This is a genomic window from Neptunomonas concharum, assembly GCF_008630635.1.
GTDB lineage: Bacteria > Pseudomonadota > Gammaproteobacteria > Pseudomonadales > Balneatricaceae > Neptunomonas > Neptunomonas concharum.
In genome coordinates this window covers 346,029-461,371 of record NZ_CP043869.1, presented here as the reverse complement: position 1 = coordinate 461,371, position 115,343 = coordinate 346,029, and the positions used below count along the sequence as shown (strand labels likewise).

Annotated in this window: 105 protein-coding genes and 1 CRISPR repeat array (2 of these 106 cut by a window edge); of the genes, 39 read left to right on the top strand and 66 right to left on the bottom strand. The window is 47.2% G+C overall.

Annotation, left to right across the window (positions count from 1 at the left end):
• Positions 1-300 carry the 3' portion of a glutathione S-transferase family protein gene (locus F0U83_RS02145; protein WP_138986302.1) on the top strand. Its footprint begins 285 nt before the window's first position, so 300 of the gene's 585 nt are visible here — the last part of the coding sequence; its start codon lies off the left edge, out of view; the stop codon is at positions 298-300.
• Positions 301-351: 51 nt separating this feature from the next.
• On the opposite strand, the gene F0U83_RS02140 is transcribed toward F0U83_RS02145, so the two are convergent.
• Complete coding sequence (locus F0U83_RS02140) at positions 352-1,899, bottom strand: SLC13 family permease (protein WP_246077605.1); 1,548 nt, start codon at positions 1,897-1,899, stop codon at positions 352-354.
• 411 nt (positions 1,900-2,310) lie between these two features.
• Between F0U83_RS02140 and F0U83_RS02135 the strand changes: the two genes are divergently transcribed.
• Entirely contained in the window at positions 2,311-4,530 is a 2,220-nt protein-coding gene (locus F0U83_RS02135; protein ID WP_138986301.1) for a transporter substrate-binding domain-containing diguanylate cyclase, read from the top strand.
• Between the two features lie 65 nt (positions 4,531-4,595).
• Here the strand turns inward: F0U83_RS02135 and F0U83_RS02130 are convergent, their stop codons facing one another.
• On the bottom strand, positions 4,596-4,901 hold the full coding sequence (locus F0U83_RS02130) for a hypothetical protein (RefSeq protein WP_138986300.1): 306 nt from the start codon (positions 4,899-4,901) through the stop codon (positions 4,596-4,598).
• Between the two features lie 219 nt (positions 4,902-5,120).
• Between F0U83_RS02130 and modA the strand changes: the two genes are divergently transcribed.
• From modA to modC, 3 genes are read left to right on the top strand one after another with little or no spacing between them, the layout of a single operon-like run.
• Positions 5,121-5,879, top strand: coding sequence for a molybdate ABC transporter substrate-binding protein (modA, locus tag F0U83_RS02125; RefSeq protein WP_170221707.1), 759 nt, complete (start codon positions 5,121-5,123; stop codon positions 5,877-5,879).
• 7 nt (positions 5,880-5,886) lie between these two features.
• The gene (gene modB, locus F0U83_RS02120) at positions 5,887-6,555 is read left to right on the top strand and encodes a molybdate ABC transporter permease subunit (protein ID WP_138986298.1); all 669 of its coding nucleotides are present in this window, start codon (positions 5,887-5,889) and stop codon (positions 6,553-6,555) included.
• Entirely contained in the window at positions 6,552-7,631 is a 1,080-nt protein-coding gene (gene modC / locus F0U83_RS02115; RefSeq protein WP_211343605.1) for a molybdenum ABC transporter ATP-binding protein, read from the top strand. Before modB ends, modC begins: the two co-directional genes overlap by 4 nt.
• On the opposite strand, the gene F0U83_RS02110 is transcribed toward modC, so the two are convergent.
• Genes F0U83_RS02110 through F0U83_RS02095 form a run of 4 tightly spaced genes read right to left on the bottom strand, consistent with a single transcriptional unit; the run spans position 7,628 to position 11,576 of the window.
• Positions 7,628-8,434, bottom strand: coding sequence for an ABC transporter permease subunit (locus F0U83_RS02110; RefSeq protein WP_138986297.1), 807 nt, complete (start codon positions 8,432-8,434; stop codon positions 7,628-7,630). The two genes, modC and F0U83_RS02110, sit on opposite strands and share 4 nt — an antisense overlap.
• Positions 8,434-9,336 (bottom strand): ABC transporter permease subunit, encoded by a 903-nt coding sequence (locus tag F0U83_RS02105; RefSeq protein ID WP_138986684.1) that lies wholly within the window; start codon positions 9,334-9,336, stop codon positions 8,434-8,436. The genes F0U83_RS02110 and F0U83_RS02105 overlap by 1 nt, the downstream gene beginning before the upstream one ends.
• Positions 9,333-10,469, bottom strand: a complete 1,137-nt coding sequence (locus tag F0U83_RS02100; RefSeq protein WP_138986296.1) for an ABC transporter ATP-binding protein — start codon at positions 10,467-10,469, stop codon at positions 9,333-9,335. Before F0U83_RS02100 ends, F0U83_RS02105 begins: the two co-directional genes overlap by 4 nt.
• A 3-nt stretch (positions 10,470-10,472) precedes the next feature.
• The gene (locus F0U83_RS02095) at positions 10,473-11,576 is read right to left on the bottom strand and encodes a polyamine ABC transporter substrate-binding protein (RefSeq protein ID WP_138986295.1); all 1,104 of its coding nucleotides are present in this window, start codon (positions 11,574-11,576) and stop codon (positions 10,473-10,475) included.
• A 212-nt stretch (positions 11,577-11,788) separates the two neighbouring features.
• Here F0U83_RS02095 and F0U83_RS02090 point away from each other — a divergent pair, with 212 nt between their 5' ends.
• Both F0U83_RS02090 and F0U83_RS02085 read left to right on the top strand, forming a co-directional pair.
• A complete protein-coding gene (locus F0U83_RS02090) occupies positions 11,789-12,886 on the top strand; it encodes a tRNA-queuosine alpha-mannosyltransferase domain-containing protein (protein ID WP_138986294.1) in 1,098 nt (365 codons plus the stop codon).
• Between the two features lie 73 nt (positions 12,887-12,959).
• Positions 12,960-13,916 (top strand): MBL fold metallo-hydrolase, encoded by a 957-nt coding sequence (locus tag F0U83_RS02085; protein ID WP_138986293.1) that lies wholly within the window; start codon positions 12,960-12,962, stop codon positions 13,914-13,916.
• 46 nt (positions 13,917-13,962) lie between these two features.
• Here F0U83_RS02085 and F0U83_RS02080 read toward each other — a convergent pair whose 3' ends face one another.
• Positions 13,963-15,447, bottom strand: coding sequence for a helicase HerA-like domain-containing protein (locus tag F0U83_RS02080; protein WP_138986292.1), 1,485 nt, complete (start codon positions 15,445-15,447; stop codon positions 13,963-13,965).
• A gap of 200 nt (positions 15,448-15,647) precedes the next feature.
• Between F0U83_RS02080 and F0U83_RS02075 the strand changes: the two genes are divergently transcribed.
• Entirely contained in the window at positions 15,648-16,229 is a 582-nt protein-coding gene (locus tag F0U83_RS02075; protein WP_138986291.1) for a hypothetical protein, read from the top strand.
• On the opposite strand, the gene ureG is transcribed toward F0U83_RS02075, so the two are convergent.
• From ureG to urtA, 20 genes are all read right to left on the bottom strand, one after another.
• Positions 16,204-16,848: an urease accessory protein UreG gene (gene ureG / locus F0U83_RS02070; protein ID WP_138986290.1), complete on the bottom strand. Its 645-nt coding sequence runs from the start codon at positions 16,846-16,848 to the stop codon at positions 16,204-16,206. The two genes, F0U83_RS02075 and ureG, sit on opposite strands and share 26 nt — an antisense overlap.
• Before the next feature lie 23 nt (positions 16,849-16,871).
• Positions 16,872-17,537 carry an urease accessory protein UreF gene (locus F0U83_RS02065; RefSeq protein WP_138986289.1) on the bottom strand — a complete coding sequence of 222 codons (666 nt, stop codon included), beginning with the start codon at positions 17,535-17,537 and terminating at the stop codon, positions 16,872-16,874.
• Positions 17,538-17,543: 6 nt separating this feature from the next.
• Complete coding sequence (locus F0U83_RS02060) at positions 17,544-17,744, bottom strand: hypothetical protein (RefSeq protein ID WP_138986288.1); 201 nt, start codon at positions 17,742-17,744, stop codon at positions 17,544-17,546.
• A 17-nt stretch (positions 17,745-17,761) separates the two neighbouring features.
• Positions 17,762-18,229: an urease accessory protein UreE gene (gene ureE / locus F0U83_RS02055; RefSeq protein WP_138986287.1), complete on the bottom strand. Its 468-nt coding sequence runs from the start codon at positions 18,227-18,229 to the stop codon at positions 17,762-17,764.
• Positions 18,230-18,236: 7 nt separating this feature from the next.
• Entirely contained in the window at positions 18,237-19,940 is a 1,704-nt protein-coding gene (gene ureC, locus F0U83_RS02050; protein WP_138986286.1) for an urease subunit alpha, read from the bottom strand.
• 1 nt (position 19,941) lies between these two features.
• The gene (locus tag F0U83_RS02045; protein ID WP_138986285.1) at positions 19,942-20,253 is read right to left on the bottom strand and encodes an urease subunit beta; all 312 of its coding nucleotides are present in this window, start codon (positions 20,251-20,253) and stop codon (positions 19,942-19,944) included.
• Positions 20,254-20,262: 9 nt separating this feature from the next.
• Positions 20,263-20,565, bottom strand: coding sequence for an urease subunit gamma (ureA, locus tag F0U83_RS02040; RefSeq protein WP_138986284.1), 303 nt, complete (start codon positions 20,563-20,565; stop codon positions 20,263-20,265).
• 212 nt (positions 20,566-20,777) lie between these two features.
• A CRISPR array of direct repeats spans positions 20,778-22,125; the repeat unit is 28 nt; unit sequence TTTCTAAGCTGCCTGTGCGGCAGTGAAC.
• Between the two features lie 156 nt (positions 22,126-22,281).
• A complete protein-coding gene (gene cas6f / locus F0U83_RS02035) occupies positions 22,282-22,920 on the bottom strand; it encodes a type I-F CRISPR-associated endoribonuclease Cas6/Csy4 (protein ID WP_138986283.1) in 639 nt (212 codons plus the stop codon).
• Positions 22,921-22,929: 9 nt separating this feature from the next.
• Positions 22,930-23,958 carry a type I-F CRISPR-associated protein Csy3 gene (gene csy3, locus F0U83_RS02030; protein ID WP_138986282.1) on the bottom strand — a complete coding sequence of 343 codons (1,029 nt, stop codon included), beginning with the start codon at positions 23,956-23,958 and terminating at the stop codon, positions 22,930-22,932.
• A 14-nt stretch (positions 23,959-23,972) separates the two neighbouring features.
• A complete protein-coding gene (gene csy2 / locus F0U83_RS02025; RefSeq protein ID WP_138986281.1) occupies positions 23,973-24,857 on the bottom strand; it encodes a type I-F CRISPR-associated protein Csy2 in 885 nt (294 codons plus the stop codon).
• Complete coding sequence (locus tag F0U83_RS02020) at positions 24,854-26,134, bottom strand: type I-F CRISPR-associated protein Csy1 (protein WP_138986280.1); 1,281 nt, start codon at positions 26,132-26,134, stop codon at positions 24,854-24,856. The genes csy2 and F0U83_RS02020 overlap by 4 nt, the downstream gene beginning before the upstream one ends.
• 14 nt (positions 26,135-26,148) lie before the next feature.
• The gene (gene cas3f / locus F0U83_RS02015; protein WP_138986279.1) at positions 26,149-29,538 is read right to left on the bottom strand and encodes a type I-F CRISPR-associated helicase Cas3f; all 3,390 of its coding nucleotides are present in this window, start codon (positions 29,536-29,538) and stop codon (positions 26,149-26,151) included.
• Positions 29,535-30,512 (bottom strand): type I-F CRISPR-associated endonuclease Cas1f, encoded by a 978-nt coding sequence (gene cas1f / locus F0U83_RS02010; RefSeq protein ID WP_138986278.1) that lies wholly within the window; start codon positions 30,510-30,512, stop codon positions 29,535-29,537. Before cas1f ends, cas3f begins: the two co-directional genes overlap by 4 nt.
• Before the next feature lie 150 nt (positions 30,513-30,662).
• Complete coding sequence (locus tag F0U83_RS02005) at positions 30,663-31,511, bottom strand: BrxR family helix-turn-helix transcriptional regulator (RefSeq protein WP_138986277.1); 849 nt, start codon at positions 31,509-31,511, stop codon at positions 30,663-30,665.
• A gap of 69 nt (positions 31,512-31,580) precedes the next feature.
• Positions 31,581-32,429 carry an urease accessory protein UreD gene (locus F0U83_RS02000; RefSeq protein ID WP_138986276.1) on the bottom strand — a complete coding sequence of 283 codons (849 nt, stop codon included), beginning with the start codon at positions 32,427-32,429 and terminating at the stop codon, positions 31,581-31,583.
• Positions 32,426-33,121: an urea ABC transporter ATP-binding subunit UrtE gene (gene urtE / locus F0U83_RS01995; protein ID WP_138986275.1), complete on the bottom strand. Its 696-nt coding sequence runs from the start codon at positions 33,119-33,121 to the stop codon at positions 32,426-32,428. Before urtE ends, F0U83_RS02000 begins: the two co-directional genes overlap by 4 nt.
• A gap of 2 nt (positions 33,122-33,123) precedes the next feature.
• A complete protein-coding gene (urtD, locus tag F0U83_RS01990; protein WP_138986274.1) occupies positions 33,124-33,963 on the bottom strand; it encodes an urea ABC transporter ATP-binding protein UrtD in 840 nt (279 codons plus the stop codon).
• On the bottom strand, positions 33,960-35,042 hold the full coding sequence (urtC, locus tag F0U83_RS01985) for an urea ABC transporter permease subunit UrtC (protein WP_138986273.1): 1,083 nt from the start codon (positions 35,040-35,042) through the stop codon (positions 33,960-33,962). Before urtC ends, urtD begins: the two co-directional genes overlap by 4 nt.
• Positions 35,043-35,045: 3 nt before the next feature.
• Positions 35,046-36,668 carry an urea ABC transporter permease subunit UrtB gene (gene urtB, locus F0U83_RS01980; RefSeq protein WP_170221702.1) on the bottom strand — a complete coding sequence of 541 codons (1,623 nt, stop codon included), beginning with the start codon at positions 36,666-36,668 and terminating at the stop codon, positions 35,046-35,048.
• Positions 36,669-36,743: 75 nt separating this feature from the next.
• On the bottom strand, positions 36,744-37,982 hold the full coding sequence (gene urtA / locus F0U83_RS01975) for an urea ABC transporter substrate-binding protein (protein ID WP_138986682.1): 1,239 nt from the start codon (positions 37,980-37,982) through the stop codon (positions 36,744-36,746).
• A gap of 317 nt (positions 37,983-38,299) precedes the next feature.
• Between urtA and F0U83_RS01970 the strand changes: the two genes are divergently transcribed.
• Positions 38,300-38,509 carry a hypothetical protein gene (locus F0U83_RS01970; protein WP_138986272.1) on the top strand — a complete coding sequence of 70 codons (210 nt, stop codon included), beginning with the start codon at positions 38,300-38,302 and terminating at the stop codon, positions 38,507-38,509.
• Between the two features lie 216 nt (positions 38,510-38,725).
• Positions 38,726-39,031: a c-type cytochrome gene (locus F0U83_RS01965; RefSeq protein WP_138986271.1), complete on the top strand. Its 306-nt coding sequence runs from the start codon at positions 38,726-38,728 to the stop codon at positions 39,029-39,031.
• 56 nt (positions 39,032-39,087) lie between these two features.
• Here F0U83_RS01965 and F0U83_RS01960 read toward each other — a convergent pair whose 3' ends face one another.
• Both F0U83_RS01960 and pomA read right to left on the bottom strand, forming a co-directional pair.
• The gene (locus tag F0U83_RS01960; protein WP_138986270.1) at positions 39,088-40,029 is read right to left on the bottom strand and encodes a flagellar motor protein MotB; all 942 of its coding nucleotides are present in this window, start codon (positions 40,027-40,029) and stop codon (positions 39,088-39,090) included.
• 10 nt (positions 40,030-40,039) lie between these two features.
• Entirely contained in the window at positions 40,040-40,798 is a 759-nt protein-coding gene (gene pomA, locus F0U83_RS01955) for a flagellar motor protein PomA (protein WP_138986269.1), read from the bottom strand.
• 181 nt (positions 40,799-40,979) lie between these two features.
• Between pomA and F0U83_RS01950 the strand changes: the two genes are divergently transcribed.
• The 4 genes from F0U83_RS01950 (at position 40,980) to F0U83_RS01935 (ending at position 45,422) form a co-directional block, all read left to right on the top strand.
• Complete coding sequence (locus F0U83_RS01950; RefSeq protein WP_138986268.1) at positions 40,980-41,219, top strand: exodeoxyribonuclease VII small subunit; 240 nt, start codon at positions 40,980-40,982, stop codon at positions 41,217-41,219.
• Between the two features lie 5 nt (positions 41,220-41,224).
• The gene (locus F0U83_RS01945) at positions 41,225-42,103 is read left to right on the top strand and encodes a polyprenyl synthetase family protein (protein ID WP_138986267.1); all 879 of its coding nucleotides are present in this window, start codon (positions 41,225-41,227) and stop codon (positions 42,101-42,103) included.
• Positions 42,104-43,852, top strand: coding sequence for a 1-deoxy-D-xylulose-5-phosphate synthase (locus tag F0U83_RS01940; protein WP_138986266.1), 1,749 nt, complete (start codon positions 42,104-42,106; stop codon positions 43,850-43,852).
• A gap of 127 nt (positions 43,853-43,979) precedes the next feature.
• A complete protein-coding gene (locus F0U83_RS01935; RefSeq protein ID WP_138986265.1) occupies positions 43,980-45,422 on the top strand; it encodes a hypothetical protein in 1,443 nt (480 codons plus the stop codon).
• Between the two features lie 75 nt (positions 45,423-45,497).
• Here the strand turns inward: F0U83_RS01935 and ribA are convergent, their stop codons facing one another.
• The 13 genes from ribA to glyA form a co-directional block, all read right to left on the bottom strand.
• Positions 45,498-46,109 carry a GTP cyclohydrolase II gene (ribA, locus tag F0U83_RS01930; RefSeq protein WP_138986264.1) on the bottom strand — a complete coding sequence of 204 codons (612 nt, stop codon included), beginning with the start codon at positions 46,107-46,109 and terminating at the stop codon, positions 45,498-45,500.
• A gap of 81 nt (positions 46,110-46,190) precedes the next feature.
• Positions 46,191-47,546 (bottom strand): sensor histidine kinase, encoded by a 1,356-nt coding sequence (locus F0U83_RS01925; protein WP_246077602.1) that lies wholly within the window; start codon positions 47,544-47,546, stop codon positions 46,191-46,193.
• Entirely contained in the window at positions 47,543-48,208 is a 666-nt protein-coding gene (locus F0U83_RS01920; protein ID WP_138986263.1) for a response regulator transcription factor, read from the bottom strand. The genes F0U83_RS01925 and F0U83_RS01920 overlap by 4 nt, the downstream gene beginning before the upstream one ends.
• A gap of 6 nt (positions 48,209-48,214) precedes the next feature.
• The gene (locus F0U83_RS01915; protein ID WP_138986262.1) at positions 48,215-48,523 is read right to left on the bottom strand and encodes a PepSY domain-containing protein; all 309 of its coding nucleotides are present in this window, start codon (positions 48,521-48,523) and stop codon (positions 48,215-48,217) included.
• 96 nt (positions 48,524-48,619) lie between these two features.
• Positions 48,620-49,096 carry a phosphatidylglycerophosphatase A family protein gene (locus F0U83_RS01910; protein ID WP_138986261.1) on the bottom strand — a complete coding sequence of 159 codons (477 nt, stop codon included), beginning with the start codon at positions 49,094-49,096 and terminating at the stop codon, positions 48,620-48,622.
• Between the two features lie 15 nt (positions 49,097-49,111).
• Positions 49,112-50,074, bottom strand: coding sequence for a thiamine-phosphate kinase (gene thiL / locus F0U83_RS01905; RefSeq protein WP_138986260.1), 963 nt, complete (start codon positions 50,072-50,074; stop codon positions 49,112-49,114).
• Positions 50,075-50,079: 5 nt separating this feature from the next.
• Positions 50,080-50,562, bottom strand: coding sequence for a transcription antitermination factor NusB (nusB, locus tag F0U83_RS01900; RefSeq protein WP_138986259.1), 483 nt, complete (start codon positions 50,560-50,562; stop codon positions 50,080-50,082).
• 5 nt (positions 50,563-50,567) lie between these two features.
• Positions 50,568-51,041: a 6,7-dimethyl-8-ribityllumazine synthase gene (gene ribH / locus F0U83_RS01895; protein ID WP_138986258.1), complete on the bottom strand. Its 474-nt coding sequence runs from the start codon at positions 51,039-51,041 to the stop codon at positions 50,568-50,570.
• Between the two features lie 16 nt (positions 51,042-51,057).
• Positions 51,058-52,176 carry a bifunctional 3,4-dihydroxy-2-butanone-4-phosphate synthase/GTP cyclohydrolase II gene (gene ribBA / locus F0U83_RS01890; protein ID WP_138986680.1) on the bottom strand — a complete coding sequence of 373 codons (1,119 nt, stop codon included), beginning with the start codon at positions 52,174-52,176 and terminating at the stop codon, positions 51,058-51,060.
• 25 nt (positions 52,177-52,201) lie between these two features.
• Complete coding sequence (locus tag F0U83_RS01885) at positions 52,202-52,870, bottom strand: riboflavin synthase (RefSeq protein ID WP_138986257.1); 669 nt, start codon at positions 52,868-52,870, stop codon at positions 52,202-52,204.
• Complete coding sequence (ribD, locus tag F0U83_RS01880) at positions 52,870-53,976, bottom strand: bifunctional diaminohydroxyphosphoribosylaminopyrimidine deaminase/5-amino-6-(5-phosphoribosylamino)uracil reductase RibD (protein ID WP_138986256.1); 1,107 nt, start codon at positions 53,974-53,976, stop codon at positions 52,870-52,872. Before ribD ends, F0U83_RS01885 begins: the two co-directional genes overlap by 1 nt.
• On the bottom strand, positions 53,976-54,446 hold the full coding sequence (gene nrdR, locus F0U83_RS01875; RefSeq protein WP_138986255.1) for a transcriptional regulator NrdR: 471 nt from the start codon (positions 54,444-54,446) through the stop codon (positions 53,976-53,978). Before nrdR ends, ribD begins: the two co-directional genes overlap by 1 nt.
• A 121-nt stretch (positions 54,447-54,567) precedes the next feature.
• A complete protein-coding gene (glyA, locus tag F0U83_RS01870) occupies positions 54,568-55,824 on the bottom strand; it encodes a serine hydroxymethyltransferase (protein ID WP_138986254.1) in 1,257 nt (418 codons plus the stop codon).
• A 208-nt stretch (positions 55,825-56,032) separates the two neighbouring features.
• Here glyA and F0U83_RS01865 point away from each other — a divergent pair, with 208 nt between their 5' ends.
• Together F0U83_RS01865 and ettA are read left to right on the top strand one after the other, a co-directional pair.
• Complete coding sequence (locus F0U83_RS01865; protein WP_138986253.1) at positions 56,033-56,401, top strand: glutathione S-transferase N-terminal domain-containing protein; 369 nt, start codon at positions 56,033-56,035, stop codon at positions 56,399-56,401.
• Between the two features lie 76 nt (positions 56,402-56,477).
• Complete coding sequence (ettA, locus tag F0U83_RS01860) at positions 56,478-58,136, top strand: energy-dependent translational throttle protein EttA (RefSeq protein WP_138986252.1); 1,659 nt, start codon at positions 56,478-56,480, stop codon at positions 58,134-58,136.
• A 41-nt stretch (positions 58,137-58,177) separates the two neighbouring features.
• On the opposite strand, the gene F0U83_RS01855 is transcribed toward ettA, so the two are convergent.
• Positions 58,178-61,570, bottom strand: coding sequence for a PAS domain S-box protein (locus F0U83_RS01855; protein ID WP_138986251.1), 3,393 nt, complete (start codon positions 61,568-61,570; stop codon positions 58,178-58,180).
• Between the two features lie 136 nt (positions 61,571-61,706).
• On the opposite strand from F0U83_RS01855, the gene F0U83_RS17185 reads away from it, so the two are divergent.
• Positions 61,707-62,078: a PilZ domain-containing protein gene (locus F0U83_RS17185; RefSeq protein WP_276469552.1), complete on the top strand. Its 372-nt coding sequence runs from the start codon at positions 61,707-61,709 to the stop codon at positions 62,076-62,078.
• Between the two features lie 15 nt (positions 62,079-62,093).
• Here F0U83_RS17185 and radA read toward each other — a convergent pair whose 3' ends face one another.
• On the bottom strand, positions 62,094-63,467 hold the full coding sequence (radA, locus tag F0U83_RS01845) for a DNA repair protein RadA (protein ID WP_138986250.1): 1,374 nt from the start codon (positions 63,465-63,467) through the stop codon (positions 62,094-62,096).
• Positions 63,468-63,639: 172 nt separating this feature from the next.
• Here radA and F0U83_RS01840 point away from each other — a divergent pair, with 172 nt between their 5' ends.
• Entirely contained in the window at positions 63,640-64,914 is a 1,275-nt protein-coding gene (locus F0U83_RS01840; protein ID WP_138986249.1) for an O-acetylhomoserine aminocarboxypropyltransferase/cysteine synthase family protein, read from the top strand.
• Positions 64,915-64,977: 63 nt separating this feature from the next.
• On the opposite strand, the gene hemE is transcribed toward F0U83_RS01840, so the two are convergent.
• On the bottom strand, positions 64,978-66,045 hold the full coding sequence (hemE, locus tag F0U83_RS01835; protein ID WP_138986678.1) for a uroporphyrinogen decarboxylase: 1,068 nt from the start codon (positions 66,043-66,045) through the stop codon (positions 64,978-64,980).
• A gap of 190 nt (positions 66,046-66,235) precedes the next feature.
• Between hemE and F0U83_RS01830 the strand changes: the two genes are divergently transcribed.
• Complete coding sequence (locus F0U83_RS01830; protein ID WP_138986248.1) at positions 66,236-67,000, top strand: helix-turn-helix transcriptional regulator; 765 nt, start codon at positions 66,236-66,238, stop codon at positions 66,998-67,000.
• Positions 67,001-67,083: 83 nt separating this feature from the next.
• Here the strand turns inward: F0U83_RS01830 and purK are convergent, their stop codons facing one another.
• Together purK and purE are read right to left on the bottom strand one after the other, a co-directional pair.
• Entirely contained in the window at positions 67,084-68,157 is a 1,074-nt protein-coding gene (gene purK / locus F0U83_RS01825) for a 5-(carboxyamino)imidazole ribonucleotide synthase (protein WP_138986247.1), read from the bottom strand.
• Positions 68,157-68,648: a 5-(carboxyamino)imidazole ribonucleotide mutase gene (gene purE, locus F0U83_RS01820; protein WP_138986246.1), complete on the bottom strand. Its 492-nt coding sequence runs from the start codon at positions 68,646-68,648 to the stop codon at positions 68,157-68,159. The genes purK and purE overlap by 1 nt, the downstream gene beginning before the upstream one ends.
• A gap of 304 nt (positions 68,649-68,952) precedes the next feature.
• On the opposite strand from purE, the gene putA reads away from it, so the two are divergent.
• The 3 genes from putA (at position 68,953) to putP (ending at position 74,370) form a co-directional block, all read left to right on the top strand.
• Positions 68,953-72,069, top strand: a complete 3,117-nt coding sequence (gene putA / locus F0U83_RS01815) for a bifunctional proline dehydrogenase/L-glutamate gamma-semialdehyde dehydrogenase PutA (protein ID WP_138986245.1) — start codon at positions 68,953-68,955, stop codon at positions 72,067-72,069.
• Positions 72,070-72,085: 16 nt separating this feature from the next.
• Entirely contained in the window at positions 72,086-72,763 is a 678-nt protein-coding gene (locus F0U83_RS01810; RefSeq protein ID WP_138986244.1) for an aldehyde dehydrogenase family protein, read from the top strand.
• 116 nt (positions 72,764-72,879) lie between these two features.
• Positions 72,880-74,370, top strand: coding sequence for a sodium/proline symporter PutP (gene putP, locus F0U83_RS01805; RefSeq protein WP_138986243.1), 1,491 nt, complete (start codon positions 72,880-72,882; stop codon positions 74,368-74,370).
• 40 nt (positions 74,371-74,410) lie between these two features.
• On the opposite strand, the gene F0U83_RS01800 is transcribed toward putP, so the two are convergent.
• Positions 74,411-75,292 carry an AraC family transcriptional regulator gene (locus F0U83_RS01800; RefSeq protein ID WP_170221700.1) on the bottom strand — a complete coding sequence of 294 codons (882 nt, stop codon included), beginning with the start codon at positions 75,290-75,292 and terminating at the stop codon, positions 74,411-74,413.
• Between the two features lie 103 nt (positions 75,293-75,395).
• Between F0U83_RS01800 and F0U83_RS01795 the strand changes: the two genes are divergently transcribed.
• Complete coding sequence (locus F0U83_RS01795) at positions 75,396-76,544, top strand: aminotransferase-like domain-containing protein (RefSeq protein WP_170221698.1); 1,149 nt, start codon at positions 75,396-75,398, stop codon at positions 76,542-76,544.
• Positions 76,545-76,593: 49 nt separating this feature from the next.
• Here F0U83_RS01795 and F0U83_RS01790 read toward each other — a convergent pair whose 3' ends face one another.
• The 10 genes from F0U83_RS01790 to pilM all read right to left on the bottom strand — a co-directional run bounded on the left by F0U83_RS01790 (position 76,594) and on the right by pilM (position 90,973).
• Complete coding sequence (locus F0U83_RS01790; RefSeq protein WP_138986240.1) at positions 76,594-78,024, bottom strand: FAD-dependent oxidoreductase; 1,431 nt, start codon at positions 78,022-78,024, stop codon at positions 76,594-76,596.
• Positions 78,025-78,091: 67 nt separating this feature from the next.
• Positions 78,092-82,549 carry a glutamate synthase large subunit gene (gene gltB / locus F0U83_RS01785; protein WP_138986239.1) on the bottom strand — a complete coding sequence of 1,486 codons (4,458 nt, stop codon included), beginning with the start codon at positions 82,547-82,549 and terminating at the stop codon, positions 78,092-78,094.
• A gap of 215 nt (positions 82,550-82,764) precedes the next feature.
• On the bottom strand, positions 82,765-84,339 hold the full coding sequence (locus F0U83_RS01780) for an AAA family ATPase (RefSeq protein ID WP_150036796.1): 1,575 nt from the start codon (positions 84,337-84,339) through the stop codon (positions 82,765-82,767).
• Between the two features lie 22 nt (positions 84,340-84,361).
• On the bottom strand, positions 84,362-85,432 hold the full coding sequence (gene aroB, locus F0U83_RS01775; RefSeq protein WP_138986237.1) for a 3-dehydroquinate synthase: 1,071 nt from the start codon (positions 85,430-85,432) through the stop codon (positions 84,362-84,364).
• A 23-nt stretch (positions 85,433-85,455) separates the two neighbouring features.
• Positions 85,456-85,977 carry a shikimate kinase AroK gene (gene aroK, locus F0U83_RS01770; protein WP_276469551.1) on the bottom strand — a complete coding sequence of 174 codons (522 nt, stop codon included), beginning with the start codon at positions 85,975-85,977 and terminating at the stop codon, positions 85,456-85,458.
• Positions 85,978-85,998: 21 nt separating this feature from the next.
• Entirely contained in the window at positions 85,999-88,056 is a 2,058-nt protein-coding gene (locus F0U83_RS01765; protein WP_246077600.1) for a type IV pilus secretin PilQ, read from the bottom strand.
• Positions 88,057-88,123: 67 nt separating this feature from the next.
• Positions 88,124-88,657: a pilus assembly protein PilP gene (locus tag F0U83_RS01760; RefSeq protein ID WP_246077598.1), complete on the bottom strand. Its 534-nt coding sequence runs from the start codon at positions 88,655-88,657 to the stop codon at positions 88,124-88,126.
• Between the two features lie 19 nt (positions 88,658-88,676).
• On the bottom strand, positions 88,677-89,285 hold the full coding sequence (locus tag F0U83_RS01755) for a type IV pilus inner membrane component PilO (protein WP_138986235.1): 609 nt from the start codon (positions 89,283-89,285) through the stop codon (positions 88,677-88,679).
• A complete protein-coding gene (locus tag F0U83_RS01750; protein WP_138986234.1) occupies positions 89,282-89,908 on the bottom strand; it encodes a PilN domain-containing protein in 627 nt (208 codons plus the stop codon). The genes F0U83_RS01755 and F0U83_RS01750 overlap by 4 nt, the downstream gene beginning before the upstream one ends.
• Before the next feature lie 9 nt (positions 89,909-89,917).
• Positions 89,918-90,973 carry a type IV pilus assembly protein PilM gene (gene pilM / locus F0U83_RS01745; protein ID WP_138986675.1) on the bottom strand — a complete coding sequence of 352 codons (1,056 nt, stop codon included), beginning with the start codon at positions 90,971-90,973 and terminating at the stop codon, positions 89,918-89,920.
• Between the two features lie 151 nt (positions 90,974-91,124).
• On the opposite strand from pilM, the gene F0U83_RS01740 reads away from it, so the two are divergent.
• Entirely contained in the window at positions 91,125-93,488 is a 2,364-nt protein-coding gene (locus F0U83_RS01740) for a penicillin-binding protein 1A (protein ID WP_138986233.1), read from the top strand.
• Between the two features lie 62 nt (positions 93,489-93,550).
• Here F0U83_RS01740 and F0U83_RS01735 read toward each other — a convergent pair whose 3' ends face one another.
• The 3 genes from F0U83_RS01735 to rpmE all read right to left on the bottom strand — a co-directional run bounded on the left by F0U83_RS01735 (position 93,551) and on the right by rpmE (position 95,923).
• Positions 93,551-94,819: a malic enzyme-like NAD(P)-binding protein gene (locus F0U83_RS01735; RefSeq protein ID WP_138986232.1), complete on the bottom strand. Its 1,269-nt coding sequence runs from the start codon at positions 94,817-94,819 to the stop codon at positions 93,551-93,553.
• Positions 94,820-94,934: 115 nt separating this feature from the next.
• Complete coding sequence (locus F0U83_RS01730; RefSeq protein WP_138986231.1) at positions 94,935-95,705, bottom strand: thermonuclease family protein; 771 nt, start codon at positions 95,703-95,705, stop codon at positions 94,935-94,937.
• The gene (gene rpmE, locus F0U83_RS01725; protein ID WP_138986674.1) at positions 95,705-95,923 is read right to left on the bottom strand and encodes a 50S ribosomal protein L31; all 219 of its coding nucleotides are present in this window, start codon (positions 95,921-95,923) and stop codon (positions 95,705-95,707) included. Before rpmE ends, F0U83_RS01730 begins: the two co-directional genes overlap by 1 nt.
• Before the next feature lie 210 nt (positions 95,924-96,133).
• On the opposite strand from rpmE, the gene F0U83_RS01720 reads away from it, so the two are divergent.
• The 9 genes from F0U83_RS01720 to F0U83_RS01680 all read left to right on the top strand — a co-directional run bounded on the left by F0U83_RS01720 (position 96,134) and on the right by F0U83_RS01680 (position 106,832).
• Positions 96,134-98,323: a primosomal protein N' gene (locus F0U83_RS01720; RefSeq protein ID WP_138986230.1), complete on the top strand. Its 2,190-nt coding sequence runs from the start codon at positions 96,134-96,136 to the stop codon at positions 98,321-98,323.
• Positions 98,324-98,405: 82 nt separating this feature from the next.
• Positions 98,406-100,376 (top strand): HAMP domain-containing methyl-accepting chemotaxis protein, encoded by a 1,971-nt coding sequence (locus F0U83_RS01715; protein ID WP_138986229.1) that lies wholly within the window; start codon positions 98,406-98,408, stop codon positions 100,374-100,376.
• A gap of 112 nt (positions 100,377-100,488) precedes the next feature.
• Positions 100,489-102,249, top strand: coding sequence for an arginine--tRNA ligase (argS, locus tag F0U83_RS01710; protein ID WP_138986228.1), 1,761 nt, complete (start codon positions 100,489-100,491; stop codon positions 102,247-102,249).
• A gap of 13 nt (positions 102,250-102,262) precedes the next feature.
• A complete protein-coding gene (locus F0U83_RS01705; RefSeq protein ID WP_138986227.1) occupies positions 102,263-102,994 on the top strand; it encodes an SPOR domain-containing protein in 732 nt (243 codons plus the stop codon).
• An 82-nt stretch (positions 102,995-103,076) separates the two neighbouring features.
• Positions 103,077-103,607: an ATP-dependent protease subunit HslV gene (gene hslV / locus F0U83_RS01700; protein ID WP_138986226.1), complete on the top strand. Its 531-nt coding sequence runs from the start codon at positions 103,077-103,079 to the stop codon at positions 103,605-103,607.
• Positions 103,608-103,629: 22 nt separating this feature from the next.
• Positions 103,630-104,964, top strand: a complete 1,335-nt coding sequence (hslU, locus tag F0U83_RS01695; protein ID WP_138986225.1) for an HslU--HslV peptidase ATPase subunit — start codon at positions 103,630-103,632, stop codon at positions 104,962-104,964.
• 52 nt (positions 104,965-105,016) lie between these two features.
• On the top strand, positions 105,017-105,382 hold the full coding sequence (locus F0U83_RS01690) for a gamma-butyrobetaine hydroxylase family protein (RefSeq protein ID WP_138986224.1): 366 nt from the start codon (positions 105,017-105,019) through the stop codon (positions 105,380-105,382).
• A gap of 63 nt (positions 105,383-105,445) precedes the next feature.
• Complete coding sequence (ubiE, locus tag F0U83_RS01685; RefSeq protein WP_138986223.1) at positions 105,446-106,204, top strand: bifunctional demethylmenaquinone methyltransferase/2-methoxy-6-polyprenyl-1,4-benzoquinol methylase UbiE; 759 nt, start codon at positions 105,446-105,448, stop codon at positions 106,202-106,204.
• A 10-nt stretch (positions 106,205-106,214) separates the two neighbouring features.
• Positions 106,215-106,832 carry a ubiquinone biosynthesis accessory factor UbiJ gene (locus F0U83_RS01680; protein WP_138986222.1) on the top strand — a complete coding sequence of 206 codons (618 nt, stop codon included), beginning with the start codon at positions 106,215-106,217 and terminating at the stop codon, positions 106,830-106,832.
• 1 nt (position 106,833) lies between these two features.
• Here F0U83_RS01680 and F0U83_RS01675 read toward each other — a convergent pair whose 3' ends face one another.
• From F0U83_RS01675 to F0U83_RS01665, 3 genes are read right to left on the bottom strand one after another with little or no spacing between them, the layout of a single operon-like run.
• Positions 106,834-107,247 carry a CopD family protein gene (locus F0U83_RS01675; protein WP_138986221.1) on the bottom strand — a complete coding sequence of 138 codons (414 nt, stop codon included), beginning with the start codon at positions 107,245-107,247 and terminating at the stop codon, positions 106,834-106,836.
• A gap of 44 nt (positions 107,248-107,291) precedes the next feature.
• Complete coding sequence (locus tag F0U83_RS01670; protein WP_138986220.1) at positions 107,292-108,083, bottom strand: DUF2927 domain-containing protein; 792 nt, start codon at positions 108,081-108,083, stop codon at positions 107,292-107,294.
• Entirely contained in the window at positions 108,080-108,745 is a 666-nt protein-coding gene (locus F0U83_RS01665; RefSeq protein ID WP_138986219.1) for a fumarylacetoacetate hydrolase family protein, read from the bottom strand. The genes F0U83_RS01670 and F0U83_RS01665 overlap by 4 nt, the downstream gene beginning before the upstream one ends.
• Positions 108,746-108,827: 82 nt before the next feature.
• Between F0U83_RS01665 and F0U83_RS01660 the strand changes: the two genes are divergently transcribed.
• The 3 genes from F0U83_RS01660 (at position 108,828) to F0U83_RS01650 (ending at position 111,131) form a co-directional block, all read left to right on the top strand.
• Entirely contained in the window at positions 108,828-109,106 is a 279-nt protein-coding gene (locus F0U83_RS01660) for a peptidylprolyl isomerase (RefSeq protein WP_138986218.1), read from the top strand.
• A gap of 100 nt (positions 109,107-109,206) precedes the next feature.
• Positions 109,207-110,655: a DNA-3-methyladenine glycosylase 2 family protein gene (locus F0U83_RS01655; RefSeq protein WP_138986217.1), complete on the top strand. Its 1,449-nt coding sequence runs from the start codon at positions 109,207-109,209 to the stop codon at positions 110,653-110,655.
• Positions 110,652-111,131: a methylated-DNA--[protein]-cysteine S-methyltransferase gene (locus F0U83_RS01650; protein ID WP_138986216.1), complete on the top strand. Its 480-nt coding sequence runs from the start codon at positions 110,652-110,654 to the stop codon at positions 111,129-111,131. Before F0U83_RS01655 ends, F0U83_RS01650 begins: the two co-directional genes overlap by 4 nt.
• Here the strand turns inward: F0U83_RS01650 and F0U83_RS01645 are convergent.
• The gene (locus F0U83_RS01645; RefSeq protein ID WP_138986215.1) at positions 111,122-112,324 is read right to left on the bottom strand and encodes an MFS transporter; all 1,203 of its coding nucleotides are present in this window, start codon (positions 112,322-112,324) and stop codon (positions 111,122-111,124) included. The genes F0U83_RS01650 and F0U83_RS01645 overlap by 10 nt on opposite strands.
• 95 nt (positions 112,325-112,419) lie before the next feature.
• On the opposite strand from F0U83_RS01645, the gene F0U83_RS01640 reads away from it, so the two are divergent.
• From F0U83_RS01640 to serA, 3 genes are all read left to right on the top strand, one after another.
• The gene (locus tag F0U83_RS01640) at positions 112,420-113,307 is read left to right on the top strand and encodes a LysR family transcriptional regulator (RefSeq protein WP_138986214.1); all 888 of its coding nucleotides are present in this window, start codon (positions 112,420-112,422) and stop codon (positions 113,305-113,307) included.
• Positions 113,308-113,346: 39 nt separating this feature from the next.
• On the top strand, positions 113,347-113,628 hold the full coding sequence (ppnP, locus tag F0U83_RS01635; protein ID WP_211343603.1) for a pyrimidine/purine nucleoside phosphorylase: 282 nt from the start codon (positions 113,347-113,349) through the stop codon (positions 113,626-113,628).
• Positions 113,629-113,818: 190 nt separating this feature from the next.
• Complete coding sequence (gene serA, locus F0U83_RS01630; RefSeq protein ID WP_138986213.1) at positions 113,819-115,051, top strand: phosphoglycerate dehydrogenase; 1,233 nt, start codon at positions 113,819-113,821, stop codon at positions 115,049-115,051.
• Here the strand turns inward: serA and F0U83_RS01625 are convergent.
• Positions 115,026-115,343 carry the 3' portion of an alpha/beta hydrolase gene (locus F0U83_RS01625; RefSeq protein WP_138986212.1) on the bottom strand. It continues 699 nt past the right edge of the window, so 318 of the gene's 1,017 nt are visible here — the last part of the coding sequence; its start codon lies off the right edge, out of view; its stop codon occupies positions 115,026-115,028. The two genes, serA and F0U83_RS01625, sit on opposite strands and share 26 nt — an antisense overlap.

Here is a 115,343-nt window from a genome sequence, read left to right as displayed (position 1 = left end):
TCCTATGTCATTCTTCTGCTGTCTAAGCGTTCAGGTATCGATACCGATGCCGACATGCTAATCGCCAACTTGCAAAAAGAGCGTATTGAGCGCACCCTTCAATTACTCGAAAAGTCCGTCGCTAGCGGCGAATTGGCCGACTGGAATTACCCTGCAATGTGCCTGTTCTGTTTACTGGACTGGATCAGTTTCCGGGAGCTAGAAGATTTAAGTCGATATACAGCTTTAAACACCTTCCACCAACAACATCTGACAAGCCCCGGTGTAAGTGACAGTGATCCTCGCTTAGTTGACGCATAGAGTACAAAACAGCAAGCCCACTCGCGGAGAGGGCTTGCTGATAGCCGTCGATTAAAACTCCACCCCAAATACCCAGCTTGCCAGCAAAGTAAACAGGCCAAATGAGACCACAATTGCAACTAAATTCAGCAAAAAGCCTGCACGCACCATATCCCGTAGCTCCATTCTCTCGTAGGAGAAAACGATAGCATTCGGCGGGGTTGCCACCGGCATCATAAATGCCATTGAAGCCGCTAATGCAACTGGCACACAAAGAATGATCGGGTTGAGTCCAAGCCCCACCGCTACTGCCGCAAGAATTGGTAAGAAAGTAGCCGTCGACGCGGTATTAGAGGTGATTTCTGTCAAGTAAACAATGGCAATCGTTACCACCAGCACCAAGGCAAGCGTGCTAATGTCGATACCCGAAACACCATTACCTATCCACTCCGCCAAGCCTGTGCCCTTAAAACCACCCGCTAACGCAAGGCCACCTCCAAACAGTAACAACACGCCCCATGGAACATGACGAGCCGCTTCCCAGTCCAAGGCAAATTCACCCTTCTGACGGGAAATAGGTACAGCAAACAACACCAGTGCAGCCAATAAGGCTATTATCGTATCATTTAGAGGTAAACCCGTCAGATCAACCAACAACTTACGGAAAATCCAGCTAGCAGCGGCAGTAAAGAACACGATAGCTACCAGCTTTTCTCCCCGTGACATAACACCTAACGCACTTAACTCACGCTTGACCACAGCAGAAGGATCATTAATAGCTATTTGGTGAGAAGGAAACAGGATACGTGTCAGAATCAGCCACGTAATAGGCAACATTACAACCACGACTGGAATACCTAGCAACATCCAATCAAAAAAACTGATCTCAATGTTATAGTTGCTTTGTAGGAAGCTCGCTAGTAACGCGTTAGGTGGAGTACCAATCAAAGTGCCCACACCCCCAATCGATGCGCTATAAGCAATAGATAGCATAAGCGCTACCCCAAAATTACGCACTACACGATCATCATCCGTCTGACGTGAAATAAAATCAATCACCGAAAGGCCAACAGCAAACATCATGATGGTTGTAGCGGTATTAGATATCCACATGGATAAAAAGGCCGTTGCCAACATAAATCCTAGGATAATACGAGACGGAGACGTACCTATTCGGCTAACGATTTGAAGCGCAATCCGACGATGCAAGCCTACTCGTTGCATGGCAGCTGCCAACAAAAAACCACCCAGAAATAAAAAGATCAGCGGGTGAGCGTAATTCGCAGCAACCGGCTTAATTTTATCTATTTCCAAAAGTGGCATCAAAACAATAGGTAACAGCGCGGTAGCGGGAATCGGCACAGCTTCGGTTAACCACCAGATCACCATCCAGCTAGCCATTGCTACTAAACGCCAAGCTTCAAGGGGCATATCCCCCGGCGCCGGCATTAATATCAGTAATAAAGCAACTATAGGACCACCAAGCAGGCCCGCTAAACGTCCATTGCTTACTGGCACTGGAGATGGCTCAGGCCGGCCTTTATATTCAGGATTACGACGATCACCCGGCGCTAGATAATCCTCATTATGTGCGTGAATGTCTTGCTTATTCGTTGCCACAGCTGATCTATCCTCGTTTCAATGAGATGACTTAAAACATGCGGTATCAGTTCGATTCCAACCATCAAGCATAAGAGCAAAAAGCGAGCCAATAAAAACACATCCAAGAAAAGCCCTAACTTAGTCATTAAATGTAGGTAAAACAGCCTATCTGGTTCAGAACCATCGTAACTCCATAACTCAGCTGGCCACATACACTGGGGGAAGTTCGCCACTATTTTTAGGTAAATGTGTCAAAAGCCCCACATTTAGCCCTCCTATGCGGGTGTCACTGTAAAAATAGAATACGAATAGACAAAAAAGCAAAAATCGAGTAGCGAAACATAGGATTAGCGTCTTTAATTAGATACAAATCAATTTTATGAACAAACATTCTTAAATAACTTAAACCCTAACAAGCGGATTTTTATTGTGACTAGCAAGGATGATATTGGAGGAAAGGTGGCTGGAACCAAACAATACACTTTAATTAGCCAACTCATCCTGAGCTTTTCCTCACTATTGTTTTTTGTCACCTCCCCACTCTATGCAGGCGTTGACCTTACACCAGAAGAACAGACGTTTATTCAGCAACACCCCGAGATCAAACTGGGCACAGACTTATCTTGGGAGCCCTATGTTATTGTCGGTCAAGATGGCAGCGTTTCTGGGTACGACGCTGAAATTTTAGACGCCATAAACCAAGTCACAGGGGCAAACTTTTCTCTGGTTACCGGTAGCTGGCCAGAAATGCAGCGTCTTGCCCAAGAGCGGAAGATTGACGGGCTTAGTACCGGGGCCCCTATTGAAAAGCGCAGAAGCTATCTCAATTTTTCAGATATCTACCTCACACTAAAAAAAGCAGTATTCGTTGCAACAGGAAACCCCAAAGAAATACATGCTATTCAGGATATAGATGATAAAACTATCGTCATCCAAAAAGGCAATCTAGCCGATATAGAGTTAGCGAATCAATTCCCAAAGTCTAAAATCTTATTAGTCGATACAGTTGAAGACGTTTTCAGTGCACTGTCGGCTCAACGGGCGGACATCGCTTTTGGTAATGGCGCAACACTCTACCTAGCTAATAAACTAGGTATGCCCTACCTACAAATAGCATTTCACTTAGATGATCAACTCGACCTAGTATTCGCTACACGAAACGATTGGCCAGAAGCCGTTTCAATCCTGAATAAAGGACTAGCCGCCATCCCTGATCATGAGAAAGTTCGTATCCAAACTAAATGGTTTAGCCCACAGGTCAGGCCAACGAGTAATTTAGAGAGTGGCGGGTTGCTTTATCTATCCGAAGAAGAGAAGCGCATCACAAATAAAACGCCTAACCTCAGACTCTGTATCGACCCGAATTGGCTGCCCTTTGATGGATTCTCCTCTTCTGGCAACCATATTGGTGTATCTGCAGACCTAATGAAACTCATTAGCCAGCGCTTGGGAATCACCTTTACTTTAGTAAAAACAGATAGCTGGAGCGAAACAACTCAGCTCTACCGGCAGCAAAAATGCGACTTAGTCACAACAATTACTCCAACTAAAGAAAGATCGCAATATCTTAACTTTACCCAACCACTCTTTTCGTCGCCTCTTGTGCTAGCAACACGACTTGATCAATTTTTTCTATCCGACATCAACAGCGTGGCTCAGAATTTACATGCGGTAGTAAAGGATACCGCTGCTATCCCCTTTTTAAGAAGCCGATATCCAGACATTAATCTTTTAGAAGTGACATCTGATCAGGAAGGGCTAAAACTACTGAGCGAAGAGAAAGTTTTTGGTTTTATCGGCTCTTTAGAAGTGATTGCACATCAAGTCAACGTCGATAAATACCTCAATATAAAAGTTTCCAGCACACTCCCTGATAGCTACTCCTTAGCAATAGGAGTACGCAAAGATTGGCCTGAGTGGGTGTCGATTCTTAACAAGGCGATTCACTCAATAGATGAGACTGAGCGTCAGCAAATCTATAACCGCTGGGTAGGTATTCAATATGAGAGTGCATTCGATTACCGCCCTTTCGTGAGTGTCATGGCAGTTATTGCTGCACTAGGTTTTTTGTTGATCTATCGTTACCGAGTTATTTCCAGCTATAACAACAAGCTTCGAATACTCAATGAGCAACTAGCGCAACAAGCCACAACTGATCAGTTAACCAATTTACCGAACCGTTACTTATTGGTCCAAGAGATGCGAAAAGAGATCGCAGCTGCTAAGCGTTATCAAGACCCCTTTTCAATCGTTCTCTTTGATATCGATCTTTTTAAACAGATCAATGACCAATTTGGGCACCAAAAAGGCGACGAAGTACTTCAGGAAGTCAGTCTGATTATGAATAGCCTCTGCCGAGAGATAGATATATTAGGACGGTGGGGCGGCGAGGAGTTCCTACTGCTGTGCCCAAGAACGGAAATTAATGGTGCATTGAAACTGGCAAATAAAATCAGGCTTAATATTCACAAACAGTATTGGCAAGCCGATGCAAAAGTCACCCTAAGCGCAGGCGTTGCAGAGTACAGCCAAGGCGAAGACTATCACGACTTGCTCAAACGCGTAGACGACGCACTTTACATTGCTAAAAATCAGGGCAGGAACACAGTGGTTTGTTCTGACCCTCCGCCAATATCCATACCAAAGTGAACTGATGTGAAGAAGTAGCCACAAAAAAACCCGGCAAGCCGGGTTTTTTTAATATCCAAAAATGCTTATTTAGCCATTTTCTGAATTTCGTTCATTGCATTCTGGCTAGCTTCAGTAGCTAATGCTGTAAAAGCTTCGCCCTGTGCCTTCAGAATTTCGAACAAGTTTTTGTTCGCTTCAACATTGAACTTAACTACATCTTCAGGTGTTTTCAGTTCTTTCGCTTTTTCTACTTCAGACTTGAAGAAAGAAGCCAGCTCTTCACCAGACTGTTTCTGTAATTCTACAGACTTGCTTACTGTAGCAGCCTGAAGAGTCATAAGTGTTTTAACAGCTTCTAGCGGTTTCTGTAGATCGATATTGTTTGTCATGATGCTTCCCCAATAATTTATGTTGCACTGCACAATACGATGTATTCTATCTTTATCCCAACGATTGTCAACTTCTTTTTTTGTGCAGTGCACAAAAAGTTGAAATAAAACTATCCCACACCTTTATGACGAAATAATGACCACTTTCCACAATACCTCTTTCGATATACTCTGTCTGTACAATAGTGTGAAGAGGCATACCTACTTAAGATGTTTGCTATGAATAGAAAACCGTACACCTTTGGCCGGTTCAGGGTAAGCCTTCTCTTGTCGCTTTTGCTGAGCCTCTCAGCTCCTATACGTGGAGAAACCGTCAATATTGCCGTCGCAGCTAACTTTTTATCAACCGCACAACAACTGGTTCAAGCATTCAGTCAATCCAACAGCCACAATATTCTTATTAGTTCAGGTTCTAGTGGCAAACTGTTTATTCAAATAAAACATGGTGCGCCTTTTCATCTTTTTTTAAGTGCAGATACAGATCGCCCTAAACGTTTGATAGAAGAAGGGATAGCCCTAGATGATTTGAAAATTTATGCCACAGGCCAACTGGCGCTCTGGAGTAAACATTACCCCGGAATTGAACAAGGCTTGGAAGCACTCGACAAAAATCACGTAACACGTTTGGCTATTGCCAACCCCAAAACCGCACCTTACGGCGCTGCAGCTATTGAAGTACTCGCTTCACGAGAACCCGCCTATGATGGTGTCATTGTTCAGGGAGATAATATTGCCCAAACCTACCAGTTTGCAGCCAGTGGAAATGTCGATGCCGCTTTTGTGGCGCTATCTCAGATCAAGAAACTACCTCAAGGTTATTACTGGCAAGTACCTCATGAGATTCATACACCCTTGCATCAAGGTGCCGTCATACTCAAAGCTGCACAGGATAACTTAACCGCTAACGCATTTTATGATTTTCTGAGTAGCCATACCGCCCAACAGATTATTCGCCAAAGTGGCTATTTAACCTTTTGAGACAACCATGACGGATGCCATTCTTCTCTCTTTAAAACTCGCAACACTGACAACCTGTGTCCTATTAGTGATTGGTATACCGCTCGCCTGGTGGCTTGCTCGCTCTAAAAGCCTCTTTAAAGATATGATCTCCGCACTGGTATCAATGCCTTTAGTTTTACCCCCCACTGTCTTAGGCTTTTACCTGTTAATATCCCTCGGGCCAGACAGCCCTTTAGGCCAACTATCAACGACCCTGCTTGGATCGCCTCTTACCTTCACCTTTACAGGTTTGGTCATCGGCTCGGTTGTATTTTCATTACCCTTTATGGTTCAACCCTTAAGAAATACGTTCGAATCTATTGGGGTACGGCCGCTAGAAGTTGCAGCAACACTGCGCTCATCCCCTCTCAATACATTCATTCGCGTCGTGTTACCCATGTCGCGCGGCGGCCTGTTAACCGGTATTGTCATGTCGTTTGTACATACGTTAGGCGAATTTGGCGTTGTTTTGATGATTGGCGGTAATATCCCAGGGGAGACCAAAGTGCTCTCCATTGCGATATATGATTATGTGGAATCTCTTGAGTGGGATAAAGCCCACCTCATTGCTGCGGGGATGGTCGCTTTCTCATTCATAATTATTCTGTTGCTGACCTTATTAGAGCGTAAAAGCCGCCGGGGGCTACAACGATGAGCCCTATGCTTAACATCCGAATCAATACGCCGCTTGAGCACTTTCCCTTGTCGGTTGACATTAAGATTCCAGGGCGTGGCATTACTGCTTTATTTGGCCCATCAGGATGCGGGAAAACCAGCCTTTTACGCTGCATCGCAGGGCTTCATAAAGCCACACAGGCTCATATCGAGATCAACGGACATAGCTGGCAGAATAGCGCCCATTTCGTCCCGCCTCACCAGCGCAAAGTCGGTTATGTTTTTCAGGAAGCAAGTTTGTTTGAACATCTGAGCGTTAAGAGCAATTTGCTATTTGCTCACGACTCAAATACCAGCGGCAACGACGCTTTAACATTTGAAGAAGTTACTCACCTGCTAGGCATCCAACACCTTATCGATAGAATGCCAGACACCCTCTCCGGTGGTGAAAAACAGCGAGTTGCCATTGGCCGCGCTTTATTATCAGCCCCTGATATTTTACTCATGGATGAACCACTCTCGGCACTGGACTTTAAAAGTAAGGCGGAAATCCTGCCTTACTTTGAACAGCTGCATACCCGGTTGTCTATCCCTGTGATTTATGTCACCCACGCCTTATCTGAAGTAGAAAGTCTTGCTGATCATATTGTATTAATGGACAGGGGGCAGGTGACTGCACAAGGCAATATTCAGGAGATTATGTTGGACTTGGCATCACCTCTTGTCCTCTTCAGCAAAGCAGGTTCGCTGATCGACGCCACTGTAACTCAATACGATAGCGACTATGACTTAACCTATTTATCTGTGGATGGTGGTGTGCTCAAAGTACCGGGCAAACAAGGAGCAATAGGGGAACGTAAAAGAATTCGTATAGGCGCCAACCACATCAGCTTAACCCGCTCAGCAAACAATGACTCTACCATCATAAACACGCTGCCGGTCACCATCGAGAAGATAGATATAACCGATAAAGCCCAATGCAATCTGATTCTAACACTCGGAGAACACACTCGCTTACTCGCTCGTGTGACACGCTGGTCTACCGACCAGATGTCACTGAACGTAGGTGATCAGCTGTATGCCCAGATCAAAGGGGTTTCGCTCGTAAAGTATTAAAGCCCACGTTTCTCTTTGCGATACATCAGAACACCTGCCACAGCAACCGCAATACTAACCGTCACTACAATAATAGTCGCCAATGCATTAATCTGCGGACTAACCCCCAACCTCACGCTGGAATAAACAACCATAGGCAGTGTTGTGGCACCTGGCCCCGAAACAAAGCTTGCAACCACTAAATCATCCATAGATAAGGTAAAAGCAAGTAACCACCCAGCCACTAACGCTGGCGTAATTAAAGGCAATGTAATCGCAAAAAATACTTTTCGTGGCTTAGCGCCCAGATCTAATGCAGCCTCTTCTAATGATTGATCCATATGCGCTAAACGGCTTTGTACCACAACAGCCACATAGGCCATCGAGAAGGTCACATGAGCAATCGTAATGGTCAACTGACCTCGACCCTCAGGCCACCCTAACACCCGCTCCATTGCAACAAACAGCAACAACAACGACAAACCAATAATAACCTCAGGCATGACCAAGGGAGCTGTCACCATGGTTTCCATGACTTGCCGCCCTTTAAAACGCTTATAACGCACCAAAGCTAATGCGGCGAGTGTCCCAAGGATTACAGCTAAGGAGGCATTCACCGAGGCAATTTTGACACTCAACCAGGCCGCACCCAATATTTGATCGTTTTGCAGCAACTCAGCGTACCACTTCGTGCTAAAACCCGACCACACGGTTACCAAACGGTTTTCATTAAAAGAATAGACAATCAAACTGGCAATTGGCCCATAAAGAAAAGCGTAGCCAAACATGAGCGCTGTCATCAGCAGCGGCATCTTACGCCACATCAGAGCACCTCCTCAGTGCGTCGCTCATAATGCCTTAGTAACACAAAAGGAATAATCAATACACACAGCAGAACCGCCGCCAACGCAGAGGCCAACGGCCAATCCTTATTACTGAAAAACTCGGTCCACATCAGTTTACCGATCATCAAAGTTTCAGGCCCGCCCAGCAGATCAGGGATGACAAACTCACCCATTACCGGGATAAACACGAGCATCGCGCCAGCTAACACACCCGGCATAGAGAGTGGCCATGTAATCTTCATGAACTGCTTCCACGGTTTACAACCCAGATCAGAAGCAGCCTCCAGCAGTGTGTCATCTAAACGGATCAAGGTGGCATACAGCGGTAAAACCATAAAGGGTAGATAGCTATATACCACACCGATATAAACCGCGATCGGTGTATGCATAATCTCCAAAGGCGTATCAATAAGCCCTATGCTCATCAACCACTGATTCAGCAAGCCGTTGTTCTTTAGAATCCCAATCCATGCATAGACACGAATCAGAAAAGAGGTCCAAAACGGAAGGATAACCAGCATCAACAACGGGAGCCGCCAATGATTGGGGGACTTAGCTATAGCGTAAGCCATCGGATAGCCTAATAACAAACACAGCAAAGTTGAGATCGTAGCTACCTTGACCGAGCCCCACAACGCTTGCAGATAGAGCGGATCTTCCAGCAAAAACAGATAGTTACCAAAGTTCAGCTTGATAGTCATCAAGCCATCACTCACTTCGCGGATCAGATCAAGGTAAGGAGGCTGCGCCAATGCCGCCTCTGATAAACTGATCTTCAGGATAAACAGAAACGGTAGCAAAAAAAATAATCCAAGCCACAACCAAGGCACACCAATAATCAATGTGCGCCCTCGTAACCACTTAGGCGTACTCGGCGTCATTCTTCCAGCACCCCACAGCTGTTCGATTGCCACGCCAGACACACCTCTTGCTCCCACGTTAGGGGTTGCTCGGCCAACGCCTGAATATTCGATTGAGTGAATTGCACACGCTTACCTGAGGGTAGATCTACATGGTAGATAGAGACATCACCTAAATAGGCAATCTCTTTGATAACCCCTTTAATCTGATTCGGAGCACCGGTCAGCTCTGCCATCAAACGACACTTCTCAGGGCGAACAGCAACGGTGACTTCCATACCGGCGACCAAGGGCTGGCTATGTTTCACTTGCAGTAGACCACCGGCCTCTTCACTTTGGATTAAAACATGATCATCTTCCTGACTAACCACATAGCCGCTAAACAGGTTCACCGTCCCAATAAAAGAAGCAGCATAACGGGTGGAGGGGTATTCATACATGCGCCGTGGCGGATCGATCTGTTCGATTCGGCCATCATGCATTAGCGCTATACGAGACGACATGGTCATCGCTTCTTCTTGATCGTGAGTGACGATCACGAACGTCATCCCCAAACGCTCCTGAATATTGACCAGCTCAAACTGGGTTTTTTCCCGTAGCTTTTTATCAAGCGCGCCTAATGGCTCATCCAACAGTAAGATTTTTGGCTGCTTAGCCAGCGCTCGTGCCAACGCAACACGCTGACGCTGCCCTCCCGATAATTGGTGAGGTTTACGCTTAGCTAGTGCATCGATTTGCACTAAGGCCATCATCTCCTGAATACGTTGCTTACGCTCAGACGATGGCATGCCTTCTTGCTTTAAACCAAAGGCGATGTTGTCTTCGACCGTCATATGCGGGAAGAGCGCATAGGACTGAAACATCATATTGATTGGACGTTCATAAGGCGGGGTGTGAGTCATATCCACACCATCAATAAAGATACGTCCAGCAGAAGGTGTTTCAAAGCCTGCCAACATACGAAGCAAGGTTGTTTTACCGCACCCTGAAGAGCCTAATAACGAGAAGAACTCCCCTTGGTGAATACTCAGGCTGATATCATCGACAGCGTAAACATCACCAAATTTTTTAGTCACGCTCTCAACACGAATAACAGGCTCCCCCTCTGGAGCCTGCCAAGACTCTAAAGGGGTGGATGAACGAAGCTGTGCCATCCGTTATTGACCTGTCTTCACGCGGGTCCATATGCGCGACATCATACGAGTCTCTTTAGCGGATGGCGTGTTAATGGTGACAAATCCTTTTCGCGTCTCTTCTGATGGGTAGATACCCGGGTCATTACGAATCTCTTCATCCACCAGCTGTGTTGCCGCAGCATTAGCATTAGCGTATGCCACATAATTAGAAATAGGCGCAATCACCTCTGGCTGAAGCAGAAAGTTGATAAATGCATGGGCTGCCTTTGGGTTAGGCGCATCGGCAGGAATCGCCATCACGTCTGTCCATACGACCGCACCTTCTTGAGGAACAAGGTAGGCAATTTCTACACCATTGTTAGCTTCTGCGGCTCGATCACGCGCCTGTAAAACATCGCCACTGTAACCATGAGCCACACACAGGTCACCGTTGGCCAGATCGTTAATGTACTGAGAGCTATGGAAATAGCGAATATGCTGGCGTACCCCGTTAACCACGTCAGCCGCTTTGTTTAGCCCATCTTTACTGTTGTCTTTAACATCTAAGCCAGCGTAAGCCTGAGCTGCTTTTAATACCTCTGAAGGATCATCCATCAAGCTGATACCACAACGGCTCAGTTTTTCGGCGTTAGCAGGATCAAAGACCATTCCCCACGTATCTAATTTTGCATCAGCACCGAGCACTTCTCTCACTTTAGTGACATTAATACCAATACCGGTTGTGCCCCACATATAAGGCACAAGATACTGATTACCCGGGTCAATATCGTCCAAAGAAGATACGATAGTGGCATCCACATTACCTAATAGTGGCAAAGCGGTTTTATCTAATGGTTGATACAGATTGGCCTTAATATGGCGATCTGCAAAAGGGCGAGCAGTAGGAAAGATCAAATCATAGCCGCTTTTTCCGGCTAATAATTTAGCCTCCAGCACTTCATTGGAGTCATAAACATCATAAACAACATTGATCCCTGTAGCTTTCTGAAAGCGCTCAATGGTGTCTTCGGCTATATAGTCGGACCAGTTATAAACATGGAGCGATTCCTTCGCAAAAGCAGATACGGATAGAGTCACTAAAGAGGTCGCAACTAGTGCGTTAACACTCGCCTTCCAGTTGTTCATTGAGGATCAACTCCTTAAAGAAAATTATGCTCCAGTGAGGAGGTTTTGGATTGAGTAAGGCGTTTATAACCGCCTCGGTTCAAAGGGCAGAATATGAACATTTCACCATGAAAAAGCTATGATTTTCTAACCAAAGAAGAGATTTTTTTAATTTTCCGCTAACACAAGGCACAATACCTCCCACTGCATCGAAAAAGAGTCACCCTAATACCGTGAAAATACTCCTGTTATCGGCCTACGACGCTGATAGTCATGCCTACTGGCGGCAAGGGCTTCTGGACAATTTAACGCATTACGATTGGACGGTTTTAACCCTGCCTGCCCGTTATTTTTCATGGCGTGTGCGTGGCAACGCCTTAAGCTGGGCATTCGGCGAAACCGCAGAAACGCTGCGTCAGCCTTATGATCTTATTATTGCCACCTCAATGACGGACCTGGCAACGTTAAAAGGCTTCGTGCCAGAACTCGCTAATATACCCACGCTGCTGTATTTCCATGAGAATCAGTTTGCTTATCCGACATCAAAGCAAGCCTATGCTAGCGTAGAGCCCAAAATCCTCAACCTCTACTCCGCACTGGCCGCCGATCAGATCGTGTTTAATACGGATTTTAACCGCCAAACATTCTTAAACGGTGCCAGCACACTATTAAAAAAGCTACCGGATCATATCCCTTCAGGCATACCGCAAACCCTAGAAGAGAAAAGCCACGTACTTGCCGTACCGTTACCGCAGCATTGTTTCCAAACACATCAAGCCGTTGCAGGCCCGTTACACATCGTATGGAACCATCGCTGGGAATATGACAAAGGCCCCGACCAACTACTCGCGGCCATTGAGGCGCTCTCTCAATCAGGCGCTTCGGTGAAGTTCCATATCGTAGGGCAACAATTCAGGCAACAACCCAGCGCCTTTGCAACAATCCATGAAAAGTACCCAAACATGCTGGGTGAGTGGGGATACATCCCAAGCGCACAAGCCTACCGAAAACTGCTACGGCAAGCGGATGTCGTGTTATCAACAGCACATCACGATTTTCAGGGCATTGCCGTACTCGAAGGTGTTGCAGCCGGAGCAATACCCGTTGTTCCAGATAGGCTGGCCTACCAAGAACTGTTCGATCAGCGTTTTCGCTACCCTTCAGGGGAACAGGAGACCGCGCTTTTGGTAAGCCAACTGACACAGCTCGCCGCACTCAAACAGGAAAACACTCTACCTGCTGCGCCAGATGTTAACTCACTGAGTTGGCAACATATGACATCAAAATACCAGGCACTAATCGAAGCCGTTTACCTAAAGCATAAAAAATAACTGCTTGCCTTTTAGATCCATTCGATTAACCATTAGTGGGTTCTAATATAAAAACAAAAGAAGGATCGCCACCATGGTTTTTGCTCGTTCACTGGGCGCAGCACTGCTGCTCTCCTATGCCACTATTACTTGTGCCGACATTATCCCCGACCGTTATCCAGAGTCGTTACTCTATGACAAACCCATTCAGGTGGCGGATAACGTGTGGTCAGCTATAGGACAAACCCAGTACTATTCCTACGAAAACGCCGGACACAACAACAATCTATCCTTTGTCATCGGCGATGAAGCCGTCCTTGTCGTCAATGGCAGCTCATCTTATCTGCTCGCAAAAGCACTCCATGATGAGATCAAAAAACTCACAAACAAACCTGTCCGTTATGTCGTGGATGAGAACGGTCAATCCCATGCCGTGGTAGGTAACAATTACTGGAAAGAACAAGGCGCTACCCTTATCGCTCATAGCGAAGCTGCAGAAGAGGTTGAAAGCCACGGTGCCACCGGACTAAAAAACTTACAAGGTATCCTAAAAGAGCGCGCTGAAGGCAGTGCACTTGTCCCCATCGATCAAACCTTCGATGATAAAATGACACTCGACCTAGGTGGCCTTACCGCAGAATTAATCCACTTTGGCCCAGCCCACTCACCTGGCGATATTTCGGTCTATATCCCCGAACGAAATGTCCTCATAGCCGGAGATATCGCATTCCACATACGCCTACTGCCCATTTTCCCTGACACAAATACCGCTGAGTGGCTCGATACATGGCACAACCATTTTAGCGATTTCGCTCAGGATAAAATCATTATCCCGGGACATGGTGGCCCTACAGACTTTGCGACTGTCGACCAATGGACCCGCGGCTATCTTGAGTATTTACGAGGTAAAGTGGCTGAACTTTTAGAGGAAGGCGGCACATTAGAGGATGCTTACTCCATTGATCAAAGCCCCTATACTCACCTAGAAACTTTTGACGAACTCGCTGCCAAAAATGCGGGCCGCGTGTTTGAAGCGATGGAATTTGAATAATATCAATTCAATGGTAGGGGCACAGATTGTGCCCCTCATTGACGGGTTACTTTAATAACGACCCTAATATCCCGCGTAAGAGGCTTTTTCCCACACTGCGGCCTAAGCTGCTGCCGACACTTCTGACAACGCTTTTCATTAAGGCCTCGGTAACCGATTGACGATTACTACTACGGCCACTGGAACGGCTGGCTTTGCGTTGTTCCTTCTCTTGCGCCTCATGTTCTGCAGCTTCTTCTGCAGCTTTCAGCCTAGCCGCTGTTCGCTCTAGCAGCACCTCATGAGCAGAATGGGGATCAACGGCATCGGCATACAAGCGGTGCATACGGCTACCATCAATTACCGCTTTACGTTCTGCATCAGTCGCAGGCCCCATCCGTGAAGAAGGTGGACGAACCAACGTGCGCTCTACAACAGTAGGTACCCCGCCTTTTTGCAAAACAGAGACAAGCGCCTCACCCACCCCCATATTCGTAATAGCATCAAACGTATCCAGATTGGGGTTAGGCCGGAAAGTCTGAGCAGCCACCTTGACCGCTTTTTGATCCCGAGGTGTAAAAGCACGTAAAGCATGCTGCACACGATTACCCAACTGGCCCAGCACATTATCCGGAAGGTCACTCGGACTTTGGGTAATAAAGTAAACCCCTACCCCTTTCGAGCGGATCAAACGCACGACCTGCTCTACTTTTTCGATCAGCGCTTTCGAGGCATTATTAAATAACAGGTGCGCCTCATCAAAGAAGAAAACCATTTCCGGTTTTTCAGGGTCACCCACTTCCGGTAGATTTTCAAAGAGTTCAGATAATAACCAGAGCAAAAATGTTGAATAGACACGTGGGCTTAGAATCAACTTGTCCGAGGCGAGGATATTAATCACACCTCGGCCATCACGATTAACTTGCATAAGGTCTTCTAACTGCAAGGCGGGTTCCCCAAAAAACAGATCCCCACCTTCTCGCTCCAACATCAGCAAACGGCGTAAAATGGCGTTAACCGATGCCTTGGAGACATTAAGGCTAGAACTGATCTCTTTACCCTGATCGGCAATAAATTCCAGCGACGTTCTCAGGTCATTAAGATCAACCAGGAGCAAGCCTTCATCGTCAGCAAATTCGAAAACCAGAGTCAGGATGCTTTCTTGGGTTTCATTCAGATCCAATAGCCGTGACAATAACTGCGGCCCCATTTCAGAAATGGTAGAACGAACCGGCGTTCCTTGTTCACCAAACACATCCCAAAAAGCAACGGGAAAGCCACGTTGCTCAAAGCCCTCAATACCAATCTTTTCGACGCGCTCATCCACTTTTGGGTGCGGATTGCCTGTTTGACTCAGGCCTGACAGGTCGCCTTTAACATCCGCCATAAACACGGGTACGCCCATATCAGAGAAGCCCTCTGCCAGACACTGCAGAGTTACCGTTTTGCCTGTTCCGGTCGCCCCTGCAATCAATCCGTGGCGATTGGCATAACGCGGATCCAAAAATACCTTACCCGTTTCACAACCACCAATCAGAATACCTGTTTCCATGATTCAGCCACCTTACCCGTTTAGTTTGTCAGTTTGCAGTTCAATAACCTTATTAAAACACTTATATAACAACAGATCTGTAGTTTATCGCAGCTGAATTTTAAATCCCCCTTTATGCACCTGCACTCAGTTTCCGTTCAGTTAAGGTTTAAATGCTTCACTTTAGAATGTCGCACCGCTAACCAAGGAGGGCTTACGCGATGGCTACCATAAAAGGGCGCTTAAAGGACTGGAATGAAGAGCAAGGCATCGGCATTATCACGGTTGCCGATAGCAAAGACGATATTCTGTTTGAATTAAAAGACTTTATTGCCAATCACCAGCCGCATCTGGGTGAGATGTTAATTTGCTCCCTCAGACCCACACTGGGTGGCCGATTACAGGCGTTCCGTGTACAACCTACTGGGTTGGTCATGGGCGATTTTCGCTTTAATCGTTTGCAGACACTTGACTGGTTACTTGCCGGCCTTCCATTTATTTTTAGTCTTTTAGCTGCGATTTTTTCCCTGATTCCACTGCTTGCTTATCTCGTTTTTTCCGCAGCGTCCATGATGACGATCTATCAGGATCACAATAAAAAAACCGGTCGTTTCTCTGTACCTGATTGGCAACTACTGGTTGCCGAGTTACTGTGCGGTTGGCCGGGCAGTTTAGTGGCTCAAGTAGCGCTTAACCATCACTGCCCAACTCGGGAATATCAACTGCTCGCCACTCCAATACGTTATTTACATATGGTTATCTGGTTGATAACAATCACTAGCTGGGTGCTTCTGACGCTTTAACCACATCCAGCATTCCTTGTTCTTTGATAAAGCGAATGATGTCTGGCAACCCCTTACCCTCTTTCAAATTGGTAAAGACATAAGGGGATGTTGGCCTCATCCGCTTTGTATCTTGATCCATGACGTTAAGATCTGCACCAACATAAGGAGCCAAATCAATTTTGTTAATAATCAACAGATCAGAGCGTGTAATCCCTGGCCCCCCTTTACGCGGGATTTTTTCACCTTCGGCCACATCAATTACGTAGATGGTCAGATCAGCCAGTTCAGGGCTAAAGGTCGCGCTCAAATTATCACCGCCACTTTCGACAAACACTAAATCGAGCGTTTTATGACGACGTGCTAACTCTTCAACGGCCGCAAGATTCATTGACGCATCTTCACGAATAGCCGTATGCGGGCAACCACCGGTTTCCACACCGATAATGCGATCTGCATCTAAAGCCTGTGCTTGGGTAAGAATTTTGGCATCCTCTTGGGTGTAAATATCGTTAGTGACCACCGCCAGATTGTAGTCATCACGCATAGCTTTACACAGAGCTTCTAACAGCGCTGTTTTGCCTGAACCCACCGGACCACCGACGCCGATGCGTAACGGAGATTTATAGCTATCACTCATACTCTATCCTCAAAACCGTGCGATTAAGACCGAAACAACCGCGTATATTGTGTTTCATGCTGGCTACTAGCGATTGCCAGTGCAGGGGTACTACTGCCCACATCCTCATCTGCCACCATCAAAGCGGCATCAACCATCGCTGGGATCTGCTCCCCAAGGCGCAACATCAGCTGTTGGCCAGCGGTTTGCCCAAGCGGTACAAGCTTTACCCCTGCCATCACCATATTCTCTAACCAGCCCCATAAGTAGCCACCACAGGCCTCACGCAGTGGGATATCAAAGTACGAAGCGGCCAACGCAAAACCGGCCACTTGTGTCGAACGCACCGCCTCGTCATACGGGGGCATCACTGGGACACCCAGATTGGGCAACAAGGTTGCCAATGCCTGCCCACGCTGTCTCTCCTCTTTACGTAGTTCAGCAGTCTCACGACTGGCGCTTAGCCACTGATTCCAGTAAAGAAAAGACTCGCTATCTTGTTGCTGTAGCGCTAAATAAAGGCGCCGTAAAACGGGCAGCTCTAAGGTTGCTATGCTATGTGCCATCACCGAGGCCAACCACGCTTCTAAATCTTCTGCCGTAGTCACCCAGCCCGCCTCAATTGCCCACTCCAGCCCCTGCGAATAGGTAAAGCCGCCAATCGGCAGCGAAGGGCTAATCAGCTGATACAAACGCACGTTAGCCAGCATAGTTATCTACTTTTTATTACGGATACGACGGATCACAGAGGGCATAAACGCAATGCCTGCCACCACAACAGCCGTCATCAGCAAATGATCAGGAGCCGTTAATTGATGCACCAATGTAGCCATCATGCTGCTGGTTGTTTCATTATCATGGGCTAGAACAGGCGCACTCGATAAGGCACCAAACGATATAGCGGTTACTCTCTTCATTCTGTTACTCCAAATGTTTAATGTTCATGATGATGGTGGCTATGAGAGTGCCCGTCAGCGCTACCGCCACCATAAGCTCCCGCCTCAGGTTCAAACGGTGCTAGCTCGCTGGTAACTTCTCCACCTAAACCACGTACCATATCGTCTAGCACGTGATCATGTTGATAACGAATAAAATCCGCTTCGATCTGTAACGGCACATGCCGATTACCTAAGTGATAAGCGATACGCATTAATAGATGACGACTTTGACAAGTCACCGAAGATACCTGCTCTGGCGCCGCGCAAATCTGCACCACATAACCCGTATCGCTTTGTAGCTGATCGCCGTCTCTTAGCATAATGCCGCGAGGTAAAAATAAACCGGCCTCCTGGCCATTATCCAGCACCACTTTAAGGCGGCTCTTGATACGTTTATCCACCGGTAAACTTAAGGTTGCTTGATAGTACGTCACCACGTCTCTGACATGTGTTAACTGAATCATCATCACCTCAGAATAGAAAATAGCGTTGCGCCATCGGTAAGCACGTTGCCGGCTCACAGGTTAACAACTGCCCATCCGCCTTCACCTCATAGGTTTGTGAATCTACCGAGATATCGGGCTGATAGTCGTTGTGAACCATGTCGGACTTTTTCACTGTCCGACAACCTTTCACTTCGCCAATCAGGCTTTGTAAACCCAACCTCTCTGGCACACCATTAACTATGGCTGCTTGGGATAAGAACAACATCGATGTGTTGTGACACGCCGCTCCCATCGCCCCAAACATAGGCCGATAGTGCACTGGCTGAGGCGTAGGAATAGAAGCATTAGGATCACCCATTGGGGCTGCTGCAATCATCCCCCCTTTCAGGATGGCGCTGGGCTTAACGCCAAAAAAGGCGGGTTTCCACAACACCAGATCAGCAAGTTTACCCACCTCGATGGATCCCACTTCATGGGCGATACCATGAGCCAATGCCGGATTAATCGTGTACTTCGCTATATAACGTTTAATACGGAAATTATCATGTTCGGCGCTATCTTCAGGTAACGGGCCGCGCTGTTGCTTCATTTTATCGGCTGTTTGCCAAGTACGAATCACCACTTCACCCACTCGCCCCATCGCTTGCGAATCAGAAGCGATCATCGAGAACGCCCCTAGGTCATGCAGGATATCCTCAGCAGCGATGGTTTCCCGTCGGATTCTGGACTCTGCAAAAGCCACATCCTCCGCGATAGAGGGATCAAGGTGGTGGCACACCATCAACATATCCAAATGCTCATCCACGGTATTGACGGTATAAGGCCGTGTTGGATTGGTCGAGGAGGGCAACACATTACTGTACCCTGCCGCTTTAATAATATCGGGGGCATGGCCACCACCGGCACCTTCTGTATGGTAGGTGTGAATCACACGGTCGCCGATAGCAGCCAAGGTATCCTCAACAAAGCCGGACTCGTTCAAGGTATCGGTATGGATAGCCACCTGAACATCCATCTCCTCCGCTACGCTTAGGCAACAATCAATCGAAGCGGGCGTAGTGCCCCAATCTTCATGCAGTTTAAGCCCCATTACCCCAGCGGCAACCTGCTCTCTCAATGCGTCGGGCTGGCTGGCGTTACCCTTACCCAGAAAGCCAATATTCATAGGCAAGTTATCCACCGCTTGCAACATGCGGTGGATATTCCAAGGCCCGGGTGTGCAGGTAGTCGCGTTTGTACCGGTAGCCGGCCCTGTGCCACCACCGATCATAGTCGTCACCCCTGACATCAACGCATCATCAATCTGCTGCGGGCAGATAAAGTGGATATGCGCATCTATTCCACCTGCCGTCACGATAGAGCCCTCACCCGCCAGTACCTCAGTACCTGGGCCAATCACAATATCTATACCCGGCTGCACATCCGGATTACCAGCTTTACCAATCGCTGCTATGCGGCCTGCCTTGATACCAATATCAGCTTTGATGATGCCCCAGTGATCAATAATCAACGCATTGGTAATCACCAAATCTGCCGTTTCGGCACTGGGTCGCTGGCTTTGGCCTTGCCCATCACGGATCACCTTGCCGCCGCCAAACTTCACCTCATCGCCGTAAACCGTTAGATCCTTTTCAACCTTTAAAAACAAAGAGGTATCTGCCAACCGTACGCGGTCACCCATTGTTGGGCCAAACATCTCTGCATAAGCGCGTCGTGAAATCGTTGCCATATTAGTCTCCTAGCGCCCCCATGATCTTCCCCTGAAAACCAAACACCACCCGATCGCCGGCATACGCTACCAGCTCCACCGTGCGACTCTGGCCCGGCTCAAACCGCACCGCTGTACCCGCCGGAATATTCAGCCGAAACCCCAAGGCCTTTTCACGATCAAAAACCAACGCATTATTCGCCTCATAAAAGTGATAGTGAGATCCCACCTGAATAGGCCGATCACCCGTATTAGCAACCGACAACGAACACGTCACACGCCCCTGATTGATCTCGATATCGCCCTGCTGTGTAATCATTTCACCGGGAATCATTACAGCCTCCTACACAATAGGGTCATGAACGGTGACCAGTTTAGTGCCATCCGGAAAGGTCGCCTCAACTTGCACATCATGGATCATCTCCGCTACACCGGGCATCACATCATCTGCACTCAACAAGGTACGGCCATAATCCATCAACTCTGAGACCGTTCTGCCATCACGCGCCCCTTCCAAAATCGCCGCACTAATCAACGCAACCGACTCGGGGTAGTTCAACTTTAAACCACGCGCCATCCGCCGTTCCGCCAACAACGCTGCAGTAAACAGCAACAACTTATCTTTTTCTCGCGGTGTGAGCTCCATCGCAACCAACGCCTCCCCATCAACCGTTTAAGATAAGGAGTAAAAGCAAGTTACATACCAGAACATAAATAGGGGATTAAACGGCACTATTGCGGTGCTCAAAGAAACTTTATAAAAGGCGTTGCACCGATAAAGGACATTTAAACGCACTAAGATGAGGCGAGATATAATGTCATCGACTTATAGGATTGAAATCGTCCTAACGAACTTTCTATCTAAGCTGCCTGTGCGGCAGTGAACGAACTCTACGCCGACATATCAGCCCGGATGATTTTCTAAGCTGCCTGTGCGGCAGTGAACCGGGCTAGAAAGCGTCAAGATCACGGACAAGATTTCTAAGCTGCCTGTGCGGCAGTGAACAGCGGCATTGTTAACAATGATGTTTTTGAGATTTTCTAAGCTGCCTGTGCGGCAGTGAACGTATCGCTATTGCGGTACCTAACGGTCATGTGTTTCTAAGCTGCCTGTGCGGCAGTGAACAGATCCTACGACATTGCCCTGCGCGTCGTGTATTTCTAAGCTGCCTGTGCGGCAGTGAACCCTGTGACGATTGAGTTTGAAAACTCTCCATCTTTCTAAGCTGCCTGTGCGGCAGTGAACAGATTTGACAGAAACGGGAAGAATCAGAATATTTTCTAAGCTGCCTGTGCGGCAGTGAACTGTCCAATCGCTAGGGCGACTCATTACTATTCTTTCTAAGCTGCCTGTGCGGCAGTGAACCTTTCAATGCCGCAATAGTCGCGAATTTGTTCTTTCTAAGCTGCCTGTGCGGCAGTGAACATTGAGAAAACAAAGCTTGATGCTGATAAAGTTTTCTAAGCTGCCTGTGCGGCAGTGAACTTGGCTGGCGTTGCAAGCCAACTAGCCAGTCATTTCTAAGCTGCCTGTGCGGCAGTGAACCCGTCTGATGTTGATGTGCTGTACACTATTCATTTCTAAGCTGCCTGTGCGGCAGTGAACTATAAAAAGTCGCAGGCACTGATTGAGGGATCTTTCTAAGCTGCCTGTGCGGCAGTGAACTCATCAGGCCCGAAGAACGTAGCCATCTGCATTTTCTAAGCTGCCTGTGCGGCAGTGAACTGTGAACATTTCTGGATGTCAAAACAATGTAATTTCTAAGCTGCCTGTGCGGCAGTGAACATAGCTCGATCTACACCCGTGCCGATTAGCCCTTTCTAAGCTGCCTGTGCGGCAGTGAACTATTTCAGGATGTGGATGTAGTTGCTGATATTTTTCTAAGCTGCCTGTGCGGCAGTGAACCCCCGGTGGCATCAGTGGTCATTCTGATTGGTTTTCTAAGCTGCCTGTGCGGCAGTGAACTTTTTGTTATCCGGTTTCCGGCCTGCTCTGGCTTTCTAAGCTGCCTGTGCGGCAGTGAACGAGCCACCGCCCCCAGTTGTCGTGCTTGTACCTTTCTAAGCTGCCTGTGCGGCAGTGAACTTAATCTCCTCGGTTTTATATGACAGCCATACTTTCTAAGCTGCCTGTGCGGCAGTGAACCATATGGGGACGGCATTGTTATAGGTGTCAGTTTTCTAAGCTGCCTGTGCGGCAGTGAACAATAGATTAGCAATATAAAAATAAGTTACAACAGGCAGTTAGGATAAAAACGAATTTTTACCTTGTTAAAAACCACCCATTGTAACTTTATGAATTTAATACATATTTTTAAAGAGCATAAACAAAGGGTAAAACTTACCCTTTTTCTCAATACCTTTAAAAGTACGGTACTGTGGCGACTACTTGCCTGCCATTTGTTTTGGTACTCAAACCGTAGCAGTCGAACTGCCCAGCGTGCTCTTCACTTTGAGGCTGCATTTCAATAAACAGTGGGAACTTGCTACTTTTATCTGGCGAGCGCTGCTTAGTTTGCTGGCTGTGTAAGTAGACAAATGGCAAACGACATAGAGTTTCTGGCTTGCTTTTTTCAAGCTCAATTAAGCATTCATCTAGTGGTTTGCCCGACTTCTCAGCCCACAAGACGGCTTTGTTCTGCATATCACGCTCGACCCGCTCGGGCGATTTCACCTGTTTACGGAAAAAGCTTACGTAAGACACATCGCTGGGTACGGCTTTGATCCCTTTGATATGCACATAGTCCTCCAATCGAGTGAGCCACTGGCCGATGTCTAACTTTTCTAGTGTCATTTGCTCTTGAGCGAACAATCGCAATTTACTGCCTAATGGAAACTTCGCTTGGCGGTAATCTGGAAAGCCGACTGCAACGGCTGATTGATTCGCCCCCACTTTGTGCTCAACAAGTGCAATATGCACTTGTTGGAACACGCTTTGCCAAAGAAAACCTAATGATATTTCAGCGTCTGGTAGTAAAGTAATTTCTTGGTAGTAGTTCATAACCGCCACCTATTTATCACTTTCGCCAAACACTCCGCCGCGCACTAATACGGCAACCACATAATGCTCGTCTTCTTCGCGAGGCAAGGCCTCACCGCGCGCCCACTTATCGAAGTATGTGTAAAAGTCGTTCTTTTTTGGGGTACGAAATGCTTTACCTAAATTGGTAACCGCCCCATAAACTTCAACAGCAATCGCACCTGCACTTTGCTCCTCCAATGCATATTCTGGATACCAAGTATCAATAGAACGCAGCGCGTTACCAATCTTTTGAGAATGCATTGCCGCATGGTCATTAACAGCATAGAGAATCTTGCTTTTCTTGGACTTGCTGTTGCCTTTATCCATTACTAACTCTTCACTTGGGTAAACTTCTTGCGCTTTACCCACTTTGGCATAGCAGTCAATTTGTAGCATTAGATGTTCAGATTTACTGGCTAATACATTGGCAATGCGCTCCGCTAAGATGTTTACCTGCGAATCATTATGATCAAAATCACGCGTACTAAACTTTTTCGCATCGAATATCCAAGCTTGCTCAGCCCCTTTGTTAAGTGCTTTGACCTGTACTTCAATCTCTTCTGCTCCCACGCGGTTACGCCATAAAAAGCGAGCATTGGCAAGATTAGTCGCATAACGTTTAGCAAGTTCTAAACAACCATACTTAGCGATGTACTGTTCTACTGCAGCACTATAACTCTGTTTAAATAGCGCGTTATTGCAAGCCGATGGCTTAGATAGGTCTCCTAACACTTTTAAAGTAAAGTGGAGTTTAAGAGTGTCTTGATCTTGCCCAAGAGCACAGGCATCTACACGCTGTGGGTTTGGGGATGCGATATCCATATCTAGTTTCATTATATCCTTTTCACCACTTTTCTTTAGCCGATGAGAAACTGTACCGCGCACGGACTTTTCTTGCAGCGCTAGCGGAGTTACTTGCTCTTTAGTATCCCAGTTTGTGCCAAACAAATAGCCATCCGACGGAACCAGTTTCTTTTCAAACGCTAATACTGAAGCGGTATCGTTATTTTTAGCCATGATATATTTCCTTATTAATATGAGTTATTCGCATTAACTTGCTGACAAAGGTAAAGATCGTTTTCTACTTCTGGGGCATACTGCCAAAGCATGTCATCGAGATGCTTAACTTTATGCGCCATAATGAATTCACCGAGTGTAACGACGCTTTCGGCGAAGCGGTGTGGCACAGTGGGGTCGCGTTGATTTTTAGCCTCACCAAGTGGGGATATACCCTGAAAACCCGTTGCTATCGGTACAATCCAACCTCTGGCTTTGCGTTGACTACGCCAAACAATACTTTCGTCGGGGAGTTGCTCACAACTGTGATTAACTGTGAGATAGCTTAGCAAGGCATCTAAAGCATCAGCGCCCTCCTGCATCGCTTCAATCATCAAGTCTCGCCTTTCAATCAGTACATATCCTGGCATGAGTGTACGTATCAGACGCGATCTATCTTGTGAATCAATCACAGAGTCAATGATAGGCTTGTATAAACTCAGTACATCGCCACCAGCAACCTTCATCCCAGCTATCACAGATTGTAATTGCTCAACAAAGCTAGCATTTTGGACTTCCTCATCATTGCCACTCCACTCAATCACTAGCGAAACATCTAAGTGACAACGTGCCTCTTCGATAAATGCTGAGCGCGAACCATCCTTGTCCAGCGGATTACCTGTACCAATAATTGAATGAACAAAGTCACCTTCACCTTTATAGGTTTGCACATCACAGTGATGGCTCACCACAGCTACACTGTGTAGCATCAAATCAGGAAAACCCTTTGAGTTTAGTTTGCGCTCTAACGCATGAGTAAAGCCCAGCCATGCAGTCATCGCAGGAAAACCTATTGTGAAAGGACTCGATAACGCATTTGCGTTATGAATCTTAATATGCGGTAGTATCAGCAGATTCATCGCAAACTCTCCTTGTTAACATTGACTATATCCTCAATAGCTAATAGCTCTTGGTCTGCCAGCATCACGGGTGTAGAGATAAATTTGTTACGGCTGTAATGGTTAATTAAGCTGCGCGCAATATGACGGGTAATTTTATTGAGCCATTCATTCTCTTGCTCCCGTTGCAGTTCACGATCAGGATAAAGCCAAATTTTTTGCTCCAGCGGCAACTCGCTGGACAACTCCCCTTGGTGCTCAGCAAGAAATAAACGAACTTGCCACATTTTTTCAATCACCAGATCAACGTATTGTTGTATGCGATAGTCGCGCCCCTGACGAATATCTATGTTGTTGTGATCGGTTATATACAGCCGATGAAGCGCTTCTAATATTTCTTTAGCTTGCCAAGCGGTAAAGCACTCTTTGAAAAAATCAGTTCTCGGCAGCCGGATATCTCTTTGCCTTAGCTCTGGCGGAACGGATGCTAGCAAATGCGCTTTTCCCGCATTTTGGTTGTTGAGTACACTTATATTTGCTGGTTTAGTACCGCCATAACCAATCGTTGTTATGCCAAAAATCTCGCTATAGCCTAGTGCGTGATATTTATCATTTTTCCGGCACTCTCTAGCCACTGTAACCTGTTCAGAAAAGCGCAAATCTTCAATACGTTTTCTCTGTTCAAATAAATGGCCTGAGTGCGTAAGTAAAGAAAGAAGGTGGTATTTTTCGTCTGCTATGGGAAAGTAAACCTGTTTGATTTTTGAATTCGTAGAGATAGGTTCATTGGAACTTTTAATAACTAAAAGACCTTCTCTTAGCTCCTTGTAGCTACATCCATCGACTTCCAGTATTTCCTTACCTAAACTCGTTTCATTTTCGATATGCTGAATTACAGTCATCCCATCTGAAATAACAATTCGAAGAAAATCCTCTACATCCAACTCTCCAGCGTTACCGACAGAATCTATTAATTCAAAGCGCACGTTACCAGACCTTAAATAACCATCGATCCTATAAGTTCCTTCGAAAAGTATGGGCGAAACAAAAGAACCGTCTTTCTTATTTGTTTTGCCAACACCCGTGCTTGGGTGACTGAATTTACTTGGATGTGTAGACAACGCTCTACTGCATATTCGTTGAGCCGCATTGGGTATCCAGTTTTTAAGTGAAAAGCGCTGTTCACACTCTTGTTTCTTCTTGATAACTTGTGACTCATCCAGTTCTCCTTTGAGATTCTTCTCAAGCCACGCCTCTTTTCGTTCTGTAAAAAAGGCCTCTATTGCTGGGTCTAACATTGTATTCCCCTCCATTATTTCACCTTTACCAACCCCAACTGGTCGTTGTAGCTATATTGCGTATTTCCATCGCGGTGTATAAAACTGATTTCGCCATATCGCATTGAAGTCACCGATTCCTGCTCAAGACTGGGGCTGTATAAACCCACTAGCTCGCTGTAATCTCGTTGTAGCCATAGTTTCTGCTGTTGCTCTAGTTCTAGTGGCTGATGTCCAATATTCAAAGTGCGCTCAACTGGGCAAAATCCACCTTGATCACCACGTAAACAAAACTCGATACTTCGCGCCTTTTTTATTAGGTAAAGCTGCACTGAAGGTTCGCTTTTGCGAAAGCGTTTGAAGTATTGCGGCAGTGCCGTAAGCCACCAGTAACCATGAATATGACCGTGTAGATGATCGCACCAGTAAGATTTAGGTTGGCTGTCACGACGGTTACGACTGTATCTATCCTGTCGACTAACCGTGCCCTTTTTTAATTGACCAATTTGATCAGTCCCGAGCGTTTTGGCAGTGGCGAAGTGTTCTAAATCCACCAAGTTTTTGTGTGGCTCTAACATCGAGTGCTTTTGAATACGGGCAACAGCGTTTACCGACTGAAGTAGTGCTTGCTCATCCACTAATTGTTTTAAATCATGCGATTGTAATTGTGTCGTTTGATCCGCCTCATACCCGGGCCGGTTGAAAACGCGTTCTTCTTCACCTTTAAAACCTCTGTAGTTGTACTGCAGTAAACCAATGTTAGGCGAAGTTACCTCCCCATCACGATGCCTTCGAACCCGCCCAGACATTTGGATAATCGAACGAAAAGAGGAGGGTTCAATCACTGCCCAATCAAAATCGTGATCTCGCCCAACTTCTTCCACAGGGGTTGCTACTAAAATGAAAAGCAGGTTTTTCTTACAGCTGGAATTTAAATGCTGACGAATGATGGAGTTAGCAAAGGCTACGGGTAACTCACCAATACTTTCCTTGCGTTCAAGCACCTGATCAAGATGTTTTTCTTGCTCATGGCGCAGTAGCAGCACTTGCTGACTGTGATAAGCCATACAGCGCACTTCGATATCTGCTGGCCAGTCGCAACTGAGTAAATACTTAGTTAACTCAACGCAGGGTTGAATGTTTGCAACTCTGACCACACCAAACGAAACATGCGTTTGGCTTTGTGGATCTAAAGTAAAATGCTGTTGGTGTTTATCCAATATCGCTTGTTTCACATAGCCAAAATACTGCTCATTCACCGGTGCATCAGGCTGCTTGATACAGGGTATGATCTCAGCTTTACGCCTAGCTATCTGCTGCTTGAGCTTATCTACACGCTTGGTAATAAAGTTTTGCCCGAACAGCTGATAGGCATCTAGATCATTATCATCACAACCAACTAAATCAGTATTCGTGGCAAATTCATCGACATAAACACAGTTAATACTGGCTACGCGATCACGGCTCGCAGCAAAGATAGCCCAGCCCTGACGGTAGGCATTGAACAAACCGAGCGCTAAATCTGGAGGGATAGTTGCTGATGAAATCATTACTTTACGCCCGAGCATCCCTACAAGGTGTATTAACCGCCCAATCGCAATTAAATCATCACCCGTGAAATCATCTATTTCGTCGATCACCAAATCCGAGGACATTAAACGTAAGCAAGGAAGAATATAACGTCCACCGCGTTTGGTTTCAGTTGCAGCCATAATGTGGTCAATGGTGCAGGCTAGCACCGGCGCATAAAGCAAAGCTCTGTATTTCTGGCATTTTCCTTTATCAGTCGAGAGAATTGTTGTGAGTTCTTCTTCAGGTAACACCCCTTGCCAATGCAATTCATCTGTTTCTTCTTGCAAGCTTTCTATCGATTCAGAGCCAACCTCTTCTTGGGTTAATTCGACTTCGTCTTTATCAACTTGTTGACCTGACTGATGTAACTCGTAAATGGCTTTGGAGCCAATCAACACAGCCAAATCGCTATCTTGTAATTTAAGGCGTTTTTTATATTCATCTCCGGTTTGTAGCGTGAGCGTTCTCAACCCCAGAGCTAGAACAAAACGCAGGCTTTCACCATCATCCGAGAGAGCTTGCATAATTTTGGCATTAGCCATGGTTTTCCCACAGCCGGTACTCGCCATATTTACTACAAAGTAACCTTGGCTTTTATCCTCTGTATGCTCACGCCACCCAAGAATTTTACGTACAGCTTTGTCTTGCCAACGAAACGATTTAGACGTACTTGCTTTAGGTGCTAATTCAGCAATATCGGTCGATTTAAGAGGCTCAGATTCAAAAAACGGCAGCAATTTAACGGTATTAACCGTAACTTTAGCTACATTGACTAGGTGTTCATCCAACTTTTGCTTCAGCGCTTTCGTCTTCGGGTCTGTATTCGCGTACAATTTACTTGATATTTGCCATTGGGGGTCATTGGCTTGCGAAGAGTAATAATGATCACCCAGCATCAAGCACAGCCGTGCATGGTGCAATATGACACGCCAACTGCCGTCACTTACAGCGAGCTCCAATAAGGGAAGATAATGCAGTAAATCTTTGGCTCGATTTTGCAGTTCTGTTAGCCAGACATTAGAATTGGAGAGTAGCCCTAACGGAAATGCAAAGCATTTGGGCAAAAGTGTATCGTAATCTTCAGAACGGTTTTCATAACCCCACGCTTGAGTAATTCTAGCCAGCAAACTTGCCAAATCAGCATTATCCTTGTCTCGCTGTTCACGACATAACTTTTCGTCTTTCGGCAATGGTAGTCTGTGATGTGACACTATTAACCAAGCAATTAGCGCAGCTCCGCTGGGTAATTCAGAAAACGGTTTCTCTCTTTCTAGAGTATTTGAAGAAAAGCTGGACTCATCAACACCTTCACTTATAAGTGAGTTCAACCACGCTTGATCGTCATTTCCTCTAATTTGGCGTGCAACAAAATGGTGAAACAACAAGCAAGAGATCCACTCATGACGTAACGGGTCACCTTTGTGCTTGGTTTTGATATCTGGGTTTAATTTTTCTTGAAAGAGCAACGAGGCCTTACCCCAGTCATGTAATAACGCGGCCATCGCAGCAAGTGCTTTAATGAGTGGTAGGTACTTCCAATCACTTTCATATTCGCTATTCAGCAAATCCTTTTCCGTGCTATTAACCGGCACCACGCCCTCTACATTAAACTTCTTCTTATTACCCACGACCCATAAAAACTGGCTCCGAGATCGACTTCTAATCCAGTGACAACTAACAGCGGTACTGCGGCTAGCGGTTTTGCGCAGCATTTTTTTTACAGTTAACAGCCCTTCTTCGGTGATGAGGGTCTGCCATGTGTTATCACCAATGCGATTAGCGAAGGCATCCAGTACGCGGCGGGTTTTCTTGAGGGCGTTTTTTTCGCATTGAGAAACAAAAATCACCATCATAGGCCATGCTCCTCGATTTGCTGTGCGGTGTAGTCTTGTAATGCGATCGCTTTCACCGTATCGAACATAAAGTCTAACGCTTTATGATCAGTGAACTTTTGGAGGATTTGTTGGCGAAACTCCTGTTCGGTGGCATTTTCTTTGGCGCAGATAAAAGCCCATGGGAGTACGATGGCATCTTTGATTAAGTCTGCGACATCAAACACCAATGCTCCACGTCGTGTTTTGCCATGCATCACAGCAAAGCCGTGTGGGATACCTAGCACCCATAAGCAACACGCGGCAAGGCCATACGCTAAGTAGTTTCCGTGGTTTAAAAAGTCGTTGGCCTTATCAGTGGACTGGTGCTGGCGAGTGAAGTCGCTTATATCGACGTTATTAGCCGCGTATTTGTAGAGCACTTTGGTTAGCTGGGCTTCTGTTAGCAGCAGGTCGGATTGTTTGGTTGCGGCTTCTGTGCGTTGATAAAATGTTTCGAATGGGGCTACTAACAAGGCATCTTTTATGGAGAAACCTTCTCCTTTGAGGTCTTTATCTCGACTCCAGACGCGCTCAAGGTAATCTATTCTCGCTGTTTGGAACTGTTGTGCGGCTTGCAGGCGCTTGTCGTCCTCAAACCAGAACTTTATCCACCCATGCAAATATTCAGTGGGGCGATATTCACTTTGGGGCGTCAGCCATTCCACTTCGCACGCCATATGTAAAGGTGTACCACCGCCACCACAAAAACCGACCAACACCCCCGCTTGGGAGAGCATTCGCATAGCCGCTTGAGTGATGGATGTTCCTGTCCCTAGCATGATCACCGTTGTGTTGGCGATAGGTATATTGAAGTACTGATTCTCTTTGCTTGCTTCGGTCAGATAGAGCACGCGTCCATCTTTTTGCATGACTCGGCAGTATTCGAGGTAATACATATTGGCACGCTTTGAGTGCAATATGGTTTTCATATCTGATGGTGAAAACTGTTCCATCCTCTTTTCCCTCAAGTCTGAGCCTTCCTTGGCGTTCCCTATTCCTTGGTATCCTTTACCTTGTTCTTTCATCCTTCTGCCTTCCTGACGATTGCATTCAATCCTATGCGCTGTGTGCGCTCAACACTGTGGATAAACACATGTCGCTTTTTAAGGCAGGTAGGGTTTTATGGCTTTGTGGCTGTCCGGTGTTATGGTGATTTGTTGAGCTTCGGGGTCGGGGGCGTAGTGATCCAGCCGTAAGCGTTGCCATACATAAAGTACAAGTGCAGCGCGTACAGGTATCACTCGCTGGTTATTGTCCATTTGATAGTCCATGGCAATAATCCGGCGTTTGGCTGGCGGCAGGCGCGGATCGGGTTCTATGATGATGTCGAGCCATGTGTTCCAGCGTTCGTCATCTTCGGCGGTATATGAGGCGGGGCCTTCAAACTCGACTTCACCACTAAATCGGGAGAGCACAAAGTCTCTGAACTGTTGGTTTTTTTCACACCATGCACGGACATGCCAGCGTATGCCGTCAAAAACCAAACAATGAGGCGAGATGATGCGGGATTCATATTCGGGTGTGGTCACAGAAGCGTAGCCGATGTCGAGCCTGAGTTTTTCTCGTATCGCTCGAATAATCGGCTGCACCAGTGCGGGGGATATATTCCGCAGCGGGGCTTCAATAAGTGAGAAACCTGTCTGCATAAACGACAGATACTCTGGATAGCCACTATGAGCAAGTATGTGGTGGTATTCATCAAAGGTGTTGCCCGCATGATAGGCTTGAAAGTGTTCTGTCGGTTGGTGGCCTTTGATGGAGGGGTTGTAGATGAGGTTGTTTGGGTAGCGTTCGCTATAGCTTTTAATGATGTCGGAGGCTTTTTGTCGACCCACGCCAAATATATTTTGGAGGTGCGTGGTGTTGATACGCCCCTCCCATCGTGCGAATAGTTCGATAACTCTATACCGTTCGTTGTCGATATAGCGGAGCTTTTCACTGACTGCGTCCATGGCAGTATCCCTGTGCTACGTTGCTTTTACTGAATCCATACTAGTCGCTAATTCAGTAATTACAATGACTCAGGTCGCCCAAATCCTCGGTGCATGGGCTGGTTGGTTAAGCCAATGTTCGCGCAAGTAGTCACGCGCGGGTATGAGCAGTTGCTGTATTGCTTCGGTGTTATTGCCTAAAACCCGCACAATCAGTAAATCGTCCATCCAGGTCACACCAAACTGGCAGTCGGTGTCGATCTCGCCAAGACATGCGCGCACCCCTTCAAGATGCGCTTCACCCAGCGTGCCTGCGATAAGGGTAGCGTTCATTGCATGGCCGCGTAGCCCTGATGCACTGCGGATCAGTTCGCTACCTTGGTTACGCAGTTGATCCACTAGCACGAGCTTTTTGCCCATCCACACACGACTGGCTGAATTAATCAGCCCCATTTCGAAGGTTTCGCCATTCGCTGGGCGACCTAAGCATTGTATTTCCCACCCCAAGTATCGACTCCCTAAAGCAAGGTAGATGTCACTGGTGATCTGGGCGTGTGCACCGGGAAAACAGATATTTTCCTGAGGCAACCACTCCAGCGTGCTACCAGACTCTACTGTGAGGGTTTGCCGCTGGTAGGCTTGCTTCCCTTCTGATCGGTAAAATTTGGTGGCTCCCGGTGTGGTAATAACGGCATGAGCACCCTCGCTGGTCTGTACTCGAATATCCAACTGATCTCCACCAACGACGCCGCCGGGCGGGTGTAGCAAATAGGTGTGACAGGTCGCGCCTTCGGGATAGAGGGAGCGCTGTACCGCAAGCGGTCCACGCTGCGTGCGCCGAACAAGCTTGGTAATATTTTGACGGGGTTCATACCCTAGGTGCAAGGCCGCTTTCCAACCTTGCGAGGCCTCGATATTCGGCTTAGTGTCAGTATTCATACGGTGAGGTACTCTTTTACCAGAGCATCGCTGAGTGTATCCATGCTGCCTTCGGCGACAGGCCGACCACGATCCAGAATACAAAATTGATCACCGACTTTGCGCGCAAATGGCAGCTTTTGCTCCACCAGCAAAACCGTGAGGCCCATCTCCCGGTTGAGTTTACGAATGATGTCGCCAATTTCGGCAACCACGTTGGGCTGTATACCTTCGGTGGGTTCATCCAACATCAGCAGTTGCGGATCAACAACCAGCGCACGACCAATAGCAAGTTGTTGTTGCTGCCCTCCCGATAAATCGCCACCCCGCCGTTGTAGCATTTCATGCAGTACAGGGAACAGCTCGAAGATGTAGCCGGGGATTTTACGATCCCCTCTGGCACGCACCGGCAGTCCGATCTGTAGGTTTTCTTCTACGGTTAAGAGAGGAAAGATCTGCCGCCCCTGTGGTACATAGCCAATCCCTAGTCTGGGCCGATCTTCTACCGATTTATTGAGGAGTTCCTCGCCTGCTAAGGTGATTCGGCCACTTTTGACGGGATGGTGCCCCATAATGCATTGCAGCAGTGTGGTTTTACCAACGCCATTGCGCCCCATAAGTACGGTGCATTTGCCCTTTGGGATGTGCATATCCACATCCCAAAGGGTATGGCTTTGCCCATAAAATTGATTCAGGCCTTCTATTTTTAACATCCCTACTCTCCCAGATAGACTTCAATAACACGGGGGTCGTTTTGGACTTTATCCATGGAACCTTCTGATAAGACACTCCCCTGATGCAGCACGCTGACGGTTCGATCTTTACCTGCCAGACTGCGTACAAAGTCCATATCGTGCTCTACCACCACAACGGAGTGCCGCCCTGCCAATGATGTTAGCAGTTCAGCGGTACGATCCATCTCTTGGTGAGTCATGCCCGCTACCGGCTCATCGACCAAGAGCAAACGTGGCTTTTGCATCAACAGCATACCGATCTCTAGCCATTGTTTTTGCCCATGGGAGAGTTTGCCCGCCTGCATCTTGGCGTGGCTTTTTAGGCCGATCAGTATCAGTGTTTCATGCAGTAGATCCTGCTGCTCACTGTTTAGGCGCGCGTGCAGGATAGACCATACGGCGCGATCATCCGCCATGGCGAGTTCGAGATTTTCCCACACGGTTAGTGCTTCAAACACGGTGGGTTTCTGGAACTTCCTGCCGATTCCTGCTTGTGCGATAGCAGGCTCATCTAGGTCGAGCAAGTTAATCGTCTGGCCAAACCAAGCCGAGCCACTATCAGGTGTGGTTTTACCAGTGATGATATCCATCATGGTGGTTTTACCCGCACCATTAGGTCCGATGATGCAACGCAGCTCGCCATCGTCGATGTAAAGATTCAGATCATTAATCGCTTTAAAGCCATCAAAGCTCACCGAAATCCCTTCTAGATAGAGCAGCACATTATGAGAGACATCCAAAGCGGGGGCTTGTTGCGGCATCATAAACGGGAAGACATGGTGGCGATCGGCCACCTGCTCCAAGGTGTTTAGAATACTCATGCTTGCACCTCCTTCCGTTTAATCAAGCCAATCACACCTTTAGGTAATAACAGCGTGACCATGACAAATATACCGCCCAGCGCAAACAGCCAGATCTCCGGCAGTTCAGCAGTCAGATACGTTTTCGCGTAGTTGATCAGCAGCGCGCCGACCACCGCGCCGTATAGTGTGGCTCGACCACCAACCGCCACCCACACAACCACCTCAATCGAGTTAAGCGGCGAAAATTCATTGGGGTTGATAATGCCTACTTGAGGCACATAGAGCGCGCCCGCGATACCCGCTAACATGGCAGACAGCGTAAATACCCACAGTTTGACGTTTTCTACTCGATATCCCATAAACCGGGTGCGAGATTCTGCATCCCTCACCGCAACACAAACACGTCCCAAACGACTATTGGTGAGATAGCGACACAGTAGATACCCCATCGCGAGTGCAATAGCTGAGGCCACAAACAGCGCCAAGCGCGTGCTATCTTCCTGCAGGGAGAAACCCAGCAGGTCTTTAAAGTCGGTCAGGCCATTATTGCCACCAAAACCCATTTCGTTACGATAAAAGGCCAGCATCAGAGCGTATGTCATGGCTTGCGTGATAATGGATAAGTAAACACCGGAGACTCTCGAACGAAACGCCAACCAACCAAAGATGAACGCCAACAATCCTGGCACCAGTAAAATCATGAGTGCAGCAAACCAGAACTGATCAAATCCCTGCCAAAACCAAGGCAGTTCCTGCCAGTTAAGAAAGACCATAAAGTCAGGTAGATCGGGGTTCCCATATACGCCCCGATCACCAATTTGATGCATTAGGTACATCCCCATGACATACCCACCTAGCGCAAAAAATGCGCCGTGGCCTAAGGTCAAAATACCTAAGTATCCCCATACCAAATCAACCGCAACCGCCAACAGCGCTAATGTCAGGTATTTACCCATCAGGGTTACGGTATACGTGGGTATATGCAACGGGTGATCAGCTGGCAACTGGTTCAAAAAAGGCACAGCTACGGTCACTACTAGCAGTACGCCCAACATGATTTGACCGCCTCGGTCATTTTTCAGAAGATTAAACAGCATCGATCAACCCTCCGCCGCACGGCCACGTTGTGGAAACAAACCACGAGGGCGCTTTTGAATAAATAGAATAATGAACACCAACACGAGAATCTTCGCCAGCACAGCGCCTGCCCACGGCTCCATAATCTTATTTGCGATCCCTAAGCTAAGGCCTGCAACCAACGTGCCCCACAAGTTACCCACACCACCAAAGACCACCACCATAAAGGAGTCGATAATGTAGGCTTGGCCTAAGTTTGGTCCTACGTTGGTTAATTGCGATAAGGCGACACCGGCGATACCCGCCACACCAGAGCCTAAGCCAAATGTCAGGGCGTCCACACGATTTGAGCGCACCCCCATTGCTTGTGCCATAGCCCTATTCTGGGAGACAGCACGCACTTGGAGCCCTAATGGTGTTTTCTTCAGCACTAACGACAGTAAAACGAACACCACCAAGCAAAAAAGAATGATATAGAGCCGACTCTCTGTCAGAGCAAACACAGGGTTAATTTCGATTAAACCACTCATCCATTCCGGTGTTTCTACACTGCGATTTAACGGCGAAAAAATAGAACGTACCGCTTGTTGTAAAATCAAGCTAATACCAAAGGTAGCCAGCAACGTTTCTAAAGGACGACCATACAAGAAGCGGATCACGCCTCTTTCGATAGCGATACCGACCAAGCCCGACACAACAAAAGCCGCAGGAATGGCCACGATAATGGATAGTCCAATATGGTTTGGCATCAACTGCTGAATCACATAGGTGGTGTATGCGCCAATCATAATGAGCTCACCATGTGCCATATTGATCACCCCCATCACGCCGAAGGTGATCGCAAGCCCAATACCGGCCAATACCAGTACAGAACCTAAACTTAAGCCAAAATAGAAGGTTTCAAGCCAAGCAAAGTACTGGACTTTATCCTCAATAGACTTCAGTGCAATTTGCGCCTGTTTTTTTAATGCTGGGGACTCTGTTTGCTGAATAAAGCCCACTAATGAAGCTCGTGCTTCTTGCTCCAGAGAGCCGCTTAATTGTTCAATCGCTTGCGACTGTAGAGCGATATCGGGCTGCTTAAGCTGGTTAATCGCCAATGCAACCTGTAACACCTCTCTAACCGATTTTTTTCCTTCTACCGCCAATCGCTGACGTAGAAGATCAAGGGTGCGGGGAGAGAGGTCTTTGAGCAGCCCTCTAACGGAATCAAGCCGTTCGGAAGCAACAGGTGCGTTCAGGCCTATTTCCGCAAGAATACGATGAATCTGATTCCTAAGCTGATTATTCAGAACAACTTTTTTATAGTCCCTTTTGCGGGAGATTTGCTCTTCCGACCCGGAAATTGACGTGGCCTTGGCCCCTTCTTCAAAGGACTCAATGATCACCAGTTTTTTATCTTTTTTATGATAATAAAGCTGACTATCCAACAAGCGTTGTAACAATCCCTCATCGGCAGCATTAGAACGCTTTCCTAACAACGCAATGGCTTTACCCTTATCTTGGAAAGCATTACTCATCAGAAGTTTTTCAATGGTTGAGAAATCAGACGATTCAGTCGCATTGACAGGCACACAGATTACTAACAGGAGAGCCAACAGACTAAACAGTGAATTCCGAACCGTTTGCGTGTTCAGATTCAACATAAACATTACTCTTTGAGATACAGCGTCAACCCGTCAGCACCACTGGCCGACGGGTTTTGTAAAAACTCGGGACGATTAGAAGTTCTGACCAGAGCATTTTGCAGTTTTGACGTTGTAGTTACCGCACGATAACGGAGCACGCCAATCGGAGATGATATCCTTGGAGCCTTCTAAATAATCAGACCATGCATCCCCGGCAACCGTGCCTGCAGTATTCCATACCACGGCGAACTGACCATCGTCTTGAATCTCTCCAATCAATACCGGCTTAGTGATATGGTGGTTCGGCATCATGGTCGCGTAGCCACCCGTCAAATTGGGTACCGTCACACCAATGATGGAATCTTGAACAGCGCTCGGGTCTGTCGTCCCTGCTTTTTTCACTGCCTCTACCCACATTTTGAAACCTAAATAATGCGCTTCCATCGGGTCATTGGTTACACGTTTATCATCTTTGATATATGTATGCCACGCATCAATAAAGCTGTCATTGGCTTCACTATCTACACTCATGAAGTAGTTCCAAGCCGCAAGGTGGCCAACCAGCGGGCCAGTATCAATACCGGATAGCTCCTCTTCCCCAACCGAGAAAGCAACCACCGGAATATCAGAGGAGGCCACGCCTTGCGAGCCTAGCTCCTTATAGAAAGGGACATTGGCATCACCATTAATGGTGGAAACAACCGCCGTTTTCTTACCCGTAGAGCCAAACTTTTTAATGTCAGAGACAATTGATTGCCAATCCGAATGACCAAATGGCGTGTAGTTGATCATGATATCGTCAGCAGCTACACCTTTTGCTTTTAGATAAGCTTCCAGAATTTTGTTAGTAGTACGCGGGTAAACGTAGTCTGTACCAGCCAACACCCAACGCTCTACCCCTTGATCCATAAGATAGTCAACTGCAGGAATCGCCTGCTGGTTTGGAGCTGCGCCTGTGTAGAATACATTTTTAGAAGATTCTTCCCCTTCGTACTGTACCGGGTAGAAAAGCAAGCTATTGGTTTCTTCGAAAACAGGTAATACCGACTTACGGGATACCGATGTCCAGCAGCCAAACACGGCATCGACTTTTTCTTTCGATGTTAACTCTCGCGCTTTTTCGGCAAAGAGCGGCCAGTTAGAAGCAGGATCAACAACCACAGGCTCAAGCTTTTTACCCAATAAACCACCTTGCTTATTTTGCTCTTCAATCAGCATCAGCATGGTGTCTTTTAAGGTTGTCTCACTGATCGCCATGGTGCCCGACAATGAGTGCAGAATACCGACTTTAATCGTCTCTTCTGCGAAGGCGGAACTAATTGAAGCAGTCATTGCCAAAGTACATGCAGCACCGAGTAACGTCTTTTTAAATGCTTTCACTGTTATTGCTCCTCGTAATTAAAACTCTTAGAGGCAATAGCACAGTGCATACCAATTCTTAATTGTTATTTATTTTCATAAAGTTAGGAACGAAAGCAGATAATTCAAGCAGATTTTATTTTTTGCAGCGCACAATAAAAAAGCACGTATGCGTTTTTACAAGTCCGGCTGCACCATCGCAGCGCAATGATTAAAAAGCCTACGGGCTGACACAAAAATGTCATTTAAAAAAGGCATGATGTGACCGAGAATTAATGGAGGAAGATACGATGGAAAACCATCATTTAAGCGCACAGCTGAAGCAGTTACTGAAGCGCGGATATTCAATAGAAGATGTGAAAAATTTAGTGACAGCGCCACGTGCTATCGTGGATCAGGCTATTTTAGAGTTTCAATTAGAACAACAGACAGCTCGCCAACTAGAGGCCAGCCAACAAAACCAAGCACGTTATGCCATGGGCCTTGGTTCCAATCGCTAGCGTATTAGTTTCTGTCGTAGTACTTGCCCGGTTAGCCGGGCATTTTTTTATAATCTTGATACGTGTCAATCAACTTACTGTTTTTTTGTTAATCTATCCTTATTCACTAAACATTCATAGCTAATGGCCTATTTACTGGTGCAGGCTAAGCACCTAAACTGCGTGCATTAAAAGATTCCGATACATTAACTTGTGAGCACTAATAAAGGTATTACCATGAAAAAAGCATTTGCACTTGCAGCTGTAGCTGCTCTGATGCTGCCCGTTGCAGCTAACGCTGAACGTACCGGCGAAGAAGTTTATAAAACTAAATGCGCTGTCTGCCATGTAGCAGGAGTCGCGGGCGCACCTAAATTTGGAGATGCTGCAGCATGGGCTCCTCGTGCGGAGAAGGGCGCAGACGCTTTGCTAGCAACCGCTAAGTCGGGTATCAACGCTATGCCGCCTAAGGGCACTTGCATGGACTGTTCTGATGCTGAGCTAGCTGCCGCTATTGACCATATGCTGAGCAACTCTAAATAAGCATTTTAGCCAACAAAAAAGGAGCCAATGGAGGCTCCTTTTTTTATGCGCCGACCTTAAAAAATTTCGTTAGGCGCGAGGCGCGCTCCTTCAGTATCACCCAACCCTCTTGCCTGAATTTTCTCTAACAACTCTTTATCTTTCCCTTTTTGTATAACGATCTCTACACGACGATTGGTCGCCCGGTTGTTGGCTGTATTATTAGGTACCAACGGCTTTGTCGCTGCATGACCAATCACTTGATATTTGCTTTGATCAATACGTGGATCATCAAACAACTCATTGGCAACAGCCAGCGCACGAGCTGCCGAAAGATCCCAGTTAGATAAGAACGTTCTGCCTGAATAAGGTACGTTATCGGTGTGCCCTTCTATAGATACTTCACCTTCGACCTCAATCAGTACATCCCGAATTTTTGCCATCACCGGAATGTACTCAAATTTCAGCTCTGCTGACCCTGAGGAGAATGACCCTTTCTCTTTAACACGGATAATGATTTTTCGCTCATCCGTTTCGACTTCAACACTACCATCGCCAATTTCCTGGGCGAGTGCAGTCGCGAACTTCACCGCTTGCTCCTTCGCTTCTTTTTCCATCTGCTGCTGCATCTGTTGAAGCTGTTCGGCCTCGCCCTGCTGTTTATCGAGGTTCTCAGACTCGCCCTCTTTTGATCGAATATCTAAAGTATTCATATCATTGTTAACCGTCATCTGACGGACTTCATTCAAAGGCGTAGGCTCGGGGCGTCCCGGGCTAAACTCTTGCGCGATAATCGATGTACCTTTTGGGATATCTTCAACTTTGATCTGGTTTTGCACCCCAAAAGCTTCCCGCATAGAACCGGCTAGCTGCTTGAACTTGAGTACATCCATCTCCGAGAAAGAAAGCAAAAGTACAAAGAAGCACATTAGCAGTGACATCAAGTCAGCAAAGGTTGCTAACCAGCCCGGTAAGCCCGCAGGGCAGGGAGGACATTCCTGTTCGTTTTCGTCACTCATTTACACTACCCTAGCTGCTCGCTGCGATACGTTTTTTCTCTGGCAGATAGTTTCTTAGCATCTGCTCAATGACTCGTGGGTTTTGGCCAGCCTGGATCGCCAATAATCCATCAATCGTTAGCGCCTGATTTAGCGCTTCTTCATCTTTGCGCACAGCCAACTTATCAGCAATGGGGAGTACAATCATGGTAGCGACCATCGCACCATAAAGGGTTGTTAACAATGCCACGGCCATCGCAGGCCCGATCGATTTAGGATCACTCATGTTCGAGAGCATCTGTACCAGACCGACCAGAGTACCGATCATACCCATCGCAGGCGCTACATCTCCCATCGCACTGAAGATCTTTGCGCCGAATTCGTGACGATCTGCTGTCAACTTGGCTTCTTTATTAAGAAGTGTTCTGACAATATCGGGATCATGACCATCAACCAGCAACTGTATGCCACGCTGCATAAAGTCAGTGCTGACCGTTTTGTCTTCTAAAGAGAGCAAGCCACCTTTACGCGCTGCATCCGCCAGCTCCACTGTCTCACTAATAATATCTTCGGGGCTAACCGATTTAAACATAAAGGCCTTACCAGCAATTTTGCCTGCCGCTAAGAACTGCCCGAGTGTGAACTTCATCAATACTACAAGTAAAGTGCCACCAATAACGATCAAAAGGGATGGCGGGTTGATAAAAACACCGACATCACCTCCTGTCACCATGGCCGCTATAACAATACCGAAGCCGCCTAATAAGCCGACAAGCGTCGCTATATCCACACAAATCTCCTTTTACAGTACATCGTTTACCACGGATTCACGTTTTTTAAGGATAATACCAGAATAGAGGGCTGGTATACTCTCCCGACCATAGGTTTATGTCGGCCATTATCAGGATTGATTGACCCTTAGTTGTCGATTCGTTAGTTTATCGCATCTTTTCATGTAGGAATTGTTGCCCATGCCTCGTAAAAAACAGCCTCTAGACTTCGAACAATCTTTGGCCAGCCTTGAATCCATTGTATCGCGCATGGAGCAAGGCGACTTATCCTTGGAAGAGTCTTTAGCCGCTTTTGAAGAGGGTATAAAACTCACCCGTGAGTGCCAATCTATTTTAGATAACGCAGAACAAAAAGTTCAGGTGCTTTCGGTCGAGAACAACCAGTTAAAAACCGAGCCCTTCATATTGGAGCAGGAATAGCCGCCGTGTCATTGCAAGCAGCCATCACGCAGTACCGAGCAAGAGTCGAAAGCAAACTTGATCATGCATTATCACATAGCAGTATAGAACCTTGTCTTCAGGATGCCATGCGCTATGGATTATTTAATGGCGGCAAGCGAGTTCGCCCTCTATTGGTATACCTTATCAATGATCTATTAGGCGGGCGGCCTGAGCAAGCTGATGCAGCAGCCTGCGCCATCGAAGCGATGCATAGTTATTCTCTGATTCATGATGACTTACCTGCCATGGATAACGATGATCTGCGCCGCGGCAAACCAACCTGCCACATTGTATATGGCGAGGCGACCGCCATTCTTGCCGGAGACGCATTACAGTGCTTTGCTTTCGAGCTGCTGGCTGGTAGCCATCTACCGCCAGAGCGTATTGTTCGCTTGATATCCACACTCGCCAAAGCCAGCGGCGATACCGGAATGGTTGCAGGCCAAGCCTTTGACCTCAGTCATGTGGGACAATCGCTATCACTGACTCAGCTTGAGGCCATGCATCGATGTAAAACTGGTGCGTTAATTAACGCTTCTATCGAAATGGGGTACTACGCATCTGGCTGCACAGACACAAACACATTGTCGTCGCTGCTGCGATACGGTCAAGCAATCGGGCTTGCGTTTCAGGTAAAAGATGACATTCTCGATATCGAAGGCGACACCGAAACGCTCGGCAAGCCACAAGGCTCAGATCTTGAGCTGAATAAGCCAACCTATCCCTCGTTATTAGGTATGGATAGCGCGAAAACCAAGCTAGCCGATCTCCATCAAACAGCGCTTGATACACTAGCCTCTTTTGGCGATAGTGCAAATACGCTGAAAGCGCTGGCCGACTACATCACTCACCGGTCTCACTGAATGATCACGCAGATTCCAACACAGAAGCCCAACACTCCACTTCTGGATAATATTCATCTACCGAGTGACCTACGCCAACTCGATGAGTCCCAGTTAATAAGAGTAGCGGCGGAATTAAGGTCTTTTTTGCTCTATTGTGTCGGACAAACAGGTGGACACTTTGGTGCAGGCTTAGGTGTCATCGAACTGACAATTGCTTTACATTATTTATTAAACACCCCGAGTGATCATTTAATCTGGGATGTCGGCCATCAGTGTTATCCCCATAAGATATTAACAGGCCGACGGGAGCAGATGCTAAGTATGCGCCAACAAGGCGGCCTGGCACCTTTCCCGAAACGGGATGAGAGCGCCTATGATTGCTTTGGAACCGGACACTCCAGTACCTCAATAAGTGCAGCACTCGGGATGGCTGTTGCAGACACGCTTCAAGGCAATCATCGTCATTCCGTTGCGGTTATTGGTGATGGTGCAATGACTGCGGGCATGGCATTTGAGGCACTTAACCATGCTGCTCATACGCAAGCTAACCTGCTGGTTATCTTAAACGATAATGATATGTCTATCTCCCCGAATGAGGGAGGGTTAGCCACCTACCTAGCAAAAAATCTTAAGTTAAAAGCTCGTCGCAGCGAAACAACCGCAGCACTCTTCGAGGCCCTTGCATTCGAATACCAAGGTCCTGTTGATGGAAATGACCTTGACGCCCTTCTCCCTGTACTAAAAACAGCTTTAGGCAAATCCGGCCCGCAGTTTTTGCATATCACAACCCAAAAAGGGAAGGGGTTTCAGCCTGCAGAAAGCGATCCAGTGGGTTATCATGCCATCACAAAACTTGAGCCGATCAACAAAGTATCAAAGCCCAAACAACCTACCTTCGCTAACATCTTTGGTCGTTGGATATTAGCTACGGCACAGAAAGATCAGCATCTGGTGGGCATTACTCCAGCAATGAAGGAAGGGTCTGATATGGTGGCGTTTGCAAAAACCTACCCGCAACGCTTCTTTGATGTTGCTATTGCTGAACAACATGCAATGACTTTTGCGGCAGGGTTAGCTTGTAATGGGATGAGGCCAGTCGTTGCCATTTACTCCACTTTCTTACAAAGAGCCTATGACCAGCTTATTCATGATGTGGCAATTCAAAATTTGGACCTGCTGATTGCTATCGACCGAGCAGGTCTGGTAGGTGAAGATGGTGCCACACATGCTGGCTGTTTTGATATCGCCGCTCTGCGGTGTTTACCCAATCTTATCATCATGACGCCCTCCGATGAGCAAGAGCAGTGGCTGATGCTGAACACTGGCTACCATTACAAAGGAACAGCAGCAGTACGATACCCTCGCGGTTCAGGAAGCTGCCTACATCCCATTACAACCGATGAGCAAATTCCCATCGGAAAAGCCAAGCTCATAAGAAGTGGTAACTCAGGGACAGCGCTTCTTAACTTTGGACCACTCTTAAGCCATGTGGCTGACCTCGCTAAAGAGCGGGATTACACCCTCATTGATATGCGGTTTGTTAAACCGTTGGATACGGCATTATTAAGCATACTGATGGAAACCCACCAACAATTCATTACATTGGAAGATCATGCCGCTCAAGGCGGAGCAGGGTCGACAGTCGCTGAATGGGCTGCACAAACAACATGGGCTGGACGTTTAAAAATCATTGGCATTCCAGATCTTTGGGTAGAGCATGCATCCAGATCAGAGCAAATAGCACAACAAATCATAAATCAGCTATAAACCCTATCTAAAACATTGACGTACTCAAACAGCCCCTGTCTAATTAGGCCTATTGATTGCTAATGATGCTGTATACTCAGCCGATAGCCACATGACTATGCTTATCCACTCAACAAGGAGTTCTCGGATGCCTCGTTTATCCTATATTATTGCGACCCTAATGCTTGGCACTATGCTAACAGGGTGTGGCGGTGGCGGCGCCAATGACACACTTTTAACGCCTGGCGGCGGCGGAATCGGTACCGGAGGAGACGGTGATGGCGGCGATGCAGGTGAAGACAGCGGCATTGTTACATCAGAAGATATCGACCAGTTCACCCGTACCAATGAATTTATTGGCTTCTTTATTGAAAGCCCACAGTACAACCCTGATGACTACAGCGTTGGTACTATCTATCTGAAGACCCTGTATCTCGACGAGAATATGGAAGAAGGCTACCCCTTTGAAGGCCTGACGTCCTACAAGTTTTTACCTTGCCAAGGCAATAACCTTATTAAGTTCTTAGGTTTTAGAGACACCGATGACAGCTTAGACACATATCAATCCCCCGCTATCATTGACGGCACGTCTCAGCAGTACCGTTTATCATCGATCCTGTTTGATACCTCAAACTATAAAGGGCCTTATAACTTCTCCGGCTCTGATAATATCTCTAAGACCGATTGTATTGACTACACGTTGGCGGTTCGCGGTAAGGTCGAGCTCTACCCTCTGAACACAACCCAGTTCACCGACACACTGAAAGACGGCACCATCAGCTTTGACGCCTCTACACCCAACAAGATTATCTGGAATTATGATAATTTTTCCGATGTAGCTGAGAACTTTGAGCACATCACTATTGGTATTATCGATAAAACCAAACTGGATAGCTTGAATCTTTTCCGTCCTATCTACCAGGCTCAAGCTAACCTTGCAGCTGTACAAGCACTTGAAGAGGACAACATCGCAGCCGCTCAAGCAGCCGTTGATACGGCACAAACCAATGCCGATAGCGCTCAAGCCGCAGTAACAGCCGCACAGGCTAATGTTGCAACGGCACAAGCCAAAGTTGACGGGCTCAACGCTTTGCAAGCAGAAGCGACGCGCTTAGAGACTATTTATAATGCGATAAGTGGTGACCCCGCTTATACGGCTGCCGAAATCCAATCGGCCTACGATGCATGGCAGGCAGCACTTAAAGCCTATAATTTGGAAAACATTTTTGCGACTCAGTATCAAACAGCACTTAGCCAAGCGCAGGGGCAGCTATCCTCCGCTCAGAGCTCACTGAACTCAGCTAATGCGGTTTTAGCTTCTCGTGAAGCAGCACTTGAGGCAGCAGAAGCGTCAGTAAAAGCCGCGGAAGCCGCACTTAATGCTGAAATTACGGGTTACCAACCACGCCTGACTGATGATGTTTTCTTATGGCAGCAAACGGTACCTGGTTCTTCTACCAGCTTCCAGCTCCCTGAAAACGTGACACTCCTGAAAGATAACTACTACCTGCTAAACCTAGTAGCTTGGTCTTCTGAGGGTGAGAAAAACTATGTTTACTACCACTCTAGCCATGTTTTCCGTGCTGACTAAACAGCACTAACCGCTAGATATAAAAAAGGCAGCTATTTCAGCTGCCTTTTTATTTTAGAGGTTAAAAGCGTTCGTTTACTTATCATCCATGAAATGATGCTCTGTCATCATATGGCCGAGCTTACCCATTTTTGTTGCTAGGTACTCTTCATTGTGGCGGTTCTTACCGACTTGTAGAGGGACTCGCTGGGCAACATTTACGCCGTACTTTTCTAATGCAGCTACTTTACGAGGGTTATTGGTCATTAAATTGACAGCTTTGATTTTCAAATGCTCAAGCATCGGTTCACACATGCTGTAATCGCGCATATCCGCTTCAAAACCTAACTGCTCATTCGCTTCCACGGTATCTGCGCCCTGATCTTGCAGGTGATACGCTTTTATTTTGTTCAAGAGGCCAATGCCACGCCCTTCCTGACGTAAATACAGCAGTACTCCCCGACCATTTTCAGCGATACGCTTTAAGGCTTCTTGAAGCTGGAAGCCGCAATCGCATCTCAAACTAAACAACGCATCCCCTGTCAGGCATTCCGAGTGTATACGGGCTAAAACCGGAGCATCACCACTGACATCCCCATAAACCATGGCTATGTGCTCTTTACCTGTTTCGGTATCTTCAAATCCAACCATCGTGAAGGTACCCCATGGCATCGGCAATTTGGAGTCAGCTACGTATTCGATCGTCACTCAACCATCCTCTTATAAATAGGCGGGGTATTTTATCAGTGCTCACCTCGTTTGGGTAATCATTATCCCTGACAAAAATCCTCAGGCGCTAACAGGCGCTAAAACAGAATCCTTTTGCCGAGGCAATAACAGATGCACATGAAGTCCGCCTAGTTCGGATGGAATGAGTTCTATCTGACCCTTATACTGACGAACAATCTCCGTCACTATGCTCAACCCTAGACCATGGCCTGTGGTGCTTTCATCTAACCTCACACCTCGGGACATAATTTCCTTAGCTTTGTTGGCTGGAATCCCCGGGCCATCATCTTCAATACACATCTCAAGACAGTGTTCATCCATCATACCCCGTATACGTACTTTGCTAGCGGCCCACTTACTGGCGTTATCAATTAAGTTACCGAGTAATTCAATCAAATCATCCCGTTCACCCGGAAAGAAAGTGGTACTTTTGATAGAAACCTCAAAGGCAAGCGCTTTATCTTGATGGATCATATTCATCGTTTTCACAAGCTTAGCCAACTCATCCTCAATGATCACTTTTTGCCCAGGTAAAGCAGCACCGGCAATACGCGCTCGTGTTAGCTCCCTTTGCAGTAACTCCCTGAGCACCAGCGATTGCTGGGACAGAGCCTGAGCACACTCTGGGTTAGTTAGCTTTAGTGTTTCAATATGTCTATCAATCACAGTTAAGGGGGTTTTAGCGGCATGTGCCAAGTTACCCACAGCATGACGAGAGCGCTCTAAGCGAAGCGTCATACTTTCTATAAGATAGTTAATTTCATCTACTAACGGGGCCACTTCCTGCGTTTTTTCAACAGGTAAGCTACAGATATCCCCCTCTTTGAGCTTTACAATGTTTTTACGCACACGGGTCAGACTCTTTAAGCCAATCCGAATGATGATAATTTGCGCTATGAGCAAAGCTACAATAAATTTCGCACCAACGCCGGCTAACCACCAGCTCAAACGATCCAGCTCTTCCTCAATATGACTAACATCTTCGGCAAGAACAATACGAATTTTATGCCCTGACTTCTCGAAAATATGGTCATAAACCAACCAAGGTTGATCATTTTTTATTTGTAGCTCAATACTCGACTCACCTATCGCAAGGCCATCATATGTAGGGATTTCTTCATCCCAGAGGGATCGCGAGAATCGCCACTGTCCATCATCGATTAAGTATTGGTAGTAATGACCCGACATGGGGTTGGAAAATATAGCGGAGATATAGCTTTGATTAACGACCCACTCTTCATCCTTTTTTTCGAGGGCCTTAAGCACGGTTAAGCTATCGCTCTTCATGCGAGAGCCAACAAATTCATAGGTGATATCACGAAGTGTCTGGCTTTGAATAACCCAAATGACACTCAAGAGAACCAGGATCAATCCAATAAACGCTGCATTCAGGCGGCTTTGTATCGATCTCATCATAGTGTATTCACGAACAGGTACCCCTGTCCTCGTTTCGTCTGAATCCGCTCTTTCCCGATCTTTTTCCGAAGCATTTTGATATAAGCCTCGACCACATTACTGTCATTTTCTGTGGAGTCATCGTAGATATGCTCAACAATCTGTAGCTTAGAAAGCAGGCGTCCAGGGTTGTGCATTAGATAGCGTAATAACTTGTACTCCATGCCCGTCAGCTCATAGCGACTATCACCTTCCACGATGACGGATTGGGTTTTTTCGTCCAATACCAAACCGGATGTTTCCAACACGGTATTAGGCACTTGTTTTGCGCGGCGTAGGAGAGCCGTCATCCGAGCCAACAACTCTTCGGTATGGAACGGTTTCGCTAGATAGTCATCAGCACCGGCATCAAAGCCGTCTATTTTCTCCTGCCACGCTGATCGGGCGGTCAGAATTAGCGTTGGAATATTGTTATGGCGTCCTCGCCAGTTTCGTAATACATCCAACCCCGGACGAAGCGGTAACCCTAAATCAAGGACCACCAGATCATAAATATCTTCATCTCCCAAGGCTTCTGCATCTATACCATTATCGGCCAAGTCCACAGCATAACCTTCCTGTGATAGCGCTTTACTTAAGTCAGGCCCTAGAACGGGGTCGTCTTCTACAAGTAATATTCTCATATACACTTACTCAGATACTAAATCGCCAGTGGTAGCATCAAGATAAAACATTCGCACGACACCATCGATCCCCAGAGACTCTATCTCATAGATGTAACGGTGATTGGTTCTGATCAGATAGGCATCCAGAATCTGCTCACTGGACTCTTTTGTGGATCTAGCCATGAGGTGTGCCATAGAAAGGATTTCGCCTTTTTGCACTAACACCCGGCAAGCTTCATAATCTAAACGCTCGCCTTCCATCTCTGTAGCCATGGACACGCTGGAAGTCAGCAGCAAACTACAACAAAGCAAGGGCATCTTTTTTATATTCATTTTTCCCCCTTCTGTCATTTGGATATTGGTTTAATGAGTGTTGCAGAATACTCTCTGAAACTGAAATCAAGCTGAAATACTGTCAGACAATGCAATCTACGCTAACAAAGCAATCAGTAAATGAAGCGAACCCAACGCCATCAATCCTGCCAATATATCATCCAGCATAATCCCTAACCCGCCTGCAACCTGACGATCAACCCATTTAATAGGCCAAGGTTTCCAGATGTCAAACAGCCGAAATAACGCAAAACCTGCCAACAAAGTCCAAAGAGACACAGGTATTGCGATCATTGCTATCCAAAAACCGACAAATTCATCCCAAACAATGCCTGGGTGATCATGCACATCAAGGTCTTTAGCTGTCTGTCCGCAAAGATAAACCCCGATAACGGATGTAAAGACAACGACAAACAGGTATTCCGATAGGGATAGAGAGGATATGAGTAAAAAAATCGGTACGGCCGCCAAGGTGCCAAAGGTGCCTGGGGCTTTAGGCGCTATGCCGCTCCCTAGGCCAAAAGCTAACAGGTGGATAGGGTTTTTCAGGCTGGGACGCGCTAATCGAGTCATAAGTAGGTTAGTCGCTCACTCAGTAAAATGATTAAATCCTTGAACATTCGATGCTTGCCAAGTGTCATCGAAACGCACCTGCACCTCGTTGGAGGATGTTATTTGCCCAATCGCCGTTATCTCAACAGGCCAATCTGGCCGTTGCTGTTGAAGCGCCTCCCAATGGGTTTGATCAAGCGTAAAGCAAAGCTCAAAATCTTCACCACCGGACAAAGCCCATTGGCGAGCTTGCTCCTCGCCCACATAACGCTTAAGTGGCGTCGATATAGGCAATCGTGCAGAGTCTATCTGCACACCAACACCAGAGGCGGCGGCAATATGGCGGATATCACCTAAGAGTCCATCTGATAAATCGATGCAGGCTGAAGCGAATCCACGGATTAAACGCCCTGTTGAAACTCTGGGCGTAGGACGATAAAAACGCTGACGAAGATAGGATACATCTTCATTATCCGAGGCGCTTTTGAGTAACGTTTCTAGACCACCCCGGCTATCACCTAATGTGCCGGTTACACAGATAATATCACCCGCTTTAGCACCTTTGCGCAATAATCCACGCCCCGCCTCTACCAGCCCATGAACTTGAGCGGTAAGCGTTAATGGCCCCCGCGTGGTATCGCCACCAATCAAGGAGACATTATACGCTAATGATGCAGCACGCAGCCCCTCTGAAAAATGGCTGAGCCATACTTCATCAACAGAGGGCAAGGTAAGCGCGAGGGTTAGCCATCGAGGCTCTGCTCCCATCGCTGCCAAATCACTCACAGAAGCGCCCAATAAACGCCAAGCTAAGTCGTAAGCCGGGGCATCCGATAAGAAATGCGTTCCTTGCACCAAGGTATCAATAGAGACGACCAACTGGTGGCCTTGGGGGAGATCCAGCACAGCACAGTCATCGCCGATACCCTCTACAACCCCTCGATCTTTAGTGAGACCTAGGGGTGTAAAATAACGCTGTATCAGCGAGAACTCATCCATACCAACTATTTGCCGCGAGCTGCCCGAATTTCGGTCATACGTACGCGCTGTGCAAGCTTATCTAAGATGCCATTAACATAGCGGTGGCTATCTGTCGCACCAAAGATCTTTGCAAGATCAACACTTTCATTGATCGCCACTCGGTAAGGCACTTCAATGCGGTTGATCAGCTCGTAGCTGCCAATTCTTAAGACAGCCAATTCAACCGGATCAAGATCTTCCAGCGCTCGATCTAGGAAAGGCCGATAAGCTTCATCTAAATCGCCTTTACTGGTCGCAACACCTTTTAGGATTTCGCTGAACAGCTTTACATCCGTACCGGACATATCGTTATCCACACGAAACTGCGCTTCAATCTCGTTGATCGGTTGTCCTGCCATTTGCCACTGATACAGCGCTTGTAATGCGAAACTGCGCGCTGAACGACGTTGTGCCGTTAAGGATGGCTTTTTTGCTTTACGAGGAGCCGGTGAGCTTTCGTCTGTCATGTTCTTTATGCCTCAAGATTACGTAACAGACTTACCATTTCCAGTGCAGACAATGCCGCTTCAGCACCTTTGTTACCTGCTTTTGTACCGGAACGCTCGATCGCCTGCTCAATGCTGTTAACGGTCAAAATACCATTTGCGACCGGGATGCTATATTCCATAGAAACTTGCGCTACGCCTTTGGAACTTTCGGCTGAAACATATTCAAAATGAGGTGTTCCACCGCGAATAACCGCGCCCAAGGCAATAATCGCATCATCTTTTTTCTGTGCCGCTACTTTTTGAACCGCTAATGGAATCTCAAACGCACCGGGTACACGAACCACACGAATGTTTTCTTCTTTAACACCATGGCGCTTAAGGGCATCCAAGGCACCTTCTAATAAACTTTCAACGACAAACGCGTTAAAACGACCCACTACGATGGTATATCGCCCATCAGCAGAGATGAAATCACCTTCAATAATTTGTACTGACATTTTGCTTTCCTGTTTGTTACTCATCGCAGGGGATGTATTCCACGATTTCCAGATCAAAACCAGAAATCGCATTAAATTTAATAGGGGAGCTTAGTAAGCGCATTTTCCCAACGCCTATATCACGGAGTATTTGCGACCCCGTACCCACGGTCAGATAAGCACCTGACGCACTCACATTGGCTGGTCGGGTTTTAGGCTGACGACCCAGTACACGCGACAACGCTGCACCTAAGTCTTCTCGTTGGCCATTATCCAATAGTAAAACAACACCTTTGCCCTCTTTAGCTACACGCTCCAGAGCACGATGCATCGTCCACTTGGACTCACCCTCTTTGCTGACACCCACCAGATCACGCAAGACATCACCACGAATATGCACACGTACCATTGATGGCTCTTCAGGTGTGATATCGCCTTTTATCAAGGCCATATGGGTTACGTTCTGGATTGTGTCCTGATAGGTAACATAATTAAAGTCACCATACTCAGTGGAGATAACACCTTCATCCTCTTTCTCCACGGTTCGCTCAGTGGTCGTGCGATAGTGGATCAAATCAGCAATGGTGCCAATTTTAAGTCCGTGCTTTTGCGCGAACTTTTCCAGATCTGGGCGACGTGCCATCGTGCCGTCATCATTCATAATTTCGACAATTACTGATGCAGGCGCTAGACCAGCCAAGCGGGCTAAGTCACACCCAGCTTCAGTGTGGCCTGCACGGCTCAACACGCCGCCAGGCTGGGCCATCAGCGGGAAAATATGCCCTGGCTGGACAATATCTTCTGGTTTAGCATCACCTTTTACCGCCGCGCGTACCGTATGAGCACGATCAGCCGCAGAAATACCTGTGGTAACGCCGGTAGCCGCTTCGATCGACAGTGTAAAGTTAGTCGAGAATTGAGCGCCATTACTTTGAACCATAAGCGGTAGCTTGAGCTGCTCACAGCGATCTCGGGTAAGTGTCAGGCAGATCAGCCCGCGCCCATGAGTTGCCATGAAGTTGATATCTTCCGCACGCACCTGATCGGCAGCAATGACAATATCACCTTCATTTTCACGATCTTCATCATCCATCAGGATGACCATTTTACCCTGACGAATATCATCAATCAGTTCTTGAGGGCTGTTCAGCTCCATCATTAATCTTCCTGTTCTATGCGCCTTAGCGCTTCATAAAACCATGCTCAGCCAACTTGGCCAGCGTTAAACCTGATTCGTTGCTTTCACTTTCTTCTTTTACTGGAGCCGTCAGCAAACGTTCCAGATATCGAGCAATGAGATCGACTTCCAGATGCACTTCTGTACCGGGCTCATAGTGATCAATTAAAGTTTCCTGAGCCGTGTGCGGCACAACATTGAGCGTAAAAGTTCGCCCCTCAACACTGTTCACCGTTAAGCTCACACCATCTACCGTAATTGACCCTTTTGCCGCTATGTAACGAGATAGCTCAGGAGGTGCTTCAACAACAAAACGGATAGATCTAGCATCGGCTTGGCGTTCAACAACCTGACCGATACCGTCAACATGCCCCGTCACAATATGCCCACCTAAACGGCTGGTTGGCATCAAGGCTTTTTCAAGGTTAACCTTATCGCCGACATTTAAGGTATTAAAGCGTGTGTGAGCCAACGACTCACGAGACACATCTGCCCAGAAGCCATCACCCGGTAGCTCAACTGCTGTCAAACAAACCCCATTAGTCGCTATGCTATCGCCCAACTTCACATCAGAAAGATCCAAAGCGCCCGTGCGAATATAAAGCTTCATATCACCCTGAGTTTGCAAAATAGCGCCTACGGTACCTACCGCTTCAATAATTCCCGTAAACATCAAGCAGCCTCTGTGCTAAATCGATAAGTAAAGCGGCAATCTTCACCTAATTGCCTGACATCTAATAGATGCAACCGCTTTTGTTGTTGCATATTGTGCAGTGGCAAATTGAGCAGTGGCCGGGCGCTTGAGCCTAACAAGGTCGGCGCCATATAAATGATCAACTCATCCACTAAATTTTGCTCTATAAAAGAGCCCGCTAACTGCGCCCCAGTTTCTACTAAGACCTCATTACATTGTTCAGTTTCAGCTAAAAAAGTAAGCAACCAGCTCAGATCAATTTTACCATCGAGCACCTCAGCACTTATCACCTCCGCGCCCGGCATCGATCGTTCCCCTTGCGTAAACCACAAGGTTCTACCCGGTTGTTTTAGTATGTTAGCCGTAGCCGACATCTTCCCTGTAGCATCCAACACACAACGTATTGGCTGTCGATAGTGGGAGGCCTCAGTCTGCTCATCAATCAACGTCCGTACCGTCAACGCAGGATCATCCAACTGTACCGAACCGATGCCTGTGATAATTGCAGAGCTTCTACCACGCAACCGTTGAACATCTTGTCTGGCAGACGCACCGGTAATCCATTGAGACTCACCGCTTTGCATCGCCGTGCGACCATCCAAGCTCATCGCCATTTTTAGCCGCACAAAGGGTCGCCCACACTCCATACGCTTTATAAAGCCCGGATTTAGCGCACGAGCCTGAGCCTCTAACAAACCCGATTCAACCTCGACACCGGCATCTGCCAGCATCTGTAAACCTCGCCCCGCCACCAACGGGTTAGGGTCTTGCATCGCTGCAACCACCCGTGTGACACCGGCGTTAATTAACCCCTCAGCACAGGGTGGGGTTCGACCCAAATGACTACAGGGTTCGAGTGTCACATATGCTGTGGCACCTTTGGCTTTTTCTCCAGCCTCATTGAGTGCATAAACTTCAGCATGAGGTTCTCCGGCACGAACGTGGAAACCCTTTCCGACCACAAAGCCATCCTTTACCAGCACACACCCGACACGCGGATTCGGATCAGTGGTATATAGTCCTTTTTCCGCCAGACGAATGGCTTGTGCCATAAAGGTTGAATCTTCTTTGCTCCAGATGGACATTACGACGCATGCCCCTCTTTCTCTTCAGAAAGGCGGTCAATCTCAGCTTTAAACTCGCTGATATCTTGGAAACTGCGATAGACAGAAGCAAAACGGACATAGGCAACCTGATCGAGCTGTCGAAGCTCAGCCATCACTTCTTCGCCCACCTGACGCGAAGGTAACTCACGCTCACCGGTAGCACGCAGACGGTGTTTAATCCGATTGATACAGGCTTCTATCACTTCTACGCTAACAGGACGTTTCTCCAGCGCTCGCTGGATACCTGCTCGCAGTTTTTCTTCATCGAAGGGCTGTCGCGAACCGTCGGCTTTAATTAGCCGTGGCATTAAGAGTTCGGCGATTTCAAACGTGGTGTAACGCTCATGACAACTAATACACTCGCGACGACGACGCACCTGCTGGCCTTCCGCCACTAACCGGGAGTCAACGACTTTTGTTTCATTGGCGCCACAAAAGGGACAATGCATAGCGTATTCCTGTCATCAAAAGAGCGGGAGATCTGACTATAAAAAGCAGTCTCGAAATAAAGAGCGTTATATAAAAAAGGGCGACCCTATGGTCGCCCTGCTATTCTACCCGATTTACGGCTTATTTATAAACCGGGAAACGTGCACAGATATCAAGAACCTGCGATTTTACTTTTTCGATAGTTGCTTCGTTATTGATGTCATCAAGTACATCACAAATCCAGTTAGCCAACTGCGTTACTTCCGCTTCTTTAAAGCCACGACGTGTTACTGCAGGTGTACCGATACGAAGACCAGAGGTCACAAAAGGAGAACGTGGATCGTTAGGCACGGAGTTTTTGTTAACCGTAATGTTTGCTCGACCTAACGCTGCATCCGCATCTTTACCGCTGTACTCTTTATCGATCAGATCCATCAGGAACAGGTGATCATCCGTACCATCAGATACGATATTGATACCACGTGACTTGAATGTCTCAGCCATCGCCTGTGCATTTTTTACCACTTGTGCTTGGTAATCTTTCCACTCAGGCTCCATCGCTTCTTTGAAACACACCGCTTTTGCAGCAATTACATGCATCAACGGGCCGCCTTGGGATTCTGGGAAAACAGCAAAGTTTAGCTTTTTCTGCAGATCTTCATCAGCACGAGCAGACAGGATCAAACCACCGCGTGGGCCGCCTAATGTTTTGTGGGTTGTCGTTGTTACAACATCTGCAATCGCAACTGGAGACGGATACACACCCGCAGCCACCAAACCTGCAATGTGCGCCATATCGACAAACAGGTAGGCCCCCACTTGATCGGCGATATCACGAAAACGCTGCCAGTCAACAATTCGAGAATAAGCAGAGAATCCCGCAACAATCATTTTTGGCTTGTGCTCAATCGCCAGACGTTCAACTTCCGCGTAATCAATTTCGCCCGTTTCTGGGTTCAAGCCATACTGCACAGCATTGTAAATTCGACCAGAAAAGGAAACCGCTGCGCCGTGAGTCAAATGACCACCGTGTGCCAGACTCATACCTAAAATCGTATCGCCTGGCTTACAAAGCGCCATATAAACAGCTGCGTTAGCCTGAGAACCTGAGTGCGGCTGAACATTGGCGTAAGTTGCACCAAATAGTTCACAAGCGCGATCAATCGCCAGTTGTTCCACAACATCAACATACTCGCAACCACCGTAGTAGCGCTTGTTAGGATAACCTTCAGCGTATTTGTTTGTCAGTGCAGAACCCTGAGCTTCCATTACACGTGGGCTGGTGTAGTTTTCAGAAGCGATCAGTTCGATGTGTTCTTCCTGACGCGTGGTTTCAGACTGCATGGCTGACCACAGATCAGCATCAAAGTCGGCAATTGACATATCTTTGCTAAACATTAGCTATCCCCTAGAGTGACAGGTCGTGTCCGGATCGATACCGGCACCTTTAAAAAAGGACAGCATTATACTCTGATCTATGTATAAAACGCACATGAAAGTCGGTCAGTTTGACAGGAATTAGATTCATTTACGGACGAATACCGAATAACGCCGGAGTCATGTTAAACTGCGCCACCAAAACATCACTAGCTATCGAGATTAATCCATGGCATTTATTCGCTGGTTTCTAGGCAAAATTATTTTAACACTTAACTTTTTAACGCCCCCTAAAGGCATTAAACGCTCACCAGAAGCGCAAGCGCAGGTCGACAAACAAACGCGCTTGCTCGCCCTTTACCAATTCCATGCCTGTCCGTTTTGCGTCAAGGTTCGACGTGCTATGAAGCGTTTTTCTCTGGACATTGAGCTTAGAGATGCCAAAAACAATGACACGTTCCGCCAAGAGCTACTTGAGAATGGCGGACGTGTAAAAGTGCCTTGTCTTCGCATTACGAATGATGATGGCAGCGTCAGTTGGATGTACGAATCTAACGATATTATTCGTTACTTAGAGCAGCGTTTTGTATCGGAATAAATCGTTAGTTATTCGCTTTCCTTATTCTGGTTGGTAAAATTACGTTAACCCTTCATCATTTCCACACTGAGGACTTATGGCACAGTACGTATTCACAATGAATCGCTTAGGCAAAATCGTCCCGCCTAAGCGTCAGATTCTAAAAGATATATCTTTATCCTTCTTTCCCGGCGCCAAAATCGGCGTACTCGGACTCAATGGTTCTGGTAAATCAACCCTGCTGAAAATTATGGCCGGTGTCGACACTGAGTTTGTTGGTGAAGCGCGCCCAATGCCTAATATCAACGTGGGCTATCTCCCCCAAGAACCCCAACTTGATGATAGTAAAACTGTTCGGGAAATTGTTGAAGAAGCAGTTGCTGACGTAAAAGAAGCCCTTTCCGCTTTGGATCAGGTTTATGCAGCCTATGCAGAGCCTGATGCGGATTTCGACGAGTTAGCAAAAAAGCAGGCTGAGCTGGAAAATCTGATTGAAGCTAAAGATGGACACAATCTGGACACGGCACTAGAACGTGCAGCGGATGCTATGCGCCTCCCCCCTTGGGACGCAAAAGTGGAGCATCTTTCAGGTGGTGAACGCCGTCGTGTTGCGCTATGCCGACTACTACTCGACAAACCCGATATGCTGCTATTGGATGAGCCCACCAACCATTTGGACGCAGAGTCGATTGCATGGATTGAGCGCTTCCTGCAAGAGTATCCTGGCACCGTTGTCGCCATTACCCATGACCGCTATTTCCTAGACAATGCGGCAGGTTGGATTCTGGAACTTGACCGTGGTCACGGTATTCCTTATGAAGGCAACTACTCTTCTTGGCTAGAACAAAAAGAGAAGCGATTGGAGCAAGAATCCAAGCAAGAAGCAGCCCACCAGAAAGCCGTTAAATCTGAACTTGAGTGGGTGCGCCAAGGGCAAAAAGGGCGCCAAGCCAAATCTAAAGCTCGTCTGAAGCAATTTGAAGAGATGAACTCACGCGAGTTCCAAGCACGCAACGAGACTCAAGAGATCTACATTCCTCCCGGACCTCGTTTGGGCGATAAGGTTATTGAACTGAACAATGTTACCAAGTCTTACGGTGATAAGCTTTTGTTTGAAAACCTTACTCTCAATATTCCACAGGGTGCCATCGTTGGCGTTATCGGTGGTAACGGTGCGGGTAAATCCACGCTTTTCAAGATGATTGCCGGTGAAGAGAAACCCGACTCAGGCGAAGTCGTTATTGGTAGCACAGTTAAGCTGGCCTATGTTGATCAAATGCGTCAACTCAATGGTGATAAAACCGTCTGGGAAGAGCTGTCTGACGGACAGGACATCATCACCATTGGCAACTACCAAACCTCATCTCGGGCATATTGCGGACGTTTTAATTTCAAAGGATCTGATCAGCAAAAACGTGTTGGCGACCTGTCTGGTGGTGAGCGCAACCGACTTCATTTGGCAAAGTTGCTTAAAGAAGGCGGCAACGTACTCTTACTGGATGAGCCAACCAACGACCTTGATGTTGAAACACTGCGCGCACTGGAAGAAGCATTACTGGCATTCCCCGGTTGCGCAATAGTGATATCCCATGATCGCTGGTTCCTCGACCGTGTCTGCACGCACATGCTGGCCTACGAAGGTGATTCACAGGTTACTTTCTTCGATGGTAACTACACAGAGTACGCCGAAGACTTTAAGCGTCGCTTTGGTAAAGACCACCAGCCTGAACGCATTAAGTACAAGCGTATCGGCTAATGCCCACTGGCTACCCTCGGTTTACCGACCGAGGGTAGCTTTTAATGCCTCAGGTAAGTTGTTTCAAATATCTCAGCATCCACTGGCTTACCAAACAGATATCCCTGACCATAATCACAGCCTAATGTTGCCAGCAATTGATACTGCGCCTCTGTCTCTACCCCTTCTGCTATTACCTTCAGTCCAAGCCCTTGCCCCATAGCAACAGCAGCCCCAACCAATTCTAGATCAGCGGGATCAACGGTAATATCCTGAATAAAGCTTTTGTCCACTTTTAGCGTATCAAATGGATAGCTACGCAGGTAACTTAGAGAAGAATAGCCTGTACCGAAGTCATCCATGGATATGCCTATGCCCATTTTATTCAGTGACTCCAGAGCCTGATCAATCAACGTGTGCCCACTCATCAAAACACCTTCCGTTATCTCAAGCTCAACATGCTCAGGTGATAGCCCCGTCTCATCCAGTACTTGCTTGATATAAGGCAGCAAGCCGTCGTCACGAAACTGTCTGGGGGACAAATTAACTGCTATTCGCAACGGTGTGTTATAGCGCCTTTTCCAATCTGCATTCTGCTGCAAGGCTTTTTGCAAAACAAACCGACCTATGCTCACAATAATGCCAGTTTTTTCAGCAATCGGAATAAACTCTTCAGGACTGATTGAGCCGAGAACCGGGTTATTCCATCGTAGTAACGCTTCAGCCCCCACAAGAGAGCGGCTATCTAGTGCGACAAGCGGCTGATAATGCACACTCAGCTCATTGCGCGACAGTGCTCCTCTAAGCTGCTCTTCGATCAATAACCGATGAGCGACATCCTCATTCATTCTTGCGGTATAAAAGTTGTACGTGTTTCGGCCCTGCTCTTTTGAATGATACATAGCCGCATCCGCCTGACGGAGAAGCTCAGCAGGTAATTCACCATCCGTTGGGTAGATTGAGACACCGATACTCACGGTAGAAACTAACTCACGGTTATTCACTTTAAAAGGCGCTCTAAAACTGTCTAATAATTTCGCACAAACTGTTCCAACAACTGAGTCGTCATCCAATTGACCTAGTAAAACAATAAACTCGTCGCCTCCTAAACGTCCTACAACATCATCATCTCTAACCGTGGATCTCAAGCGAATTGCCGCCTCTTCCAAAAGAGCATCACCCACTTCATGACCAAGCGAATCATTCACTTTCTTAAAGTCATCAAGATCAAGAAACATCACCGCAACCTTCTGGCCGCTTCGACGAGACTCTTTTATCATTTGGGTTAAACGATCTAATGATAAAAAACGATTGGGTAAACGCGTCAAACTGTCAAAGTGCGCTTGATAAAGAATTTTCTCTTCTTGAGCTTTTTGCTCGGTGATATCTTGTTTAACCGCCAAGTAGTGCTCGATCGCACCCTGATCATTTTTGACAGGAGCTATATGTGCATACTCCCAGAAAATCTCACCATTCTTTTTGCTATTTTGGAACTCACCTTCCCACGCTTCACCTGATGTTAAAGAGGCCCATAACTGTTGATATTTTACAGGCGATGTATGGCCCGATTTAAGGATTCTTGACGTTTTACCAATAACCTCCTCACTGGTGTAGCCAGTTACGCGCTCGAACGTGCCATTTACATAGACAATCGTCCCTTCTGTGTCCGTCAAGATAACAGATACAGGGCTTTGCTCTAACGCTTGCGACAATGTACGAATACGCTGCTCCGCTTGCTTTTGAGAAGTTAAGTCCATATCAATGCAATACATTTCAGGTTCGCCTTGAACACCTGACACCATGATATGACTGGAAAATACCGGGATTGGCGAACCATCAGCACGCTGTAAGACCATTTCGGATGCAGGTGGGACAGATCCACCTTCTACCCAGTGACTAACTTCACGAATAACATTGTCTCTTATAGACTCCGGTATAATCAGATCTTCCAGCTTGTTGCCAAGCGCTTCTTTAGATTTGTAACCGTATAGCTGCTCACTGGCGCTGTTCCAAAAAATCACTTCACGTTTATTGTTATAACCCTGAACGGCAATGGCAGGCATGTTCTCAAAAATATGACGAAATCTTGCTTCGCTTTTAAGCAAACGCTGCTCTGAGAGTTGCTGCTCCGTTATATCTTTAATAAAGACAAAAAAGCGCCCCCCTTCTTCAGGCCAATAGGAGACATTAATTTCAACATCAAAAACAGAGCCATCTTTGCGGCGATGCGCACTCACAAAACGTTGTCCACGCTCTTTAATGACTTGCTCGATATGCTCTTTGGATAATTTTTGACTCTCTAGTGCGTCTAATTGATGGATTTCCATCCCCTGTAGTTCGTATAAAGCGTACCCAGACATCTCAACATACGCCTTATTGGCATCTAAGATAACGCCGTCAGAAGATGCGATCCAAAAACCATCTAAAGCGGTACTGAGCACATTTCTATAGATATTTTCACTACGGCGCAGCCTAGCATCGGCTTCATAGCGGTTTGTTATATTTCGGCTAATACCAACCAAACCATACAATGTACCGCTCTTGCCAAAAAATGGGGTTTTGAGTGTTTCTAAGAGTACTTTCTGACCATCAGGATAAACGACCCACTCTTCATTTGTAGTGGCTTTTTGTCGTTCCAACATTTGTTTATCTTTGTCACGAAAAAATGCAGCCACATCTTGCTCAAAAAGATCGAAGTCTGTTTTGCCCACAATTTCCGGTTCTTTCAAGCCAACAAAGGTTTCAAAGGCATGATTGCAGCCTAGATATACCCCTTTCTTGGTTTTGTAGAAGATAAGATCAGGAATACCGTTTAGCAGCTCTTTTAATAGCCCCCGCTCCCTGTCCAGCATCATTTTATGATCTAACAACTCAGCATCATGACGGCGCCGTTCTTTTTGACGCTGCAGCATCACCCCCAACAGCATAGTACCTAAGGGAAACAAGATGAGCAGAGGAGCAACTAACGCCATAAAGATTGTCATGCGCATCCCTTCCGGCATGAAGTACATACTGCATAACACGTTAATTTGAACCGTTAGCCCCATCAGCCAAAGCCACCCCCACCCCATGGATGTATGAGTTTTTCGGCTCCAATACCGCCATAGCAGGCCAATTATCGCGCTGGATATAATGACCCACGAGCCCACATATATCCCAGCGCCACCTTGATATAAGCGCAAGGCCACTGTCATCAACACAGCGATAAGAGTGGGCACAAAACCGAAGTAGAGGGCGCATAAGCTGATCAGCACCCAGCGCGTATCAAAGAAAACACCCGGAAGCAGTTCCCAAGGAGTTAACATCACGGCTATACCAATGATGCCGACAATTAAGCCCGTTGCGAGCTTTCTATAAAGGCGCCTCTCAATCTGGTCAAAACCCAGAGAGTCATAAACAACACCTAAGGCTAACAACAACACCGCATTATTCAGCAGACCTGCAAAGCTATCCATCGCAATCCATTCGCTAATTTTGTTTTTTATTCAGTGTAGTCGAGATAGTAGCGAAACCACAAAACAGCACTATACTTAACCCACGCTGCCAACTTTAAATGCTTTCTCTATCCAATAACAATGAAGGAGATGGTTTGTGGATGAAATATCTCAAGAACGTCGACGCTTTACTCGCATTCATTTTGATGCAGATTGCACGCTTAAAACACTTTCAGATGAATGGAAGGTTAGGCTTGTAGATATTTGCTTCAAGGGTGCTTTAGCCGAGACGACTGAACCTCTCCCCTTAGAAAAAGGCGCTGAGGCACAATTAATCATTCAATTGGATGAAGGCGAAGCGTGTATTGAGATGCCCGTTGTACTTAACCACAAAGAGGGGTCGCACGTAGGCTTCCAGGCACAAAATATGGAACTAAACAGCATGACCCATTTAAAACGCTTGGTAGAGCTCAACCTAGGTGATCCTGATCTCCTAGATCGGGAGCTGGACCACCTGTTTGATCAGTAGTAACGTTATTGATTACTAAAGCGCATCTATCGCTTCACCGAGCTGGCTAACACCCACTATTTCCATCCCTTTCAGTGGTTCTTTGGGCACATTGCCTTTTGGGACAATCGCTCGCTTGAATCCATGCTTGGCAGCTTCTCGAATACGCTCTTGCCCGTTTGGCACAGGGCGAATTTCACCCGACAGGCCCACTTCTCCAAACACCATCAAGTCCTGTGGCAGTGCTCGATCGCGAAAACTGGAAACAACCGCCAATAAAAGCGCCAGATCTCCACTGGTTTCCAATACCTTGACCCCACCAACCACGTTGACAAACACATCCTGATCCCCCGTATGCAACCCTCCGTGACGATGCAAAACCGCTAGCAGCATCGCCAAACGATTGTGATCCATACCGACCGCCACTCTGCGAGGGTTATTCATATGAGACTGATCCACCAGCGCCTGAATCTCTACCAAGAGCGGCCGAGTCCCCTCCCATACCACCATCACGACGCTGCCAGGACTGGGGGTTTCGCCTCGGTTAAGAAAGATTGAACTTGGATTTTTGACCTCTTTCAAACCGTTTTCCAGCATCGCAAATACACCGAGTTCATTAACGGCGCCAAAGCGGTTTTTGTGGGAGCGCAAGGTTCTGAAACGGCTATCAGAAGAACCTTCCAATTGGAGAGAGCAGTCAATCATATGTTCTAGTACCTTAGGCCCTGCTAAAGTACCATCCTTTGTAACATGCCCCACCAAGAACAGCACTGTCCCAGTTTGCTTGGCATAACGCGTTAAATCAGCAGCAGACTCTCTCACTTGTGCAACTGAACCTGGGGCCGACTGAATTTCCGCCATATGCATCACTTGAATCGAGTCGATGACGATCACCTTAGGTTTTAACTCAGCTGCCACCTGGCATACGGCTTCCACGCTCGTTTCTGATAGCATTTTTAACTGATCAGCTTTTAAACCTAGGCGGTGAGCTCGCATCGCCACCTGTTGCAGCGACTCCTCGCCTGTTACATAAAGTGCTGGGAGCTGTGCCGCAAGGTAACACATAATTTGTAATAACAAGGTACTCTTACCGGCCCCGGGATGTCCTCCAATGAGAATAGCCGAGCCGGGCACTAAGCCACCGCCCAATACCCGATCCAGCTCTTGCGTACCGGTCGTTAATCTTGGCATATCCTTCAGATCAACGTCAGAAAGACTCATAACCCGCTGGCTGGTTTGGCCTGCATAGCCATCAAAGCGAGGACGAGCGGCAGGGCCCGATGATGCCGAGGAAGAGAGCCTCATCTCTGTCAGCGTATTCCACGCTTGGCAAGCACTACATTGCCCCTGCCACTTAGTATAATCAGCGCCACACTCTGTACATACATAGGCGGTTTTAGCTTTCGCCATGAGACTCTCCCTCGTTAAAGATGAGTGGCATTCTACCTAACCTGCACACTTCTCATAAAGCTTTAGTCGTTTGTCTATTTATTTGCTAGGGATAACCTTTACAATCTATGTCGATCTAATAACACCAACCATAATGAGTTCGCTCGCAAAGCGTTGTTCCTAGGAGAGTTACATGAAGCTGGAAACCATTGCCGTTCACGGCGGCTACACACCAGACCCAACCACCAAAGCGGTTGCGGTGCCTGTATACCAAACCACATCTTACGCATTTGACGACGCACAACACGGTGCAGACCTATTTGACCTAAAAGTCGCTGGCAATATCTACACTCGCATTATGAACCCAACGACCGACGTACTGGAAAAGCGCGTTGCTGAGTTAGAGGGTGGCGTTGCCGCGTTGGCGGTTGCATCAGGTATGTCAGCTATCACTTACACGATCCAGACAATTGCCGAAGTTGGCGATAACATCGTCTCCACCAGTGAGCTTTACGGTGGTACCTACAACTTATTCGCTCATACGTTACCGCGCCAAGGCATTGAAGTTCGCTTTGCCAACAAAGATGACTTTGCAGCAATCGAAGCACTCATTGACGAAAAAACCAAAGGGGTTTACTGCGAATCGGTGGGCAACCCTTCTGGCGGTATCGCCGATATTGAAAAACTCGCCGAGATTGCGCACCGCCACGGCGTACCATTGATTGTCGATAATACCGTGCCTAGCCCACTGATGTGGCGCCCGATCGAGCAAGGTGCTGACATTGTTGTACACGCAGCGACAAAATACATGGGTGGCCACGGTAACTCTATTGCTGGGGTGATCGTTGATTCTGGCAAATTCCCATGGGCTGATAACAAAGAACGCTTCCCGCTCCTGAACACACCGGATGTTTCTTATCATGGCGTAGTCTATACCGAAGCGTTTGGACCTGCTGCGTTTATTGGCCGAGCACGTGTTGTACCATTACGTAATATGGGTGCAGCCCTGTCTCCTATGAACGCATTTCTTATCCTGCAGGGCTTAGAAACGCTCGCTCTACGCATGGAACGTGTTAACAGCAACACACAGAAGGTGGCTGAGTTCCTTGAAAAACATGAGCAGGTTGAGTGGGTAAACTACGCAGGCCTTGCAAGCCATAAAGACCATGCACTTGCGAAGAGATACATGAACGGTCAAGCCTCTGGCATTTTAAGCTTTGGGGTTAAGGGTGGTCGTGAAGCGACGCGTAAATTCTACGATGCTTTGAACATCTTCTTACGACTGGTGAATATCGGTGACTGTAAGTCACTGGCTTCGATCCCAGCGGAAACAACACACCGCCAGCTCAATGATGAAGAGCTCAAATCTGCAGGTGTCGCTCCAGAGATGGTTCGCCTATCCATTGGCATCGAGCACATTGATGATCTGTTAGCCGATCTTGAGCAAGCCTTAGCTGCAACCTGCTAGCTTTGACAAAAGGATTCGCGGCGAAGTTGCGGCGAATCCTTTTAAAGAAACTGAGTGCTGTATCTACCCTGCGTGGTACTTAGCACTTAGCTCATGAACAGCATCCACAAAGACTTTCGCATGCTCTGGATCGGCAAACTGATGTATACCGTGACCTAAGTTAAAGACATGCCCATTACCGGTACCAAACTTCTCAAGCAAATTTGCTACTTCTTCACGAATTCGTGCCGCAGGCGCATATAGCACAGAAGGATCCATATTACCTTGCAGAGCGACGCGTTCGCCTACACGGCGACGAGCATCACCTAAATCCGTTGTCCAGTCCACCCCAAGTGCATCAGCGCCGGCATCAGCCATCACTTCCAACCATTGCCCACCGTTCTTTGTGAACATAATAACCGGCACTTTACGTCCATCATGCTCTCGAATTAAACCTGAGATGATTTTGCGCATGTAGTCTAATGAAAACGCTTGATACATTTCGCGGCTTAACACACCACCCCAAGTATCAAAAATTTGTACAGCCTGGGCACCACAACGGATCTGCTCATTGAGGTAATCCGTAACAGACTGAGCCAACTTATCCAACAAAACATGTAGTACATCAGGCGTCGCAAACATCATCTGTTTAATGTGTCGGAAATCTTTTGACGAACCACCCTCTACCATGTAAGTCGCCAGTGTCCAAGGGCTGCCAGAGAAGCCAATCAAAGGCACACGACCATTTAGAGCACCGCGGATTTCAGTCACTGCATTCATTACATAATCCAGATCCGTAGCCGCATCCGGTACTTTAAGATCCGCAACATCTTTTTCGGTACGGATAATTTTCTTAAAGCGTGGCCCTTCACCTTGCTCAAAATAGAGACCTAAGTCCATCGCATCCGGTATGGTCAGAATATCTGAAAACAGAATTGCAGCATCAAGATCAAAACGCTCCAACGGCTGAATCGTTACTTCACACGCTAACTCTCGGTTTTTACATAAACTCAGAAAATCACCCGCTTGGGCACGCGTAGCCCGATATTCTGGCAAGTATCGTCCGGCCTGGCGCATCATCCATACTGGCGTTACATCTACAGGTTCACGCATTAGTGCGCGTAAAAAGCGGTCGTTCTTTAATTCAGCCATGTTTCTATCAGCCATCTTTTAATTCATAAATTGGTGCGTATTCTACCGACTTCTTGGCAAAATTGCCCTTAAAAAAGCCCATACAGATCAACAGAGAGGAGATTCATATGAAGTTATTTCAGATGGAGCACGCAGAATTATCCTGTACAATAATCAATCAGCACTTGTACGGCACCTAATAAAAATAGATATGGTCACGACTACCGAACTCCTAACACTGCCCGATACGGCTAACCATCACGATCATGAATACCACCAGTTGGTGTTTGGTCTGGAAGGTAATACTGAATTTGACATTCAGGGGCGAGGTGCGCATGTCAGTCTAGGACAAGGATGTTTGGTCCCCTCAAGCACCGACCATGCGTTTTGTGGTGTTGGCGACAACCAGATCGTAGTTATTAATATTCCTACGGAGAACATCGCACCGCCACCTTTAAAAACGGAGATCGCCCGCCTATTTGAACAAGCGACGTATTTCACATTAGATAGTCAACGCCAAGTGTTACTGCAAGCGATTAGCCGAGAGATCAGGCAAACGCCTGCGAATTCTCCTTTACTTCAAGCCTGTGGCCATACCCTGTTGCTATCAATGCAGAATCATATGAACCTAGCACCCAAGCGGCGCTATCTTGGCGCGATCGACCAAGCAGCGATCGATCAGTATATACAGCTAAATCTACATCGGCGTTTATCCGTACAAGAACTGGCGGGGGTCACGTTCATGAGCCCCAGTCACTTCCACGCTCGCTTTAAAGAGATAACAAACCTTACCCCTCATCAATATGTCTTACAAAAACGTTTATCCGAGGCGAGAAATAAGCTTGCTCAAGGCTGGACGATTTTGCAGACTGCAGAACATTGTGGATTTAGCAGCCAAAGTGCCTTCACTCATGCTTTTAGAAACCATTTTGGAATAACACCATCACGCTGTCGTAAAACTTCGCGAGAGCACTAAACCGTCACATATAACTATCAGACCTTGAAACAAAAAAGCGCTTCTCAAAGAGAAACGCTTCAGGAAGAAATCTAGAGCAGACTTCAAGAGACAGGCAGGTTCTTCTCAACCCACTCAAATACTTGTGGATAAGGCTCGGGGAACATGGGCTTTAACTTTCCCAACGCACTATTAAGAGCAGATAAGCTAGGCTGGGTCAGATTGATATGCCCTACCTTGCGGCCTTCTCGCACCTCTTTACCATACCAATAGAGTTCAGCTGCATCGACTCCAATCCAGCGGTTATCACGAGCTACACCAATCAAGTTAATCATCACCGACTGGCCTTTAACCACAGCATTCGCTAAGGGCAGCCCCGCAACAGCACGCACATGGTACTCAAATTGGCTGATACTCGTACCTGCTTGTGTCCAATGACCACTATTATGGACGCGAGGCGCAAGCTCATTCACCATAAGATGATCACCTACACGGAAGCACTCCATTGCCATAACACCCACATAATCCAGTGAACTAAGTAGTTTTCTAAGCATACCTTCGGCTTCTTTTTGCAGCTTACCTAAACGTTCCAAAGGCGCAATAGAAGCCATCAATATGCCGTTGACATGCAAATTCAAGGTCAGAGGATAGAAGAACATATTGCCTTCTCGGTCGCGCACACCAACGATCGAGACCTCCTCATCAAAAGGGATCTTCTTCTCGGCAATCGCTTCATTGTGCCAACCCTCAGGAACAGCCGTCGCTTCTGCTTGCTTCAGCCAAAATTGACCACGGCCATCATACCCACCCGTACGGCGCTTTAACAAAACCGTATCGCCTAAAGCGGAAAATAGCGATTCAGATTCTGTTTTCTCGCAAACCAGTTGCCAAGGAGCCGTGGCAATATTGAGCTCATCAAGCAGCTGCTTTTGCGTGTATCGATCAGCTAAACGTGGAAATACCGCTTTATTGGCAAAATTCGGATGCGCTGCCAATGTTTGCGTTGCTGGCGTTTCAGGCCATAACTCAATCTCTGCCGTGACTACATCTTCTTCAGCCAATACCACCTCTTGGGACTGGTTAAAATCAACCGGCTGAACTTCAATACTTAACGGCATCGCCGCATGACGCATCATGGCACCGAGTTGCCCGGCACCCAGAACCCACACTTTACCCATTATGCTTCTCGAGGATCAGGATTTTCCAAAATCGTATCCGTCTGAGCTTGACGGAACGCGTCTATTCGTTGTGCCAGTTCAGCATCAGTAGTCGCTAAAATCTGTGCAGCCATTAGACCCGCATTAAACGCACCGGCTGCACCAATTGCCAAAGTACCTACGGCAATACCCTTTGGCATTTGTACAATCGACAACAAACTATCCATGCCATTTAATGCACGGCTTTGTACAGGCACACCTAGAACCGGCAAACGTGTTTTTGATGCCACCATACCTGGCAAATGCGCAGCGCCACCCGCTCCAGCGATAATTACATGATAACCCTTCTCTGCCGCTTCCGAGGAAAAGGAAAACAGCTTATCGGGTGTGCGATGGGCTGAAACCACCTCTACATGATAGGAAACATTCAACTGATCTAAGATTTCAGTTGCAGGCTGCATGGTTTCCCAATCACTCTTGGATCCCATGATGATGGCGACTTTCGGTTGCATATAACTAGGTCCGACTTAACTCTGACTGTATTAAATGGCACTAACTTCGGTTAACGCCGTAAAAGCGAATAATAGCAAATTACTCACCATTGATCGCTAAAAAAACTGGATTTTTCCCAGAACCCAACACACATTTATAGAGACTAAACCGATTAAATGCCGCTTTTTTGGGCGAGTTCAGAGGTTTAAACAAAAGAATCCGAGAATTTAGCAAGACGAAAACCGCTGATTGTCCCTAAAGTGACACATTCACGTTATCCGAGTGACGGCAACGCTACCGTCCGAGTGTTTAGGGAGCATTATAATGTTCAAAGCCACAGACGTTCTTTCCCCCGGCTTTACTGATCTGCCGCTATCATCTTTATGGCAGCTGATCTCGCCTTTGTATGCCATTGATGAAGACACATGGCTCAAGGAATTACTACCTCTCGCCGCTCCCGATAATGCTGAACATGCCCGCATTACTCAAGGTGCAACCCAACTGATAGAGCAAGTGCGCGCAGATGATGGTGCTATCCATATGATTGATGCACTGCTGCTGGAATATAGTCTGGATACAAAAGAGGGAATTCTCTTGATGTGTCTGGCAGAAGCGCTCATGCGCATACCGGATGCTGATACGGCAGATGCACTGATTCGTGACAAGCTATCTGTTGCCGACTGGAAAACGCACTTAAGTAACTCTGACTCCCTTTTTGTCAATGCTTCAACCTGGGGGCTGTTGCTGACAGGCAAAGTGGTCACGATGGATGAAAATGAGGATGGTGCCCCCTCAAATGTCATCAATCGCTTAGTCAACAAACTGTCTGAGCCAGTGATTCGCAAAGTGATGAATCAAGCGATGAAAATTATGGGACATCAGTTTGTTTTAGGCCGTAATATCAAAGAAGCTTTAAAGCGAGGTCGCGACTTCAGAGAAAAAGGCTATACCTACTCATTCGATATGCTGGGAGAAGCAGCCTTAACATCAAGCGATGCCAGCAAGTACTTCAATGACTATATCAATGCGATTGAAGCGGTCGGCAAAGACTCTTACACAGGTTCATCCCCTCGACCTACCATATCTATCAAACTCTCCGCATTACACCCCCGTTATGAAGTAGGGCAGATGGATCGTGTTCTTGGGGAGATGTCAGAAACCGTATTACAGCTGTTAAAAAAAGCTAGATCCCTTAATGTCGGTGTCACCATCGACGCAGAAGAAGCGGATCGTCTAGAACTATCTCTGCAACTTTTTCAGCAGCTGTATCAACATGAAGAATTACGTGGCTGGGGTGAGTTTGGCCTAGTTGTACAGGCATACTCTAAGCGCGCACTACCTGTACTGGTATGGCTGGCGGCATTAGCAAAACAGCAGGGCGATCGTATACCTTTGCGCCTTGTTAAAGGGGCTTACTGGGATAGTGAGATCAAAAACTGTCAACAACGTGGGCTTTCGGGATACCCCGTTTACACGCGCAAAGAAGCAACCGATACCGCTTATTTAGCCTGCGCTCGCTTTCTTCTGAGCGAAGGTGTTCGGGGTCATATTTACCCTCAGTTCGCCAGCCACAACGCACACACTGTTGCAGCAATTGTTGCTATGGCCATGCACGATGAGTTCGAATTTCAACGACTACACGGCATGGGCGATGCCCTCTACAACACCGTTATCAATCAGCATGATGTCAATGTACGTATTTATGCGCCTGTTGGTAACCATAAAGACCTGCTTCCCTATTTAGTTCGTCGCCTACTAGAAAATGGCGCAAACAGCTCTTTTGTACACCGCCTTGTTGATGCGCGCTGTCCTATCAGTGATTTAGTACAACACCCAGCAGAGGTATTGTCTTCACGTCAGTCACTCGCCAACCCCTATATTCCGAAACCTTGGGAACTATTTGGCAATGAGCGTCAAAACTCACAAGGCTTTAATATTGAGATCGAACAGGAATGGTCGGATTTTAAGGCATTGATTACCCCGTTTATGGAACATCAGTGGAAAGCAGGTCCAATCATCTCTGGCCAAACCCTTGAAACGTCTAATGTAGAAACAGTTGTCGCGCCTTACGACCACAATCAGGCGGTTGGCCAAGTCCAGTGGGCAGGCACAGCCGAAGTAGAGCAAGCGTTATCCAATGCACAGCAGGCATTCCCTCTTTGGCGGGACACACCCGTAAATGAACGTGCAAAAATCTTAGAAAGACTAGCCGATTTATTGGAAGCCAACTACGGCGAGTTGATGGCTCTATGCCATCGCGAAGCAGGCAAAACGCTTCAGGATAGCATTGACGAAATCCGGGAAGCCGTAGATTTCTGTCGCTACTATGCGGTGCAAGCTCGAAAAGAGATGTCAGAAATCACTCAGCTCCCCCTACATGATGGCACCACTGCGCAATTACAGCGCCAGGGCCGTGGAGTGTTTGTTTGTATCTCTCCTTGGAACTTTCCTCTTGCGATTTTCCTTGGTCAAGTAACCGCAGCATTAGCTGCCGGGAATACCGTCATCGCCAAGCCTGCAGAACAAACCAGTTTGATCGCTTTTCGGGCGATTGAGTTATTACTGGAAGCGGGCCTGCCTGCTGGAGCTATTCAGTTCTTACCCGGCGACGGCGCAACGGTAGGAGCTCCTCTGACATCCGATAATCGAGTTGCTGGTGTTGCCTTTACAGGCTCAACCGATACGGCACGCCTCATTAACCGCGCATTGTCGGCACGTGATGCCGAACCCGTACCTTTTATTGCAGAAACCGGCGGTCAGAATGCCATGATCATCGACTCAACCTCCTTACCCGAGCAGGTAGTCAGAGATGTGATTCGCTCAGCATTTGCCTCAGCCGGGCAGCGCTGTTCAGCACTTCGCGTACTGTTTGTACAACAAGATGTCGCCGATCGTATTATTCCGATGCTACGTGGCGCCATGATGGAAAGAGTCATTGGAGACCCAACTCTGCACAAAACAGATATTGGCCCAGTCATCGATCAACAGGCACAACAAGGTCTGCTGAACCACATCGAGCGTATGCGCCGAGAAGCCAAGCTCATCGCGCAAAGCGAGCTTCCAGAACATGCTAATCAAGGTACATTCGTGGCACCCACTGCGTTTGAAATCCAATCCATTGACCAGCTGACCGAAGAACAGTTTGGCCCGATTTTGCATGTTGTTCGCTATAAAGCCAGCGAGCTAGACAAGGTGATCGATTCTATTAATGCCACAGGCTTTGGTTTAACACTAGGCGTTCATACGCGTAACGAGACCACTGCACAGCACATCGCCCGACGCGTTCGAGCAGGCAACATCTACATCAATCGCGATCAGGTCGGTGCGGTTGTGGGCGTGCAGCCATTTGGCGGGCAAGGCTTATCAGGGACAGGCCCTAAAGCAGGTGGTCCTCATTATTTGAAGCGTTTTACCTTAGAAGTTCGTCAAGATAACGTATGAGCTGGAGAAGTTAATTATGAAACCTGAAACGTTAAGCGTTGCTATTGATAAGACTCTTCAGGCTCACGAGCAGTGGAGCCATAGAACTCTGGCATCTCGACTTGCGATACTTGAAGCCGCAGCAGCCTCACTGGATTCCCCTTTAGCGACATGGGTACTAGAGCGTATCTCCAAGGAGATGCCCTATGAAACCTTGTTACCCGGCCCCACCGGTGAAGCCAACAGCCTACATTGGGAAGGTCGCGGGGTAGTCGCCGTTTTGCGCGATGAAACAGCAGCCTCAGCGGCATATATTGCACAGCTGTTTACAGCGCTAGCCACCGGCAATGTGGCCATCATTCAGGTTGGGGAACTAGCGTTACATGTAGCTCAAGCACTACAAACAGCAGGCTTACCTGAGGGCGTATTACAAATCACTGAAGCTGATACTGATCAACTAGCAGCACATCCAGCATTTGCGGGATACGCTTTTTCTGGCTCCAGCGCTACAGCGTCAGTGCTGAATCGCAAGATCAGCCATCGCGATGGGTGCTTAGCCCAGCTGATATCAGAAACCGACCCTCTGAACTTCAGCCTTATCACCAGCCAAGACTACCCTTGGCGCTTCGTGACAGAGAGCACACTATCCATTAATACAACAGCCGTAGGTGGCAACGCAACGCTACTAGAGCTTGGCGGGAAAACCGACGGCTAATCTTTTAAAAAGGCGCCAGGTAAGTCTGTACTTCGGCGCTTTTTTATTTCCTATGGTTGGTGGAGAGCCTCCTAACCCCACACGACCGGACTAATAATAAGCAAGAGGTATGCTGTATGATTGAAAACAACGGCGCCATTATTGGCACCTTTATCGTCTACTTAGGCTTGATGCTTGCCATCGGCGTCTATGCATATAAACGCACATCCAACTCATCTGATTATTTTCTTGGCGGTCGCTCATTAGGACCTTGGCCGGCAGCGCTTTCCGCTGGAGCCTCTGATATGAGTGGCTGGCTACTGCTCGGTTTACCAGGCTACGCTTTTGCCGCAGGCTATGAATCGCTGTGGCTGGCTGGCGGTTTATTGCTGGGCACGTGGCTGAACTGGTTATTGGTAGCTAAACGCTTACGTACTTACAGTATTGAAGCGGATGATGCCCTGACATTACCCGAGTTTTTTGCTAAGCGCTTTGAAGATAAGTCAAATCTGCTACAAGTTATTTCAGCGTTCTTTATTTTGCTTTTCTTCCTTTTCTATACAAGCTCAGGACTGGTTGCAGGTGGGAAGTTGTTTGAAACGGTCTTCGGCCTTGATTACACCTGGGCGGTAATTATAGGTACGGTCTGTGTCGTATCTTATACCCTGTTTGGCGGCTTCTTAGCGGTTTCATGGACGGATCTGGTGCAGGGCTTGCTTATGGCAGCCGCACTATTAATCGTCCCTATTATTGCCATTCAAACGGAGGGCGGTTTTGGTGCGATGTTTAGCGCCTTGGAGGCAAAAAACCCTGAACTGCTGACCCTATGGAATGATGCAAAAGGCGAGCCGCTAACAGCTATCGCGATTATCTCCTTAGCGGCTTGGGGCTTAGGCTACTTTGGACAACCTCATATTCTTGCACGTTTTGCTGCGATTCGGAGCAATGAAGAGATTCCGACAGCACGACGTATTGCCGTAATTTGGTCTGCCTTAGCAATGATTGGCGCCATGCTCGTGGGCTTAGTGGGTATTATCTATGTGGATAATCAGCTAGGCGGAAACTTAGGTGACGGCGAAAAAATCTTCATGTTGCTGGTCAATGCAATTTTCCACCCTGTGGTTGCTGGTATCCTGCTTGCCGCCATTCTGGCTGCCATCATGAGTACAGCAGACTCCCAACTTTTGGTTTCTTCATCTGCTCTGGCCGAAGACTTTTACAAACAGGTTTTCCGCAAAGATGCCTCTCAGCAAGAGGTGGTGATGGTAGGACGTATTGCCGTCATCGGCCTATCCGTTGTTGCACTGATGCTCGCCATGAACCCCGAAAGCTCTGTTCTAGGCCTTGTTTCCTATGCATGGGCAGGCTTTGGTGCAGCCTTTGGTCCAACACTGATATTAAGCCTTTATTGGAAACGGATGAATCGTTTAGGCGCGTTGGCCGGTGTACTCGTTGGCGGCATTACAGTCGTTCTGTGGAAACAAGTGAGCGGTGGAATTTTTGATATCTATGAAATCGTACCTGGCATTATCTTTGCCACGATCGCCATTATCATCGTCAGCTTGGTAACCACTGAGCCATCAGCGTCAGTACAAGCACGTTTTGACCGCTTTAAAAATCAGCTGTAATTAAAGACTTCTCCAGAGGCCTCAAGGATGGGGCCTTTTTTTAAACAGCAACGATAGGGACGGCATACTCCAATTCAAATATCTCGTTTTCATCAAGAAATTGATTGCGTCGATAAATAGCGTACGCCGGTGTTTGACCTAGCTGATAACCGCTCTGCGGTAACCAACGATGGTAAAAAGCATGTAAAACGGGCAGCAAATCCCCTAAACGCCCAGACGCTTCTATAACAGCATGCATTCCTGATGGGATCATCATTACGCCCACTTTACCTTGTCGCCACACTGTCTCATCAACTTCAATACAGGCTAAGTAACGACATCTATCTAAGGGTACGATATCGGGGTTAGATGGATGTAGTCCCAACATTTGCGCACGCTGAAAATCAATACAATGCTTAAGCGCCCACTGTTGCAAAAGCCCCCAAGCCTCACATATAGAGCGATCGTACCCTTGGTGCCTAACATACGCTACGCGCCACGCTTTTATATGGCGTATGGTAACAGCGGGTAATTTAAGCTCCTCTCCTAACGCTTCGATATCCCGACGTTTCACATCAGAGTGGGCTTGTTTGTAGTGAGAGTAGCCACCGTTACGCCATTCTCTTGGTGATGAACCAAACTGTTTTTTAAAGGCATGGGTAAATGAAGCATGAGAGAGAAAGCCACAGCGTGAAGCCACCTCTAAGACATTGGAAGATGGCTCATAAATGAGTAAGTTAGCCGCTCGCTCCAATCGACTACGCCGAATATAGTCATTTAAATTCTCCCCCGTCACCTCTTTAAAGACACGATGGAAATGATAGGTAGAATAAGCCGCGACTTTAGCCAGATCCTTAGCATTCAAAGGGGCGCTGATATCACTGTGTATATGGTACAACACATCATTGATTCTCGTTTGGTGTCGTAACTTTCCTGCGTCCACCTGACACTCCCTCAAATCGCACATTTGGACAACTTTTTTAGCACATATGACAAAGCGTCAACTTCCGCCTCTTCGTTATGCTGGTCAGAGGAGGACAATAATAATGATCACTTTATCACAACGTACACAGAAGATGTCGCCGTCTTATATCCGTGAGATTCTCAATGCCACTCAGCAACCAGACATGATCTCATTTGCAGGCGGTTTACCCGATGAATCCCTTTTTCCAAAGCAAAGACTTCAAGATGCCGCTGCAAAAATGCTCGCCGATACTCGCTGCTTTCAGTATGGCGAAACTCAGGGCGATCCAAAACTTAGAGAATGGATCAAAAATCATCAGATACCTGACACACTTGAGGTCATTATCACGACAGGTTCGCAGCAGGCGTTGGATTTGATTGCCAGAGCATACCTAAATCCCGGCGATACCGTATTGGTAGAAACGCCCTGCTATCTTGGTGCGCTACAAGTATTTGAGTTAGCCGAGGCTAGCATCATTACGCTGCCGCAGACCATATCCGGTCCTGATATCGAGCAATTAGAGCAAATACTCCAGCAACATACCCCGAAACTCTTTTATTCCGTTCCCGACTTTCATAATCCATCGGGCAGATGCTGGAGCTTAGAAACGCGTCAGGCGGTTGCTCACTTACTTAATACTTATAGCACATTATTTATCGAGGATGCTCCCTATAGAGCATTACGTTATGAGGGTGATCATATTGCTCAAGTATCTGATCTCACTGATGCGCCGACTATTCGATTAGGGTCTTTCTCTAAAGTTGCGACACCCGGTATGCGCATAGGCTATGCAGCAGGCGCGGCCACTTGTATACAGCCACTTATCTTACTCAAGCAAGCGGCAGACCTGCACTCTACCTTACCTATTCAGCGAATGATGTATCACCTGCTAGCAGATGGCTTACTTGAAGAACACTTACCTCGACTCGTACACCATTACAGAGAGAAGAGCTTAGTAATGACCCATATGTTACGCAAGACACTGGGAGATCGGATCTCCCTATCCGACCCGGTAGGGGGCATGTTCCTATGGGGAGAGTTACATGGGATCAGCGCACACGCTTTAGCCAAAGCTTCATTAGAAAACGGGGTTGCGATCGTCCCCGGCGATGTATTTTACCCCAGCGGACATGAGGGACCAGAGGCTCTGAGGCTAAATTTCACCCATGCTTCAATCAGTATGATTGAAGAAGGTATTAAGCGACTCACTCATGCCGCTAACATGCTATAAAACAAAGAGGCCGCACAAGTGCGGCCTCTGGTATTACTGAGATAAACAATTACACTTTCAAGTAATCCATTATCCCTTCAGCGGCTTTGCGCCCTTCCCAAATAGCGGTAACCACCAGATCAGATCCGCGCACCATATCACCACCTGCAAACACTTTATCATTGCTGGTCTGGAATGGCTGACGACCCAGCTGTGGTTTTTCAGGTGCAATGACACGTCCATCCTCATGCAGATCAATCCCGAAATCTGCAAACCAAGGCGCAGGGCTAGGACGGAAGCCAAACGCAACCAATACTGCATCTGCTTCAAGCACCTCTTCTGAGCCTGGTACAACCTCTGCGCGCTGACGACCATTCTCGTCTGGCTCACCCATTTGCGTTGTGACCACTTTAACGCCGGACACTTTGCCGTTTTCACCCACAACTTCCACAGGCTGGCGGTTAAAGAGGAACTTCACGCCCTCTTCACGTGCGTTTTCAACCTCACGCTTAGAACCTGGCATATTGGCTTCATCACGACGATAAGCACAAGTAACACGCTTCGCTTCTTGGCGAATAGAGGTACGGTTACAATCCATCGCCGTATCGCCACCACCAAGAACAACCACTTGTTTACCCTTCATGCTGATATATTCAGATGGGTCTTTTTCAAAGCCAAGGCAGTGATTAACATTTGAAATCAGATAAGGCAGTGCATCATACACACCTTCAAGATCTTCACCGGGGAAGCCACCTTTCATATAGGTATACGTTCCCATACCCAAGAAGACCGCATCGTACTGATCAATCAAGTCTTGCACGGAGATATCTTTGCCAACTTCCGTTTCAAGACGGAACTCCACCCCCATGTCAGTGAAGATTTCACGGCGACGAGACATGACATTCTTTTCGAGTTTAAACTCAGGAATACCAAAGGTCAGCAAACCGCCAATTTCAGGGTTACGATCAAAAACCACAGGCGTTACGCCATTACGAACAAGCACATCAGCAGCCGCTAATCCCGCTGGGCCCGCGCCAATAATCGCAACTTTTTTGTCCGTTTTAGGCACATCAGACAAATCTGGTCGCCACCCCATGGCAAACGCCGTATCGGTGATATATTTCTCCACCGAACCAATGGTCACCGCACCAAATCCATCATTCAGCGTACATGCGCCTTCACATAAACGATCCTGTGGACAAACGCGGCCACATACTTCAGGTAAAGAGTTGGTCTGATGGCTTAATTCTGCCGCCTGAATAATATTGCCCTCAGACACTAACTGCAGCCAGTCAGGAATATGGTTGTGCACAGGGCACTTCCATGAGCAATATGGGTTACCGCAATCTAAACAGCGATGCGCCTGTTCGCACGCATTCTCTTTAGGAAAGGGTTCATAAATTTCAGCGAACTGTTTTTTACGAACAGACGCTTTGACCTTTTTCGGGCCTTCTCGGGATACGTCGAGGAACTGGAAATCGTTGTTAAGACGTTCAGTCATGGTCCCCACCTCGTTAGGGCGCCTGAAAACAGGCGCACGTTAAACTATAAACTCGTTACAACGCCTGTTATTCAGGACGCTTACGGACGCTATTCAGAAGATCATTGATTCCGGCAGCCTTCGGCTTGACCAACCAGAAGCGAGCAATGTAATCATCAAAGTTATCGATGATCTCCTGCCCCCACTGGCTACCTGTCTCTTTGGCGAACTCAATAATGACCGAACGTAGATGGTTCTTATAGATCTCCATCTGTTCCGTGTGAATACGGTGAATCTCTACCAATTCGTGGTTGTACTTATCCACAAAGGTATTGTCCTGATCCAAGACATAGGCGAAACCACCTGTCATACCGGCACCGAAGTTATAACCTGTCGGCCCAAGAACGGTGACAAGACCTCCAGTCATATATTCACAACAGTGATCTCCGGCACCTTCGATCACGGCATGGCAGCCAGAGTTTCGAACAGCAAAGCGCTCACCCGCACGGCCTGCTGCAAACAATTTACCGCCCGTTGCTCCATACAAACAGGTATTACCCATAATGGAGGTTTCGTTAGACTTGAATGTCACTTCAGAGAATGGGCTCAGAACCAGCTTACCACCGGCCATGCCTTTACCCACGTAGTCGTTAGCATCACCTTCAAGGTAGAGATACTGACCACCTGCATTCCACACACCGAAAGACTGACCAGCATGACCTTTAAAGCGGAAAGTAACTGGCTGATCTTCCATACCTAAATTGCTATATTTTTTAGCAATAGCGCCTGACGTACGAGCACCTACCGAACGGTCACAGTTAGTAATGGTAAGCTGCCACTCACCACCGGCTTTCCGCTCAATACTCTCTAGTGCTAATTCAAGCATGTGCGTATTAAGATCACCGCTGTCATAAGGCTCGTTCTTAGCTTGCTGGCAAGTATGCGGATATTCCGCAGGCACACCACCATCACTAATGATTGGGCTTAGGTCCAGCTTCTGTTGTTTAGGTGTAAAGCCTTCTATCGCTTCCAGCAGATCGACACGACCGACGAGTTCTTCCATGGTGCGAACACCCATCTTCGCCATCCACTGCCGCGTTTCTTCAGCCACAAAACGGAAGAAGTTCTTCACCATTTCGACGGTACCACGGAAATGATCCTGACGCAGTTTTTCGTCTTGTGTTGCAACACCTGTCGCACAGTTATTCAAATGACAGATACGCAAGAACTTACAGCCCAATGCCACCATTGGCATCGTGCCAAAACCAAAGCTTTCAGCACCGAGCATCGCCGCTTTAACAACATCCAAACCGGTTTTGAGACCACCGTCTGTTTGCAAGCGAATTTTACCGCGCAGGTGGTTACCACGAAGCGATTGATGCGCATCCGATAAGCCCAATTCCCAAGGAGAACCCGCATAATGGATCGACGTCAGCGGTGACGCTGCTGTACCACCGTCATAGCCAGATATCGTAATCAGGTCTGCGTATGCTTTAGCCACGCCACACGCGATCGTACCGACGCCTGGTCGCGATACCAACTTAACCGAAACCAAGGCATCAGGATTGATCTGTTTCAAGTCAAAGATCAGCTGCGCTAAATCTTCAATCGAATAGATATCATGATGAGGCGGCGGTGAAATCAGCGTTACCCCCGGCACAGAGAAGCGTAAACGTGCGATTAGGTCATTAACCTTACCACCCGGCAACTGCCCACCTTCACCCGGCTTAGCACCTTGCGCGACCTTAATTTGCATCACTTCAGCGCTCATCAGGTACTCTGGCGTAACGCCAAAACGACCAGAGGCAACTTGTTTAATTTTGGAGCGTTTCATCGTTCCGTGTCGCGCTGGGTCTTCCCCACCCTCACCGGAATTAGAACGGCCACCCAGTTCATTCATGGCAACCGCTAACGCTTCATGCGCTTCTGGCGACAGAGCTCCTAATGACATCGCCGCCGAATCAAAGCGCTTCAATATCGCTTCAATGGGCTCAACTTGATCCAGAGGTATCGCTTTAACATCTTTCTTCAGCGAAAGCATATCGCGTAATGTTGCAACACCGCGGTTATTAACCAAGTCCGCATAGATCTGATATTTTGCTGGGTCACCTGACTCTACAGCTTCATGAATGGTGCGAACAACATCCGGATTATAGGCATGATATTCACCATCATGCATATACTTGAGCAAACCGCCTTGCTGGATAGGTTTGCGAGCAGTATTGGCTTCCTGAGCAAGCAATGATTGCTCAAACTCGAAGTCCTCAAACCCAGCACCCTCGATACGGCTGGTTACACCCTTGAAGCACAGATCTACGATATCTGAATTCAGGCCAATCGCTTCAAATAGCTGTGCACCACGGTAGGAGGCAATCGTTGAAATACCCATCTTCGACAGGATTTTCATCAGGCCTTTATTGATACCCTTACGGTAGTTTTCATGGCTATCCAAAGGCGCCAATGCAATCTCACCCGAAGCACACAACTCATTAAGGACGCGATACACCAAAAATGGATAAACTGCCGTTGCACCAAAACCAAACAACACAGCAAAGTGGTGCGGGTCTCTAGCAGTAGCCGTCTCAACAATGATATTGGCATCACAGCGCAAACCTGTATCGATAAGACGGTGGTGTACAGCCCCCGTTGCCATTGCAGCATGAATAGGTAACTGCCCTGGCTCAATGTGTGCGTCCGTCAAGATGACCAGTACTTTTCCATCACGAACCGCTTGTTCTGCCTTATCCGTCACAGAAAGCAGCGCCTCTTTCAACCCCATCTCTGACGGGTCATAGTTGAGGCTGATTTTCGCCACTTCAAAACCTGATACGGTATTGTCTCGTAAACGACGGAATTTGGACGCTGAAAGTACCGGCGTAGTTAAGATAACACGACGCGCATGAGCGGGTGTTTCTTCAAATACGTTTTGCTCACGACCTAAGCAGGTTTCAAGCGACATAACGATCGCTTCACGCAGAGGGTCGATTGGCGGGTTGGTCACTTGCGCAAACTGCTGACGGAAGTAGTCATAAACAGAACGCACACGGTTAGACAACACAGCCATTGGCTTGTCATCACCCATGGAACCAACGGCTTCCATACCGGATTCGCCAAGAGGGCGAATAACATGATCACGCTCTTCAAAGGTAACTTGGAACATTTTCATGTTCATCTTAACCTCTTCCGGCGGCATATCACGGAAGGACTGAGACTCCTCTTTGAGATTCATGGTCTGCTCGAGGCGCAACGCATTTTCTTTTAACCACTGCTTGTACGGTTGTGCCTTCTTCAGTCGATTATCAACATCCGCAGTATGCAGTATTTCACCGTTTTGCGTATCGATCGCCAAGATCTGACCGGGCCCAACACGGCCTTGTGCGACTATATCGCCCGGCTCATAATCAAACACACCGATCTCAGAAGCCGTACAGATATATCCTTGCTTCGTCATGACCCAGCGCGATGGGCGCAAACCGTTACGGTCAAGCATACATACAGCCACACGACCGTTAGTCATTACCATGCCTGCTGGGCCGTCCCACGGTTCCATATGCATGGAATTGTATTCATAGAAAGAGCGTAACTCTGTATCCATGGTGTCAACGTTTTGCCATGCAGGCGGGACAATCATGCGCACTGCACGATAAATATCAATACCGCCTACCATGAGAAACTCAAGCATATTATCCATACTTGAGGAGTCAGAACCTGTGGTATTTACAATAGGCTGCAACTCTTCCAAGTTAGGTAGTAGTTCCGTTTCAAACTTACGTGCACGTGCTCGAGCCCAATTACGGTTACCCTCTACAGTATTGATCTCACCGTTGTGAGCCAAAAAGCGGAAAGGCTGAGCCAGCGGCCAACGAGGAGCCGTATTTGTAGAGAAGCGCTGGTGGTAAGTACACACTGCAGTTGCCAATGACTCATCAGCCAAATCTTTATAAAAGACGGGCAGATCAACAGGCATGGTCAAACCTTTGTAGGAAATGACTTTGTCCGACAAGCTACATATATAAAAGTCAGGGTCATTGCTAAGGGCTATTTCCGCCTTACGACGTGCTACAAACAGGCTAATACCAAACTCACGCTCAGTTTTGCCTCCACCTTCAACAAAAACCTGCTCGATGCGAGGCATCGTATCTTTTGCGATGGGGCCTAGACAGGAGACATCCGTTGGCACGACACGCCAGCCGACTACCTTTAACCCTTGTGCCTCAAGCTCACGGTTGATGGTTTGGCGAGCTGTCTCAGCCAGCGCAGCCTCATGCGACATAAACACCATGCCAACTGCATACTGCTCAGACAAATCGACACCTAAGTCACGCTTCGCAGCCGCTCTTAAAAAGCTGTCCGGCTTCTGCATTAGCAGACCACAACCATCACCTGTCTTACCATCCGCGGCGATGCCACCACGATGGGTCATACAAGCGAGGGCTTGAATCGCTTTTTGTAATAGATCATGACTGGCTTCACCCTCAAGGTGCGCCATCAGACCGAAGCCACAGTTATCCTTAAACTCACCGGGGCGATACAGACCTGTGCTCATAAGTCATACTCACTCAAAGTTCTTTAAAATCAAAGCCTTATTAAAAGACCTCTTCGACTGTACGTTTTCTTGGCAGGCAAAAAGGGACGGCTATTTTACACAGAGAGGGGCCTTGGGACAAATTTTAAGCAGTGCACCCGCAGCAAAAAGCATAAAAAAAGCGGCAAAATGCCGCTTTAACAAAAATTTTACCTGTTTTCTGTAAAGAAAAAAAACTATTTTTTCCTTATATCCTGCTGAACACCCTTAATACTCCTTGCCCATGGTTTCAGTTTTCGAAGCTCCTCTGGCAAACCTGCTACTGCGCGGTTAGCTGCCTGCTTGTTAGCATACTGCCCATAGACTACAACGTGCCAAGGCGCTCCCTTAAACACCGTTTTGAAGTAGTAAAGCTTATTACTATTTTTTAAAGATGCCATAAATTCGTTCACACTCTCTTCGGAGCGTGCACCCAAGAGCTGCAAAGTGTAACCATTGGATGGCCACGACAAAAGCTGATCCTCTTTTAGCCACGGATTATTGCTTGTGTCTTTAGAAATAGTCGCAGCCGGTGTCTTTTGGGCTATCTTAACCTCAGGCGGTTTGGGTTTTGCGACGGCTACGACAGGTGTTGGAGCTGGAGCTGGAGCTGGAGCTGGAGCTGGAGCTGGAGCTGGAGCTGGAGCTGGAGCTGGAGCTGGAGCTGGAGCTGGAGCTGGAGCTGGAGCTGGAGCTGGAGCTGGAGCTGGAGCTGGAGCTGGAGCTGGAGCTGGAGCTGGAGCTGGAGCTGGAGCTGGAGCTGGAGCTGGAGCTGGATCAGCGTCTACAATTTTAGCTGTAACTTCCAGACTTTTTTCTGCCTCAACACGTACTTTTTCCTCTAACTGCCTCTCTTGCTCCGCCAAACGCTTGGATAGTTCACTTCGCATATCCAACGACGCAGTATCACCCTCAATTTCGGGAGCGTCCGCTTGATCAATATTTACGTCAATTGGAACAGATACTCGCCCTGCTACGATTTGAGGCTCGCTATCAGGCTCATCCTTAGAAAACTGCCAAAATGAGGCCGCCAATACAGCAAAGAGTACCGTTCCTATTCCGGCAAGGTGCGGCACAGGCAGAGGTAACGAGAATTTTTTATCCTCTATGCGGCCGGAGCGATATAGCGCAGAGGCTGCCGAAGTCAAACGCCCCGGATAGCCCGAAGATGCTTGAAAAACCGCCTTGAACTGCTTTGTAGATAATTTGGGTAAGTTAGGAAAGCGTAGCTCCAGAAATTCTCTGGCTTCAGCCTCGACGAACGAGGTGAGCTGTTCGTTATGCAGCCGACCTTCCAGTAACTCATTAATACCCAAAGAATTCAGACGACGTACTAGCGCGTCCTCACCGGATAAAACAACTTGCGGCTTGCCTGAGCCTGAAATTAATAAGCCCGATAATAGCTCTAACGCTTCATCATTAAGCCATTCAGCGTTATCAATGAGAAGGCTAAGATGCTGCCCTGCCTCATGTAATGCTCTACTCTGCTCATAGAGTGATGCTAACGGGTCCTGCTCATTCGCTTCTGCGGATAATGCACGAGCGCAAAACATAGCCAGCTGACTGGCACTGGTTTCTCCTTCCAATGTCATCATGATCTGTCGCGTATCTGATGACTTAGCCACCGCTAATAGCTGTTTAGCAACCGCACTCTTACCGCTACCTTTAGGCCCTGATATCACCACTAAGAAATCCGAGTATCTTAGTAGGTGAGCCATTTTATCTACTAACTGCAAGCGGCTTGGCGGCTCATAGTAAAACTGCTGGCTCATGTATAACCCCTAAAACCGCTGATTACTGACCTTGCAGAACAGCGTTAAGTTGATCTTGAGGATAATCGTCTGTAACAGTCGCTCTCCCCAATGACTCGAGTAGCACCAAACGAATACGACCATCAAGTACTTTTTTATCAACAGCCATGAGGGAAAGAAACGCCTCAGGCGTCATATCATCAGGTGCAATTACTGGCAAATTAGACTTCTCAAATAACAGCCGGATGCGATTCAGTTCATCGGACGAAATGCATCCCATTTTTTGGGACAACGATGCTGCCATCATTGTGCCTGCAGCTACCGCTTCTCCATGCAGCCACACTCCGTAGCCTTGATGGGTTTCAATCGCATGGCCAAAAGTATGACCCAAATTTAACCATGCCCTGATACCACCTTCTCTCTCATCCTGCGCAACAACTTCTGCTTTAATTTCACATGAACGGTACACAGCATAGCTCAGTGCTTCAGAATCCCGCGCAAGTAGACGCTCGATATTTTCTTCCAACCAGCAGAAAAAGGCTTCATCGTAGATCAAGCCATATTTAATCACTTCTGCCAAACCCGCGGATAGCTCTCTGTCCACTAGACTCTTGAAGACACTGATATCAGCAACCACCAGTTGTGGCTGATAAAAAGCACCAATCATATTTTTTCCAAGCGGGTGGTTTACACCGGTTTTTCCCCCTACAGAGGAGTCCACTTGTGACAACAAAGTTGTCGGCACCTGAATAAAATTAACACCTCGTTGGTAACTAGCCGCTGCAAACCCAGTCATATCACCAACGACTCCTCCGCCCAGAGCAATCAAAGTTGTCGTACGATTGTGGCGCTTACTTAGTAACTCATCAAAGATTTGATTTAGGTGCTGCAAATCTTTATATGCCTCTCCATCAGGTAAAATAGTCACATCCACCTGAAATTTAGTTAGGCACTTCCTTAGGTCATCAAGATACAACGGCGCAATGGTCTCATTGGTCACAACCATTACTTGGCGGCCATAAATATAGGGGGCGAGTAAATCTTCAGACAGGATATTTTCACCTATATAAATAGGATAGGATCTAACACCTAAGTCAACATGTAACGATTGCAATCTGGGTACTCCGTGATACACAACTAAGCGGGCAAAATGCCGCGGCTAACTAACTGCTTAATGATCTCATTAACTACACCCCTCGGGTGCCTACGGTCAGTTTTTATAACGAGATCACAGGTGCTCATGTACAGCGGGTCTCGATGTGCCATGAGTTCATCTAGTACTTTGCGCGGGTTGTCTGCCTGTAACAGCGGGCGGTTTTTATCTTTTGCTGTACGTTCTAGCTGTTGATCAACAGATGTTTTGAGGTAAACAACAAAACCGCGGCTTTGAAGACAGGCACGATTAGTTTCACGTAAAACAGCCCCGCCACCCGTTGCTAGAATTTGATTAGATTTCTGAGTCAGATGATCGATGGCTGCTTCTTCGCGCTCACGAAAACCGGCTTCGCCTTCCACATCAAAAATCCACGGTATATTAGCCCCAGCACGTTCTTCTATTTCACGGTCCACATCTACAAAGTCTAGACCTAACTCTTGGGAGAGAAGACGACCAATAGTACTCTTCCCCGCTCCCATAGGGCCTACTAAAAAAATATTCAAATTACTCTCGCCCGTCCCCGATTATCTGGATGAGAGGGACTCTCTAATCAGCTTTGGTGTAATAAATATCAGTAGCTCGACTTTTTTATCTTCGACTTCCGATTTCCTGAACAGTGTTCCTACAACAGGCAGGTCACCCAATAATGGGGTTTTACTAACGGAATCGACTACTTCGTTACGATACACACCACCCAGCACTATGGTATCGCCATCTTTAACCACAACTGAGGTTTCTAATTCATTATTGACAATACTAATCTCACCATTAGGTAGAATCTCACCTAAAGAGTCCTGATTAATTTTGAGATCTAGTGCTATACGATCACCTGGGTTGAGCTGAGGCGTAACATCTAAGCTAAGCACCACATCTTTAAACTCAATTTTCACCTCACCATCTTCAACCGTTTGGTATGGAATCTCCTGACCGGACTGGATTCTCGCGGCCTTACCATTCGTCGTAATTACTTTTGGCTGAGAGACAATTTCCGCTTTACCTTCACTCTGTAACGCTGACAGTTCTGTAGAGATCAAGAAGTTACTGGTTGCATAACCTAAGCGAATAGAGGACTGCGGCGTTACTCCCAAATCAATATTCAATGGCGTATTAACACCTCTTGCTGGAAAGTCCTCAGCGTAATATGGAGCAGAGCTGGTTCCACCGCCACCCGCTACAAAATTACCCTGCTGTAAACCGAAACCCCACTTGATACCGAGATCGCGTGTAAAGTCTGTAGATGCCGTTACCAAACGGGCCTCAACCATAATCTGTGCAACTTCAGTATCAAACTGACGGAGAGTACGGCGAATCTCTTCAAGTTGAGAAGCAGTTTCACGCACCATCAACACGTTGGTTTGATCATCTGCAACAATAAATCCACGCTCAGAAACCAACTCAGCCTCGTAAATACGCGCTCGCATTTCAGATGCTTTTCGGTAATCCACTTGGATAAAGTCAGTTACCAAAGGAGATAGTTCTTCCACCTGCTTTTGGCTTTCCAGTTCAATACGCTCCCGCTCCGCAATCTGCTCAGCAGGGGCTACCAGCAGCACATTCCCGACTTGACGCTTATCTAAACCACGTGTTTTTAAAACAATATCCAGCGCCTGATCCCAAGGAACATGTTTAAGCCTGAGGGTTATTTCTCCATCAACCGCATCATCAACAACCAGATTCAACTGAGCAACTTCTGCAAGGATTTGCAGAACCGAACGAACACTTACATTCTGGAAGTTAAGGTCAATTTTTTCGCCGCTGAATGGGAAGTTATTCTTTTTAACCTCCTCTTTCTCTGCACGGCTAAGCGGTTTAAAGTCAAGAATCAGACGATTACCCGTCTGATAAGCCATATAATCATACGGCGCTGCTCCTGGCTTAACCAAAATAGTTGTGTTTCGACCTGAGGCCATGGCATCAACAAACATAACGGGTGTAGCAAAATCTTGAACATTAACGCGCTGCTGCAAACCCTCAGATAGCATAGCCCCACTGAGATTAACGGCAACATTGTTGCCTTCTTCGTCGATTTCAAGGCCTGCTCTATCATCTGACAAGGTAACAACGACGCGCCCTATACCACCATCGACACGTTCGAAATCAATGCCCTGAACACGTGTACGATCATCGTACACTTCACGAGTAGTTTGAGCCTGAGCCATGGGAGAAGCGGCCGTAACAACCGGCTGACCCGAGGAACTATTTTTCTCACCAAATACGATAAAAAGGCTATTACCTTCAGTAAAAGTATGATGATCTGTCATTCCCTGAAGATTGGTAACTATGCGTAAGCGCCCATCACCCTGAGCAAAATTGAGTGAGCTAACAATGCCCGTTCTAACATCTAGCGTTTTCTTACCCAGATCGTTCGCCACTCCCCAGAAGTCCAATACTATACGTGGAGGGCTATCGATAGAGTAAGCTTTAGGCACTGGTGGTGCCCCATCAAAATCTAGCTTTACTTCCACCTTGTTACCAGGCAGTGTCACAAATGAGGTATTTTGCAAGGAAACATCACCTGCAAACGATTTCTCCACTAACAAGCCAAGCAGAGACAAACAAAGCAATAATCTCAGCATCTTCATAGGTGTCCCCTGCATCCGAGAGTGAAAATAGGAACTCACATTTTTCATCTTTCTATCCTTTGCTCAATTACTGCTCAGTCAGCTCAATACTTCTAGGGCGCTGCATCCAGCCTCCACGCCCATTTGAAATAATCTCAATAACGTCTATTTGCTGTTCAGAGACAGCTACTACACGCCCAAAATCCAGTCCTAAATAGTCACCGATTGCGACCCGGTGGATCTCTTTGTTCTCATCCAAAATCAGGGCCCAGAAATGCTTTTCTTCTGCCTTTCCTATTGTACCAACCATAGACAGATCATCAGCTGAAAACTGTTCCAGATAGCTTCTTGGGCGATCAAAATCAGGCTGCAGACCGTCACTATCATCCAATTCAAAGTTAACGAGAGAAGACTCAACTTTGACTAACGGCACAAACGGGTCCCGTAAGCTCGCCCCCTGATAGACAAAGCTATGATAAGGTTCAAATGTTGGCAAAGGCTCAATTCTACCCTTAGGCTTAGCTTGTACATCTGTGACAAACTGTGACAAATCGCTGGTATCCTCTACCCAGATACATCCCGATAGTGTCGTCAACAGAGCCAGCGCTGCGAATGCTCTCACAACAGAACTCCTTTTCCTACTACTCTTCATCATCATAGCGGTATGTCTTCGCACTGATCACCATCCTTAATTGTCCATCATCAGTAGGCTCAATTTTATAATCGTGAAGCGTAACGATACGTTCAATAGCCGCCACCCCGCTCACAAATTGTCCTAGTTGATGATAAACCCCTTTTACTTCGATATTTATCGGCAGCTCAATGTAGAACTTATCCTTTCGTTCTGCCTCAAGCGCTATAATCTCGATCTGCAGTCCCGCTGCTTTACCTATATCACTGATATCTTCTAAAAGCCCCGGCACTTCTTTTTGAGTAGGGAGCTGCCCCAGCAATTCAGAGAACTTTCCTTCCACATCCTCCATCTGCTTACGAAGGGCAGCCAAATTCGCAACCTGAAACGACTTACGTTCATATTCTTGCTTTAGTTGCGCTTCCTTCTGAATCTCTTTCTCTAGCAAGTTGTGATGTTCACTGACATAAAAGTGGATACCCGCAAATATCACCAACCCTAGCACCAGCAAGTAAACAATAACCTTTATTCCGATAGGCCAGTTTCCTGCAGCATTAAGATCAAGATTATTAGGATCAAATCCCTGAAAGGCACTTTTAAAGGATGATTGAACGCTCATTTCGCTTCCTCTGCTTTTGGTTTGACCAACGGTACGGTCAAGTCAAACTCCCGAACGCCTGATAGCGTGACCTTTTTGGACGGCTTGGAGTCATTGCTATCTAAAGATACAACTTTCGAAAAATTAGCCTCTCCAAACCAAATAGAGCCTTGAAAACCACGCATAAGCTCAGAAACATCCTTATTCTGTGCAGCTAACCCTTTGATACGTACAGCATCAGCCAGCATGGTTTCCTGATTCTGTTCTGCAAAACCACCCTCTTTACGCTCCAGACTTGTGTAATGAAGTCCATCCGGTAATACACGGACTAATTCATCAAAATTACGTACGATCACAGGTCGGTTGCCTTGTAGTGCTTGAATCGCATTCAAGCGTTCCAATAATCGTTCACGCTGACGTTTTAAGTCTTCAATTTCTTTTATTTTTTCATCTAGTTGGGAAATATTGGTTTTAAGAAAGCTGTTGCGCGTATTCTGCCGATCCATTTGCATGTCGTAGTAATACCCCATTAAAAAAACAAGAGCAGCTGCGCACAGTGCAGTGGCAATCAAATTGGTAACGAAATCCTTTTGCCTTGCTGCAGCTTGCTCTTCTCGCCAGGGCCGTAAATTAATTTTTGCCATCATTCATCCCTATTGATCAAAAGATCTTAATGCCAAGCCACACGCTTTAACTAAGGAGGGCGTATCTTTCAGAAGACGCTCACGATTCACTCTCGATCCAATATCCATCTGCGCAAATGGGTTGGCAAGACTCACCGGAACCCCTAGCTCTTCTGTCAGTATATCTACCAAGCCATCAATAGCAGTTGCACCACCACAAACGTAAATTCTCGTTAACTGATGCTGCACTCCAGATGAATAAAAGAACTGCAGTGCGCGTGAGACTTGCTGAGCAATAGTAAACCGGAAAGGCTGAACCATCGCTTCCTGCACCTCTTGGCTGATTTCACCAAGACGCAAGGCCTGCTCCACCTCATCAACCGACATACCAAATTGGTGGTGAATACTCGTTGTTAAATCATTCCCGCCAAATGACTGTTCACGATTGTAGATAATTTTCTGATCCCGTAGAACATTTAATGTCAGTGTAGCTGCGCCAACATCTACAATAGCAATCATCTCTTCACTACTATGCTGTTCGGTTAGCAGAACAGGGAATACCCGCTCCATAGCATACGTATCGACATCCACTATTTGGCATTTTAAGCCTGCCGCATTAATAGCATCTTCTCTCTGGTCAACATCATCTCGACGGCACGCCACAAGCAAGAGTTCATTAAGGTCTGGATGCGCTCTGGATGCACCAATAACCTCAAAGTCCAAAGCGACCTCATCCAACGGGTAAGGAATGAACTGATCGGCTTCAACCTTAACTTGATCTTCCAACTCTATGTTGGTGAACGCTTTACTTAACTCCATCCGTTTGATGATAACAGCAGAAGAAGGCACCGCCGCCACCGCTAACGCCTGCTTAAGACCACATATTTTGGCAGCCCGACTGATGGCCTCAGCCACAGGCTGAACCTCTTGAACACTACCATCAACAACGGCCGTTGGGGGCAACGATACGGTAGCATAGGCATCCAGCCCTATTGTGCTGCCGTGTCTCGATAAAGCTACAAGCTTAACAGACGAGGAGCCGATATCTACTCCAACCCAGCTAGCCGCTTTCTTTCCGAAGAACATGACCACGTGTTTTCCCTTTAAAGATATAGATTTACGCCTTATATACAGACTTTAGCTATAAATGAAGAAAAATTAAACTCTAATTCATCTAGAGAGGCTATATTAGCGTCGATATAATGCATTTTTCTCAGAAAAAAGTTTAAGGCTACCAATGCGCATCCTAAAATCGCTACTCCGTTTCTTTCTAATACTTGGTGTTATCGCCATTTTAGCAGGCGCTATTGCAGCCTTTGGAATCTATCAACACTTCGCCCCTAACCTACCGGATGTCGAAACACTCAGAGACATTAAACTACAAACCCCCCTTAAAGTACTTTCTGCGGATGGGAAACTTATCTCTGAGTTTGGAGAGAAAAAACGTACGCCCATCTCATTTGATGAGATCCCAGAACAGTTCATTAAAGCACTGCAAGCTGCAGAAGATAGCCGCTTCTTCGAGCATCCAGGTATTGACGTTATCGGCCTAGCTCGTGCAGCTTATCAGCTAGCCTCAACCGGCAAGATCCAAAGCGGCGGCTCAACGATCACTATGCAAGTCGCCAAAAACTACTTCTTAACTCGGGATAAGACTTTCGAGCGGAAATTTAACGAGATCTTACTGGCACTGAAAATTGAGAGATCTCTGACGAAGCAGGAAATACTAGAACTCTATATTAATAAAATATACCTAGGGCATCGGTCATACGGCATTCAAGCAGCCGCCAATGTTTACTATGGCAAAGATATAAACGAGCTCCCTCTTGAGCAACTGGCCATGATTGCCGGGTTACCCAAAGCGCCTTCCGCTTTCAACCCCATCACCAATCCAACCAGAGCATTGGAACGAAGAAACTGGATCTTGGAGAGGATGCAGAGTCTTGGGTATATATCCAGCGAACAAATGAAAGAAGCTCAGGCCAAACCTGTGACAGCCAAATACCATACAAAGGAAATCGAGCTGTACGCACCTTATATAGCAGAAATGGTGCGTAGCGAACTGTATGGAAAGTACGGAGAGGAGCTATATACCGACGGCTTCACCGTCTACACAACGATTGATAGCAAGATGCAAACCAGCGCCAACCTAGCAGTAAGGGACGGATTGATTGCTTATGTAAAACGACACGGCTATAGAGGTCCTGAAAAGCAAATAGATATTACTAACTTATCCATACCAGAGATCGTCGAGTTACTCAAAGATGAGAGCAGCTTTGCGCAATTGGAACCAGCAATCGTACTCGAAGTTACAGAAGACAGTGCGACAGCTATTCGAAAAAATGGTGAAACTGTATCAATTAACTGGGACGGTTTGAAATGGGCGAAAGCATTCAAAACGGTCAACTATACCGGCCCTTCGCCAAAAACTGCCAGCGACGTAGTCACACCTGGAGACTTGGTGCGAATTATCAGCACAGAAACTGATACATGGGAACTAACCCAAATCCCGAGAGTACAAGGCGCACTCGTAGCCCTTACCCCACAAACCGGCGCCATTCGATCGTTAGTAGGTGGGTTTAGCTTCACTCACAACAAATTCAACCGCGTAACGCAGGCTCATCGCCAGCCAGGTTCAAACTTCAAACCCTTCATTTACGCAGCAGCGCTTGAAAACGGCTTCACTCCAGCGAGCATCATCAATGATGCTCCAGTTGTTACGCAAGATGATGGAATGGATGGTGGATGGAGGCCAGAAAACTCAAGCCGAAACTTCTCAGGCCCTACACGTTTGCGAGTAGGGCTATACAAATCTCGCAATCTCGTCTCAATCAGACTATTAAGATCTATTGGGATCAGCAACGCAGTCGAGTACTTAACACGTTTCGGCTTTGATGCCGCAAGACTTCCTCAAAACTTGTCGCTTTCCTTAGGAAGCGCCGACGTCACACCACTTGAACTGGTAACCGGCTATGCGTCTTTTGCTAATGGCGGCTATAAAGTATCACCCTATTTTATCGACAGAATCGACGACCAGAATGGCAATACGATTTATCTCAATCAACACCCTACGGTTTGTGAGACATGCTCTGAAACATCAGACAACCATCAGATGCCTATTGCACAACGCATTATGGACAAACAAACCAACTTCCTCTTGTATAGTATTTTGCAGGATGTAATCCGACGAGGCACTGCAACTAAAGCGAGAGTATTGGAGCGTAATGACCTCGCAGGAAAGACAGGCACAACGAACGAACAGAAAGATGCTTGGTTTACCGGCTTCAACAACCAGATCGTTGCCAGCGCCTGGGTGGGTTACGATCAACCAGCACCATTAGGCAGATCAGAGTATGGCGGCACGGCAGCCCTACCTATTTGGATAGACTTTATGAAAGCTGCTCTCGCTGATCAACCAGAGTCCCCGATTCCACAACCAGAGGGAATTATCCAACTCAGAATTGACCCAACGACAGGCCTACGTGCAGGCTCGGGTCAATCTGGTACAATTTTTGAGTATTTCAAGGCCACTCAAACACCAAAAGAAAGTACATACAGTCACGGAAGCCCTTCAGGATCTTCAACTGAAGAGATATTTTAATACACTCTTCAGCACATAAAAAAACCCGGCATTGCCGGGTTTTCTACTTACACCTAAAACACTTATTTATAAAGTGCATCCAGCGTAGTTAAAGGATAATACGCAGGCAAAGGTAAGCGCGCTACGCCCGTATCAATCGCAGCTTGTGCAACCGCCATTGAGAGTGCGCTAAACAAACGAGAATCCGTAGGCTTAGGAATGATGTAATCACGCCCAAATTCCAACGACTCCAATCCATAAGCATCCAGCACTTCCTGAGTCACAGGCTCTTTAGCCAAATCAGCCAAAGCACGCACCGCGGCTGCTTTCATCTCTTCATTGATTACAGATGCACGAACATCCAACGCACCACGGAAGATGAATGGGAAGCCCAATACGTTATTAACCTGATTAGGGAAGTCAGAACGACCTGTGCCAATAATCACATCCGAACGCGCTTCATGAGCCACTTCTGGACGAATTTCAGGATCAGGGTTAGCACAAGCAAACACCACAGGGTTGTCTGCCATCATTTTAAGTTGCTCTGCAGACAGAAGATTAGGACCAGACAGGCCAACGAAAACGTCAGCACCATTGATCGCGTCATCCAATGTACGCTTATCTGTTTCTGTTGCGAAAATTGCTTTCTCGGTAGTCAGGTCATTACGGCCAGAGTGGATCACACCCTTACGGTCGAGCATATAAATGTTCTCAACCTTGGCTCCCATATTCAACAGTAGCTTCATACATGCCACTGCTGCTGCACCTGCACCTAGGGTAACGATAGTAGCGTCTTCAAGTTTTTTCCCTGCTAACTCTAACGCGTTGATCATGCCAGCGGCAGTCACAATAGCTGTGCCGTGTTGATCATCATGGAAAACAGGGATATTGCAACGTTCGATCAGGGCACGCTCAATTTCGAAACACTCTGGCGCCTTGATATCTTCAAGATTAATACCACCAAACGTTTCTGCAATACGTGCAACTGTATCAATGAAAGCCTGTGGGCTTTCTGCATCCACCTCAATATCGATCGAGTCGATACCAGCGAACTTTTTGAACAGTAATGATTTACCTTCCATTACTGGCTTAGAAGCCAATGGACCTAAATCACCCAGACCCAGAATAGCAGAACCGTTTGAGATCACTGCCACCAAGTTACCCTTGGCTGTATAGCGATAGGCATTATCGGGATCTTTGGCAATTTCGCGGACAGGTTCCGCTACACCAGGGCTATAAGCCAACGCAAGATCACGGGCAGTTGCAGCTGAGGTTGTCAGCTCGACACTAATTTTACCTGGACGAGGAAACTCGTGGTAATCCAATGCCGCTTGTTTTAGATCTTCAGACATGGTTGCTTTTCCAATTTTTAACAAAAGACGGACGCTCAATCATATAGAAAAGCCGGAATACGAACAACCTCCCAAAGTGCCCAAATAGGGAACCAAAGGTATCATTTGATCTTCGTCAATCCTGCTCTATGAGCAATAAATTATCACGATCATTCAGATAGATCGTGTAAGGAAAAGAAAGCCGATCTCTTTTAAATGAACGCGTAACAACCCAACCGCGAACTTCGACTGTCTGGCCGAGCATGTTAACTGGCAACCTTATACGCTTAAAAACAACTGCCAGCTTATTATCCAGAACCAACACATCAACCGTTTTCAAACGCCATTGATGACTCACCATCCCTTTCAAGAGGGAAAAACCCCCTTCCTTCAGATCTCGGACCCGCGTCAGCTTATCACCCCAGACCCCCAACCGCGCTTTACGAGCCGCCTGCTCCGCTGAAAAATAACAACGCTTCTTTCTGACTTCAGGAGCCATCGCAATTGAAAAAGCTAACCCCTTCTTTAGCAGACGCTCAGCCAGATCCACGCCATTGAGATCTGACACATAAGCAAGCATCCGCCCATAAGCATCTCGTTTCTCCAAACCAGGGTAGATAACAACATCCCCTTCGCTATCAGCCACCCATGCCTCAAGAACCGTTTTAGCTTGATGGGCCCACCGCTGCAAATCACCGTCATCGTCTAGCTCAGGAGTATTAATACCGATCAAACGCACACGGCGGCGATCAGATAGCAGCAATGTATCACCATCTAGCACCTGTCGAACGGAAACACGCTCTGATTGAGAAGGAAATGAACATTTGGCCTGAGCATCATTGATGCCTAGCCCAGAGACAAAAAAGGCACTCGCTATGAGTGCCTTTTTGAAAGAATGCCTTAGCATTAAGCAGATTTGGTACCGATACCACCAAAACGCTTGTTGAATCGATCAATACGGCCACCAGAAGTCGCTTCTTTCTGTTTACCAGTATAGAAAGGGTGGCACTGGCTACATACGTCGACGTGCATATCGTTAGACATAGTAGAACGTATTTTCATTTCATTACCGCAAGAACACGTAACGGTAACGCCTTCATACTTAGGATGGATATCCGCTTTCATCATTAACCTCGAGAGTAGTTTCTGCACCGCCACCTGATCACTTACGCCAAGCACCGTACAAAGATTAAAAATACACTGGCAGAAACCAGCCTATTATTGACAGGCGGGAGATTATACGGATGAGTCGCTCTGTTCGCAACAACCCATGAGCATTTAATCCTAAGAGAAAACCCCTTAGACTAGCCTATCTATTGCATATTCAGGAAACACATGAAAATTCTTCGCGTCGCCATTCCCTCTCCTTTGAGGAAGCTGTTCGACTACTTACCGCCTATCGATTGCAAAACCGATACACTGGAAAGAGGCTTACGAGTGCGCATCACCTTTGGGCGACGAGAAGTGATTGGCCTTATTTTAGAGATAACCGATAAAACCGATGTTCCTCTTTCAAAACTTAAATCTGCGCTTGAAGTTCTGGATCAGCAACCGTTACAGCCCAATTATATTTTAGATTTGGCGATCTGGGCAGCTGACTACTATCAATACCCTATAGGTGAAGCCGCCTTACAGTCGCTCCCTACTTATTTGCGCAAAGGCGGCCTTAACGAACCCAGTCATACCTTTATTTGGAAAGCTGTACCACCTTTTACCGTTGATGACATCTCCCAAAGAGCCAATCAACAAAGAGATCTATTTAAACTTATTACAGAACACCCTCATGGCATCAGCAAAGAAGCCATAAAAGCGGAAGGCGGCGCTACACAACTTCTATCTACGTTACTTGAAAAAGGGCTCATCAAACAGGAGCGCTTAGTTCATGCACTCCCCGCTGCAGAGCACCTGCTCAAAGAAGCCCCCCTTACCTTAAACACCGAGCAATCCACAGCCCTGAAAAAGATCACTTCGCAACAAGGTTTCAACGCTTTTTTGCTCGATGGCATTACCGGCTCAGGAAAAACAGAAGTCTACCTTCAAGCCATTCACCACTATTTAAAACAGAACTTGCAAGCACTCATCCTTGTTCCAGAGATAGGCTTAACCCCACAAACCGTACATCGATTTCAGAGTCGATTTCGTGTACCCGTGGCCGTTCTCCACTCAGGCTTAACCGACAAGCAGCGTTTTGATGCATGGGCCCAAGCAACGCAGGGAGAAGCCCCTATCGTGATTGGAACACGCTCAGCTATTTTCACGCCCCTTAAATCACCCGGCATTATTATTCTGGACGAGGAACACGACTCCTCTTTCAAACAACAAGAAGGCTTTCGTTATTCAGCAAGAGATCTGGCTGTCGTTAGAGCACACGCCGAGCAGGTCCCTATCATTCTTGGCAGCGCAACACCTTCACTAGAGTCATTACAAAATTGTGTGCTAAGCCGCTATCAGCATCTCACTCTGAAGACGCGTGCAGGCAATGCAAATGCTCCCGGCTTTCAGCTATTAGATATCAAAAAACAACCACTAAATAACGGTTTATCCGCCGCTTTACTTGAAGCGATCCGTACTCACCTGAACCAGGGCACTCAAGTACTGGTATTTATTAATCGTCGCGGGTTTTCTCCGAGCCTGATTTGCCACGACTGCGGCTGGCTGGCCGAGTGCCGCCGTTGTGATGCGCGTATGACACTGCATCATTCTCCTGCGCACTTGCATTGTCATCACTGCGATAGTCAACGTCCCGTCCCAAAACAGTGCGACCACTGCGGTAGCCAAGACCTAAAACCTGTAGGAGCAGGCACCGAGCGAACAGAACAAACACTCGCGGGCTTATTCCCCGATACTCCTGTTATTCGGGTGGACAGAGACAGCACATCCCGAAAGGGCGCCATGTCTAAAATTATGGATAAGGTCAACACCGGTGCACCCTGCATTCTGGTGGGCACACAAATGCTGGCTAAAGGACACCACTTCCCCAAGGTTACTTTAGTCGCCATTCTCGATGCCGACGCCGGATTATTTAGTACGGATTTTCGAGGCATGGAACGGACTGCACAAATGATCATTCAAGTAGCTGGCCGTGCAGGACGCGCAGACCATCCTGGGAGCGTCATTTTACAAACTCACCATGGTGACCACCCACTACTCACACTGCTTACCACCCAAGGCTACGAAAAATTTGCACTAGAAGAACTAACACAACGACAAAAGTTCCAGCTCCCACCTTTTTGCTATTTAGCTATTATTCGAGCAGAAGCTACGCAATCAGGCAGAGCAGAAGCTTTTTTACAAAGCATGAGAGAGCAACAGACTAACTTCCCTGAATCCATCCAGTGGAGCGGTCCGTTCCCATCTCCTATGGAGAAAAAAGCGGGCGTATTCAGAGCACAGTTACTTCTCTCAGCAACGAATCGCCCTTTGCTGCAAAATACACTAAGTCGTCTATGCTTATTACTAACCGATCACCCTTTGGCAAATCGAGTTCGATGGTCGATTGATGTCGACCCTTACGACCTTAACTGAATATTAATGCTTTTTTGGTATCGGCCGACGTAAAGGGCTACCCTTACGTTTAAAGTCTAATAATAAAAGCGATTAAATACAGATGAATATATCAAAGAAGATCATTCTGGGTTTTGCTGTTCTTGCCATCACAATACTGATCGTAGGGACAGGAGGGATTCAAGGCATTAGCGAGATCAACAAGCAATTGCACGTTGTATCCAATCAATCAATTCCTCAATTGACGGGTAGCTACCAGCAAACGTTAGCGCTCAACCAAGCCAACCAGTCTCTACTCAAATACCTGAACAGCCGAGAAGATAATTTCCAGATACACAGCGAAAATTTTGAGAAGCAATACAGCAATTTCAAGGCAGCGTTGGAACAGCTGAAGAGCACGCAACAGGAAGGCAGTGAGCTCTTCAGCGCTCTCAGCAAAACACAAGATGCTGCACAAAGATATGCCGAAACCGCTCAGCAGGTTCAAGTACTACATGGTGAACGAACACTGTTAAGTAGCGAAATTATTACCGAAACCCAGATGTTCCAAGCACAAATTGACTCGATGTCTAACTGGGGGCAACGCTACCTCACAACCAATCCTCCTCAAGATGCACTTGATAGTATTCGCGTGCTCATGAGAACCGTAAATCGCGTGAGACTTGCCACACGGATATATCAAAAAACCAACAACATCGACACCCTCAAAAAAACAGCACTTAAGCTAAAAAAGCTATTACGCGAAAACTATCAGGCCTTTCTATCATTTGACAAAGAAGCTGAACGCATAGAGGGCATTATTGTTGGCATTGAAAGCTCCATCAATGAAGAGATCGGCCTGTTAGGTGTATATATCCGCCAAGACGATACCAGTAAGCGCCTCCAAATTAAGATGGAAGAAGCAGAATCTCATTTAAACAATGCAGAAACAGCACTAGGTGAAGTACTTAGCCTTTCATATCAACAAACAGAAAGCGCACAAACTCAGGCGGCAGGCACGATCAAAACCAGCCAAGCTCTCATTTATGGTTTGAGTGCTGCAGGCTTATTAATCGCACTACTTGTTGGCTGGATCGTCTTTAATGCCATTCGCAGGCCTCTGACCGTTATACAAACGCAGTTAACTTCTGTAGGCGGTGGCGATTTAACGGTTCGCTTTGATGATCAACGCAAGGACGAGTTTGGCGAGCTCGGCGGCAGTTTGAATACCGTTGTCAGCGGGCTGCAAGATATCCTTCAACAAGTTATTAACAACTCACAAGAACTTTCGCGAGTCGCCGAAGACAATGCCAATATCAGCCGGGAAGCAAAAGCAGCCATGGCGGAACAAAGCCAGCAACTGGAAATGACCTCATCTGCTGCAACGGAGATGGAAAATACCGTATCAGAAGTTTCTCACCACTCAGACTCTACACTGTCGGCCGTGCAACATTGCGAAGAACTCAGCAGTGACGTAGACAACAAAATGGAGCTCACCCGTTCAAGCATTACCTCCCAAGCCTCCGTTATAGAAGAAGCCGTCAATGCATCCAACGAGCTGGAGCAAGATAGCAAGAAGATCGACACCATATTAGAAACGATCAACACCATCGCAGAACAAACCAACCTACTTGCCCTTAATGCTGCCATAGAGGCCGCTCGGGCCGGGGACCATGGTCGCGGATTCGCCGTAGTAGCTGATGAAGTCAGACAGCTTGCCAGCCGTACACAAAACTCCACAGAAGAGATTCAATCTATGGTCGGCAGCATGCAGATGCGGATTCGAAGTGTCGCCGGGCGTATGCATGAAAGCCACGACCAAGCAACGGAATGTGTTGAGTATGCTCAATCCTCCAGCGATGCGCTAAAAGCGATGCGCGCGGCCATAGAGACGATTCGAGATATGAATACCCACATTGCAGAAGCCGCCTCTCAGCAAAGTACGGCCGTACAAGAAGTAAGCCGAACGCTGGTCAGCATCAACCATGCCGCAACCGAGACGGCTGAGGGCGCATCCAAAGCATCAGAAAGCAGCTCAACCTTATTAAGAATTGCCAAGATACAACGAGAACTGATCCAAAGGTTCAGAATCTAAGCAAATTCTTCACGACTTCTGTTGGCAGGGGGGTTAACATAACCCCGCCAACAGGGGATAATAGCCGGTTCCTTATTGATCGTAATTTCCCCGGACCGGTAACAACAGCCAAATGAAACAGCATATTGCAGATCTGATCAGTGCAGCGATTAAAACACTGAGCGACAACGGCACGCTGGCTGCCGATACACAACCGCAGATCATGGTGGAGAACACCCGTGATAAAACCCACGGTGACTTTGCTTCAAACATCGCCCTTACTTTGGCAAAAGCGGCCCGACGAAACCCTCGTGAATTAGCGCAGTTGATTGTAGATGCACTCCCGGAGTCAGACACCTTAGAAAAAACCGAAATCGCAGGACCCGGGTTTATTAACTTCTTTGTTACACAAGCGTCAACCGCAGCTGTTGTTGCGCAGATATTGGCGCAAAAAGACAAATTCGGCCGTGGCCTTGCTAAAGAAACAGCAAGAACACAGGTGGAATTTGTTTCTGCCAACCCGACAGGTCCATTGCATGTTGGCCACGGGCGCGGTGCGGCTTATGGTGCCTCTGTGGCCGATTTACTGGAAGCGGCAGGCGTACCTGTTGAACGTGAGTACTATGTCAATGACGCTGGCCGTCAAATGAATATTCTTGCCACCAGTGTATGGCTTCGCTATCTCGAACAAGCAGGTAACGGTATCACCTTCCCTAGCAACGGCTATAAAGGCGACTATATTTACGACATTGCTGCAGCGGTCCGCAACAACCACAGCGATGCGTTTAACCACTCCCCTGAGGACGTAATGCTAGATATTCCTGCTGACGAACCAGCAGGGGGCGATAAAGAAATACACATTGATGCGCTGATCGAACGTGCAAAAGCGTTACTGGGCGAAGCAGGTTACGCCATCTTCTTTGATGCAGCACTCGACTCCATCTTAACGGATATTCGTGATGACCTGTCTGAGTTCGGCGTCACCTATCAGGAATGGTTTTCAGAACGCAGCCTAACCACCAACGGCGATGTTGATAGCGCACTGAACAAGCTACAAGAAAATGGCTATCTATTCGAAGAGGAAGGCAACCTTTGGTTCCGATCCACTGACTTTGGCGATGATAAAGATCGTGTGGTCCGAAGAGCTAATGGCCAAACCACCTATTTTGCCTCAGACATCGCTTATTTAATGAACAAATTTGAGCGTGGTTTTGACAAAGTACTCTACATTTGGGGCGCGGATCACCATGGCTACATCGCCCGCATGAAAGCAGCCTGCCAAGCATTGGGCTATGATCCAGAAAGACTTCTCGTGCGTTTGGTACAATTTGCCATCCTGTACCGCGGCGAAGAGCGCGTTCAAATGTCCACCCGTTCAGGCTCTTTCGTAACGCTACGCGAACTTCGTGAAGAGGTCAGCAATGATGCCTGCCGCTTCTTCTATGTGACCCGCAAAGCCGATCAACATATGGACTTCGACCTAGAGCTGGCCAAGTCACAGTCAAAAGATAACCCCGTCTATTATATCCAGTACGCTCACGCTCGCGTCTGTTCGGTACAGCGCAAACTTGCAGAGCAAGGCTGGGCTTGGGATCGTGAAGCAGGACTGGCCAATCTAGATAAACTAGACACGGAATATGAGAAAGACCTCATAGCCAAACTATCTAAATACCCAGAAATACTCACTCACTCAGCACTTAACTATGAGCCCCACCAGTTGGCAAACTACCTTCGTGAGTTAGCGAATGACTTCCATTCATATTATAACGCGAACAAAATGCTTATTGAGGAAGCCGACTTGCGCAATGCCCGAGTTACATTGAGCGAAGCCGCTCGACAAGTTATCTATAACGGCCTGACACTCTTAGGCGTCAGCGCGCCTGAGCAGATGTAACCGGGAGAGCATCATGGCTTCACGCAAAGATTTTGTCCAAAAGTCCCGAAAACGCTCAGCGGCCAGCCCTTCTCGGCCAGCTGCTAAACCTAGGACAAAACCCGCGCCCGCTCCACCAAAGCGTAAGCCATGGAAACTCGCTTTATTAAGCCTGCTAGCATTGGCAGGCTTAGTCTATATTCTTAATCAGCTTATCAGTGTCACTCCACAGACTCAGCCTGTCGCGATACAAAAACACTCTGACAGCACATCCCAGAAGCCTATTGCTCAAAAACCACAACCAGTAAAAACACAAACCACAACTAAAGCACCCGCTCCCAAACCACAACAAAAGCCTGCCCCTGCTGCAAGTGCAGACTCGAACGCAACGCCCGTTGTTGAAAACTCAACACCAGCCAGCGAAGAAAGCGTCGGCAATAAATATGAATTCTATGAGCTATTACGTAAAAACGAGGTCACTCCTTCAAAAGTAGAAGCTTATAAATCAACCCCCAAAGATGCCAAGCTGGATAAGCGTTATGTTCTACAAGCGGGCTCATTTAGAAGTGAGTCTGATGCTGAAAAGATGCGGGCACAACTCCTGTTATCCGGACTACCGAACGTACATACCAACAAATCGGATGGGCAAAACGGTGTTTGGTATCGCGTTAGAGTGGGGCCATTTGACAACCGCTCGGCGATGAATAAAGCCCACGACAAACTCGCTCGCCTAAACATTAATGCGATGACAATACGCATAGAATAATGGCTTTTTGTGGTCCACCCTTGAAATACGCCACTAGGCATCCCATATCAAGGGTATTCGAACCTCAATAAGGTCAGTCTCTATGACAACAATTGTATCAGTACGCCGTGGTGATCAGATCGTCGTTGGCGGTGACGGTCAAGTTTCCCTAGGCAACACCGTCATGAAGGGCACCGCCCGCAAAGTAAATTGTCTGCAAAAACATAAAGTTATCACAGGCTTCGCCGGCAGTACCGCTGACGCTATTACCCTACGAGATCTCTTTGAACAACAACTGGATAAGCACCAGGGCAATATTGTTAATGCAGTTATCCACCTCGCAAGGGAGTGGCGAAGTGATCGCGTTTTACGCCGCCTAGAAGCTCTGATGTTAGTTGCCAATGAAGAGAAAACCTATCTACTCTCTGGCACCGGCGATGTCATCGAGCCGGAAGATGGCGTTATCGCAATTGGCTCTGGGGGTAACTATGCTCAAGCAGCCGCGAAAGCCTTACTCGAAAATACTGATTTCAGCGCCAAAGAGATTGTTGAGAAGAGCCTGAATATCGCAGCTGATATTTGTGTATTTACCAACCACAATCTCACTATCGAAACCTTGCCATCCAAAGTGTAAGCCAACTATTCAGGAGCTAAAGATGTCAAATATGACACCCCGTGAGATCGTTCACGAACTGGATCGCCATATCGTTGGCCAACAGGATGCCAAACGCTCTGTTGCGATTGCCCTGCGCAACCGTTGGCGCAGAATGCAGCTTAATGAAGAGCTTCGCGCTGAGGTCACCCCGAAGAATATTTTAATGATTGGGCCAACAGGCGTCGGTAAAACCGAGATTGCCCGCCGTCTGGCAAAATTAGCGAACGCCCCCTTTATTAAGGTGGAGGCCACAAAATTCACCGAAGTAGGTTACGTAGGCCGTGATGTTGAAACGATCGTTAGGGATCTTATCGACATGGCCGTGAAGATGATTCGCGAGCAGGAAACCGAAAAAGTGCGCTTTCGTGCAGAAGATGCAGCAGAAGAGCGCATCCTAGACGCACTGCTTCCACCAGCAAGAACAGACTTCGGTGCTGCAGAGTCCACCCATAAAACTGACAACGCTACCCGTCAGGTCTTCCGTAAAAAGTTACGTGAAGGGCAGTTAGACGACAAAGAGATCGACATTGACATTGCGCCACCCAAAGTTGGTGTCGAAATCATGGCACCTCCCGGCATGGAAGAGATGACCAATCAACTGCAAAGCATGTTCTCTAATTTAGGCGGAGGTCAAAAGCAAAGTCGCCGCATGCCGGTTAAAGAAGCTCTGAAACTCCTGATAGAAGAAGAGGCAGCAGGCCTTATTAAAGAGGAAGATATCAAGCAAAACGCTGTGGAGCTCGTCGAGCAAAATGGTATTGTCTTTCTAGACGAGATCGACAAAGTCTGCAAACGAGCCGATGCAGGTGGTGCGGATGTTTCCCGTGAAGGCGTACAAAGGGATCTATTACCACTCATCGAAGGCAGCACGGTCAATACAAAATATGGCATGGTAAAAACAGATCATATTTTATTTATTGCCTCGGGCGCTTTCCATTTAGCACGCCCTTCAGACTTAATTCCTGAGCTTCAGGGACGTTTACCTATCCGCGTTGAATTAAGCGCGCTCACACCTGAAGATTTTCGCCGTATATTGACAGAACCCAGTGCTTCACTCACTGCGCAATATACCGCACTATTGAAGACTGAAGGCGTTGATGTCAGCTTTACGGATGATGGCATTGCACGTATTGCGGAACTCGCTTTCCAAGTTAACGAGAGTACCGAGAATATTGGCGCACGCCGCTTGCACACCATGATGGAGCGTTTGCTGGAAGATCTTTCCTATCACGCCTCTGACGAAGCGGGCAAACAGATCATTATTGATACGGACTATGTAAACTCCCAGTTAGGCGAACTCAGTCAGGATGAAGATCTCAGTCACTACATTCTGTAAAATGTGACCATAAAGCCAGCTTATCGCTGGCTTTTTTCCTAAGGGGTGAATCATGGTTCCTGATAATATCAAACTACACAAAAAATCCCGCACCTTAGAGCTGGTGTATCCTGATGGCAGTTTTGAATTAAGCGCCGAGTTTTTGCGTGTCCACTCTCCTTCTGCCGAAGTTAGAGGGCATGGAATTGGCAACGGCGTATTACAGACCGGTAAAAAATTCGTCGCCATCAATAGCTTGGAGCCGGCAGGTAATTATGCTCTAAAGATCTTTTTCAGTGATGGCCACGACAGTGGACTTTTCACATGGAGCTATCTACGAGAGCTTTGCACACACCAAACGTCGTACTGGGAACGCTACCTAGCAAAACTGGCCGAGGCAGGAGAAAGCCGAGACGAAGGCCTGATCGGTAAGTTCTAAGCAGGACAAATTACTGTAGGCTAGGTACAATTACCGTCAAATGCACTGGTTGAGCTAAACATAATGAGCGAACAAAACAACAAATCCACTACAGACTTTGGCTTTCGCGAAGTACCCGTCGAAGATAAAGTAAAGCGTGTTGCGGATGTCTTTCACTCTGTCGCTGGTAAGTATGATCTGATGAACGATCTGATGTCAGGTGGTGTTCATCGTCTTTGGAAAAAACTCACCATTGAGCAAAGCGGTGCCCGACGTGGCAATACAATTCTTGATATTGCAGGTGGTACCGGCGACTTGACCATGCGCTTCTCTCGGATTGTAGGCGCTGATGGTAAAGTCGTTTTAGCCGATATCAACGACTCTATGCTAAAAGTAGGTCGCGACCGTCTTATGGACAAAGGCGTAGCCGGTAATGTGGAGTTCGTCCAAGCAAACGCCGAGTGCTTACCCTTCCCGGACAATACGTTTGATATCATTACTATAGCTTTTGGTTTACGCAACGTTACAGATAAAGATGCAGCCTTGCGCTCTATGGCACGTGTTTTAAAACCTGGTGGAAAAGTGATGGTATTGGAGTTTTCCAAAACCGATAATATCGCACTCACAAAGCTGTACGATTTTTACTCCTTCAACATTCTTCCTAAAATGGGACAGATGATTGCAGGAGATGCCGAAAGCTACCAATACCTTGCAGAATCGATCCGTATGCATCCCGATCAGGAAACCCTCAAAGGAATGATGCAAAATGCCGGCTTAGTTAACTGTAAATATCAAAATATGACAGGCGGCATCGTCGCACTACATACTGGGATCAAACCCTGAGGATAGCGCTATGGCAGCGGATATGTTGAACGCTTTTATCCTGACATCCCTTGAAGCGGCAATGAATAAGGCGTTACGCTCAGACCCTGTCACTTGCAGCGCGCTGGCAACTTTAGAGGGTCGTATTATTCAAATACTAGCTGAGGACCTTAATCAATCCGTTTACATTTTGCCGTTTGATCAAGGTGCGCAGCTACAGGCGTATTTGGAAGGCGACGCCGACGTGACTCTCTCTGGCAGCTCAACCCGACTGCTGCAATTACTCACCAGTGACGATAAAGCAGAACACTTCTTTGGTAACGGCATTAATATTCAAGGGGATGCCAGTTTAGCCAATCGTTTCCAAGCATTACTGGCTGATATGCAGATAGACTGGGAGGCCTTGCTTGCCGATGCCGTTGGCGATCTACCGGCACACCAAATTGCCTCTTTTGGGCGCAGCCAACTGACGTTCCTCCAGCAGGCAACTCGCAGCATGAAAGCGAATCTTCAGGAATATATACAGGAAGAGATTGCCGCCTTACCCACACAACCGGAAACCGAGCACTTTCTTCAGCAAGTTGATGAGCTAAGAGAACGCTCTGATCGTTTAGCCGCCCGTATCCAGCGGCTAGAAGAACAACTTTGAATTAAAACGGCTTAACCACGACAAAAATCAGAATCGGGATAAAGATGAGTAAGGGCAGCTCATTAAATAACCGAAAGTACCTGCCACTACGATCCAGCACATCTGCTTGCATCCTCTTTAAGTAGCTATGGCACCAAAAATGATAACCCATAAGCAGCACAACAAAGGCTAGCTTTGCGTGCAGCCAACCACCACTAAAACCGTACCCCAACCACAGCCAGAGCCCCAACCCCAAGGTAAAAATAGCCATAATGGACATAAACCCATATAGCTTTCTTCCCATAATTTGTAACCGAGCAACATCTTGTCCCGCTTCTTTACCTTCAACGTAATGAACGAAGATTCTAGGCAGATAAAAGATACCCGCCATCCAACTCGTCATAGCGAGAATATGAAACATTTTTACCCACAGCATACTGATTCCCTTTAGCAGTCAACTTCTTTTATTAGCAAAGTCTGTTATTTTAACGGCTCTAGCCAATCGTACAAAGGACTTTGCTGTCGAACCCGCTGCTCTGCTGTCTGAATCATCCCTTGGCTTTGTAAGTCTTTTATGATTAAAGGCACCTGCTGACGAAGTGCACTCCGATCCATACCCGGTTGAATACGTTGATCAAAAAGTATTCGAAGTAATAGATCATCTAAGCCACTCAGGAGATTATCGGTAGAATGGTCATTAAATATCGAAGGGAAAACCTTATCGGAATCTCGCGGCAAACCGAGCACTTGCGTTAGCTCTTCAACAATACACGCAACCAGCTTACCGCGCTGTCGGGCACGATCCACTGGAATATAGATTGTGGCCGCCACAATCTCACCACTTTTTTTACCTCTTACACCGGCTAAACAAACGGCATTACTTGTTTGCTTTGCTGTGGGCTTGCCTGAGTACTTCAATGCCATCTCATATAGCTGCTGCTCTTGGGTGAAGAGAACTCGAACATTCGCTAAATGGGCTGAGCTCACTCGTTGAATATTATGTCCCGAAATAAGTTTCAGATGCCGGATATGAGCATTGAGCATACGATCATGTAGCTGCACATCCCCCACTTGGTGATCCACATACACTTTTACTGGCCTCAGCCATTTATGCACGATGGGCTTAGCCCGGCCATCTTCACTGCCTAATGCAACCTCTTCAAAGCTTTGTAATAAGAAAGCAGGCTGTTGCCAATGAATGGATGAAGCGACGGCCGGATGAATAGCAGCCATAACCCAGATAACGAACGAGCGGAAAATAGTGATGCTCAACTGGTCACCTGCGTCTTACAGTTTAAAATACCAGTCAGTTCAACTTCGAGACGGTCACCGCTCTCTATAGGCCCCACACCAGCAGGCGTACCGGTTAACACAACATCCCCAGGTTGCAGCGTAAAAAACTGGCTTATGTAACTGATCAGGGGGACAACCTTGTTCAACATATGACTACTGTTACCATCTTGTCGTACTTCACCGTTAACCCTTAAACGAATCGAAACATCTTGCAAATCTGGCACAAGTGCAGGCTCAACAAAAGCAGACAGCGGGCAAGCACCATCAAACCCTTTTGCTTTTTCCCAAGGGTGGCCTTTCGCTTTTAAGTTATCTTGAACATCCCTTAGAGTAAGATCCAGCCCCAAACCGATACCGGCTATCGCCTGTTTAGCCTCTGCCTCACTGGCATGACACAACGTATTGCCAATAAGAATCGACATCTCGGTTTCAAAGTGGACACTACCCAGCGTCTTCGGTATGGAGAAAGGGCTCTCAAGCTCAACCGCAGAGGTCGCAGGTTTGATGAACAACATAGGTTCTGTCGGTATTGGATTGTTTAACTCTTTCGCATGATCTGCATAGTTACGCCCTACACAGACAACTTTCCCTAACGTCCACGAACATGGCTGCCCATTGGCAAAACGGTGTTGATACGCCATTTTTTATCCCCACGGTTTGGTTATGACATAATAGCCGTTATGCTATACCCTTCTCTCTACGAATCAATAAGAGGATTTACTCATGGCTAAAGCCAGTGCGCGCCATATTCTTGTCGACACACAAGCCCAATGCGAAGAACTAAAACAACAAATTGAGGCCGGTGCAGACTTTGCAGAGATCGCAAAACAGTTTTCTACCTGCCCTTCTGGCCGCCAAGGCGGTGAATTGGGTTCTTTTGGACCAGGCCAAATGGTTCGTGAATTCGATGAAGTCGTCTTTAGTGCTGACCTGAACAAAGTACAAGGTCCAGTGAAAACTCAGTTTGGTTACCACCTTCTGGAAGTGACTAGCCGCTCTTAAGCGGTATCGTAGCGGCATTTCATCATGCCGCTCCTTCATCTAAAAACATCCTGTCCGTTTTTTGCGAGCATCCTCACCGCATTAGACTTATAGTCAGGAGATGAACACACACGAACACTATTATCAGGCACTGATCTCCCGAGACCCTCGGTTTGATGGTGCGTTTTTTGTCGGCGTTTCCAGCACCGGAGTTTATTGTCGGCCAGTCTGCCGTGTTAGAACTCCAAAGCCTGAGAATTGCCATTTTTACGCATCCGCGGCTTTAGCTGAAGCAGCAGGCTATCGCCCGTGCTTACGCTGTCGACCAGAACTCGCCCCAGCCCATACATGGCATGACACGCGAGGGCAGGCTATCATCGCAGCCATAGAAACAGTCGAGCTTGCAGGCCACGGTGTGTGTGATCTAACCTCTGTTGCCAAACATCTTGACCTGAGCACTCGTCATCTAAACCGACTGGCCCTTGATCACTTAGGTGTACCTTTAACACGCTTCCTACAGACTCGTCGCTTACTTAAAGCGAAAAAGCTGCTCACCGAAACACACCTAAGTATCACTGAAATCGCTTTTCTTTGCGGGTTTGGTAGCTTACGTAGTTTGCACCACCACTTTCAAAAAGCATATCGCCTAACGCCCACGGCGATTCGTAAATCTGCTCAGCACAAGAAACCTCCTACAGATAATATATTAAGTTTGATGCTCAGCTATCGACCGCCCTATGATTGGCATGGTCTTATACAATTCTTAGGCAACAGAACCATTGCTAAGGTTGAACATGTGCACGAAGGCGTTTACTACCGTACCGTGCAAGTACACTATCAATCAGCTATTCACCAAGGTTGGTTAGCAGTAAAACCTCACCCTACGATCAACAATGCGCTGAACATCGATATCAGCGAACGCCTAAGTGGGGCGCTTCCTCTGATTTTATATCGCTTACAGCATCAATTTGACCTGCATGCTGACCCAATGCGTATCGATCAAGCATTGGGGGCGCTTGCCGTACCTCATCAAGGAGTGCGTTTGCCAGGAGCTTTTGACGGTTTCGAGATGGCTATACGTGCCATTTTAGGCCAGCAAATCACCGTTAAAGCGGCTCATACCCTCGCAGGTCGCTTCGCTGAAGCCTTTGGGGAAAAAGTAGATACGCCCTTTGAAAATCTTTCGGTTCTGTTTCCCTCCCCTCAAACAGTTGCATCTTTATCTAAAGATGAGATCGCTTCATTAGGCATTATCGGGAAACGGGCCGATACCATCATTACACTTGCTAAAGCGATTGCGGAGGGTAACCTTGATCTATCACCGGCCGCCGCTCCAGAAATGACGATTCAATCGCTTGTTTGCTTACCCGGTATTGGGGACTGGACAGCCCACTATATCGCGATGCGTGCACTACATTGGCCAGATGCCTTCCCCCATAAAGACCTCGGCATTATGAAGGCACTCAATGAAACGCACCCTAAAACCCTATTAGCCACAGCGGAGCAATGGCGACCATGGCGTGCCTATGCTGTCATGCATTTGTGGAAGCGACTGGAGAATCCCCTATGATCACTTACCGTATCTGGACAAGCCCTTTCGGAAAAATATTGGCCACTCAAGAAGGTGGCCAGCTCACAGGGTGCTACCTAATCGGGCAAAAATACCAACCTGAAATCGCCTCATCTTGGTACGAGAATCAAAGCGATTCCCTTTTATGCCAGACAGAAGAACAACTTAATCGCTATGCCGAGCAACCTGACTCACCCTTCACACTACCACTGGCCCCAAAAGGTACCCCTTTTCAGAAAACCGTATGGCAAGCCCTGACACAAATTCCTCCAGGCGAAACCTATTACTATCAAGAATTAGCAGAGAAAATCGGTAAACCTGCATCCGTACGAGCCGTTGCCGCGGCGATAGGAAAGAATCCGCTACTGATCATCATTCCTTGCCACCGCGTTCTCGGCAAAAATGGCAAACTAACAGGGTTTGCAGCAGGACTAGAGCTTAAGCAACACTTATTGGCAATAGAAGCTCAAGCATGACAACTGAGTAAATTTCGCTTGGTTGTTCTTCTGTGCAGCCACATAGACAAACTTAGCGTAACACTCAAAATCAGCAGTGACGCCAGCACTACACCTGGCCACCCCTGCCATTGCCAGAACGGCTGTAGATAAAAACCACCGGAGCTAGCGCCCACATAGTAAAAAACAAGGTACAAAGATGAAGCACTCGCTCTCCCCTCGGTCGCCTGATGACTCACCCAACTACTAGCAGAAGAGTGCGCAAAGAAGAATCCAAAAGCGTTAATGAAAAACCCTGTAATAATTGCAGTAAGCCCCGGAATTAACGTCACTAACGTACCGCTCATAAAAATAACAATGCCTAACAAGATGCAGCGAGGTTGGGATAACGACTGCACGATGCGACCCGACAACGCAGAGCCAATCGTCCCGGTTAGATAGGTTAAAAACAGCAGGCCTAACCATGAAGGTGAAAGATGATAGGGAGCATCCGCCAGTAAGAAAGTGACAAAACTGTACTGATTAATAAAAATAAAAAAGTTTAAACCACCAATCAAATAAGCCACCAATAGCAAAGGATTAGCCAAGTGGCATCCCAATTGACGTACCATCGCCTTCGGTTTAGGGGGCTTTGCAACAAAGTGTTCGGATGCCGGTAGCAAAAAAGCGAATAGCGCGAGTAATAGAAAACTGAGTAGGGTCATGACCAAAAACACCGATGGCCAGTCCAACCACTCACCTACAAAACCACCAATCAAGCGCCCACCGATCCCGCCAAGCGTATTGCCACTAATGTAGAACCCGACAGCTAGCAACATCGCATTACGACGAAACTCATCTCCCATATAAGCAATCGCAATGGCAGGCAATCCACCCAAGCAAAACCCTTGCATACCCCGTAATACAAGTAGCGTTGTGTATTGCTCCGTCTGCGACAGTAGAAATGTGGTTACTACCACGCCCGCCATACTGATCAACATAATATTTTTTCGGCCAAATGCATCAGACAATGGCCCATAAATAAGCAATGAAAAGCCCAACGCCAAGGTTGTTATCGTAAAGCTCCACCCAGCCTGAAGCTCTGAAATCGCAAAATGATTCATCAGCGTTGGCAGGAGCGGCTGAGTTACATAGACATTGGCAAAAATCATAAACGAGCCAAGACATAGCGCTAATGTTGCCCGCCAGAATGCAGTGCTACCGGACTCAATCATCGTTAGAACCCCTCAAAACAGTAGCGCTAACAATAGGCAGTCACTTAGAATCAGTAAAATATATTATTTTTACCTTAGTCATCAAAAATATTGATATGAACCTTAAACAACTACGCTACTTTCATGAAATTAGCCAACAACAAAGCTTTTCCAAGGCAGCAGAGCGGCTGCATATTGCGCAACCGGCTATTAGCATGGCGATGAGTAAACTAGAGAGCGAACTCGGCCTTAGACTATTCCATAGGAATGAGCGAAAAATACGTCTGACCGATGAAGGAAAGCGCCTTTTACCCCATGCAGAAACACTACTAAAGAACCTTAAAGATGCCGAAACCGAGATGTCCGAGCTAAAAGGACTACAAAGGGGCGCAGTGCGCATCGGTATCCCTAGCATGTTGGGGTCGTACTACTTTCCCCCCATCTTGATGGCATTTAAACACCAATACCCACTGCTAAACCTCGAAGTGATTGAAGGCGGCACGGGGCAATTACAACAAATGGTTGAGCGGGGCGAGTTAGATCTTGGTGTTATTGTCTCAGAATTTGTCCCTGAAAACTTACACACCGAACTATTCCTTAGGGAACAAATGCTTGTCACCGTTGCTAAAGATCACCATTTTGCAGCGCAACATGCTATTCCCTATGATGCTTTTTTTGCAGAAGAACTGGTGATGTTCAAAGAGGGCTACTTCCACCGTAAAATCGTTGACCGCATCGCAACCAGCATTGGTGCTAAACCCAATATTGCCTTCGAGACAAACCTGATTCCCTTAATAAAATCCATTGTGAAGCAGGGGTTTGGTATATCTACTCTACTCGGTATGGTGGTAGAGGACGATGCAGACCTTATCTCTATCCCTTTTACCGAGCCAGTATGGCTGGACTTATCAATAGCTTGGGCAAAAGACCGATACCTGTCCCACGCTAACCAAACCTTTGTCGACTTTATGCTAGCGTATCGAAGTAGCCAAACTCCTTCCTAACGACTATGATTCGCGCATTACTAACCGGAGAGTTTTCCCATGCTGAATGTAAACGAGTATTTTGATGGCCAAGTAAAATCCATTGGTTTTGAGAATAAAGAAGGCAACGTCACCGCAGGCGTTATGGCACCTGGCGAGTATGAATTTGGCACTTCCCAAAAAGAGTTAATGAAAGTCGTCAGTGGTGAGTTAATCGTTAAGCTGCCCGGTGCTGCTGAGTTTCAAAGTTTCCCAGCAGGTACTGAGTTTAATGTTGATGCCAACCAGTCTTTCCAATTGAAAGTCGAGCAAGCAACCGCTTACCTTTGCTTCTACAGCTAAACGGCTGCTCGGGTTTGCTGCCAGCCTCTTGTGCTCTGCAGCAAACCTATTCATCATAAATTGAATATTTTTCCAACAATTCCCTCTTTAGACGCAATCCCTTTCATTTATCACTGTGGTAAGATAGCGCCCTTTCACGCTGTCGAGTACTCGGCATTTTTTTCTGACCACTATCGAAGAGTTGCAGAAGATGAGTAAAGCTACCTCTCTGGATAAGAGCAAAATTAAAATTCTGTTGTTGGAAGGCGTACATCAGTCCGCAATCGACACCCTAAACTCCCAAGGCTACACCAACATTGAATTTCACACCGGCTCGCTACCGGAAGAGGAATTACTAGAGCGTATAGCTGACGTGCACTTTATCGGTATTCGCTCCCGCACTCAATTAACTGAGCAAGTGTTTGAAGCCGCTCAGAAATTAGTAGCTGTTGGCTGTTTCTGTATCGGCACTAATCAGGTAGATCTAGCAGCAGCGACTCGTCAAGGTGTGGCTGTCTTCAATGCACCGTATTCTAATACCCGCTCGGTAGCTGAATTAGTACTGGCTGAGGCGATCATTTTGTTACGTGGCGTTGCCGAGAAGAATGCAAAAGCGCACCGTGGAGAATGGCAGAAGTCCGCAAAGAATTCCTATGAGATTCGTGGCAAGAAACTAGGTATCGTAGGTTACGGTAGCATCGGCTCGCAGCTCAGCGTACTGGCTGAAGGGCTAGGCATGGACGTGTACTTCCATGATGTAGTCAATAAACTTACTCTTGGTAATGCGAAACAAACCGCAGATTTGAATGAGCTGCTACGTACATGTGACATCATCTCCCTACACGTGCCTGAAACAGCATCCACTAAAGATATGATGGCAGCTGCTCAATTTGAGCAGATGAAAGATGGCGCTATTTTCATCAACGCAGCCCGTGGTACCGTGGTTGTTATTGATGATCTTTGTGACGCGCTTCGTTCAGGAAAACTCCATGGTGCTGCCATTGATGTATTCCCTGTTGAGCCACGCTCAAACGATGACGAGTTCATCTCTCCGCTACGTGAATTTGATAACGTAATCCTGACACCACATGTTGGTGGTTCCACCATGGAAGCGCAGGAGAACATTGGTTACGAAGTAGCAGAAAAGCTGGTGAAATACAGCGATAACGGCTCTTCTATCACCTCTGTTAACTTCCCTGAAGTGGCGTTGCCTGAGCATCCAAACGTTCACCGTTTGTTGCACGTTCATCGCAATGTGCCAGGCGTGCTTTCAGCCATCAACAACGTATTCTCTGAGAACAACATCAACATCTCTGGTCAGTATTTGCAAACCAATGACAAAGTTGGCTATGTAGTAATTGACGTAGATGCCGATTGCTCGGACGTTGCTCTTGAAAAACTGCTACAGATCGAAGGCACTATTCGCTGCCGTCGTTTGTTCTAATCTTATCTGGGGGCAGCCTTCCCCGCTGCCTCCAGTCGCTTTCCACTTGACGAAGTACTACTTCAACAGCTTCCCACACCTGCATAAACCATGCGTCAGCTTCATTAACTAAATGATGACGTCCTTCATCTATCAAACGCACCACACTGTGGGGATAAATCTTACTGATGATCGAAAGATTGTGTTGCCAGTCAACTGTCGTGTCCGCCGTTCCTTGAATAACGGTTAGCGGATGCTCATTTACCTCTGATTGCTCAATTAACGGTACCCACTCCAGCATCGCACCAATCCA

Coding starts and splice junctions, on each gene's coding strand:
- F0U83_RS02130 (WP_138986300.1), bottom strand. CDS start 4,901: ATGACAAACAATATCGATCTACAGAAACCGCTAGAAGCTGTTAAAACA.
- modA (WP_170221707.1), top strand. CDS start 5,121: ATGAATAGAAAACCGTACACCTTTGGCCGGTTCAGGGTAAGCCTTCTC.
- modB (WP_138986298.1), top strand. CDS start 5,887: ATGACGGATGCCATTCTTCTCTCTTTAAAACTCGCAACACTGACAACC.
- modC (WP_211343605.1), top strand. CDS start 6,552: ATGAGCCCTATGCTTAACATCCGAATCAATACGCCGCTTGAGCACTTT.
- F0U83_RS02110 (WP_138986297.1), bottom strand. CDS start 8,434: ATGTGGCGTAAGATGCCGCTGCTGATGACAGCGCTCATGTTTGGCTAC.
- F0U83_RS02105 (WP_138986684.1), bottom strand. CDS start 9,336: ATGACGCCGAGTACGCCTAAGTGGTTACGAGGGCGCACATTGATTATT.
- F0U83_RS02100 (WP_138986296.1), bottom strand. CDS start 10,469: ATGGCACAGCTTCGTTCATCCACCCCTTTAGAGTCTTGGCAGGCTCCA.
- F0U83_RS02095 (WP_138986295.1), bottom strand. CDS start 11,576: ATGAACAACTGGAAGGCGAGTGTTAACGCACTAGTTGCGACCTCTTTA.
- F0U83_RS02085 (WP_138986293.1), top strand. CDS start 12,960: ATGGTTTTTGCTCGTTCACTGGGCGCAGCACTGCTGCTCTCCTATGCC.
- F0U83_RS02080 (WP_138986292.1), bottom strand. CDS start 15,447: ATGGAAACAGGTATTCTGATTGGTGGTTGTGAAACGGGTAAGGTATTT.
- F0U83_RS02075 (WP_138986291.1), top strand. CDS start 15,648: ATGGCTACCATAAAAGGGCGCTTAAAGGACTGGAATGAAGAGCAAGGC.
- ureG (WP_138986290.1), bottom strand. CDS start 16,848: ATGAGTGATAGCTATAAATCTCCGTTACGCATCGGCGTCGGTGGTCCG.
- F0U83_RS02065 (WP_138986289.1), bottom strand. CDS start 17,537: ATGCTGGCTAACGTGCGTTTGTATCAGCTGATTAGCCCTTCGCTGCCG.
- F0U83_RS02060 (WP_138986288.1), bottom strand. CDS start 17,744: ATGAAGAGAGTAACCGCTATATCGTTTGGTGCCTTATCGAGTGCGCCT.
- ureE (WP_138986287.1), bottom strand. CDS start 18,229: ATGATTCAGTTAACACATGTCAGAGACGTGGTGACGTACTATCAAGCA.
- ureC (WP_138986286.1), bottom strand. CDS start 19,940: ATGGCAACGATTTCACGACGCGCTTATGCAGAGATGTTTGGCCCAACA.
- F0U83_RS02045 (WP_138986285.1), bottom strand. CDS start 20,253: ATGATTCCCGGTGAAATGATTACACAGCAGGGCGATATCGAGATCAAT.
- ureA (WP_138986284.1), bottom strand. CDS start 20,565: ATGGAGCTCACACCGCGAGAAAAAGATAAGTTGTTGCTGTTTACTGCA.
- cas6f (WP_138986283.1), bottom strand. CDS start 22,920: ATGAACTACTACCAAGAAATTACTTTACTACCAGACGCTGAAATATCA.
- csy3 (WP_138986282.1), bottom strand. CDS start 23,958: ATGGCTAAAAATAACGATACCGCTTCAGTATTAGCGTTTGAAAAGAAA.
- csy2 (WP_138986281.1), bottom strand. CDS start 24,857: ATGAATCTGCTGATACTACCGCATATTAAGATTCATAACGCAAATGCG.
- F0U83_RS02020 (WP_138986280.1), bottom strand. CDS start 26,134: ATGTTAGACCCAGCAATAGAGGCCTTTTTTACAGAACGAAAAGAGGCG.
- cas3f (WP_138986279.1), bottom strand. CDS start 29,538: ATGATGGTGATTTTTGTTTCTCAATGCGAAAAAAACGCCCTCAAGAAA.
- cas1f (WP_138986278.1), bottom strand. CDS start 30,512: ATGGAACAGTTTTCACCATCAGATATGAAAACCATATTGCACTCAAAG.
- F0U83_RS02005 (WP_138986277.1), bottom strand. CDS start 31,511: ATGGACGCAGTCAGTGAAAAGCTCCGCTATATCGACAACGAACGGTAT.
- F0U83_RS02000 (WP_138986276.1), bottom strand. CDS start 32,429: ATGAATACTGACACTAAGCCGAATATCGAGGCCTCGCAAGGTTGGAAA.
- urtE (WP_138986275.1), bottom strand. CDS start 33,121: ATGTTAAAAATAGAAGGCCTGAATCAATTTTATGGGCAAAGCCATACC.
- urtD (WP_138986274.1), bottom strand. CDS start 33,963: ATGAGTATTCTAAACACCTTGGAGCAGGTGGCCGATCGCCACCATGTC.
- urtC (WP_138986273.1), bottom strand. CDS start 35,042: ATGCTGTTTAATCTTCTGAAAAATGACCGAGGCGGTCAAATCATGTTG.
- urtB (WP_170221702.1), bottom strand. CDS start 36,668: ATGTTGAATCTGAACACGCAAACGGTTCGGAATTCACTGTTTAGTCTG.
- urtA (WP_138986682.1), bottom strand. CDS start 37,982: ATGACTGCTTCAATTAGTTCCGCCTTCGCAGAAGAGACGATTAAAGTC.
- F0U83_RS01970 (WP_138986272.1), top strand. CDS start 38,300: ATGGAAAACCATCATTTAAGCGCACAGCTGAAGCAGTTACTGAAGCGC.
- F0U83_RS01965 (WP_138986271.1), top strand. CDS start 38,726: ATGAAAAAAGCATTTGCACTTGCAGCTGTAGCTGCTCTGATGCTGCCC.
- F0U83_RS01960 (WP_138986270.1), bottom strand. CDS start 40,029: ATGAGTGACGAAAACGAACAGGAATGTCCTCCCTGCCCTGCGGGCTTA.
- F0U83_RS01950 (WP_138986268.1), top strand. CDS start 40,980: ATGCCTCGTAAAAAACAGCCTCTAGACTTCGAACAATCTTTGGCCAGC.
- F0U83_RS01940 (WP_138986266.1), top strand. CDS start 42,104: ATGATCACGCAGATTCCAACACAGAAGCCCAACACTCCACTTCTGGAT.
- F0U83_RS01935 (WP_138986265.1), top strand. CDS start 43,980: ATGCCTCGTTTATCCTATATTATTGCGACCCTAATGCTTGGCACTATG.
- F0U83_RS01925 (WP_246077602.1), bottom strand. CDS start 47,546: ATGATGAGATCGATACAAAGCCGCCTGAATGCAGCGTTTATTGGATTG.
- F0U83_RS01920 (WP_138986263.1), bottom strand. CDS start 48,208: ATGAGAATATTACTTGTAGAAGACGACCCCGTTCTAGGGCCTGACTTA.
- F0U83_RS01915 (WP_138986262.1), bottom strand. CDS start 48,523: ATGAATATAAAAAAGATGCCCTTGCTTTGTTGTAGTTTGCTGCTGACT.
- F0U83_RS01910 (WP_138986261.1), bottom strand. CDS start 49,096: ATGACTCGATTAGCGCGTCCCAGCCTGAAAAACCCTATCCACCTGTTA.
- thiL (WP_138986260.1), bottom strand. CDS start 50,074: ATGGATGAGTTCTCGCTGATACAGCGTTATTTTACACCCCTAGGTCTC.
- nusB (WP_138986259.1), bottom strand. CDS start 50,562: ATGACAGACGAAAGCTCACCGGCTCCTCGTAAAGCAAAAAAGCCATCC.
- ribH (WP_138986258.1), bottom strand. CDS start 51,041: ATGTCAGTACAAATTATTGAAGGTGATTTCATCTCTGCTGATGGGCGA.
- ribBA (WP_138986680.1), bottom strand. CDS start 52,176: ATGGAGCTGAACAGCCCTCAAGAACTGATTGATGATATTCGTCAGGGT.
- F0U83_RS01885 (WP_138986257.1), bottom strand. CDS start 52,870: ATGTTTACGGGAATTATTGAAGCGGTAGGTACCGTAGGCGCTATTTTG.
- ribD (WP_138986256.1), bottom strand. CDS start 53,976: ATGTCCATCTGGAGCAAAGAAGATTCAACCTTTATGGCACAAGCCATT.
- nrdR (WP_138986255.1), bottom strand. CDS start 54,446: ATGCATTGTCCCTTTTGTGGCGCCAATGAAACAAAAGTCGTTGACTCC.
- glyA (WP_138986254.1), bottom strand. CDS start 55,824: ATGTTTAGCAAAGATATGTCAATTGCCGACTTTGATGCTGATCTGTGG.
- F0U83_RS01865 (WP_138986253.1), top strand. CDS start 56,033: ATGGCATTTATTCGCTGGTTTCTAGGCAAAATTATTTTAACACTTAAC.
- ettA (WP_138986252.1), top strand. CDS start 56,478: ATGGCACAGTACGTATTCACAATGAATCGCTTAGGCAAAATCGTCCCG.
- F0U83_RS01855 (WP_138986251.1), bottom strand. CDS start 61,570: ATGGATAGCTTTGCAGGTCTGCTGAATAATGCGGTGTTGTTGTTAGCC.
- radA (WP_138986250.1), bottom strand. CDS start 63,467: ATGGCGAAAGCTAAAACCGCCTATGTATGTACAGAGTGTGGCGCTGAT.
- F0U83_RS01840 (WP_138986249.1), top strand. CDS start 63,640: ATGAAGCTGGAAACCATTGCCGTTCACGGCGGCTACACACCAGACCCA.
- hemE (WP_138986678.1), bottom strand. CDS start 66,045: ATGGCTGAATTAAAGAACGACCGCTTTTTACGCGCACTAATGCGTGAA.
- F0U83_RS01830 (WP_138986248.1), top strand. CDS start 66,236: ATGGTCACGACTACCGAACTCCTAACACTGCCCGATACGGCTAACCAT.
- purK (WP_138986247.1), bottom strand. CDS start 68,157: ATGGGTAAAGTGTGGGTTCTGGGTGCCGGGCAACTCGGTGCCATGATG.
- purE (WP_138986246.1), bottom strand. CDS start 68,648: ATGCAACCGAAAGTCGCCATCATCATGGGATCCAAGAGTGATTGGGAA.
- putA (WP_138986245.1), top strand. CDS start 68,953: ATGTTCAAAGCCACAGACGTTCTTTCCCCCGGCTTTACTGATCTGCCG.
- F0U83_RS01810 (WP_138986244.1), top strand. CDS start 72,086: ATGAAACCTGAAACGTTAAGCGTTGCTATTGATAAGACTCTTCAGGCT.
- putP (WP_138986243.1), top strand. CDS start 72,880: ATGATTGAAAACAACGGCGCCATTATTGGCACCTTTATCGTCTACTTA.
- F0U83_RS01795 (WP_170221698.1), top strand. CDS start 75,396: ATGATCACTTTATCACAACGTACACAGAAGATGTCGCCGTCTTATATC.
- F0U83_RS01790 (WP_138986240.1), bottom strand. CDS start 78,024: ATGACTGAACGTCTTAACAACGATTTCCAGTTCCTCGACGTATCCCGA.
- gltB (WP_138986239.1), bottom strand. CDS start 82,549: ATGAGCACAGGTCTGTATCGCCCCGGTGAGTTTAAGGATAACTGTGGC.
- F0U83_RS01780 (WP_150036796.1), bottom strand. CDS start 84,339: ATGAGCCAGCAGTTTTACTATGAGCCGCCAAGCCGCTTGCAGTTAGTA.
- F0U83_RS01765 (WP_246077600.1), bottom strand. CDS start 88,056: ATGAAGATGCTGAGATTATTGCTTTGTTTGTCTCTGCTTGGCTTGTTA.
- F0U83_RS01755 (WP_138986235.1), bottom strand. CDS start 89,285: ATGAGCGTTCAATCATCCTTTAAAAGTGCCTTTCAGGGATTTGATCCT.
- F0U83_RS01750 (WP_138986234.1), bottom strand. CDS start 89,908: ATGGCAAAAATTAATTTACGGCCCTGGCGAGAAGAGCAAGCTGCAGCA.
- pilM (WP_138986675.1), bottom strand. CDS start 90,973: ATGTTCTTCGGAAAGAAAGCGGCTAGCTGGGTTGGAGTAGATATCGGC.
- F0U83_RS01740 (WP_138986233.1), top strand. CDS start 91,125: ATGCGCATCCTAAAATCGCTACTCCGTTTCTTTCTAATACTTGGTGTT.
- F0U83_RS01735 (WP_138986232.1), bottom strand. CDS start 94,819: ATGTCTGAAGATCTAAAACAAGCGGCATTGGATTACCACGAGTTTCCT.
- F0U83_RS01730 (WP_138986231.1), bottom strand. CDS start 95,705: ATGCTAAGGCATTCTTTCAAAAAGGCACTCATAGCGAGTGCCTTTTTT.
- rpmE (WP_138986674.1), bottom strand. CDS start 95,923: ATGAAAGCGGATATCCATCCTAAGTATGAAGGCGTTACCGTTACGTGT.
- F0U83_RS01720 (WP_138986230.1), top strand. CDS start 96,134: ATGAAAATTCTTCGCGTCGCCATTCCCTCTCCTTTGAGGAAGCTGTTC.
- F0U83_RS01715 (WP_138986229.1), top strand. CDS start 98,406: ATGAATATATCAAAGAAGATCATTCTGGGTTTTGCTGTTCTTGCCATC.
- argS (WP_138986228.1), top strand. CDS start 100,489: ATGAAACAGCATATTGCAGATCTGATCAGTGCAGCGATTAAAACACTG.
- F0U83_RS01705 (WP_138986227.1), top strand. CDS start 102,263: ATGGCTTCACGCAAAGATTTTGTCCAAAAGTCCCGAAAACGCTCAGCG.
- hslV (WP_138986226.1), top strand. CDS start 103,077: ATGACAACAATTGTATCAGTACGCCGTGGTGATCAGATCGTCGTTGGC.
- hslU (WP_138986225.1), top strand. CDS start 103,630: ATGTCAAATATGACACCCCGTGAGATCGTTCACGAACTGGATCGCCAT.
- F0U83_RS01690 (WP_138986224.1), top strand. CDS start 105,017: ATGGTTCCTGATAATATCAAACTACACAAAAAATCCCGCACCTTAGAG.
- ubiE (WP_138986223.1), top strand. CDS start 105,446: ATGAGCGAACAAAACAACAAATCCACTACAGACTTTGGCTTTCGCGAA.
- F0U83_RS01680 (WP_138986222.1), top strand. CDS start 106,215: ATGGCAGCGGATATGTTGAACGCTTTTATCCTGACATCCCTTGAAGCG.
- F0U83_RS01675 (WP_138986221.1), bottom strand. CDS start 107,247: ATGCTGTGGGTAAAAATGTTTCATATTCTCGCTATGACGAGTTGGATG.
- F0U83_RS01665 (WP_138986219.1), bottom strand. CDS start 108,745: ATGGCGTATCAACACCGTTTTGCCAATGGGCAGCCATGTTCGTGGACG.
- F0U83_RS01660 (WP_138986218.1), top strand. CDS start 108,828: ATGGCTAAAGCCAGTGCGCGCCATATTCTTGTCGACACACAAGCCCAA.
- F0U83_RS01655 (WP_138986217.1), top strand. CDS start 109,207: ATGAACACACACGAACACTATTATCAGGCACTGATCTCCCGAGACCCT.
- F0U83_RS01650 (WP_138986216.1), top strand. CDS start 110,652: ATGATCACTTACCGTATCTGGACAAGCCCTTTCGGAAAAATATTGGCC.
- F0U83_RS01645 (WP_138986215.1), bottom strand. CDS start 112,324: ATGATTGAGTCCGGTAGCACTGCATTCTGGCGGGCAACATTAGCGCTA.
- F0U83_RS01640 (WP_138986214.1), top strand. CDS start 112,420: ATGAACCTTAAACAACTACGCTACTTTCATGAAATTAGCCAACAACAA.
- ppnP (WP_211343603.1), top strand. CDS start 113,347: ATGCTGAATGTAAACGAGTATTTTGATGGCCAAGTAAAATCCATTGGT.
- serA (WP_138986213.1), top strand. CDS start 113,819: ATGAGTAAAGCTACCTCTCTGGATAAGAGCAAAATTAAAATTCTGTTG.